The 115,343-nt window shown below is 68.4% G+C and carries 100 protein-coding genes and 4 tRNA genes; 54 read left to right on the top strand and 50 right to left on the bottom strand.

The window, feature by feature from the left end:
• Window positions 1-358 precede the first annotated feature (358 nt).
• Window positions 359-2,182: a BCCT family transporter gene (locus BM394_RS12700; protein WP_092978044.1), complete on the top strand. Its 1,824-nt coding sequence runs from the start codon at window positions 359-361 to the stop codon at window positions 2,180-2,182.
• 229 nt (window positions 2,183-2,411) lie between these two features.
• Here BM394_RS12700 and BM394_RS12695 read toward each other — a convergent pair whose 3' ends face one another.
• The gene (locus tag BM394_RS12695; RefSeq protein WP_217643481.1) at window positions 2,412-3,047 is read right to left on the bottom strand and encodes a DUF6474 family protein; all 636 of its coding nucleotides are present in this window, start codon (window positions 3,045-3,047) and stop codon (window positions 2,412-2,414) included.
• 275 nt (window positions 3,048-3,322) lie between these two features.
• On the opposite strand from BM394_RS12695, the gene BM394_RS12690 reads away from it, so the two are divergent.
• Window positions 3,323-4,996 carry a TM0106 family RecB-like putative nuclease gene (locus BM394_RS12690; protein WP_092978042.1) on the top strand — a complete coding sequence of 558 codons (1,674 nt, stop codon included), beginning with the start codon at window positions 3,323-3,325 and terminating at the stop codon, window positions 4,994-4,996.
• A 22-nt stretch (window positions 4,997-5,018) separates the two neighbouring features.
• On the opposite strand, the gene BM394_RS12685 is transcribed toward BM394_RS12690, so the two are convergent.
• The 3 genes from BM394_RS12685 to BM394_RS12675 all read right to left on the bottom strand — a co-directional run bounded on the left by BM394_RS12685 (window position 5,019) and on the right by BM394_RS12675 (window position 8,277).
• Window positions 5,019-6,053, bottom strand: coding sequence for an NAD(P)-dependent alcohol dehydrogenase (locus BM394_RS12685; RefSeq protein WP_092978313.1), 1,035 nt, complete (start codon window positions 6,051-6,053; stop codon window positions 5,019-5,021).
• A 183-nt stretch (window positions 6,054-6,236) separates the two neighbouring features.
• Complete coding sequence (locus BM394_RS12680) at window positions 6,237-6,995, bottom strand: SDR family NAD(P)-dependent oxidoreductase (RefSeq protein ID WP_092978040.1); 759 nt, start codon at window positions 6,993-6,995, stop codon at window positions 6,237-6,239.
• 319 nt (window positions 6,996-7,314) lie between these two features.
• A complete protein-coding gene (locus BM394_RS12675; protein WP_092978038.1) occupies window positions 7,315-8,277 on the bottom strand; it encodes an aldo/keto reductase in 963 nt (320 codons plus the stop codon).
• A gap of 222 nt (window positions 8,278-8,499) precedes the next feature.
• On the opposite strand from BM394_RS12675, the gene BM394_RS12670 reads away from it, so the two are divergent.
• From BM394_RS12670 to BM394_RS12650, 5 genes are all read left to right on the top strand, one after another.
• Window positions 8,500-10,302 (top strand): gamma-glutamyltransferase family protein, encoded by a 1,803-nt coding sequence (locus tag BM394_RS12670; RefSeq protein ID WP_217643479.1) that lies wholly within the window; start codon window positions 8,500-8,502, stop codon window positions 10,300-10,302.
• Window positions 10,303-10,630: 328 nt separating this feature from the next.
• Window positions 10,631-11,779 carry an RtcB family protein gene (locus tag BM394_RS12665; protein ID WP_092978311.1) on the top strand — a complete coding sequence of 383 codons (1,149 nt, stop codon included), beginning with the start codon at window positions 10,631-10,633 and terminating at the stop codon, window positions 11,777-11,779.
• Window positions 11,780-12,205: 426 nt separating this feature from the next.
• Window positions 12,206-12,598, top strand: coding sequence for a hypothetical protein (locus BM394_RS12660; RefSeq protein WP_139235208.1), 393 nt, complete (start codon window positions 12,206-12,208; stop codon window positions 12,596-12,598).
• 177 nt (window positions 12,599-12,775) lie between these two features.
• On the top strand, window positions 12,776-13,804 hold the full coding sequence (locus BM394_RS12655) for a WXG100 family type VII secretion target (protein WP_092978031.1): 1,029 nt from the start codon (window positions 12,776-12,778) through the stop codon (window positions 13,802-13,804).
• A gap of 171 nt (window positions 13,805-13,975) precedes the next feature.
• A complete protein-coding gene (locus tag BM394_RS12650) occupies window positions 13,976-17,197 on the top strand; it encodes a glycosyltransferase (RefSeq protein WP_092978029.1) in 3,222 nt (1,073 codons plus the stop codon).
• A 51-nt stretch (window positions 17,198-17,248) separates the two neighbouring features.
• On the opposite strand, the gene BM394_RS12645 is transcribed toward BM394_RS12650, so the two are convergent.
• Window positions 17,249-18,496: a hypothetical protein gene (locus BM394_RS12645; RefSeq protein ID WP_092978027.1), complete on the bottom strand. Its 1,248-nt coding sequence runs from the start codon at window positions 18,494-18,496 to the stop codon at window positions 17,249-17,251.
• A gap of 272 nt (window positions 18,497-18,768) precedes the next feature.
• Here BM394_RS12645 and BM394_RS12640 point away from each other — a divergent pair, with 272 nt between their 5' ends.
• Entirely contained in the window at window positions 18,769-20,049 is a 1,281-nt protein-coding gene (locus BM394_RS12640; protein WP_245780155.1) for an acyltransferase family protein, read from the top strand.
• Window positions 20,050-20,145: 96 nt separating this feature from the next.
• The gene (gene msrA / locus BM394_RS12635) at window positions 20,146-20,802 is read left to right on the top strand and encodes a peptide-methionine (S)-S-oxide reductase MsrA (RefSeq protein WP_092978023.1); all 657 of its coding nucleotides are present in this window, start codon (window positions 20,146-20,148) and stop codon (window positions 20,800-20,802) included.
• A 176-nt stretch (window positions 20,803-20,978) separates the two neighbouring features.
• Here msrA and BM394_RS12630 read toward each other — a convergent pair whose 3' ends face one another.
• Window positions 20,979-21,587 carry a lytic polysaccharide monooxygenase auxiliary activity family 9 protein gene (locus BM394_RS12630; RefSeq protein WP_092978021.1) on the bottom strand — a complete coding sequence of 203 codons (609 nt, stop codon included), beginning with the start codon at window positions 21,585-21,587 and terminating at the stop codon, window positions 20,979-20,981.
• 230 nt (window positions 21,588-21,817) lie between these two features.
• Here BM394_RS12630 and BM394_RS12625 point away from each other — a divergent pair, with 230 nt between their 5' ends.
• A complete protein-coding gene (locus BM394_RS12625) occupies window positions 21,818-22,027 on the top strand; it encodes a dodecin (RefSeq protein WP_092978019.1) in 210 nt (69 codons plus the stop codon).
• A 215-nt stretch (window positions 22,028-22,242) separates the two neighbouring features.
• On the opposite strand, the gene BM394_RS12620 is transcribed toward BM394_RS12625, so the two are convergent.
• Window positions 22,243-22,317, bottom strand: a tRNA-Gly gene (locus BM394_RS12620).
• A 196-nt stretch (window positions 22,318-22,513) separates the two neighbouring features.
• The gene (locus BM394_RS12615; RefSeq protein WP_092978017.1) at window positions 22,514-22,915 is read right to left on the bottom strand and encodes a PPOX class F420-dependent oxidoreductase; all 402 of its coding nucleotides are present in this window, start codon (window positions 22,913-22,915) and stop codon (window positions 22,514-22,516) included.
• A gap of 279 nt (window positions 22,916-23,194) precedes the next feature.
• Here BM394_RS12615 and BM394_RS12610 point away from each other — a divergent pair, with 279 nt between their 5' ends.
• From BM394_RS12610 to BM394_RS12555, 12 genes are all read left to right on the top strand, one after another.
• Window positions 23,195-23,632 carry a DUF983 domain-containing protein gene (locus BM394_RS12610; protein ID WP_092978015.1) on the top strand — a complete coding sequence of 146 codons (438 nt, stop codon included), beginning with the start codon at window positions 23,195-23,197 and terminating at the stop codon, window positions 23,630-23,632.
• Window positions 23,633-23,743: 111 nt separating this feature from the next.
• Entirely contained in the window at window positions 23,744-25,150 is a 1,407-nt protein-coding gene (locus BM394_RS12605) for a sensor histidine kinase (protein WP_092978013.1), read from the top strand.
• Between the two features lie 86 nt (window positions 25,151-25,236).
• Window positions 25,237-26,145, top strand: coding sequence for a S49 family peptidase (locus BM394_RS12600; RefSeq protein ID WP_092978011.1), 909 nt, complete (start codon window positions 25,237-25,239; stop codon window positions 26,143-26,145).
• A gap of 484 nt (window positions 26,146-26,629) precedes the next feature.
• A complete protein-coding gene (locus BM394_RS12595) occupies window positions 26,630-27,553 on the top strand; it encodes a LytR/AlgR family response regulator transcription factor (RefSeq protein ID WP_092978009.1) in 924 nt (307 codons plus the stop codon).
• 36 nt (window positions 27,554-27,589) lie between these two features.
• Window positions 27,590-27,982 (top strand): hypothetical protein, encoded by a 393-nt coding sequence (locus BM394_RS12590; protein WP_092978007.1) that lies wholly within the window; start codon window positions 27,590-27,592, stop codon window positions 27,980-27,982.
• Window positions 27,979-29,820 carry a sodium/solute symporter gene (locus tag BM394_RS12585; protein ID WP_092978005.1) on the top strand — a complete coding sequence of 614 codons (1,842 nt, stop codon included), beginning with the start codon at window positions 27,979-27,981 and terminating at the stop codon, window positions 29,818-29,820. Before BM394_RS12590 ends, BM394_RS12585 begins: the two co-directional genes overlap by 4 nt.
• A 282-nt stretch (window positions 29,821-30,102) precedes the next feature.
• A complete protein-coding gene (locus tag BM394_RS12580) occupies window positions 30,103-30,999 on the top strand; it encodes an alpha/beta hydrolase (protein ID WP_092978309.1) in 897 nt (298 codons plus the stop codon).
• Between the two features lie 154 nt (window positions 31,000-31,153).
• Window positions 31,154-32,038, top strand: coding sequence for a helix-turn-helix domain-containing protein (locus BM394_RS12575; RefSeq protein WP_092978003.1), 885 nt, complete (start codon window positions 31,154-31,156; stop codon window positions 32,036-32,038).
• Between the two features lie 92 nt (window positions 32,039-32,130).
• Window positions 32,131-32,826, top strand: a complete 696-nt coding sequence (locus BM394_RS12570; RefSeq protein WP_092978001.1) for an SDR family NAD(P)-dependent oxidoreductase — start codon at window positions 32,131-32,133, stop codon at window positions 32,824-32,826.
• A 59-nt stretch (window positions 32,827-32,885) separates the two neighbouring features.
• Complete coding sequence (locus tag BM394_RS12565) at window positions 32,886-33,227, top strand: rhodanese-like domain-containing protein (RefSeq protein WP_092978306.1); 342 nt, start codon at window positions 32,886-32,888, stop codon at window positions 33,225-33,227.
• A complete protein-coding gene (locus BM394_RS12560; RefSeq protein WP_245780153.1) occupies window positions 33,224-34,141 on the top strand; it encodes a DUF4328 domain-containing protein in 918 nt (305 codons plus the stop codon). Before BM394_RS12565 ends, BM394_RS12560 begins: the two co-directional genes overlap by 4 nt.
• A 143-nt stretch (window positions 34,142-34,284) precedes the next feature.
• Window positions 34,285-35,247, top strand: a complete 963-nt coding sequence (locus BM394_RS12555; protein ID WP_092977997.1) for a DUF5926 family protein — start codon at window positions 34,285-34,287, stop codon at window positions 35,245-35,247.
• 335 nt (window positions 35,248-35,582) lie between these two features.
• Here BM394_RS12555 and BM394_RS12550 read toward each other — a convergent pair whose 3' ends face one another.
• From BM394_RS12550 to BM394_RS12535, 4 genes are all read right to left on the bottom strand, one after another.
• On the bottom strand, window positions 35,583-36,143 hold the full coding sequence (locus BM394_RS12550) for a ferritin (protein ID WP_092977995.1): 561 nt from the start codon (window positions 36,141-36,143) through the stop codon (window positions 35,583-35,585).
• 196 nt (window positions 36,144-36,339) lie between these two features.
• Complete coding sequence (locus BM394_RS12545; protein ID WP_175530080.1) at window positions 36,340-37,809, bottom strand: FGGY-family carbohydrate kinase; 1,470 nt, start codon at window positions 37,807-37,809, stop codon at window positions 36,340-36,342.
• 11 nt (window positions 37,810-37,820) lie between these two features.
• Window positions 37,821-38,510, bottom strand: coding sequence for an HAD family hydrolase (locus BM394_RS12540; protein ID WP_092978300.1), 690 nt, complete (start codon window positions 38,508-38,510; stop codon window positions 37,821-37,823).
• 265 nt (window positions 38,511-38,775) lie between these two features.
• Window positions 38,776-40,146, bottom strand: a complete 1,371-nt coding sequence (locus BM394_RS12535) for an RbtT/DalT/CsbX family MFS transporter (RefSeq protein WP_092977993.1) — start codon at window positions 40,144-40,146, stop codon at window positions 38,776-38,778.
• Between the two features lie 330 nt (window positions 40,147-40,476).
• On the opposite strand from BM394_RS12535, the gene BM394_RS12530 reads away from it, so the two are divergent.
• The 5 genes from BM394_RS12530 to BM394_RS12510 all read left to right on the top strand — a co-directional run bounded on the left by BM394_RS12530 (window position 40,477) and on the right by BM394_RS12510 (window position 46,021).
• Window positions 40,477-41,199 carry an HAD family hydrolase gene (locus BM394_RS12530; RefSeq protein WP_092977991.1) on the top strand — a complete coding sequence of 241 codons (723 nt, stop codon included), beginning with the start codon at window positions 40,477-40,479 and terminating at the stop codon, window positions 41,197-41,199.
• Window positions 41,199-42,938 carry a dihydroxyacetone kinase family protein gene (locus BM394_RS12525; RefSeq protein ID WP_092977989.1) on the top strand — a complete coding sequence of 580 codons (1,740 nt, stop codon included), beginning with the start codon at window positions 41,199-41,201 and terminating at the stop codon, window positions 42,936-42,938. The genes BM394_RS12530 and BM394_RS12525 overlap by 1 nt, the downstream gene beginning before the upstream one ends.
• Before the next feature lie 5 nt (window positions 42,939-42,943).
• Complete coding sequence (locus BM394_RS12520; RefSeq protein ID WP_092978298.1) at window positions 42,944-43,399, top strand: ribose-5-phosphate isomerase; 456 nt, start codon at window positions 42,944-42,946, stop codon at window positions 43,397-43,399.
• A gap of 130 nt (window positions 43,400-43,529) precedes the next feature.
• Window positions 43,530-44,567 carry a 2-hydroxyacid dehydrogenase gene (locus tag BM394_RS12515; RefSeq protein ID WP_092977987.1) on the top strand — a complete coding sequence of 346 codons (1,038 nt, stop codon included), beginning with the start codon at window positions 43,530-43,532 and terminating at the stop codon, window positions 44,565-44,567.
• Window positions 44,564-46,021 carry an FGGY-family carbohydrate kinase gene (locus tag BM394_RS12510; protein ID WP_092977985.1) on the top strand — a complete coding sequence of 486 codons (1,458 nt, stop codon included), beginning with the start codon at window positions 44,564-44,566 and terminating at the stop codon, window positions 46,019-46,021. The genes BM394_RS12515 and BM394_RS12510 overlap by 4 nt, the downstream gene beginning before the upstream one ends.
• Before the next feature lie 322 nt (window positions 46,022-46,343).
• Here BM394_RS12510 and BM394_RS12505 read toward each other — a convergent pair whose 3' ends face one another.
• Window positions 46,344-46,778, bottom strand: coding sequence for a DoxX family protein (locus BM394_RS12505; protein ID WP_092977983.1), 435 nt, complete (start codon window positions 46,776-46,778; stop codon window positions 46,344-46,346).
• Between the two features lie 111 nt (window positions 46,779-46,889).
• Between BM394_RS12505 and BM394_RS12500 the strand changes: the two genes are divergently transcribed.
• A complete protein-coding gene (locus tag BM394_RS12500; RefSeq protein WP_092977981.1) occupies window positions 46,890-47,345 on the top strand; it encodes a MarR family winged helix-turn-helix transcriptional regulator in 456 nt (151 codons plus the stop codon).
• Between the two features lie 198 nt (window positions 47,346-47,543).
• Here BM394_RS12500 and BM394_RS12495 read toward each other — a convergent pair whose 3' ends face one another.
• From BM394_RS12495 to BM394_RS12480, 4 genes are all read right to left on the bottom strand, one after another.
• Window positions 47,544-48,086, bottom strand: coding sequence for a DUF3558 family protein (locus BM394_RS12495; RefSeq protein ID WP_092977979.1), 543 nt, complete (start codon window positions 48,084-48,086; stop codon window positions 47,544-47,546).
• Window positions 48,083-48,478, bottom strand: coding sequence for a hypothetical protein (locus tag BM394_RS12490; RefSeq protein WP_092977977.1), 396 nt, complete (start codon window positions 48,476-48,478; stop codon window positions 48,083-48,085). The genes BM394_RS12495 and BM394_RS12490 overlap by 4 nt, the downstream gene beginning before the upstream one ends.
• A 202-nt stretch (window positions 48,479-48,680) precedes the next feature.
• Complete coding sequence (locus BM394_RS12485; protein ID WP_092977975.1) at window positions 48,681-48,881, bottom strand: DUF397 domain-containing protein; 201 nt, start codon at window positions 48,879-48,881, stop codon at window positions 48,681-48,683.
• Window positions 48,881-49,738 carry a helix-turn-helix domain-containing protein gene (locus tag BM394_RS12480; protein WP_092977973.1) on the bottom strand — a complete coding sequence of 286 codons (858 nt, stop codon included), beginning with the start codon at window positions 49,736-49,738 and terminating at the stop codon, window positions 48,881-48,883. Before BM394_RS12480 ends, BM394_RS12485 begins: the two co-directional genes overlap by 1 nt.
• 138 nt (window positions 49,739-49,876) lie before the next feature.
• On the opposite strand from BM394_RS12480, the gene BM394_RS12475 reads away from it, so the two are divergent.
• Together BM394_RS12475 and BM394_RS12470 are read left to right on the top strand one after the other, a co-directional pair.
• Window positions 49,877-50,179 (top strand): HC3 family zinc finger protein, encoded by a 303-nt coding sequence (locus BM394_RS12475; protein WP_245780152.1) that lies wholly within the window; start codon window positions 49,877-49,879, stop codon window positions 50,177-50,179.
• Complete coding sequence (locus BM394_RS12470) at window positions 50,176-50,853, top strand: hypothetical protein (protein ID WP_092977971.1); 678 nt, start codon at window positions 50,176-50,178, stop codon at window positions 50,851-50,853. Before BM394_RS12475 ends, BM394_RS12470 begins: the two co-directional genes overlap by 4 nt.
• A 341-nt stretch (window positions 50,854-51,194) precedes the next feature.
• Here the strand turns inward: BM394_RS12470 and BM394_RS12465 are convergent, their stop codons facing one another.
• Window positions 51,195-51,770 (bottom strand): hypothetical protein, encoded by a 576-nt coding sequence (locus BM394_RS12465; protein WP_092977969.1) that lies wholly within the window; start codon window positions 51,768-51,770, stop codon window positions 51,195-51,197.
• A gap of 399 nt (window positions 51,771-52,169) precedes the next feature.
• Here BM394_RS12465 and BM394_RS12460 point away from each other — a divergent pair, with 399 nt between their 5' ends.
• Both BM394_RS12460 and BM394_RS12455 read left to right on the top strand, forming a co-directional pair.
• The gene (locus BM394_RS12460; protein ID WP_245780151.1) at window positions 52,170-52,739 is read left to right on the top strand and encodes an RICIN domain-containing protein; all 570 of its coding nucleotides are present in this window, start codon (window positions 52,170-52,172) and stop codon (window positions 52,737-52,739) included.
• A 327-nt stretch (window positions 52,740-53,066) separates the two neighbouring features.
• Window positions 53,067-53,858 (top strand): SDR family NAD(P)-dependent oxidoreductase, encoded by a 792-nt coding sequence (locus BM394_RS12455; protein ID WP_092978287.1) that lies wholly within the window; start codon window positions 53,067-53,069, stop codon window positions 53,856-53,858.
• A 58-nt stretch (window positions 53,859-53,916) separates the two neighbouring features.
• Here the strand turns inward: BM394_RS12455 and cydD are convergent, their stop codons facing one another.
• The 6 genes from cydD to BM394_RS12425 all read right to left on the bottom strand — a co-directional run bounded on the left by cydD (window position 53,917) and on the right by BM394_RS12425 (window position 63,688).
• On the bottom strand, window positions 53,917-57,396 hold the full coding sequence (gene cydD / locus BM394_RS12450; RefSeq protein ID WP_217643477.1) for a thiol reductant ABC exporter subunit CydD: 3,480 nt from the start codon (window positions 57,394-57,396) through the stop codon (window positions 53,917-53,919).
• A gap of 338 nt (window positions 57,397-57,734) precedes the next feature.
• On the bottom strand, window positions 57,735-58,742 hold the full coding sequence (cydB, locus tag BM394_RS12445) for a cytochrome d ubiquinol oxidase subunit II (protein WP_092977967.1): 1,008 nt from the start codon (window positions 58,740-58,742) through the stop codon (window positions 57,735-57,737).
• Between the two features lie 108 nt (window positions 58,743-58,850).
• On the bottom strand, window positions 58,851-60,368 hold the full coding sequence (locus tag BM394_RS12440; RefSeq protein WP_092978282.1) for a cytochrome ubiquinol oxidase subunit I: 1,518 nt from the start codon (window positions 60,366-60,368) through the stop codon (window positions 58,851-58,853).
• Between the two features lie 548 nt (window positions 60,369-60,916).
• Window positions 60,917-61,618, bottom strand: a complete 702-nt coding sequence (locus tag BM394_RS12435; protein WP_092977965.1) for an IclR family transcriptional regulator — start codon at window positions 61,616-61,618, stop codon at window positions 60,917-60,919.
• Window positions 61,619-61,622: 4 nt separating this feature from the next.
• Window positions 61,623-62,828 (bottom strand): fumarylacetoacetase, encoded by a 1,206-nt coding sequence (gene fahA / locus BM394_RS12430; RefSeq protein ID WP_092977963.1) that lies wholly within the window; start codon window positions 62,826-62,828, stop codon window positions 61,623-61,625.
• Window positions 62,825-63,688, bottom strand: coding sequence for a hypothetical protein (locus BM394_RS12425; RefSeq protein WP_245755324.1), 864 nt, complete (start codon window positions 63,686-63,688; stop codon window positions 62,825-62,827). The genes fahA and BM394_RS12425 overlap by 4 nt, the downstream gene beginning before the upstream one ends.
• 172 nt (window positions 63,689-63,860) lie before the next feature.
• Here BM394_RS12425 and BM394_RS12420 point away from each other — a divergent pair, with 172 nt between their 5' ends.
• The 5 genes from BM394_RS12420 (at window position 63,861) to BM394_RS12400 (ending at window position 69,787) form a co-directional block, all read left to right on the top strand.
• On the top strand, window positions 63,861-65,048 hold the full coding sequence (locus tag BM394_RS12420) for a homogentisate 1,2-dioxygenase (RefSeq protein ID WP_092977961.1): 1,188 nt from the start codon (window positions 63,861-63,863) through the stop codon (window positions 65,046-65,048).
• Between the two features lie 430 nt (window positions 65,049-65,478).
• The gene (locus BM394_RS12415; protein ID WP_092977959.1) at window positions 65,479-66,249 is read left to right on the top strand and encodes a DUF2470 domain-containing protein; all 771 of its coding nucleotides are present in this window, start codon (window positions 65,479-65,481) and stop codon (window positions 66,247-66,249) included.
• Between the two features lie 108 nt (window positions 66,250-66,357).
• Window positions 66,358-67,185, top strand: a complete 828-nt coding sequence (locus tag BM394_RS12410; RefSeq protein ID WP_092977957.1) for a CPBP family intramembrane glutamic endopeptidase — start codon at window positions 66,358-66,360, stop codon at window positions 67,183-67,185.
• A gap of 128 nt (window positions 67,186-67,313) precedes the next feature.
• Window positions 67,314-68,498, top strand: a complete 1,185-nt coding sequence (locus BM394_RS12405) for an arginine deiminase (RefSeq protein ID WP_092977955.1) — start codon at window positions 67,314-67,316, stop codon at window positions 68,496-68,498.
• A gap of 134 nt (window positions 68,499-68,632) precedes the next feature.
• Window positions 68,633-69,787 carry a GAF domain-containing sensor histidine kinase gene (locus BM394_RS12400; protein ID WP_092978278.1) on the top strand — a complete coding sequence of 385 codons (1,155 nt, stop codon included), beginning with the start codon at window positions 68,633-68,635 and terminating at the stop codon, window positions 69,785-69,787.
• 121 nt (window positions 69,788-69,908) lie between these two features.
• Here the strand turns inward: BM394_RS12400 and BM394_RS12395 are convergent, their stop codons facing one another.
• From BM394_RS12395 to BM394_RS12385, 3 genes are all read right to left on the bottom strand, one after another.
• Window positions 69,909-70,544: a response regulator gene (locus BM394_RS12395; protein WP_092978274.1), complete on the bottom strand. Its 636-nt coding sequence runs from the start codon at window positions 70,542-70,544 to the stop codon at window positions 69,909-69,911.
• 102 nt (window positions 70,545-70,646) lie between these two features.
• Window positions 70,647-71,174 carry a DoxX family membrane protein gene (locus tag BM394_RS12390; protein WP_092977953.1) on the bottom strand — a complete coding sequence of 176 codons (528 nt, stop codon included), beginning with the start codon at window positions 71,172-71,174 and terminating at the stop codon, window positions 70,647-70,649.
• Window positions 71,175-71,304: 130 nt separating this feature from the next.
• Window positions 71,305-71,904, bottom strand: coding sequence for a macro domain-containing protein (locus BM394_RS12385; protein ID WP_092978271.1), 600 nt, complete (start codon window positions 71,902-71,904; stop codon window positions 71,305-71,307).
• A gap of 148 nt (window positions 71,905-72,052) precedes the next feature.
• On the opposite strand from BM394_RS12385, the gene pheA reads away from it, so the two are divergent.
• Window positions 72,053-72,976, top strand: a complete 924-nt coding sequence (gene pheA / locus BM394_RS12380; RefSeq protein WP_092977951.1) for a prephenate dehydratase — start codon at window positions 72,053-72,055, stop codon at window positions 72,974-72,976.
• 14 nt (window positions 72,977-72,990) lie between these two features.
• On the opposite strand, the gene BM394_RS12375 is transcribed toward pheA, so the two are convergent.
• Both BM394_RS12375 and BM394_RS12370 read right to left on the bottom strand, forming a co-directional pair.
• Window positions 72,991-73,341 carry a metallopeptidase family protein gene (locus BM394_RS12375; protein WP_092978268.1) on the bottom strand — a complete coding sequence of 117 codons (351 nt, stop codon included), beginning with the start codon at window positions 73,339-73,341 and terminating at the stop codon, window positions 72,991-72,993.
• Window positions 73,342-73,346: 5 nt separating this feature from the next.
• The gene (locus BM394_RS12370; RefSeq protein WP_092977949.1) at window positions 73,347-74,378 is read right to left on the bottom strand and encodes a septum formation family protein; all 1,032 of its coding nucleotides are present in this window, start codon (window positions 74,376-74,378) and stop codon (window positions 73,347-73,349) included.
• Window positions 74,379-74,523: 145 nt separating this feature from the next.
• Between BM394_RS12370 and serS the strand changes: the two genes are divergently transcribed.
• Window positions 74,524-75,783 (top strand): serine--tRNA ligase, encoded by a 1,260-nt coding sequence (gene serS, locus BM394_RS12365; protein WP_092977947.1) that lies wholly within the window; start codon window positions 74,524-74,526, stop codon window positions 75,781-75,783.
• Window positions 75,784-75,873: 90 nt separating this feature from the next.
• On the opposite strand, the gene BM394_RS12360 is transcribed toward serS, so the two are convergent.
• Window positions 75,874-76,518, bottom strand: a complete 645-nt coding sequence (locus tag BM394_RS12360; protein WP_092978266.1) for an endonuclease — start codon at window positions 76,516-76,518, stop codon at window positions 75,874-75,876.
• Between the two features lie 120 nt (window positions 76,519-76,638).
• Window positions 76,639-77,532, bottom strand: coding sequence for an LLM class flavin-dependent oxidoreductase (locus BM394_RS12355; RefSeq protein WP_092977945.1), 894 nt, complete (start codon window positions 77,530-77,532; stop codon window positions 76,639-76,641).
• Between the two features lie 123 nt (window positions 77,533-77,655).
• On the opposite strand from BM394_RS12355, the gene BM394_RS12350 reads away from it, so the two are divergent.
• On the top strand, window positions 77,656-78,468 hold the full coding sequence (locus tag BM394_RS12350) for an HAD family hydrolase (RefSeq protein ID WP_092977943.1): 813 nt from the start codon (window positions 77,656-77,658) through the stop codon (window positions 78,466-78,468).
• A 369-nt stretch (window positions 78,469-78,837) separates the two neighbouring features.
• On the opposite strand, the gene BM394_RS12345 is transcribed toward BM394_RS12350, so the two are convergent.
• Window positions 78,838-79,923, bottom strand: coding sequence for a peptidoglycan recognition protein family protein (locus BM394_RS12345; protein WP_092977941.1), 1,086 nt, complete (start codon window positions 79,921-79,923; stop codon window positions 78,838-78,840).
• A gap of 207 nt (window positions 79,924-80,130) precedes the next feature.
• Between BM394_RS12345 and glf the strand changes: the two genes are divergently transcribed.
• From glf to BM394_RS12325, 4 genes are all read left to right on the top strand, one after another.
• Window positions 80,131-81,318, top strand: a complete 1,188-nt coding sequence (glf, locus tag BM394_RS12340) for a UDP-galactopyranose mutase (RefSeq protein ID WP_092925371.1) — start codon at window positions 80,131-80,133, stop codon at window positions 81,316-81,318.
• Window positions 81,319-81,451: 133 nt separating this feature from the next.
• A complete protein-coding gene (locus tag BM394_RS12335) occupies window positions 81,452-83,371 on the top strand; it encodes a glycosyltransferase (protein WP_342752694.1) in 1,920 nt (639 codons plus the stop codon).
• A 118-nt stretch (window positions 83,372-83,489) separates the two neighbouring features.
• Window positions 83,490-84,080, top strand: coding sequence for a phosphatase PAP2 family protein (locus tag BM394_RS12330; protein WP_245780147.1), 591 nt, complete (start codon window positions 83,490-83,492; stop codon window positions 84,078-84,080).
• Window positions 84,073-85,329 carry a decaprenyl-phosphate phosphoribosyltransferase gene (locus tag BM394_RS12325; RefSeq protein ID WP_245780146.1) on the top strand — a complete coding sequence of 419 codons (1,257 nt, stop codon included), beginning with the start codon at window positions 84,073-84,075 and terminating at the stop codon, window positions 85,327-85,329. Before BM394_RS12330 ends, BM394_RS12325 begins: the two co-directional genes overlap by 8 nt.
• Before the next feature lie 522 nt (window positions 85,330-85,851).
• Here the strand turns inward: BM394_RS12325 and BM394_RS12320 are convergent.
• Window positions 85,852-86,328 carry a YbaK/EbsC family protein gene (locus BM394_RS12320; protein ID WP_092978260.1) on the bottom strand — a complete coding sequence of 159 codons (477 nt, stop codon included), beginning with the start codon at window positions 86,326-86,328 and terminating at the stop codon, window positions 85,852-85,854.
• Between the two features lie 115 nt (window positions 86,329-86,443).
• Between BM394_RS12320 and BM394_RS12315 the strand changes: the two genes are divergently transcribed.
• Window positions 86,444-86,983 carry a nitroreductase family protein gene (locus BM394_RS12315; RefSeq protein ID WP_217643475.1) on the top strand — a complete coding sequence of 180 codons (540 nt, stop codon included), beginning with the start codon at window positions 86,444-86,446 and terminating at the stop codon, window positions 86,981-86,983.
• Between the two features lie 133 nt (window positions 86,984-87,116).
• On the opposite strand, the gene BM394_RS12310 is transcribed toward BM394_RS12315, so the two are convergent.
• The 5 genes from BM394_RS12310 to dprE1 all read right to left on the bottom strand — a co-directional run bounded on the left by BM394_RS12310 (window position 87,117) and on the right by dprE1 (window position 93,200).
• Window positions 87,117-87,698, bottom strand: coding sequence for a DUF2017 family protein (locus BM394_RS12310; protein WP_092977939.1), 582 nt, complete (start codon window positions 87,696-87,698; stop codon window positions 87,117-87,119).
• Between the two features lie 179 nt (window positions 87,699-87,877).
• Complete coding sequence (locus BM394_RS12305) at window positions 87,878-88,720, bottom strand: LGFP repeat-containing protein (RefSeq protein ID WP_245780145.1); 843 nt, start codon at window positions 88,718-88,720, stop codon at window positions 87,878-87,880.
• Window positions 88,721-88,952: 232 nt separating this feature from the next.
• Window positions 88,953-90,782: an LGFP repeat-containing protein gene (locus BM394_RS12300; protein WP_092977937.1), complete on the bottom strand. Its 1,830-nt coding sequence runs from the start codon at window positions 90,780-90,782 to the stop codon at window positions 88,953-88,955.
• 328 nt (window positions 90,783-91,110) lie between these two features.
• Window positions 91,111-91,866 (bottom strand): decaprenylphospho-beta-D-erythro-pentofuranosid-2-ulose 2-reductase, encoded by a 756-nt coding sequence (gene dprE2 / locus BM394_RS12295; RefSeq protein WP_092977934.1) that lies wholly within the window; start codon window positions 91,864-91,866, stop codon window positions 91,111-91,113.
• Window positions 91,863-93,200 carry a decaprenylphosphoryl-beta-D-ribose oxidase gene (gene dprE1, locus BM394_RS12290; protein ID WP_175530094.1) on the bottom strand — a complete coding sequence of 446 codons (1,338 nt, stop codon included), beginning with the start codon at window positions 93,198-93,200 and terminating at the stop codon, window positions 91,863-91,865. Before dprE1 ends, dprE2 begins: the two co-directional genes overlap by 4 nt.
• A 211-nt stretch (window positions 93,201-93,411) precedes the next feature.
• Between dprE1 and BM394_RS12285 the strand changes: the two genes are divergently transcribed.
• Window positions 93,412-93,861: a GtrA family protein gene (locus BM394_RS12285; RefSeq protein ID WP_092977930.1), complete on the top strand. Its 450-nt coding sequence runs from the start codon at window positions 93,412-93,414 to the stop codon at window positions 93,859-93,861.
• 459 nt (window positions 93,862-94,320) lie between these two features.
• Here BM394_RS12285 and BM394_RS12280 read toward each other — a convergent pair whose 3' ends face one another.
• From BM394_RS12280 to BM394_RS12255, 6 genes are all read right to left on the bottom strand, one after another.
• A complete protein-coding gene (locus BM394_RS12280; RefSeq protein ID WP_245780144.1) occupies window positions 94,321-97,680 on the bottom strand; it encodes an arabinosyltransferase domain-containing protein in 3,360 nt (1,119 codons plus the stop codon).
• A 219-nt stretch (window positions 97,681-97,899) separates the two neighbouring features.
• A complete protein-coding gene (gene glfT1 / locus BM394_RS12275) occupies window positions 97,900-98,829 on the bottom strand; it encodes a galactofuranosyltransferase GlfT1 (protein WP_092977926.1) in 930 nt (309 codons plus the stop codon).
• Window positions 98,829-99,590, bottom strand: a complete 762-nt coding sequence (gene wzt, locus BM394_RS12270) for a galactan export ABC transporter ATP-binding subunit Wzt/RfbE (RefSeq protein ID WP_456242818.1) — start codon at window positions 99,588-99,590, stop codon at window positions 98,829-98,831. The genes glfT1 and wzt overlap by 1 nt, the downstream gene beginning before the upstream one ends.
• 83 nt (window positions 99,591-99,673) lie before the next feature.
• Entirely contained in the window at window positions 99,674-100,537 is an 864-nt protein-coding gene (wzm, locus tag BM394_RS12265; protein ID WP_217643474.1) for a galactan export ABC transporter permease subunit Wzm/RfbD, read from the bottom strand.
• 177 nt (window positions 100,538-100,714) lie between these two features.
• On the bottom strand, window positions 100,715-101,296 hold the full coding sequence (locus BM394_RS12260; protein WP_175530078.1) for a bacterial proteasome activator family protein: 582 nt from the start codon (window positions 101,294-101,296) through the stop codon (window positions 100,715-100,717).
• A 158-nt stretch (window positions 101,297-101,454) separates the two neighbouring features.
• The gene (locus tag BM394_RS12255) at window positions 101,455-102,444 is read right to left on the bottom strand and encodes an NAD(P)H-quinone oxidoreductase (protein WP_092977920.1); all 990 of its coding nucleotides are present in this window, start codon (window positions 102,442-102,444) and stop codon (window positions 101,455-101,457) included.
• A 278-nt stretch (window positions 102,445-102,722) separates the two neighbouring features.
• On the opposite strand from BM394_RS12255, the gene BM394_RS12250 reads away from it, so the two are divergent.
• The gene (locus tag BM394_RS12250; protein ID WP_175530077.1) at window positions 102,723-104,246 is read left to right on the top strand and encodes a M28 family metallopeptidase; all 1,524 of its coding nucleotides are present in this window, start codon (window positions 102,723-102,725) and stop codon (window positions 104,244-104,246) included.
• Window positions 104,247-104,606: 360 nt separating this feature from the next.
• Here the strand turns inward: BM394_RS12250 and BM394_RS12245 are convergent, their stop codons facing one another.
• Together BM394_RS12245 and BM394_RS12240 are read right to left on the bottom strand one after the other, a co-directional pair.
• Window positions 104,607-105,392: an ABC transporter permease gene (locus BM394_RS12245; RefSeq protein ID WP_092977918.1), complete on the bottom strand. Its 786-nt coding sequence runs from the start codon at window positions 105,390-105,392 to the stop codon at window positions 104,607-104,609.
• Window positions 105,389-106,375, bottom strand: a complete 987-nt coding sequence (locus BM394_RS12240; protein WP_092977916.1) for an ABC transporter ATP-binding protein — start codon at window positions 106,373-106,375, stop codon at window positions 105,389-105,391. Before BM394_RS12240 ends, BM394_RS12245 begins: the two co-directional genes overlap by 4 nt.
• Before the next feature lie 232 nt (window positions 106,376-106,607).
• Between BM394_RS12240 and BM394_RS12235 the strand changes: the two genes are divergently transcribed.
• The 3 genes from BM394_RS12235 to BM394_RS23020 all read left to right on the top strand — a co-directional run bounded on the left by BM394_RS12235 (window position 106,608) and on the right by BM394_RS23020 (window position 108,735).
• Window positions 106,608-106,692 (top strand) — tRNA-Ser (locus BM394_RS12235).
• A gap of 670 nt (window positions 106,693-107,362) precedes the next feature.
• Window positions 107,363-108,199: a L,D-transpeptidase gene (locus BM394_RS12225; RefSeq protein WP_092977912.1), complete on the top strand. Its 837-nt coding sequence runs from the start codon at window positions 107,363-107,365 to the stop codon at window positions 108,197-108,199.
• 74 nt (window positions 108,200-108,273) lie between these two features.
• Window positions 108,274-108,735 carry a hypothetical protein gene (locus BM394_RS23020; protein WP_245780143.1) on the top strand — a complete coding sequence of 154 codons (462 nt, stop codon included), beginning with the start codon at window positions 108,274-108,276 and terminating at the stop codon, window positions 108,733-108,735.
• A gap of 123 nt (window positions 108,736-108,858) precedes the next feature.
• On the opposite strand, the gene hisC is transcribed toward BM394_RS23020, so the two are convergent.
• Window positions 108,859-109,911 carry a histidinol-phosphate transaminase gene (hisC, locus tag BM394_RS12210; RefSeq protein WP_092977910.1) on the bottom strand — a complete coding sequence of 351 codons (1,053 nt, stop codon included), beginning with the start codon at window positions 109,909-109,911 and terminating at the stop codon, window positions 108,859-108,861.
• A gap of 221 nt (window positions 109,912-110,132) precedes the next feature.
• On the opposite strand from hisC, the gene BM394_RS12205 reads away from it, so the two are divergent.
• From BM394_RS12205 to BM394_RS12190, 4 genes are all read left to right on the top strand, one after another.
• On the top strand, window positions 110,133-110,837 hold the full coding sequence (locus tag BM394_RS12205; protein WP_092977908.1) for a dienelactone hydrolase family protein: 705 nt from the start codon (window positions 110,133-110,135) through the stop codon (window positions 110,835-110,837).
• Window positions 110,838-110,960: 123 nt separating this feature from the next.
• Complete coding sequence (locus BM394_RS12200) at window positions 110,961-112,934, top strand: acetoacetate--CoA ligase (protein WP_092977906.1); 1,974 nt, start codon at window positions 110,961-110,963, stop codon at window positions 112,932-112,934.
• Window positions 112,935-113,056: 122 nt separating this feature from the next.
• A tRNA-Ser gene (locus BM394_RS12195) sits at window positions 113,057-113,146 on the top strand.
• A 39-nt stretch (window positions 113,147-113,185) separates the two neighbouring features.
• A tRNA-Arg gene (locus BM394_RS12190) sits at window positions 113,186-113,258 on the top strand.
• A gap of 137 nt (window positions 113,259-113,395) precedes the next feature.
• On the opposite strand, the gene BM394_RS12185 is transcribed toward BM394_RS12190, so the two are convergent.
• Genes BM394_RS12185 through BM394_RS12175 form a run of 3 tightly spaced genes read right to left on the bottom strand, consistent with a single transcriptional unit; the run spans window position 113,396 to window position 114,844 of the window.
• The gene (locus BM394_RS12185) at window positions 113,396-113,851 is read right to left on the bottom strand and encodes an Imm1 family immunity protein (RefSeq protein ID WP_092977904.1); all 456 of its coding nucleotides are present in this window, start codon (window positions 113,849-113,851) and stop codon (window positions 113,396-113,398) included.
• Window positions 113,848-114,585 (bottom strand): DddA-like double-stranded DNA deaminase toxin, encoded by a 738-nt coding sequence (locus BM394_RS12180; protein WP_092977902.1) that lies wholly within the window; start codon window positions 114,583-114,585, stop codon window positions 113,848-113,850. Before BM394_RS12180 ends, BM394_RS12185 begins: the two co-directional genes overlap by 4 nt.
• Before the next feature lie 10 nt (window positions 114,586-114,595).
• Entirely contained in the window at window positions 114,596-114,844 is a 249-nt protein-coding gene (locus tag BM394_RS12175; RefSeq protein ID WP_092978246.1) for a hypothetical protein, read from the bottom strand.
• Between the last annotated feature and the right edge of the window lie 499 nt (window positions 114,845-115,343).

Genomic DNA, 115,343 nt, shown 5'->3' with positions numbered 1-115,343 from the left:
ACAACCTTATTTTCGTATCGTGGAAAATTTGGTCCGGATTTGTCGAACTTCGGTTCCACTGACAGGTCGCGCTCTATTCTGTTGTCACTCGTGGGCGAAGCGTAACCCCTGATTCTTCGCGCTGCCACTCGGACACGCCGGGCGTGTCGGCCTCTGAAACGGGAGATCCCACTCGCTCGGTCCGCTTCGGAGTGTCGAGTGTGTTCGCGGTCACATTTTCGTCGTGGGCCGATCCGACTCGTCCGCTGCCGCGTCGCAGCGAAACGTTGCGACCACCCGAAGTGATCGTCGTGATCGGAGCGCCGCCCGTGCCGGTGCGGGCTCCCTCACTCACCACAACCACCGTAGGGGGAACGCCGTGTCCACGAACACGCCACTCCAACAGCAGGGGCTCGGCTCGGGGGAACCGGGCTCCGGCGACAGCTCCCGAACCGCCGAACACGACACCGAGCCACCGGACTCGGGCGGGAAAACCGGTACCGACCGTATCGTGTTCGGCGCCGTGGCACTGATCATGTTCGCGCTGGTCGCCTGGGGCGGATTCGCCACGGAATCGCTAGGCGACTGGTCCAGCGGCGCCTTGAACTGGCTGATCGGCAATTTCGGCTGGAGCCTGGTACTGGCCTCCACCGGTTTCGTCGTGTTCGCGCTGTACCTGGCCGTGAGCAGGTTCGGGCGGATCCCGCTCGGTGCCGACGACGAGGGCCCCGAGTTCCGAACCGTTTCCTGGATCGCGATGATGTTCAGCGCGGGCATGGGGATCGGGCTGATGTTCTACGGCGTCAGCGAGCCGCTGTCGCACTTCGTCTCACCCCCGCCCGGAGCCGTGGCAACCGTGCCGGGACCGGACGGTGCGGCCGTGGTCGCACCCGGCGCCACCGACGAGGCGGTTCGAACCGCCATGGCCACCTCGCTGTTCCACTGGACGCTGCACCCCTGGGCCATCTACGCGGTCGCCGGACTCGCCATCGCCTACAGCGCGTTCCGAAAAGGACGGAAACAGCTCATCAGCGCCGTGTTCGCCCCACTGCTCGGTGAGCGCGCGGCCGCGGGGCCGCTCGGCAAACTCATCGACGTGCTCGCCCTGTTCGCGACCCTGTTCGGCTCCGCCGCCTCGCTCGGCATCGGAACCCTGCAGATCCGCACCGGTCTCAGTGAGGCGGGCTGGATCGACGGCGCGAGCACCACGGTGCTGGTGCTGATCATCGTGGTACTGACCGTCTGCTTCATCGCTTCGGCGGTGTCCGGCGTAGCCAGGGGTATCCAGTACCTGTCCAACATCAACATGGTGCTCGCCGCGCTGCTGGCGGTGTTCGTGTTCCTGGTGGGACCGACGGTGTTCATGCTGAACCTGATCCCCACCTCGCTGGGCACCTACCTGGGGGACTTCGGTCTGATGGCCTCGCGTTCCGGTGCCACCGGCGGCAGCGAGACGCAGCGATGGCTGTCCACCTGGACCGTCTTCTACTGGGCCTGGTGGATCTCCTGGACGCCGTTCGTGGGGATGTTCATCGCACGCATCAGCCGGGGGAGGACCATCCGGCAGTTCGTGGGTGGCGTGCTGCTCGTTCCCAGCGTTGTCAGCGTGATCTGGTTCGCGATATTCGGCGGCGCCGCCATCGGAGCGGCCAGGGACGGTGCGTCCGTCTCGGAAGGCGGTGCGGAGGCCCAGACGTTCAACGTGCTGGAGCAGCTCCCGCTGTCGAGTATCACCTCGGTGCTGGTGATGATCCTGGTGGCCATCTTCTTCGTCTCCGGCGCGGACGCGGGATCGGTGGTGATGGGCACCCTGTCGCAGCGCGGTTCCATCGAGCCCGCGCGCTGGGTCGTGATCTTCTGGGGTGCGGCCACCGGTGCGGTCGCGGCCGTGATGCTGGTCATCGGGCACGGCGGTGACACCGCGCTGAGCGGCATCCAGAACCTGACCTTCATCGGTGCGCTGCCGTTCACCGCCGTGATGGTGGTGATGTGCGTCGCACTGGTGAAGGACCTGCGTGCGGATCCGCTCACCCTCCGCGCCGACAAGGGGACCGAGGTGCTGGAACGTGCCGTGCTCAAAGGGCACGAGCAGCACGACGGGAACTTCGAGCTGGAGATCTCGGAGGACGACGGCGAACCGCTGGACGGCGATTCGTCCGAATCCCCGGGAACAGCCGCTGACACCGCCGACCGGGACCGGTAGAGCTGTAAGACCGGTTGGGTTCGGGCTGTGTCAGTTCGGGCAGCGCCGCTTCGACGCAGGCCGCGCTCCGACCACCCTCGCGGTCGGCGCCGCCGCGGGTTCTCCGGTGCGGCTCTCGCGAGGACGGCCCCGACGTTGTGTAGGTCGCTACCCGAGGTCGGGGCACCCGCAGCGAGAGCCGTGCCAGAGGTTCCGCCACAGGTGAGGCCAAGCGAACCGAGAGACCTACTTACCCTTCCACCCGGAAGCGGCGCAGCAGATCGTCCTCGATCCTGCCCAACTCGCCCCGCACGGCCCGGTACGCCGAGCGGCGCCTGCCCGCGGGCATCCGCTCCGCCGCGCGTACCGCGCTCGCCAGTTCGGACAGGCGTCGCTGCGCCGAGTCCACGAAGCGTGTCACCTCGGTCCCGCTCCGGTCCTGTTGCTCGCGTTCGCGTAGGTCCCGCAGCGCCGTGCTGTCCCCCGCGATCCGGGCGTGCAACGCGGCACCGCGCCCCGAGAAGCGGTCCACCTCCGTCACGGACACCCCGAGCCTGCGGGCTCTCGCCCGTTCGTAGGTGTCCCTGGCCGCCGAGGCCGCCTGTGCGGCGTAGGGCGCCAACGCCGGGCCGATCACCCTGACCACCCCGACCGCCTTCCTGGCGTTACCGGGTGTGATCCGCCCCGCCTCGCCCTTGCTCGCTGCCTTGTAGCGCTGTTTGGCGAGTTTGACCTCCTGCTTGGCGGTCTTGGGGTCCTTCCCCTCGAAGCAGCCCGACTCCGGCACCGGGGAACGTCGCGACCGGGTGGGTTGTCGCTGCTCGGGGGGCTCGGAGCGCCGACGCGCTGCCGGGGCCTCGTGCCGCGTTCGCTGTGCACGTGTCATACCGACGAACACCTCCGGACCGGTCCGGCGTAACGGATACTGCGCCGATCAGTCTAGGCAGTACCGCCGTTCGCTGCTACAGCACGGCGAGAGGTCGATTACATAACGTGCTGAGCGCTGTTTTCGGATGTGAGACCGCCCCGCCGTGACGTTCGCCGCGTGAACCTCCCGTGTCTTCCGCTTCCCAGGGAGTTTTGGCATTCGGAAGAGTGATTGTCATATCTCTCACCGGGGTGATGGACGCGCTCGTCGGAGTTAGGACATACCCTGCAAGCGTGGGATCCGAGGTGCTACTGGACGGCGACGTGGTGACACGCTGTCGTCGCCGCGTACATCTCGACCACGATCCGACCATGATCGACTCGCCGACCGCCCCGCTCGATCCGGGCGCGGAACAGCGGATCGCCGACGCTGCCGAGTACCGGCGCGAGCTCGCCGAGCGGCTCGGCAGGGAGCTGGCACCGGACTGGACCGAGATCCCCGGGGACGAGAGCGTCGCCGACCGGGAGCGAGCCACGCTCGCCGCGATGCGCTCCGGGGTCGGATACATCTCGGGAGCACAGCTGCCCTCGGACAACGAGGGCGGCAGACAGGGCTCGGTGGATCTGCTGGTGCGCAGCAGGGGCGGCTACGTGCCCGTGCTCGTGGTCCGCCACAAGGTGACCGACCCGGGAAAGGGGGCGCGGACCTCCCCGCTGACCGATCCCAGGCCCGAGTCGGCGGCCAGGGATCCGAGGCGCAAGCCTCGTTCGCAGGCCAGGGACCAGCTCCGATTGGCCCACCTCGTGCGGCTGTTGCAGGCGTGCGGGATGCAACCCACCGGCAGGAAGTTCGGAGGGGCGATCGGTTCCGACACCGACACCGTGCTGTGGCACGATCTCGAATCCCGTGGCTGGTCGGGCGGGCGCAGCGTGCTCGCCGAGTACGACGAGCGGTTCGCCGACCGGATCGCGGTCGCCGAAGCCGCCGTGGCCGGGAGCGAGGCACTGGCCCAGCCCACCCGCGTCGTGGAGTGCAAGGGCTGCCCCTGGTGGCCGGTCTGCGGGCAGCAGCTGCGCGCCGCCAGGGACGTGAGCCTGGTGGTGCGCGGCGACGACGCGGTGCGGCTCCGCGCGGTCGGGGTCACGACCGTGGACGAGTTGGCGGAGTTGCCGGTGGGGACCACGAGGGAACCGCCGTTGCCGCCCAACCGGATGAGCGACGCGGTGCTGCTGGCCAGAGCATGGTTGCGCGACGTTCCGCTGGTTCGGCGGGTCTCGGAGGTGAAGGTCTCCCGGGGTGACGTCGAGATCGACGTGGACATGGAGAGCTACGCCGACTCCGGCGCCTACCTCTGGGGCAGTCTGCTCTCCTACCCGAGGGACGAGGCCAACGGGACCCGCACCACGGCCGAACTGTTCGACGTCGAGCCCGGTTACCGCGGGTTCGTCACCTGGGACCCGCTGCCCTCCGACGACGAGGCCAGGTCGTTCGCCGAGTTCTGGTCCTGGTTCTCCGCGCTGCGCCGCGCCGCCCACGAGCACGGCCTGACCTTCCGCGCCTACTGCTACAACGAGCTCGCCGAGAACCGCTGGATGCTGAGTTCGGCGCAGCGGTTCGCGGGCAAACCCGGCATCCCGACCGTCGAGGAGGTCCGGGAGTTCGTCGGCTCGTCCGAGTGGGTGGACGTGTTCGCCGTGGTTCGCGACCAGTTCCTCTGCCCGAACGGCAAGGGCCTGAAGGTCATCGCGCCCAGCGCCGGATTCGCCTGGCGTGACTCCGAAGCGGGTGGGGAGAACTCGATGCGCTGGTACCGCGACGCCGTCGGTTTCGACGGCGGTGTGCCCGAACGGCAACAGCGCGACCGGCTGCTGGAGTACAACGAGGACGACGTCAGGGCGACCCTGGCCATCCGGCGTTGGATCTCGTCGGGGCAGGTGCGCGAAATCCCGTACACCGGAGACATGTGATCCGGGCAGCGGCAACGGCCGATCAGGGCACGATCACGGCCCTGCCGGGAATCTCGCCCCGGTGGAAGCGCTCGTAGACCTCGGGTGTCTCGTCCAGCCCGAACGAGTCCACGTGCACCCGAACCGCACCGGCGCGGGCCAGTTCCAGTACCTCGATCAGCTCCGAGCGGCTGCCCCAGTACGGTGCGGAGACCGAGACCTCGAACGGTGTCGTTCCGAAGCCGACCGGTACCGCGCCGCCCCCGATGCCGACCACGGTGAGGTCGCTCTCGGCGCGGGTGCACTTCGCCGCGATGGTGGTGGTCGCCGAGTTACCGACGCAGTCGAGCACCACCTCGGCGCCGAAGCCGTTCGTGAGTTCGCGGATTCTGTCCGGTGCGGACTCGTCGGAGATCACGGTGCGGTGCGCGCCGATCCGGTGGGCCAGTTCCAGCTTCTGCTCGCTGACGTCCACCGCGATCACCTCGGCCGGTGAGAGCGCACGCAGCAGCTGCACCGCCACGTGGCCGAGGCCGCCGGTGCCGATCACCACGGCCCGGGAACCGCCCACGAGCTTCGGCAACGACTTCTTGATCGCGTGGTAGGGAGTCAGTCCCGCGTCGGTGAGCGGGGCCGCCTCCACCGGATCCAGATCACCCAGCGGCACCAGGTGGCGTTCCCGGTTCACCAGCATGTACTCCGCCATCGCCCCCGGAGCGCCCAGGCCGGGCGGCCGGATACCCAGCTGGTCCGCGTAGTCGCAGTAGTTCTCCTTGCCCTGGGAGCACATGTGGCAGCGGCCGCAGCCCTGCGGGCCGTAGACCGCCATCCGGTCGCCCACGGAGCAGCTGTAGGTGCCGGGGCCGAGCGCGCTGACGGTTCCGACCCCCTCGTGCCCCAGCGTCATGGGAAGCGAGTAGGGGAAACTCTCCTCGGGCCAGCTCATCACGGCTATGTCGGAGTGGCACACCCCGGCCGCGTCCACTTCGAGCAGAATCTGGCCGGGGCCGGGTTCGGGAACGTCCACCTCGACGACCTCCGGCTGGTCCCCGACCCGACGGTACTGAACGGCTTTCATCGTGCGCGACATTGCCCACCCTTTCGCATCCGCTGCCGGTCGCATCATGCGGTATCGGCGGAGTCACCGCAGCGTCGAGGCGACGTGCGGGTGACGGCCCGCTCCGACAGCTCCCGGAACACCCCGACGCCGAACCACGGTGCCCTCCGTCAACGGTGCCCGACGCCGGGTGAGGAACGGGCCTTACCTGGGTCCCATCCGCAGTCCGCCGTCCATCCGGATGACCTCGCCGTTGAGATAGTCGTGCTCGACGATGTCCAGGGCCAACCTGGCGTAGTCCTCGGGCGTTCCCAACCGCTTCGGGAACGGCACGCCCTCGGCCAGGGTGTTCCGGACCTCCTCGCCGACCGTGGCCAGCATCGGAGTGTCCACGATGCCCGGTGCGATCGTCATCACGCGGATCCCGGTCGAGGAGAGATCGCGTGCCGCGGGCAGCGTCAGGCTGGCCACGCCGCCCTTGGAGGCCGCGTAGGCGGCCTGCCCGATCTGTCCGTCGTAGGCCGCGATCGAAGCGGTGTTGACGACGACGCCGCGCTGCCCGTTCTCGTCCGGCTCGGTCTCGCCGATCGCGGCCGCGGCCAGTCGGAGCATGTTGAACGTGCCGACCAGGTTGACCTCGACCACCTTGCGGAACAGGTCGAAGTCGTGCGGCCCCTTCCGCCCCGCGACCCGCGCGGAGGGGCCGATGCCCGCGCAGTTGACGACGGTGCGCAACGGCACGCCCGAGCCCGCGGCGGACTCCACCGCCGCCTGCACCTGGTCCGCGTCGGTCACGTCGGCGGCGGTGTGGGTCACGCCGTCCACCTCGGCCGCGTTCGCCACGGCATCCGGCAGGTCGACCGCGAGGACGCGGGCCCCGTTGGCCGCGAGTTCGCGTGCGGTGGCGGCGCCCAGGCCGGACGCCCCGCCGGTGACGATGGCGGCAGTGTCGTTCAGTAACATCTCATCTCTCCTGAGTCGGAACTTGTTGGTCGGCCTCGTAGGGGGCTCGGGTGGCGGAACCTCTCGCACGGCTCTCGCTGCGGGAGGCCCGACATCGGGTAGTCACTACACAACGTCGGGCCTTCCTCGCGAGAGCCGCACGGGAGAACCCGCGGCGGTGCGAGCGGCGTGGATGGGGTTCGGCGCTGCCGCGCCGACCGGGAAGGCCCCGGGCCTGTCGAGCCACTCTTCGCTTCGGTTATCGCTCAACGGAACTTTCGTGGAGCGGGTTCTCGTTTCTTCGAGAGCGCCGTGGGGACTGTCGAGAATCTCCCGGTGTTCACCGGTAGGCGGGTGGGCAGATCGTGTCGATCTCGTCGAGGTCGGCCTGGCTGGGCCGCCACTGTCCCGCCGAGGCGTTCGACTCGACCTGCTCCGGCGAGGTGGCGCCGCCGATCACCGACCCGACGGTGGGCTGCGCCGCCAGCCACCCGATCGCGGTGGCGATCATGGAGATCTCGCGCTTCTCCGCGAACTCCCGCAGCCGCTCGATCCGTTCCCAGGGGGCGTCGGCCAGCAGCCGCTCGCGACCGGACAGCCTGCTGCCCTCCGGCGGCTCCTGGCCCTGCTGGTACTTGCCGGTGAGCAGCCCGTTCGCCAGCGGGAAGTACGGGATGAGTCCCACGCCGAACTTCGAGCAGGCCGGGATCACCTCGCGCTCGGCCTCGCGTTCCAGCAGCGAGTAGTGGATCTGGGCCGAAACCGGGCCCGTTGTCCCCCGGTGGGTGGAGGTCCACGACGCGTCGGCGGTCTGCCACCCCGCGAGGTTGCAGTGACCCACGTAGCGGATCTTGCCCTCCCGCACCAGGTCGTCCAGTACGGACAGCGTCTCGTCCAGCGGGGTCAGCGGATCGGCGCGGTGCAGCTGGTACAGGTCGATCCATTCGGTGTCCAACCGTCGCAGCGACGCCTCCACCGCGCGGCGCACGTAGCGGCGGGACCCCCGCGCCTCGAAGTCGGGGCCGTTGCTGCCCTGCATGTCCATCCCGAACTTCGTCGCGATGACGGCCCGATCACGATGTCCCCGCAGCGCTTGGCCGAGCAGCTCCTCGCTGCGTCCTCGCGGTGAGCCGTACACATCGGCCACGTCGAAGAATGTGATGCCCGAATCCAACGCGCGGTTGACCACGGCCTGCGCACCGCGCGGGGACTCGGTGGTCGTGCCCGGTCTGCCCAGGTTGTTGCACCCCAGGCCGACGGCGCTGACCACGAGACCGGAATCGCCCAGACGTCGCTGTTCCACGAGATCCGACTCTAGTCCCGGCGCGATGCCGCGTCACGGGTTTCCCCGCCGTGACCCCCGGTCGCGGCAGCACGCACCCCGGTTTCCCGTTCGAGGGTGCCCCGGCGGGAGGGGGCGGCGATAGGTTCCACGACAGGACCGCTTCCACGACAGGAGCGCCCGGATAACCGAGGAAGGCCCGGCGAACCGGGCCGACAGGCCCTCCCGGATCGGAGTGATCGCATGGCTTGCCCCACCCGTCCCGAACTCGCCGGTACACACGGCATGGTCGCCTCGACGCACTGGCTCGCCTCCGCCGCGGGCATGGCGGTGCTGGAGGACGACGGCAACGCCTTCGACGCCGCCGTGGCCGCCGGATTCGTGCTGCAGGTGGTCGAACCGCACCTCAACGGTCCCGGTGGCGAACTTCCCGCGCTGTTCGCCACTCCCGGCGGTCCCGTTCGCGCGCTCTGCGGCCAGGGGCCGGTACCCGCCGGTGCCACTGTCGAACACTTCCGGGACGAACTGGGGCTCGAACTGATCCCGGGCTCCGGGCTGCTTCCGGCCACCGTGCCCGGAGCCTGGGACGCCTGGTTGCTGCTGCTGCGCGACTACGGCACCAAGTCGCTCGACGAGGTGCTGCGGTTCGCGATCGGATACGCGCGCGACGGGTTTCCCGTGGTCCCGAGGTTGTCCGAGACCATCGCCACGGTGCGCGAGATGTTCCGCGTGCGCTGGCCGTCCTCCGCCCGGCTGTGGTTGCGCGACGGCGCCGCGCCCGGCGCGGGAACGATGTTGCGCAATCCGGTGCTGGCCCGGACGTGGCAACGGCTGCTGCGGGAGGGGGAAGCGGCGGGAGGCGACCGCCGCGACCGCATCGACGCGGCTCGCCGGGCCTGGTCGCGGGGCTTCGTGGCCGAAGCGGTGGACCGGTTCGTGCGTGGTCCGGTCGCCGACAGCTCGGGACGCTCGTACGCGGGCGTGCTCACCGGGCAGGACATGGCCGACTACAGCGCGACCTACGAGGAGCCCGTGACGCTGCGGACCTCCGGTGACGGGCGGTTGGCCAAGTTCGGTGCGTGGTGCCAGGGGCCCGTGCTGTTGCAGCAGCTGCGGCTGCTGGAGGAGCTGCCGGTGGAGTACCGGGACGGGATCGCCACCGCGGAAACCGTGCACCACGCAGTGGAGGCGGCCAAGCTCGCCTTCGCCGACAGGGAGGCCCACTACGGCGACTCGGCCGATCCCGGTGTGCTGCCGGAGCTGCTCGGCGCGGACTACACCGCCGCGCGTCGCGAACTGATCGGCGAGAACGCGGCCGAGACGCTGCGGCCGGGAAGCCCCGCCGGTCACACCCCACGGTTGCCCGAGTACGTCTCCGGGGAACGCGGGGCCGGACTGCCGCCCGATCCCAGCGGCGTGGGACTGGGGGAACCGACGGTCTCGCCGAACGGGGACAGTAAGGGGGACACCGTGCACCTAGACGTGGTCGACCGCTGGGGGAACATGGTCTCGGCCACCCCCTCCGGGGGCTGGTTGCAGTCCTCGCCGGTGATCGAGGAGCTGGGGTTCTGCCTGGGCACCCGTGCCCAGATGTGCTGGCTGCGCGAGGGACTGCCGAACTCGCTGGTCCCCGGCCGCAGGCCGCGCAGCACGCTCAGCCCCTCGCTGTTCACCAGGGGGGACGAGCCCGTGCTGGCCTTCGGCACGCCGGGCGGTGACCAGCAGGACCAGTGGCAGTTGTGCTTCTGGCTGGCCCATGTACACGGTGGGTTGGATCTGCAGGCGGCCATCGACGCGCCCGCCTGGCACACCACCGCGTTTCCCGCCTCGTTCTACCCGCGCGGCTGGCAACCGCGCCGGGTGCTCGCCGAGTCCCGGCTCGGCACGGCGACCTTCGAGCGGTTGCGGCGGCGTGGCCACGAGGTGACCGACGCGGGCCCCTGGGCGCTGGGCAGGCTCGCCGCGGTCGGCAGGGACCCCGAGACCGGGATGCTGCGGGGCGCCGCCAACGCCCGCGGCGCCCAGGGCTACGCCGTGGGGCGTTAGCGACACCTCCGATCGCTCCGGTTCGCGGCGATTTCGCGAGAAATCGACGCCGCGACGGTGATGATCGCCGCTCCGCCGCGAAGAACTCCGCGAGCTAGGGGCCTTTTCGGCGTTCCAGCGGGGCAAGAAATCATTGGACGCCGTTTCCCGGCCGGGCTTACGGTTCTCGCGTCCCGTTTTCGAGGTTTCCGGTGCCAGTGGGCTGCTTCGCGACGGCGCGGTGATTTCCCGCGAGATCGCCACCGGAGATCGTCCAGTGTCCGTACAAGGGTGAAGTGTCGTGACGGATTTCCCCGTACTGCTGTCCGGTACCCGCGCTCCCACGTTCATGTGGGCCACCGAGCACGAGGTCGAGCCCGCGGTGCTGGACCAGCTGCGCAACATCGCGGCCCTGCCGTGGGTGCACGGGGTGCGCGTCATGCCGGATGTGCACCTGGGCAAGGGCGCCACGGTCGGTTCGGTCATCGCCATGCGGGATGCCGTCTCCCCCGCCGCCGTGGGTGTGGACATCGGCTGTGGCATGGAAGGTGTCAAGACCTCGCTGCACGCCGACGACCTGCCCGCCGATCTCGGCGGTATCCGCACGAGCATCGAGCGTGCCGTTCCGGTGGGATTCCGCGCGCACGACGAGGCCGTCGATCCCGCGCGGCTGGGCCTGGACACCTCGGAGTGGCAGGATCTCTGGAGGCGCTTCGGAGAGCTGCACGGCGGAGTGAGTTCGTTGGAGAGCAAGGCGGGCAAGCAGCTCGGCACGCTCGGCGGCGGCAACCACTTCATCGAGGTCTGCCTGGACGAGCACGACGCGGTGTGGCTCATGCTGCACAGCGGTTCCCGGCACATCGGCAACCGACTCGCCGAACAGCACATCGCCGAGGCCCGCGAACTGCCGCACAACCAGGACCTGCCCGACCGCGACCTCGCGGTGTTCGTCGCCGGCACGCCGCAGATGGCGGCCTACCGTAACGACCTGTTCTGGGCGCAGGAGTACGCGCGCGTCAACCGGCGGATCATGCTCGCCCTGACGATGCGGGCCCTGCGCGGCTGCTTCACCGGACGGCGGATCGAGTTCGACGAGCCGATCTCCTGCCACCACAACTACGTGGCGGAGGAGACCATCGACGGTCAGCCCATGCTGGTCACCCGCAAGGGCGCGATCCGGGCGGGGAAGGGCGACATGGGACTCATCCCCGGCTCGATGGGCACCGGTTCCTACGTGGTCCGCGGCCTGGGGTCGGACGACTCGTTCCAGTCGGCGGCGCACGGCGCCGGTCGCAGGATGAGCAGGAAGAAGGCCAAGAAGACGTTCGGTTCGCGGGACCTGCGGGAGCAGACATCGGGAATCGAGTGCCGCAAGGACGACGGGGTCCTCGACGAGATCCCGGGCGCCTACAAGGACATCGACTCCGTCATCGACGCGCAGACAGCGTTGGTGGAAGTGGTGGCCAAGTTGCGGCAGGTCGTCTGCGTGAAGGGGTAGAGGAGGTTCCCGGCGGCCCGGTCCGCTCGGGCGGTCGCTTGGCGGAACCTCTCGCTCCGGGAGGCCCGACATCGGGTAGTCACTACACAACGTCGGGCCTTCCTCACGAGAGCACCACGAGAGAACCCGCGGCGGTGCCGACTGCGGCAGTAGTCGGAGCTCGGCCTTCGGGATTGGTCGGAGTTCGGCCCGCGTGAGTAGTCGGAGCTCAGCCTGCGGGGTGGTTGGGGTTCGCCCTGCGTCGATGGCGCGGCGATTTCGCGAGAAATTGACGGAGCCCGGGACACACCCGCGAGATAGCCGCGCCGATTCGGTTCTTCGGGCACACGGTTCCGCTCGGGTCTGCGAGACTGCGGACGCGGGTGATCCGGTGTTCCGCCGCGAGCCCGCGTGCTGTCCCGGTGCCGAACGGAGAGGCTGCGGCTGGTGAACTCTTCGAGTTCGATGAGCGAGGACGTGCGGGTCGTCGACCCGGTGCGAACCGGGGGAGACCCCGCGACGGACCCCGGAGCCGGTTACTCGGTGGACCGTGACCGCATCCCGGAAGCCGTCGTCGAGTTGCGCCGTGCGCTGCACGCCCTGGAACGGGCAGCCGAGGAAGCGCGGGGCAACGCGACGCTGATCGCCCCCGGCCACGATCCCTACAGTCGGCGTGCGGCACACGAGATGGGCCCGGGGCTGGTGACGGACTACCTGGCGGGCAACGAGCGGGATCAGCGCGAACTGCGCGCGATGATCAACGATCTCGAGGACGCGATGCGGCACTACGACGCGCGGGAGGACGAGGCGAATCGCGCGTTGCGCGGCGTCTCGGAGTGATCCCGACCCGGAAGCGCCGCTTTCCGGACGCCCGTCCTGCCGGGAGTCGGAACGCACCTGTTCTCACGAAACCGACCGGACGGCGATCGTCCTTCTGGCAGACTGCGCGGTGACGGTGATCGTGAGTCGTCGGATGTGGCGGGCAGCACGCTGTCCGAGGCCGAAAGGCGGTGAGGTGTGGATCGGGAAGCTGACGGCACGTCGGTCGAGGGTGGAGCGCGGACGGATCGTTCCGGGGCGAACGTCGCGGACGTGCCGGACTCGGAGCTCCGTCCCGAGGGAGTGGATCCCGGCAGGATCCACGAATGGTTCCACCACGCGCCCGGTACCGACAGCGTGGACCGTGCGGCCGAGAGCTGGAGCAGGATCGCGGCCGAACACGGCGAGGCGGCCGAACGCATCGATGCCGCGATCGACAGGATCGGGGCGGCCTGGAGCGGTACCGCCGCCGAGGCGGTGCGGGACAGAGGCATGCGATCCCGTGTCGCGGCCGACGACTCGGCGGAGTTCGCGGAGCGGGCGGGTGAAGCACTGCGCGCGCAGAGCTTCGGTTTCAACGAGGCCAAGAAACAGGTGGTCGAGGTGAACGGGCACTCGTCCACGACGGGTGTCGTCGAGGCCCGGAACGATCCCGGTGCTGTCGTCGACGAGTCAGCGGCTACGGGCGATGACCGGCTCACGAACCAGACCGCCCTGCGGAACTACGGTGTGCGGACCTCCGAGAACACCCACGGCGTGACTCGGTTCGCCGAATCCTCGTGTGGTTCAACGGCCGCGTGGGGAACGGGGACCGCCCGGGATACCGAACCCGCGTGGGGCGCGAGCCCCGCGGCGTCCGATCCGGCCGAACCGGACGCCCCCGGCCCGGCTGAGAGCGACGCCCCCAACGGTTTCGGCGGAGATGTCTCCGGCGCCCACCTAGCCGCCGGTGCGGCGGGACTGGCCGCCACCGGCGGTGCGGTACTCGGTGGCGGTGTGCTCGGTGAGCGGGTTACGGGGCGCGGGGGCATCAGCGCACGCGGTTTTCCCGGTTTCCCGGGATCCACCGCGCGCGACCGCGACGACGGCACCGAGCAGTCGTCGCGGGACCGAGTGATCGAGGACGAGGATCCCGACGAACTGTTCGGCGCGGCGTCGGGAGCCGTTCCCGCGGTGCTCGGCTTGCTTCCCGCCGAGTCCGAGGAGCGGGAACCGGCGGCCGAGTGACGGCACGGCGGAACGAGTCGACGGGTCCTGATTCGATGACCGACCCGACCCGTTCCGGACCGCTCACCGGACGGAGGCAGAATTGGCCACACGGTTGCCGGTGGACGCGCTCGAACCGGTCGGGTGAGCGGCGGACTCGGGCCGATGTCTCGTGCGTCGAAGGGGGACCGAATGGGCGACAACGGTGATTCGGTGACGGAGCGTCCGCAGCGGTTGATCGAGTGGACCGGGGAGCGGTGCGTTCCGTGGGCCGACGACGCGCAGGTGATCTACGAGCACTACCACCGCTACGCGGTGGCGGCCCGCCTCGCGCGTGGCAAGCGCGTCCTCGATCTGGCCAGTGGTGAGGGCTTCGGCGCCGCCATGCTCGCGGCCCAGGCGACCGAGGTCGTGGGAGTCGACATCGACGGCGAGGCCGTGCGCCACGCGGCGAGCAACTACACCGCCTCGAACCTGACGTTCCACACCGGTTCGATCACCGATCCCGCGACGCTGGCCGAGGCGGGAACCTTCGACGTCGTGGTGTGCTTCGAGGCGATCGAGCACGTGGCCGAGCACGACGCCGTGCTCCGGCTCGTTCGAGCGAGGCTCGCCTCCGGCGGACTGCTGCTGATCAGCACCCCCGACACCGCCGTCTACCACCACGAGCACGGCAACGACAATCCGTTCCACGTCAGGGAGCTCGCCGCGCCGCAGTTCGAGGCACTGCTGCGTGACTCCTTCCGGCACGTGGCGATGCTCAAGCAGAACGTCGCCGTGGGATCGCTGCTCACCCCGGCTGATCCCGGGGATCCCGACATCGCCGCCGACGGGGTGCGGCTGCAGACACTGCGTCAACTCGACTCCGGTGACTGGCAAGTTCGGCAGGGCGTGGGGCACACCTATCTGTTCGGGCTGGCCTCCGATCGTCAGCTGCCGCAGCTTCCCGCCGCCGCGGTGCTGCTGGACGCGGATCTCAAGCTCGCCCGTCGTGATTCCGGTGATGTCGATTCCGAGCTCGTCCGGCAGCGCGATGCGGTCGTGGCCGATGTCGCCCGACTCAACGAGTTGTGTCGTGCCAACCAGGCGGAGCTCGAGAAGCTCGAGCGGACCGTCGGTGAACTGGAGTCGGCACACGACACCGCCGAGGCCCGTGCCGCCGATGCCGAACGGGAGCGCGACGAGCTGCGCACCGAGCTGCACGACGCCAGGCTGCGCAGGCAGCGCGAGTCGACTCGTAGCGAGTGGCTGCGCGACACCATCACCCAGCTGGAGTCGGAGCTCGACAGTGCTCGTCGTCGGATCTCCGAGCTCACCGAGCAGAATTCCGCGCTGGTGCAACGCGCGGTGACCAAGTACCGGAGGGTGGTCGAGCGTGTCGCGCCGCGCGGCACCGGCAGGCGGAACGCCTACGAACTCGCGATGGGGCGTGATCCCGTCGTCCGGGAGGGCGGATCCGAGCGGGATCCGGTGGCCGTGCCGCACAGCGAACAGCCCGAGGTCAGCGTCATCGTTCCCGTGCACGGCGAGTGGGACTACACCAGGCGGTGTCTGCGCAGCCTGGCCGGGCACCGGACGAGCGTCCCCTTCGAAGTCATAGTGGTCGACGACACTTCCCCGGACGACAGTGCCGAACTGCTGCGGCGTTGCCCGGGCGTGCGGCTGGTGCGCACCGAACACAACCTCGGTTTCGTCGGTGCCTGCAACCTCGGTGCCGAACACGCCCGTGGTCGTCAGCTGTTCTTCCTGAACAACGACGCCGAGGTCACCGAGTCCTGGTTGGACGAGCTGGTCGCCACCGTCGACTCCGACGAACGGATCGGTCTGGTCGGCGCCAAACTGGTCTACCCGGACGGGCGGATGCAGGAGTGCGGCAGCGCCGTGTGGTCCGACGGGACGGGATGGAATCTCGGCAGGCTCGGGGACCCCGACGCCCCCGAATACGCCGCGCTGCGCGACGTCGACTACTGCTCCGGTGCGGCACTGCTGGTGCGTCGTGAACTCTTCGAATCGCTGGGAGGGTTCGACACCAGGTACTCGCCCGCCTACTACGAGGACACCGACCTGGCGTTCGGCGTCCGTGCCGCCGGTTTCCGCACCGTGGTGCAGCCGCGGGCCGTCGTGGTGCACCACGAGGGGGTCTCCAACGGTACCGAGACCGGATCCGGGGTCAAACGTCATCAGGAACTCAACCGCGGGGTCTTCGTCGAGAAGTGGGAGGAGACCCTCCGCGAGCAGCACCTTCCGGAGTCCGGAACCCGTAACCTCTGGCTGGCGCGCGAGCGCGGTACGCGGGGGCACTTCGGACCGCTGGTGCTGGTCAAGGACCATCAGGTGCCGCGGCCGGACTACGACTCCGGGTCGTTGCGCATGTGGCGGATTCTGGAGCAGCTCACCACCCTGGGCGCACGGGTGGTGTTCTTTCCCGACAATCAGGCCGAGCTGCGGCCTTACACCGACGAGCTGCGGCGCATGGGGGTCACCGTGCTCGCCCGGCCGGAACACCAGCACGCCTTCCTGACCGAGGTGGGCTCCGAGATCACGCTGGCGTTGCTGTCCCGACCCCAGGTCGCCTGGAGCCTGGTGGAGCGGTTGCGGGTCGAGGCCCCCAGTGCCGTGATCGCCTACGACACCGTGGACCTGCACTTCGTCCGGCTGCAGCGGCAGGCGGAGTTGGCCGCGTCCGATGCGCGTGACCAGGATGCGGCGGCGCTGCGTCGCAGGTCCTTCGCCTCCCGGCAGTCCGAGATCGGCCTGGTGCGCAGCTGTGATGTAACGCTGGTCGTGTCGGGGGACGAGCAGCGGACGCTGTCGGAGTTGGTCGACGACGCCGACGTGCGAGTCCTGTCCAACGTGCACGAAGTGCGACGCGGTGTCGACGGTCCCTCCGGACGCACCGACGTGCTGTTCGTCGGCGGTTTCGACCATCCGCCGAACACCGACGCGGTGGAATGGGCGGTCCACGAGATCATGCCACTGGTCTGGCGGGACTGCCCGCGGACCAGACTGCACATCGTCGGCAGCAACCCTCCTCCGGAAGTCACCGCCCTGCGGGGTTCCGGAGTGGAGGTGCACGGCTGGGTCGACGACCTCGCCGAGATCTACGACCGCACCAGGGTGACGTTGGCCCCGTTGCGGTTCGGCGCCGGTGTGAAGGGCAAGGTCGGCGAGAGCCTGGCCTCCGGGGTGCCGGTGGTCGGCACCAACTTGGCGCTGGAGGGCATCGGGCTCACCCCCGAGCGCGACGTTCCGGTCGCCGACGACGCGGCCGGGCTGGCCTCCCGGCTGGTGCGGGTGCTCACCGACGACGCGGAGTGGCGCCGGCTGTCCGAAGTGGGCGGCAACGCGGTGGACCGGCAGTTCGGGCCGGGTGTGTCCAGGGAGACGCTGCGGGAGCTGTTGGGCCTTCGTTGATCCGACCCCGGTGGGGCGGATCAACGGGGGCGCCGTTTCCCGTGCCCGGAGTCACTCGCGGATCGTCGGGGGAGTCTTCGCGAGCTGGTCGGTCAGCAGCTTCTCGAACAGCTCGCGGGCATCGCTGTTCGAGGCGTTGACCTTCTGCACATCCAGGATCACGGTCCAGCTGTGACTGGTGTAGGCCGTCCGCAGTGTGTCGCCCGCGGAGTAGACCTCGACGCCCTGGTAGGACAGCTCGTCGATGATCTTCAGCCCTTCCTGTTGGGTGAGGTACCGCTGGGTCAGTCCGTCGGCGGCGCCCTCATCGGGCATCTTGACGGCGATCATCGTCGTACGCACCGGAACGCCCTCGGCGTCGGTTCCGGCGTAGCGACCGTCGACCATGCCGTTGTTGAGCGCGAACTCGCGCACCGGGGGGATCAGGGCACCCGAGTGCTGTCCGGACAGCGCCTTCCTGCCCAACGGCCCGTTGAAGGGGTGGGGCTTGCCCTCGGGAAGCGGGATCAGTACTTCCCCGGTGTTGTCCGGTGCCGCTTTGGCGGCTGGTGGTTCCGGCAGCGGCGGACTCGTCGAGGTGGGTGAGCTGCTCGGTTCGGGTGGGGAAGTCGCCTGTGGCGGGGCCTCTGAGGAGAGGAAGTAGAACACCACAGCGACGGCGACGCTGATCGCGAGCAGCCCACCGATGTACAACCCCACCGTCTTGCCCTTTTTGGCGGGACCGCCCAACGTCTCGAAGACCTCGGGCCCCTGCCGCAACCAGCTCTGGTCGCCGTGCTCGGGAGCGAAGTCCGAGTTGCCCCAGGGGGTGCCGCTTCCTCCGCCGCCCGCGCCCCAGGAGTACTGGCCCCACTGGAACTGCTCGTCGGGGCGTGCCTGCTGGTACTGTCCCTGACTGGGCCAACCGTGCGGTGGGCTGGGCGGTTGCTGCTGGTGGTCCTGCTGCCCGCCCGGGGGCTGTGCTCCGGTGTTTCGTACCACCTGGGTGCTTTCGGACTGCCCGTCGGCGTCCCCGCCGTACTGTTGCCAGCTGAAGGCGGGTGGGAACGGGTTCTGCTGCGCTCCCGGTTGCCCACCGTATCCGCCCGAGCTCTGCCCGGGGTCGACGGAGTGTCGCGGCCAGGAGTGCCGCTCGCCCGGATCGGGCTGCTGTGCGGGGAACCCACCGGACGGACTGTCCGATTGCTCCGCTTGGGCACGGCCCAACACGGCGTCGCGCCGTTGTCGGTACTCATCGGCGGAGATGCGTCCCGCCGTGAGTTCCGCGTCCAGTTGTTGCAGCTCGTCTTGCCAGGTCACCGCTGAGCCCTTTCCGGATCAAACGGCCGCGCCCCAATCGCGACCGGTTCCATCCTCGCACCTCCACGGGTGTCTTGTGGTCACTACCCGAAAACGATCCTTGTGAGAAGACCGTTCGCGGGGTCCGCGATACTGGAAATCGTCGTTCGTGGTTCTTGCCGAGCCGCCGCCCGGCGGCAGATCACCCGAGCCCGGACGGCGTCGTCGTCGTAATCGCTAAGCTACTCCGCGCAACCGCAGTCGTATGGTGAGGTCACGGGATGGGTGAAAGCGTGCCGCGCGCAGAACGCACGCCTCCCGAACGGTTCGCCCAACCGGACCACGGGTTCGCGTGGCTGCGGATGATCGGTGCACTCGTCGTGGTCTACGGTCACAGCTATCCGCTGGTCAGCGGCAACGACATGTTCCCACCCGAGTGGCCGGTGCAACCCGACCACGGGCTGCTCATGGGATTCTTCGCCATGAGCGGTTTCCAGATAACCGGTAGCTGGGTCAACGATCCGCACCCCGCTCGATTCGCCGCCAAGCGAGTGCTCCGGCTCTGGCCGCCCATGCTGACCGTCTCGCTGTTCGTGGTGCTCGTACTCGGTCCACTGGTCACCGTGCTGCCGTCGGCCGACTACTTCGCCGCGCGGGAGACCTGGGGATACGTCGTCGGAAACACGGGGATGCTGACACTGCGGCACCAGTTGCCGGGGGTGTTCGTGAACAACCCGTGGGAAGGCCAGGTGAATGGTTCACTGTGGACACTTCCCATGGAACTGATCGCCTACGCGGGACTGTGGCTGCTGTTGCTGGTGGGGGCGGCAAGACACCGCAACCGTTGGTTGACGGTGCTGGTTCTGATGGTGCTCGTCGTGGTGGATCGCAGAATGGCGCACGCTCCGGGGCCGGACTCCGCTGGATCGTTGCTGAGCGTGCCCGTCGAGCCGTTGCTGTCCTTCCTGGTCGCCTTCGCCATCGGGGTCGTGCTGCGGCTCTACCCGGTTCCGCGTTCACCGCTGGCCGCCGCGGCCGGACTGCTCGCCCTGGTGACCATGCCGATGAGCGAGGCCACCGCGTTCTGGATGACCATCGCGGTCAGCTACGCGGTGATCGTCTTCGGATACCACTGGCCCGCCCGCGCACGCGTCCCCGGAGTGTGGGTCAACGGCAGCTACGGTGTCTACGTCTGGGCCTTTCCGATCCAGCAGACCCTCGTGCTGCTCGGGATCGGTAACCAGTGGGTGCTGCTCGCGCTGGCCGCCCCGATCGCCTATGTGGTCGGCACGGTGTCGTGGAAGTTCGTCGAGGAACCCACCATGCGGCTGCGGCACTACATCGCGCCGCGTCGTGTACCGAGCGCTGCTCCGGCCGACACGGATGCTCCGCCGGTGGGACCCGCGAACGTTCCGGGGGACGGCCCGCCGACCGAGCCGATCGGCACCCTGCCGACAGTTCCGGTGGAAGCCCCCGAGGAACGCACCACGCCCGTCCTGCCCCGCGTACCTTCTTCCCGCGGTTCCCGTGCGGGCCGCCGGATTCCCGAGCCTCCCGCTCGACCACCGGAATGAGCGCTACGCGCGACTCCCGCCACGGGGCGAGCGGCGCCGCCCGCGACTCGGGCCGCACAACCGTTCGTCGGACGGGTAACGCTGTAACCTCGGGGTATGGCACTGTTCGGCAACAAGACCCGCATGATCGAGCCCGCCGAGGCACTCCCGGGGCGTTCGACTCCGTTGAACGTCCCCGAGCGGCACGCCGTGTACCCGGATCGCACCATCGTCGGCCCCTTCCCGGAGGGGACCGAACGCGCGGTGCTCGGCATGGGGTGTTTCTGGGGTGCGGAACGGACCTTCTGGCGAACCGAGGGCGTCTGGACCACCGCCGTGGGCTACGCCGGTGGCTACACCCCGAATCCGACCTACGAGGAGGTGTGCAGCGGTATGACCGGGCACACCGAGGCCGTGCTCGTGGTGTTCGACCCGAAAGTGATCGACTACGCCGGTGTGCTCAAGGTGTTCTGGGAGAACCACGACCCCACCCAGGGGCTGCGACAGGGCAACGACGTCGGTTCGCAGTACCGATCGGCCGTCCTGACCGTCGACGAGCGCCAGCGCGAGGTGGCCGAGGCCAGCAGGGAACAGTTCCAGCGAGCGCTGACGAACGCCGGGCACGGCGACATCACCACCGAGATCGCACCGCTCGGTGAGTTCTACTACGCGGAGGGCTACCACCAGCAGTACCTTTCGGAGAGCAAGAACCCGAACGGTTACTGCGGGATCGGTGGGACCGGGGTCGCCTGCCCCACGGGGCTGGCGGTCTGAACCCCTGGCCGGCGGAGACCCGACCCCACAGGGGGCGGGGCATCCGGCCGGACGCGTGAGCCGTCCCGGCGCCGCAACGGTGGCGCCGGGACGGATTCTCGGCGATCACGGTCGGGTTCCCGTCACGTCGTGCTGCCGGAACCCGGTCGTGCGCGGTGTGCGCCGCCGCGTCGACGTCAGCTGAAGTTGACGTCCGAGCAGGTGTAGAAGGCGTTCGCGGTGTCCGCGACCTCCCAAACACCGAAGATCAGGTGCTTGCCGCTCTTGTCACTGGGCAGCTGACCGGTGTGGGTGACGGTGAAGTCGGGCTGCTCACCGTTGTAGTCCACCGTGAAGAAGGGCTGCAGTTCCAGGTCGCTGCGGGTCAGCCGCTGACTCGGGTCGTAGCTGTCCTTCGTGATGAAGTAGCGGAACGACTCGGTGGAGTGCGCCGCGGTGAGCTCCCAGCGGAACTGCAGGCTCTGCCCCGCGTTCACGTCGGTGGCGGGCCAGTTGCCGTTGCGCGGCTCGTCGAGCTCGGAGAACCGGCCGTTGCCGCCGCTGCAGAGCTGGCCGTCGGAAGGACCGCCCGAGGGGAAGTTACCCGGCCCTTCCACGCTCTGCGGCTCCCACTGGATGGCCCCGCAGTTGCTGACCGTGCCGTCGGCGCAGTGCGCCTGCCTGCTCATCGGGTTCTGCGTGTAGCCGTGGCCCGCGGCGGCACCCGAGGTGACCATGGGAAGCGCCAGCGGTACGACCGCGAAGGCCGCGATGCCGAGCGCCCGCTTGATCCGTTTGGTGAGCATGGGTACTCCCTTCGTTGCTCGTTGTAACCGGAAAAGCTACGGACGAGCTCGGGGGCGTCGTCAGCTCCGTTTCGCGTAATTCGGAGCGGATGATCACCATCACTTTGGTCCAGACCTCATAACAGGTTCTGGTCTAGACCTGTAGGCCGAATGGCGTAGTGCAGCACTCTGTCAGGTGGGGAAAACGCTCGTCTCTTGCGCCGCCGGGGGACTGCCCCGAGCATGCGGGGATGAGCGACAACGTTTACCGGGTCACGGAGATCGTCGGTACCTCCGACCAGGGGTTGGCCGATGCCATTCGCAAGGGGGTCCATCGTGCGTCCCGCACGCTGCGGGAGGTGGACTGGTTCGAGGTGTCCGAGATCAGGGGGCACGTCGCCGAAGGTGAGGTGGCGCACTTCCAGGTGGGGCTCAAGGTCGGTTTCCGGCTGGAGGAGTGAGGAGTTCGTCGCCCGGTTCGCGTGGGTGGTCGCTTGGCGAAACCTCTCGCACCGCTCTCGCCGCGGGCGCGGCGATTTCGCGAGAGATCGACGCCGCCGAACGGGGAGTTCCGCGAGCCTCGAAGCGCACCGGTGCTCTTGATGCCGCGCGGAGTTACCGAAGGCGACCGTTTGACGACGAAAAACCCGCCGGGACTTGCCCGGCGGGTTCGTTATGGAGCGGATGACGGGATTCGAACCCGCGACCCTCACCTTGGCAAGGTGATGCGCTACCGCTGCGCTACATCCGCACGATCCGTATTCGGCTCTCGCTGCGACCTCTCGGCCGCTGTGATGAATACTCTAACCCATGCCGGGCGGAGTCGGAAAAGGGGGGTCCGGCATGGGTGCCACTCGCTCTCGCGGGCGCCGGGAGCATGCGGGCGCCGGGAGCGTTGATGATCCGCGAGCTCCCCGCGGTGCCCGCCACGGAGCGGAGACGCTCGATCAGGACGGGCCCGCACGCGTCGGTTCGATGCGCAGCACCACCCGTTGTTCGGCCCGCATGGCCGCCCGGTACTGCTCCCAGTCCTCGTGTTCGCCCGAGATGTCGCGGTAGTACTCCTCGAGCAGTGGCATCGCCTCGGGCAGCCGCACGACCTCGGCCGTGCCGTCGAGCTGGATCCACCTGCCGAAGAACTCGTCGGGCAGTACGCACAACCAGACCCGCCGGTCTCTGCCGATGTTGGCGACCTTGGCGGTGTTCGCCTTGGTGCTGACGGTGATCCGACCACCGGAATCCACAGTGGCCAGCACCGGACTCAACTGTGGTTCACCGTCCGAGCGTCGGGTGGCCAGTACGGCGTGGTGCTGTTCGCGCACGATCTCGCGTGCCCGGTCCAGATCCATCGAATCTCCCGGTCGTCGTTGTTCGAGAGCTGATCCCGCGGGACCTCAACTCACGTGCCGCTGCCCCGCCCGCATCGCCGATTCCGCCACGGGTTTCGAGGGGGTTCGGTATCACTCCCGGCGGATAATCCCACCTCGATTCCTCCGGAAGGGTAAAACCGCGGTCGTGTTCGACGCAGCCGCGGAACTCACGCGGTACGGTGGCATCACGGTTGCCGATCAAGCCGGTACGGGCCGTCACTGGCCCGGATCGTGCCCGACCAGTGCGTGGAGGCGGTAATGAACCGCGCGGTACGTGGTTCCGACGGTCGGAGATGGACCCTCAAGACCAACATCGAGTGGAGTGATCCGCTCCAGGTCGACGAGTGGGAGCTCGATGTCAGTGGCGGTCGTTCCCCCGGCGTCGTGATGGGGACGATCGTGTTCGTGATGATCGCGGGGTTCCTCGTCTGGACACCGACCGCCGTGATCGTCCCGATCTGGGTGATTCTGGCGCTGCTCGTGCTGATCCTGTTCTTCCCGGTCCGCTGGTTGGTGCGCAGGCCGTGGACGGTCATCGCGGACACACCCGGCGATACCGACGAGCACCCACCGGAGCGATGGGTCGGCGTCGTACGCGGTGCCCTGACGGCGCGGCAGGAAAGCGCCCGGGTGGCGCGCAACATCGAGCTGTACGCCGAGCCGGACATGAACGGAGCACTGCAACCGGTGGAGTGATCGGCCGCCATATGGGGTAGCACGTCCAACGCCGAACCGCTCACCGACGGAACGGGCTCACTGGTCGTGATTTCCTTGATTCCGCGCGTTATGACCGTGAGTATGTGAAGTGTGCTCGAGGTGTTGACTGAGCGGACAGTGCTCACCGTGATCGCCGCGCTGGCCGTGCTCGGCATGTTCGTGATGTTGTGCCGTTCACGTCGAGTCAGCACGTCCAAGGAGGACGCGACACTGGCGGCGCTGCACAGCGTGACCAGCGCCGCTCCTCATCTGCGCCGGGGACTCGACCAGGAGTCGGCCGACGAGACCGCCCCCCATCTGCGTGCCCTGCTGTCCTGCCTCGCCGTGGGAATCGTCGATCCGGAGGGGACGCTGCTCGCCTGGGACGGTGGTGCCAACCACCACTACCGCGACATCACCGAGAGCATCGAGCGGGCCCTGCGTACCGGCAAGAGCGAGTACGTGGACCACTCCGACATCGTCTGCGACGAACGTCCCTGTCTGATGCGACACGTCGTGATCGTGCCGCTCGAAGTGGACGGACTCAGCCGAGGCGCGCTGGTGCTGATCACAGCCGGGGAGCGGAGCCGGTTGATCCGTGCCGCGACCGAGGTGGCCGAGCACGTCACCTCGCAGCTGCGGTTGTCGGAGCTGCAGGTGTCCCGGCAGAAGCTGGCGGAGGCCGAGGTCAGGGCGTTGCGGGCGCAGATCTCGCCGCACTTCGTCTACAACTCGCTGAACACGATCTCCGCGCTGATCCGCACCGATCCGGACCACGCCAGGGAGCTGATCCAGGAGTTCGCCGATTTCACCAGGTACTCCTTCCGGTCGAACGAGATGTACACGACCCTGGCCGACGAGGTGCGCAACATCGACCGCTACCTGACGCTGGAATCGGCCAGGTTCGGCCCGGAGCGGTTGAACGTGCAGCTCAAGATCGCACCCGAGGTGCTTCCCGTGGTGCTGCCGTTCCTGGCGCTGCAGCCGCTGGTGGAGAACGCGGTGCGACACGGCCTGGCGAAAAAGCCGGGTGGTGGAACGCTCTCGGTGGCCGCCGAGGACAACGGCAGCGAGGCACTGATCAGCGTCGACGACAACGGTGTCGGCATGGATCCCCGGGAGCTGGAACTTGAGTTGGAGAGCAGCCACACCGAGGGGTCACACGTCGGGCTGGGCAACGTCAACGACCGGATGCGCGCGACGTTCGGCAACGACTACGGGCTGGTCGTGGAAACCGAGCGCGACGCGGGGATGAAGGTCATAATGCGGGTGCCGAAGTTCGCGCCCGGAGTCCGGCCCGTCGCGCGTGAGCCGTTCGAGGAGATGGACTGCCCCGAGGTTCCGCCCGACCCGGCGCCCGAGCCGCGGCAGGAGGACGAGCGGAACGATTCCGACGACACGGTTCCGGGCGAGACCGGAACAGGGGAATCCGGATTCGGGAAGTCCGGGACCGAGGAGACCGAAGTGGAGGAGCCCGTCCGGGAAGCGATCTCCTCCGATTCCTCGTCGGCAGGTTGAGGCACCGACCCGTGCCGTCACCCGGTTCGCGCTCCGCGGCGCGGTCGAGTCGTCAACGGTGCGTCCACCGGCAGTAACGTGGGGGCATGAACGACAAGTCCTCCCAGAAATTCACCGCCACGCTTTCGGACAGGATTTCGGAGAAACTGCCCGGAAAACTGGCCGAACGCGCCGAGCGGGGGCCGGTGGTGCCCGTGGTCAAACTGCACGGGCCGATCACGCCGACGCCGTCACCGGTGAGCCGCCCCTCGATATCGCTGCAGACCGTGGAGTCCGCGCTCACCCGTGCGTTCTCCTTCGACCGGTTGTCCGGCGTGGCGCTCGTCATCAACTCACCGGGCGGTGCCGCCACGCAGTCCGCCCTGGTGGCCGAACGCATCCGGAGCCTGGCCGACAAGAAGGAGGTGCCGGTGCTGACCTTCTGCGAGGACGTGGCCGCTTCCGGAGGGTACTGGCTCGCCTGTGCCGGGGACGAGGTCTACGCCCACGCGAGTTCGATGGTGGGCTCCATCGGCGTGGTCAGCGCCGGGTTCGGGATGGAGGAGCTCATCAGGCGGGTCGGGGTCGAACGCAGGGTGCACAGCGCGGGTCAGCACAAGACCCGTCTCGACCCGTTCCGTCCCGAGAACGCCGAGGACGTGCAGTGGCTGCAGGGCATGCAGCAGGAGCTGCACACCCAGTTCGCGGACTGGGTGCGGCAGCGTCGCGGGAACTCGTTGGACGAGTCCACCGAGGACCTGTTCTCCGGTGAGGTCTGGACCGGAAGGCGAGCCAGGGAACTGGGTCTGGTGGACGGACTCGGCAACCTGCGCGACGTGGTGTCCCGTCGGTTCCCCGAGTCGCACCTGGTGTCCGTGGAACCGCGCAAACCGCTGCTGGCCCGGTTGGGAATGACCGGTCCCGCCGGTGGAACCCAGGGGCTGGCGGCCGGAATGGCGCAGGCGCTGTTCGAGACCGCCGAGAACAGGGCCATGTGGTCCCGCTTCGGGTTGTGAAGTGGATTCCCGGCTCGGTGGTCATGGGTGGTTCTGTGGCGGAACCTCGCGCGCGGCGGTGCCGACTGCGAGGGCGGTCGGAGCGCGGCCTGCGTGCGTGGTCGGAGTTCGGCCTGCGTCGAAGCTGCGCGGCGATTTCGTGGGAAATCGACGGCCACGGGGCCGCACCACCCCAGTGCGGCGTCGATTTCACGAGAAATCGCCACTGCCCGAACGAGGAGCCGAGTCACGCGCCGGATCGCGGCGACCCGTACGGCCCTTTCCCTCTGAAGAGGGAAAATCCGCGAAGTGTTGCAACGATCGTGCGAATGCGGCTGTACCCACCCGGCGAAACGTGAATGCGGGGGCTTAGGTTGAATGCGGTGAGTGTGCCCACTCACCCGCGGTCGGTTCGTTCCGGACGGTTCCGCGGGCGGTCTCCAAGAGCTTCACTGGAGTCGGCCGTGGACAGTGCCCGGTGTGCTCGGGAGGATTGGGCGTTGCCGTGAGTACCCCATATCGCATCAACGGTTCCCGTGGCCGTATCGAACGCGCCGGTTCCGGTACCGGCGGTTCGAACGGCGGTGGGCTCGTCGTGCTCGTCGTCGACGACGAGGAGCCGGGAATCACGACGACACGTGACATGCTCAACAGCAATCCGCGGGTCGACAAGGTGCTGACCGCCTTCGACGCAGCCGAGGCGCTGCGGCTGCTGCGGCAGGACAACCCGGACCTCGCCGGTCGCCCCTCCGACGCGCCGCTGGTCGACGCCGTTTTCATCGACGTCGCGATGCCGGGACTGACCGGAATGGACCTCGCCAGGGTGCTCTTCTCGTTCGAGAACGCCCCCGCCCTGGTGTTCATAACCGCCCACGGCGAGAACGCGCTGGAGGCGTTCGACCTGGGAGCCATCGATTACGTCATGAAACCGGCCAGCCCGGAACGGATGGAACGGGCGCTGCGCAAGGTGCAGCGAATCAGCACACCGCTGGAAGGGAGCTCAGGTGACCGCACCGCGCTGAACGCCGGTTCGACCGGTGCGGCGCTCGAACCGGGCGGACAGGACGACCACTCCGTCATACCGGTGGAGCTCGGCGGCACCACCCGTCTGGTGCAGCGTTCCCAGGTGCGTTGGGTGGAGGCTCAGGGAGACTACGCGCGGCTGCACACCGACGAGGGCTCCCACCTGGTGCGGATTCCGCTCGCACAGCTGGAGGAGAAGTGGGCGGATGCCGGGTTCGTCCGCATCCACCGGTCCTATCTGGTCTCGTTGAACCTCATAAACGAGCTGCGCATGTCATCCTCCGGATATTCGGTGTTGATCGCCGGAGGTCAGTACCGCGAGACTCGTGAACTGCCGGTCAGTCGCAGGCACACCAGGGAACTCAAGGACCGGCTGGTGCGCTCACCCCGGCAACCCCGGGAATGACCCAGCGGGCCATCACTTCGAAGAGGGTCGACGAACGTGACTTCCAGCAGGACATCCGCTTCGCAGCAGCGTCCCCCACGTCGTAAGCGGGTCGTGCTCGCGGACCGGCGCGGCGAACGCCGGGTCCCCCGCGCGATCATCGATCTGGAGGACCAGAGCAGCATGGGGGAGGCGATGGTGCGTGGGCTGGTGCGGGCCCAGCTGCGTACCTCGCTGCTGTTGGCGGGTGTCAGCGTGCTGGTGCTCGGTGGGCTTCCGCTGCTGCTGCGCTGGGTTCCCGGCCTTTCGGAGATCCGGTTGTGGAGCATTCCGCTGCCGTGGCTCGTCCTCGGGGTGCTGCCCTTCCCGTTCATCCTGCTGATCGGCTACATAGCCACCCGTGAGGCGGAGCGGCACGAACGCGAGTTCGCCGAGTTGGTGCAGCGGTGAATCCGTGGGCTCTCGGCGGTGTCGTGCTGATCGCCGTCGGTACGTTCGGACTGGCGGTGTGGGGGTCGCGCGGTGCCCGTACCACCTCGGACTTCCTGCTGGCCAGACGCATGGTCGGTGTGGAGCGCAACGCCGCCGCGATCGCGGGCGAGTACCTCTCCGCCGCGTCGTTCCTGGGCATCGCCGGGCTGCTGCTCAAGGACGGCATCGAGGCGCTCTGGTACCCCATCGGCTACACGGCGGGCTATCTGGCGCTGATCCTGTTCGTCGCAGCGCCGCTGCGCCGTTCGGGTGCCTACACCCTGCCGGACTTCGCGCAGGTCAGGTTGGACTCCGGACGGGTGCGCACCCTCGCCACCGTGCTGGTGGTGCTCATCGGCTGGCTGTACCTGGTGCCGCAGCTGCAGGCGGCGGGCGTGACCCTGTCCACGGTCACCGGTATCTCCTACGCGGGCGGCATCGTGCTGGTGGCGATCGTGGTGCTCGTCGGAGTGCTCAGCGGCGGGATGCACGTGGTGACCCTGGTGCAGGCGTTCCAGTACGGGGTCAAGCTCTTCGCGATAGCGGTGCCCGTTTTCGTGCTGTTCTTCGCGTTCCTCGGGGACGACGCGCAGCACCGACGTGGGCTGGACGAACCCACTCCGCCGGTGTTCGAGCGGGCCACCACCGTCCACATCGAAACGGACGTGCGGTTGCGCGTCACCCGATCGGTGTGGGTGAAGGTGCTGTCCGGCCCCGGTCCGGAACGGCTCAGCGGGCCCGTTCGGCAGGACGAGCCGACCGGCGGAACGGTGTACCTCACGCCGGGGATGCACTCGGTGAGCGCGGACTCCGAGTTGCGTTTCCCCGAGGGAAGCGCTGTTCCGGTGGTCGCCGACGCGGAGCCGAACAACCGCTCCTGGCTGTCGCCGCAGGACGGTGATTCCTACGAGCTCTTCGAGACCTATTCGCTGATCCTGTCGACTTTCCTGGGAACGATGGGGCTGCCCCACGTGCTGGTGCGGTTCTACACCAATCCCACGGGGCACAGCGCCCGGCGCACCACGCTGGTGGTGCTGGGTCTGCTGGGGCTGTTCTACCTGTTCCCGACCGTGCTGGGCGTGCTTTCCCGGTTCTACGTGCCGCAACTGCTGGTGACCGGGGAAACCGACGCCGCGGTGCTGTTGCTGCCGACGGCGATGCTGCAGGGATGGCCGGGGGAGCTGGTGGGGGCCATCACCGCGGCGGGCGCCTTCGCGGCTTTCCTGTCCACGTCCTCCGGGCTGGTGATGAGCGTGTCCGGGGTGCTGTTCACCGACCTGCTGCCCGGCAAACTCGCCAATTTCCGGTTGGTCGCGCTGGGATCGTGCATCCTGCCCGCCGCGCTGGCGGTGATAGCGATCGGCCGCGACATCTCGCAGAGCGTGGGGCTGGCTTTCGCCATGGCCGCCTCCACGTTCTTCCCCCTGTTGGTGCTCGGTATCTGGTGGCGCGGGCTCACCGCGGTCGGCGCGATGAGCGGTTTGGTCGTGGGCGGCGGTCTCGTGCTGCTCGCGGTGCTCACCGGTGCGTTCCTGGGGGACGGCTACGGTTGGTGGTCGGCGGTGCTGCTGCAACCGGCGGCGTTCACCGTTCCGCTCGCCTTCGCGGTGACGGTGCTGGTGAGCAAGTTGACCCCGCGAGGGGTTCCCGAGAACACCGGTCGCGTGATGCTGCGCATGCACACCCCGGACCGGCTCGGGTTCACACGGGACCGTTCGGCCGACCACCACGCCGCTGAGCACGACGAGCCCGCGACCGTCCCGAACCGTTCCAACGGTCGTCACCGCCTCAGACGCGGCAGGCGTCGTCGCCGTTGAGCGCGATCGTTCCGCCGCGGCCGGAGAACGGTCCGTCCCGCACGTTCCGGGTGGGGACTCGTCCCGTCTCGGCGTCCCGGCCGTCATCGGTGCCACGCGTGGCCGATGCTCTGCCGTGCGGCGCACGGGTGAGGGGGACAAACTCTTCCCCGGATGAAGTCGTCCCTGCCTGCTCCCGTGAAGACGGCGCACATTGGGTCGTGGGCGGATGCGAATCCGCCGTGCCGGAAAGCCACACCCGGCGTGGACGACGGACTTCCTCACGATTCACCGGAGACGAACATGATTACCGACGTGCGTTTCGAGAGCAGCGGACTGATGCTCGCGGGGCAGCTCTTCACCCCGGACCCCTCGTCGGGGCCCTCGCCCGCGATCGTGGTCGGGCACCAGACGACCGCGGTCAAGGAGCAGTCGGCGGCGTTGTACGCCCGGCACCTGACCGAGCGGGGCTACGTCGCGCTCACCTTCGACGCGGCGTACCAGGGCGAGAGCGAGGGCGAGCCGCACGGACTTGAGGACCCGTTCCAGCGGGCCGAGGACTTCCGGGCGGCGGTGTCGTACCTGAGCACCCTCGCCGACGTCGACGCCGAGCGCATCGGTGTGCTGGGGATCTGCGGTTCCGGGGGTTACGCGCCGTACGCGGCGCAGACCGATCACCGGATGAAGGCCGTGGCCACCGTCAGCGGTGCGGACGTGCCGAGCTTCTTCCGGGACGGTGATCCCGAGGGCTGGCGCGCGATGGTCGAGCAGGCGGGACGGCTGCGCGGTGAGGAAGCCGCCGGCAAACCGGCGACGCTGGTGAGCGCGGTGCCGGACGAGGTGGACGACTCGACTCCGGCGCTGGTGCGGGAGTTCCACGAGTACTACAAGACACCACGCGGTCGGCACCCCCGTTCCACCAACGAGTGGGTGGCGCGCAGCGCCGACGTGCTGGACCAGTACGACTCCTACGCCGAGGCGGGCAAGATCGCCCCACGGCCACTGTTGATGATCGCGGGCAGCGAGGCGGCGACCCTGCCGCACAGCAGGCGGGCGGTCGCCAACGCGGGGGAGACCGCCGAGCTCCACACCATCGAGGGCGCCGGACACGTCGACCTCTACGACAGGGACGAGCCCGTCGGCGAGGCCGTGGCCAAGCTGACCGAGTTCTTCGGACGGCACCTCGCGAGAGCTCGTTGAATCACCCGTCTCGGCGATATCTCCCGCCTGTTCTCTCTCCGGGAGGTCCGACATCGAACAGCTCATTCCGATGCCGGACCTTCCGCGTGAGGGCGCGACGTGGGAGAACCATTACCAGCACGGACCGCGAGCGTGCCGGAGAGGGAGGTTCACCATGAGCGGCAGGAACGCCCGGCGCGGCGAACTGGGGGAGTTCCTCAAGGCGCGGCGCGCCGAGCTGGGTCCGCACCAGGTGGGCCTGCCCGACACGGGCGCGGTCCGGCGGGTACCGGGGCTGCGCCGCGAGGAGGTCGCCCAACTCGCGGCGATCAGCACCGACTACTACACCCGACTGGAGCAGGGACGTATCCCCGCCTCCGCCTCCGTGCTCGGTTCGCTGGCCAGTGTGCTGCGACTGGACGACGACCAGCGTGACTACCTGAGCGAGTTGGCGGGCAAGGAGGCCGCGCGACCGCGCCGCCGAACGCGGCAGCGGGTGCGTCCCTCGCTGCGGCGGGTGCTCGACGACCTGCGGTTCACCCCGGCCTTCGTGCTGGGCAGGAGCATGGACATCCTGGCCTGGAACCCCCTCGCGGCGGCTTTGGTGACCGACTTCGGGCAGCTGCCCGCCAATCACCGCAACTACGTCCGCCTGCTGTTCACCGACCCCGCGATGCGTCGGCTCTACGCGGACTGGGAGACCGTCGCGCACACGAGCGTCGCGCTGCTGCGCAGGGAAGCGGCCCGGTATCCGGACGACGCGCGGTTGGTGGAGCTGGTCGGTGAGCTGTCCGTGCGCGACACCGAGTTCCGGCGGTGGTGGGCCGCCCACCACGTCGCGAGTCAGCGGATCGGCACCAAGACGCTGCACCACCCGGTCGTCGGGGACCTCGACCTCGACTGGGACACGTTGACCTGTGCGACCGACCCCGACCAGCAGCTGGTCACCTGGACCGCCGAACCCGAGTCCCCCACCCACGAACGGTTGCGCATCCTCGCCTCCTGGGCCGCCGAGCACCGGCAACCGGCCGAGGAGCGAGGAGGCCGGCCGCGGCACTGAGGCGTTCCCTGCCTCGGGGCATTCTCTGCCTCGGGGCGTTCCCTGGAACGCGGGGCTGGCCGGGCTCCCACTGGCGCGGGCAGTCTGGCGCCATGACGACGACACTGATCACCGGAGCGAACAAGGGGCTGGGGTTCGAGACAGCCCGTCGGCTGGTGGAGGCCGGGCACACCGTCTACCTCGGCAGCAGGGATCCGGAGCGCGGTCGGCTGGCCGCCGATCGGCTGGGTGCCAGGTCACTCCTCCTCGACGTCACCGATGACGAGTCCGTCGCGGCGGCGGCGAAGACCGTCGAGGCAGGCGGTGGGCTGGACGTGCTGGTCAACAACGCCGGGACCGAGGGGCGCACCCCGGAGGGAGGCGTGGTCCCCGCCGCCGAGATGACGCGCGGGCTGTTCGAGACCAACGTGTTCGGCATCGTGCGGGTGACCAACGCGTTCCTGCCGTCGCTGCGTCGTTCCACCGCTCCCGTGGTGGTCAACCTCAGCAGCGGACTGGCCTCCCTGGAGCGGATGACCACCCCCGGCACACCGGCCTACGCGTATCCGGGCATCGCCTATCCTGCCTCGAAGGCCGCCGTCAACATGATCACCGTGCAGTACGCGAAGCGGTTGCCCGAGATGCGGATCAACGCGGTCGACCCCGGTTACACCGCGACCGATCTGAACCACAACACGGGGATCCGGACCGTCGAACAGGGTGCCGAGATCGTCGTTCGCATGGCGCGGATCGGTACCGACGGGCCGACCGGTGGCTACTTCGACGAGGCGGGTCCGCTGCCCTGGTGAGGCCCGGCCCGTTATCGACGAGGCCGGCGGGCTGGCAGTATCGGGGTGTGACTACACCGATGCACGGCCGCGTCCCCGAGGTGGCCCCCGAGGAACTGCCGACACAGCTGCCCGAGGGGGCGCTGCTGGATGTGCGGGAGAACGACGAGTGGTCCGCCGGGCACGCCCCGGACGCGGTGCACATTCCGATGAACGAGATCCCGCAGCGGCTCGACGAGATTCCCGAGGCCGATCAGCTCTACGTGATCTGCCGCTCGGGCGGGCGCTCCTCCAAGGTCACCGCCTACCTGAACGCCAGCGGCTGGGACGCGGTCAACGTCCAACGGGGGATGAACGGCTGGTCCGCTCTCGGCCGCCCGCTGGTGTCCGAGGAGCCGGATACGGAACCATACGTGCTGTGAGGAACTACCCACCGGCATCCGGCCCACCGATGGAGTGGACGGCCGATCCACCGGGCGGTCCCCGGCAGCCACGCCGACCGCACCGCAGGCGGCCCTACACCGGACCGCCTTCCTACCCGGCACCGCCGCGTTGGGGTTTCCCGCCGCTGGCGTGGCGCTGGCCGCTGGCACTTCCCACGAACGGACGAGCCGATCCGGCCGAACGGATCGTCTCGTTGTCCGTCACCACGGTCGCCACGCTCTGGATCACGGCAGTGCTGGGCAGCGCCGCGGCGACTGCCGAGTTCTGGCGCTACCTGCTGCTCGTGCGGAGCAAGAACGGTGCGCTGGACGGGACTGTCCTGGCGGTCTCGGACGCGCTCGTGGCCACCGCCGGAATCATGACCTGGTTGTTCGGGGTGCTCGGGGGGATCTTCGGGGTGCTGTGGGCACTGCGGGCCCGGGCCTACGCGCATCAGCGCGCCGAGCTGCGCCCGGCGCGCCGGGACTGGCAGGTGGTGGCCGGATTCCTCGTTCCCGGACTCAACCTGTTCGTGCCGGGATCGGCACTCGCCGAGCTGGAGCACGCCACGCTGCGCGGAATCGGCGAGGCGGACGGACGTGGGCGTCCCGCACCGTCGCGGATCGTCAAGCTGTGGTGGGGCGGTTGGTGCCTGAGTCTGCTGCTGGGCTGGACCGCGCTGCTCTGGGGGCTGCGGGACAGTGCACAGGCGCTGGCCGACGGGGTGCTGCTGCACGCCGTCTCCGACCTGGCGCTGGTCGGGGTGGCGGTGCTGTCGATACTGGTGGTCAGACGGTTCAACCGGCTGTTGGTGCCGCCGGACCCTACGACCTCCCGGCCCATGCGGGTGCGGCGGGTGACCGGTGCCCCGGAACCTCCCCGCGCTTCCAGGCCGCCGCACGCGGTGCGCTGAGTGACCCGGCGGCCCTGCTGCCGCGTCCTCCGGGCCCGCGCGGCGGTGCCGGGACGTGTCGGTGCGGTGGCGCGGGAATCGGGGTGTGCCACAGTGCGTACCCGAGCACGACAAGCCCAGACGAGCACTACCGGGAGACAGACTTGAGCGAACGCACCGAAGCACAACAGCGCCCCGACTCCGAGATACCGGTGGTCGGTCGCAGGCAGCCGTGTCCGTGCGGCTCCGGCAAGCGCTACAAGGCGTGCCACGGCGCCTCCGGCGGACAGAGCAAGATCAAGGTGACCAGGCCGTTCGAGGGGATCGTGGCCGAGTGCGAACTGGTCGCGCTGCGCGAGTTCGTGCCCTCGGCGACGGCGGTGCTGCCCCGTACCTCCGGCGAGCGCGAGATCGAACTGGCCACGGTGCTGCCGATGGCCGCGGCCGCCCTGGTGCGTACCGACGGCAAGGCGTTCGTCGGACTGCAGGTGCAGACCAAATCCGGTGACATCAGCAGGGACCTGGCCCGCGCCGTGGAGTGGGCGGAGACCGCCGAAGCCGGCAACTCGCTGTCCGCGATCGGGCCGGAGGACGCGCCGGAGGGCACGGTTCCCAACCGGCTGCAGGACCTGATGGACACCGAGGCGCAGCTGGACGTGCGGATACACGAGGACTTCTCGTGGTGGATGCCGGAAGGCGTGGAGGCCTCGGGCGAGGTCGCCATGTCGCTGGAACGGGCCAACGCCGCGATCATGCCCACCCGCAGGTTGGAGACCGAGGGCGTGCACGCCGCCTACTGGGTGGACGCGACCGACCGTGCCCATCTGCGTTGGGTGCGCCCCGAGCCCGAGGAGAAGCTGATCTCGGCGATGGCCCGGTTGTCGGCGCGCGGTGAGCTGGCGCTGGACGAGGACAGCCGCTACGCGGGCTCGTTCCGGGCGCACGGCCTGTTGGTGCCGGTTTGGGATCTGGACCGCGAGAAGCACCACCGCGAGTGGGAGGAGCCCGCGGCCGCGCTGGGGCAGCGGTTGGACGAGGCGCTGGCCTCGCTGGACGAGCAGGGCTTGGACGCGGCCGAGCGGCGGGCCCGGGACGGCCTTCGCGGGCGGCAGATCACCATTCGTTGATCAGGGTAGGTGGCTCGGCCCGCGTAGCTGGTTTCTTGGCGGAACCTCGCGCACGGCTCTCGCTGCGGGGAGGCCCGACATCGAGTAGGCACCTACGCCACGTCGGGCCTTCCTCGCGAGAGCCGCACGCGAGAACCCGCGGCGGTGCCGACCGCGAGGGTGGTCGGAGTGCGGCCTGCGGCGAAGCAGCGCGGCGATTTCGTGGGAAATTGACGTAGTCGAGGCCGGGCCGCCTCGCAGCGTAGGTCGCTACTCAAGAGCGGCCCAACGCCGCAAGGCGCCGCCTCACGTGCCGGCTACCCGGCCATCCCAGCCACGAGCCACGCAGCGGGATCTCAGACGGCGCCGCCGGCGGCCTCCGGCGCGGAGGGGTCCTCCCCGTCGTCACCCACCTGCTCCCGGGCGAGGAAGTTCTCGATCTCGAAGAGGTTGCCGTTCGCGCGGTCGACCACCGTCAGCAGGGTGGACATCTGCGCGACCTCCTCGACCTGCTCCTTGAGGAACCACTGCATGAACTGCTCGCCGATGTAGTCGTCCTCGGCGCGCGCGGTCCTGGCCAGCATCTCGATCTCGCGGGTGACCTCGCGTTCCTGTTCCAGCGCCAGGGCCACGAGTTCCCGCGCCTCGTTGAACTCGTTGCGCACCTCGTCGACAGCCGGAATGTGCACGGAAATGTCGTTGTCCATCAGGAACCGCACGATCATCATACCGTGATTGCGCTCTTCCAGCGCCTGCTTGTAGAAGTGCGCGGCGAGGCGGGGAAGATCGGATTTGTCGAACCACACGGCGAGTGCGATGTACTGCTGTGAGGCATTGAACTCGCTGCGCACCTGCTTTTGCAGCAGCTCGTGGAACTTGGATTCACGTTCTTCCGGTTTGGCTGCCTTCAAAGTCATACCACGAATGTACGCCTTTTGAATCGCGGCGTTTTTGTCAGGGTTTCCTCAAAAAAGTTTGGCTTTCCTCAAATAAGTGAGCCTCATCGAATTGAGGTTAACCTCAGCGAAGTGACCCATATCGCCCGAAGCTGTGCCGCCCCCGAGTCTCGCACGGAAAATTCATTCACCCGGGCGACCCCCTGGTCGGGAGCCGTCACGAGATCCACCCCCTGCCGAGCAGCTCGGCGTGGAACGCCTCGTAACTCTCGGCGAGCCGCGTCATCTCGCCGGGCACCGGTTCCACCGACTCAGCGTCCGGTGTCATGGCCGCGGCGGCGGACCCCAGATCGGGGTGGACCGTCCCGCAGGCCGCGAGCAGTGCCGCTCCCAGCGGCGTACCGGCCCGGGGGACCCGCAGCACCGGTTCACCGAGCACCGAGGCGCGGATCCGGCACCAGGTGAGGCTGCGGGCACCTCCTCCGGCGGTGCGGACCGGTCCGGTCACGGGTGCGCCGAGCGAGTCGAGCCGCCGCAGTGCTAGTTTCTCGCAGAACGCCACGCCCTCCAGCCGTGCGCGGTGCAGCTCCACGCGGTCGGCGGGCTCGCCCGACAGGAAACCGCGTGCCCGCCCGTCGGAGAACGGGAAACGTTCCCCCTGCCTGCGCAGCGGGTAGCACAGCACCCCGGCGGGGCCACGTGTCGCGGCAGCGCGGTCCAGCTCGGCCAACTCGTCGGTCACGTCGGCCAGGGCCTCACCGCCGGTGTTCGACGCTCCTCCCGGCAGCCAGCCTCCCTCGGGGTGCCGGTGGCTGTAGACCACACCGGTCGGGTCGTGCACCAGTTCCGCCGAGACAGCCTTGAGCACCAGGGTGGTCCCGATGACCGTGACCACCCGTCCGGTGTCCACCGCCCCCGCGGCGAGCTGCCCGGCACAGCCGTCCGTCATCCCGGAGCGCACCTCGCAGCCGACCGGCAGCCCGGTCTCGGCCGCGGCCTCGCGGGAGAGCGTCCCCAGCGGTCGTGCGGGTGCCACCACCTCGGGCAGCCGCGCGGAGTCCACACCCACCGAGTCCAGCGCCCCGTGCACCCACTGTCGGCGCAGCGGGTCGTAGCCGCTCTTGAGCGCGTGGCTGCTGTCGGTGGGCACCGGATGCCCCACCAGCCGTTCGGCTACCAGGTCCGGGGTGTGCAGCAGCCTGGCTCCGGGGTCCTCGGTGCGTTCCGCCAGCAGCGCCAGGTGCGCCAGGCCCGAGGTGGCCGAGGGAGTGATCCCGATGTCGTCCCATCGCTCCGCTCCGGCACGCCGGGCCAGCGCGGCGTGTTCGGCGCCGCGGCGGTCGTCGTACATGATCGCCGGTGCCACCGGCTCCGCCGCGCTGTTCACGGCCGTGACGGTGCCCGAGGTGGCGCAGACGGCCAGCGCCGTGATCGCGCTGCTCCGGTCGCCGAGTTCGGCGGTGCAGCGGGCCAGCGTGTCGCGCACGGCTGGCCACCAGCTCCGCGCGTCCTGTTCGGAGGAACCGTCGGCACCGTGCACCGGCCGTGGCAGGGCGGTGGCCGCTGTCGCCGCGAGCTCGCCACCGGCGTCGCGTACCTCGACGCGCACCTCGGCCGTGGCGATGTCCACCCCCGCGACCAGCGGTTCGGTGGCTCCGGTGTGTCGTACTGCCGCTTCGGTGCTCAAGGTCGGGTCCTTCACAGCCGTTCCAGTGCTGCCGGTAGCTCGTCGAGTGAGCGGATCACGGCATCCGGTTCGGCCAGCTGTTCCGAGGTCGGGTGGGGAGGGGCCTCACCGCGCGTGATCCACACGCTGCGCAGCCCGACCCGTTTCGCACCGCGCACGTCGGTGTCCAGCCGGTTGCCGACGTGCACGGTTTCGGCGGCGGAGACACCGGCGCGGTCCAAGGCGTACCGGAAGATCGCCGGGTCGGGCTTCTCCGCGCCCACCGTCTCCGAGATCGCCCACACGTCGATGTGCTCGGCGATCCCGTCGCGGCGCAGTGCCCGCACCACCAGCTCTCGTTGGTTGGCCACCACGGCCAGGCGGTACGTCCCGGCGAGCGCGCGCACGGTGGGCAGTACTTCCGGGTAGAGCGCGCTCGGGGGGTATTCCCAGTAGCTCTCGGCCAGATCGGACAGTCGTTTCCGGTAGCCCGGAGTGAGGAAGTGCTCCGCGATCGCGGTGCGCAGCGATCCCGCCTGGCGCTGTCGCTGTTCGTCGTAGACCCGCTGGAACGTCTCGTGGTCGATCTCGGCTCCGGCGAGTTCGCGGGTGGCCCGCAGCAGCGCGTCGCGGTAGACCGCGTCGTCGTAGATCGGCCCGCCGACGTCGAGCAGTACCAGTTCGGTGGGGGTGGGCCGGTGGTTGTTCGCTTCGCTGGTCATCGGCTCTCGTCGCGTGTTCGGGACCGTGTGGTCGGGCGGTGTGTCGGTCACCAGGATCGCGCATCGGCTCTCGACCCCGGTGTGCCGAGCCGAACGGCGCGTGTGGCGGAGTCGCTCCGCCACACGCGCCGTCTCCAGGGGGACGGGGCGTTCGGAGGTGCTTGCCCGTGACCGTTCCGAACGCCCCTGACGCCACGCGGCGTCGACTGCTCACCCGGTTCGGTGCGAGCACCTCCCCGAGCGGGGTGGAGCGGGGTTTGCCCGGTCAGCCGGTCGTGACCCCTGCCGGGGCGGTCGCGGTGGCCGCCCGCGCCTTCTTGGCCTCACCCGGGTCGCTGCCGTCCTTGACGAAGGTGGACAGCACCGCGACGATCACGTACATCAGCGCGAACGCGATGGCCACGCCGCCGCCGCCGAAGATCGGGTGGATGGCGTAGACCGTCACCGGCCCGAGGAAGGCCGCACCGCCGGCGCCGAAGTTGAGCACCGCCAGTGCCGAGCCCTTGTCCTTGGTGGTGACCATGGACGGCATCAGGGCCGAGAGCGGGACGAATCCCGCCAGCAGCACACCGTAGACGGCGCCCAGCGTGGCGGCGACGCCGAAGCTCTCGCTGGAGATCGAGGCGAAGTACCACAGCGGGGTGGCGATCGCGCAGCCCACGCAGCCGAACCAGGTCACGGTGCGGCGCCAGCCGAAGTAGTCACCCAGCACACCGAACGCCAGGTTGGCAGCGATGTTGGCGCCGTAGACGATGCTGGTCATGGCCGCGATCTCGGGGGCGGTGAGGAAGCCGCCGCCGGGGGTCTCCGGTCCGAAGACGAAGGGGAACATCGCGAAGAAGCCGAACTCCGGCGCGGTGTTGACGATACGGGTGATACCGCCCGCCAGAGTCCGCTTGTCGCGCCAGATGATGTCGACGCCCTCGATCAGTCGTTTCGGGCTGCGCGGGTTCCGCACGGTCTCGTCGGCGATGGGCTTGGTGCCGTGCGGTTCGCGGACCGAGCAGCCGATCACACCGCCGACGGCGACCAGCACCAGCGAGAGCACCAGCGTGTTGTGCAGGCTCATGCCCAGCGGGCCGATCGCGAAGGCGGCCACCGCCGCGCCCAGGGTGGGCAGACCACCGGTGAACACGAACCAGAACCAGCCCGCGACCGAGCCGCGCATGTGCACCGGGCTGGCCACCTGCGCCCACACCAGGAAGGCGTAGGCGAACAGCGGGTAGGCGAAGCCGCGGATGCCGTAGATGGTCACGATCAGCAGGTAGCTCTGCGAGGGGATGGCCACGTACAGGAAGAGGAGTTCGAAGACGACCCACCAGCCCGCGCCGAGCCACATCACGTAGCGGGGTCCCCAGATCGAGGACAGCGTGCCGGAGAACCAGGAGGCGATCATCACGGCGAGGCCGTAGATGGTCACCGTGGCGAAGGTGGCCTGGGAGCCCGCCAGCCCGCCGCCTTCGGGCTGCGTCAGGTACTGGGTCAGGTAGGTGATCTCCACGCCGTCGCCGATCATGAAGATCAGCACACCGACGAAGCCCCAGAGCAGCGGCTTGGGGATACCGATTCTGTCGAGCCAACTACGGCTCTCCGACGCGGCGGTCGAACCGTCCGCCGCTGCTGGTTGCTGTACCAATGTTTTCGCCTCCGAAGCGACTGGTGTTGCCGGACCCCGCGGCCTCGGTCGAGGGGCCCTGTTGACGCGGCGGATGGGCGATCGAGCTGTGATGCGCGGCACCGCCGGTGTTAACCGAGTATCATGCACCTCGTTACTTTCACGCGCAAGATGTTATTTCCGGGTTTCCGGTTGGGGACACAACGTGTCCGACCGTGAATCGGTCCAGGGGTGATCGTTCGGCTCCACTGCGCTGTTCGGGCGAAGTGCTCCCCGAATCGTGTTAACTCGGGGCTGGACAATTAAAGTATCTAGAGTTAATTTAACGTCAAGTTTGTGAAAGGACGGCGCATGACGGTCAGTGAGGTAACCGAGCCCCGGTCGACGGGACCGCTGCGGGCGGTCGTGTTCGACATGGACGGCGTACTGGTGGAGAGCGAACACCTCTGGGAACGGATGTGGAGCCGCTACGCCGCCCGGCACGGGCACGAGTGGAGCGCCGAGGACACCTCGACGGTCCAGGGCATGAGCTCGCCCGAATGGTCGGCCTATCTGGGCAGAGTCTGCGGGACCCCGGAACCCGCCTCGGAGACCGAACGCGCGGTCGTCGACGACATGATCGCCGCGCTGGACGACGGCGAGATCGAACTGCTCGACGGTGCCCGTGAGATGGTCACCGAGGTCAGCTCGGTGGTGCCGATCGCGCTCGCCTCCTCGGCGGCCAGGCCGCTGATCGACGCCGTGCTCAAGCGGCACGGCCTGGCCGAGCACTTCACGGCCACCGTCTCCAGCGCCGAGGTGCCCAGGGGAAAGCCCAGTCCCGACGTCTACACCGAGGCCGCCCGGCGACTCGGATTCACCGGCGCGGACTGCGCCGGCGTCGAGGACTCCAGCAACGGGATCCGCGCCGCCCACGCGGCCGGGATGAGCGTGGTCGCCATCCCCAACGCCGGCTATCCCCCCAAACCGGACGCCATCGCCTCGGCGAGCGTCGTCGCCGACTCGCTGGACCACGTGCGGAAAACCCTGCTGTCCATGCTGTCCGACCCCGTGACCGAGAGCGAGGGCGCCTGATGACCGGACTGACGGACTCCGCCACGTTCAAGGACTCCTGGCTGGACGGTTTCGTCGCCGCCTACGGCCGCACCGTGGCACGCGTGCCCGGTGCTTACGGCGTGGTGGGCAGGCACGCTCCCCGCCGGGGCAAGGTTTCGGTGATCATCGGTGGTGGTTGCGGGCACTACCCGGCATTCGCCGGACTCGTCGGCCCCGGCCTCGCCGACGCCGCGGTCATCGGCGACGTGTTCACCAGCCCCAGCGCCGAGCAGGTCTACCGGACCGCGTTGGCCGCCGACGGCGGAGCGGGCGTGCTGTTCAGCTACGGCAACTACTCCGGCGACGTGATGCACTTCGGGCTCGCCGCGCGGCGACTGGCGGCCGAGGGCATCGACAGCCGCACCGTGCTGGTCACCGACGACATCGCCAGCGGTTCCGCCGACGCCCCCGAGGTTCGGCGCGGCGTGGCCGGTGACTTCTTCGTGTTCAAGGTCGCCGGTGCCGCGGCCGAACGCGGCGAGAGCCTGGACAGCGTGGCCGCGTTGGCGCGCAAGGCCAACGACCGCACCCGCACCTACGGCGCGGCCTTCGGCGGCTGCACACTGCCCGGCAAGTCGGAGCCGCTGTTCACCGTCGACCCCGGCCGGATGGAACTGGGGCTGGGGATCCACGGCGAGTCCGGAGCGCGCGGCGTCGACGCCATGAGCGCCGAGGAACTGGCCGCCGAACTGGTCGACAACCTGCTGACCGAGTTGCCCGCCGGGACCGAGCGGGTGGCCGTGCTGCTCAACGGCCTCGGACGCACCAAGTACGAGGAGATGTTCGCCTGCTACCCGGCCATCGAGCGCAGGCTGCGGGCCGCCGGACTGCGCCCGTACCGCCCCGAGGTGGGGGAGTTCGTCACCTCGCTGGACATGGCCGGACTCTCGTTGTCGCTGCTCGCGTTGGACGACGAGCTCGCCGAGCTCTACGACGCGGAGTGCGACACCCCCGGTTACCGGCCGCTGCGGCCGCTGACCGACCACGAGCCCACTCCCGAGGAACGCGGCGCGGCCCCCGCCGAGGACGCCACCAGCCGGGGCGGGCTCGTGCACGAACTGCTCGACCGGGCGCTGGGCGACGTGGCCGACGCCGAGGACGAACTGGGGCGGCTCGACGCGGTGGCCGGTGACGGTGACCACGGCCAGGGCATCGTGCGCGGCCTGCGGGCCGCCGTTCGGGCAGCCGACCGGGCGGGCAGCGACGCGGCCGATCCCCGTTCGATCGGTGACGCGCTGCTGGCGGCCGGGACCGCGCTGGCCGACGCGGCGGGCGGCGCTTCCGGGGCGCTCTACGGAACCCTGCTCAGCCAGACCGGCGCCGGACTGCGCGAGCACGCGGCCGTGGACACCGCCGTGCTCTCCGAAGCGGTGCGCGAGGCGTCCCGGGCGGTCGCCGAACTCGGTGGCTCCGCCAAGGGCGACAAGACGCTGCTGGACGCGCTGGAGCCGTTCGCCGACGAACTCGCCGAGCGCTCCCTGGCAGGCACCGAGCTGCCCACCGCGCTGACCGCCGCCGCCGAGGTCGCCACCAAGGCGGCGCTGGACACCGCGCGGTTGACCTCCGCACGTGGCCGTGCCTCGCGACTGGGCGGGCACGACCAGGGCACCGCCGATCCCGGTGCCACCTCACTGGCCCTGCTGCTCACGGCCGTGGCCGCCGGAGTCTCCGACGGCGCGTGCGAGCGAAACCGTCGAAAGGGGAACCCGGAATCATGAGCCCGATCACCGTGGCCGTGGCGGCCGACAACGCCGGTGTGGCACTGAAGAAACTGATCGCCGAACAGCTGGAGGGTGACACCAGGGTCACCGAGGTGCTGGACTACGGCGTGCACGACGACTCCGACGACCGCGCCTACCCCCGGCTGGGACTGGCGGCGGCGGAAGCCGTGGCACGCGGCGACGCCGATCGTGCGGTGCTGATCTGCGGCACCGGCATCGGCATGTGCATCTCGGCGAACAAGGTCGACGGGGTGCGCGCTACCGTCGCGCACGACTCCTATTCGGCGGAGCGCTCCATCAAGTCGAACGACTGCCAGGTGCTGACCATGGGGTCCAGGGTCATCGGACCCGAACTGGCCAAACGACTGGTCGACGAGTGGTTGAGCTATTCCTTCGACCCGTCCTCGGCGAGCGCGGCCAAGGTCGCCTACATAACCGACTACGAACACCAGAGCTGATAGCCGCGGCTCGCGGCGGTCGCCGCGGCCGGAGCGGTCGGGGGCACCGCGCCCGCGAAGGCCGGTCGCCCCGGAAACCGCCGCGGTGAGCCATCGGACAGCGGTGAGACCGCTGAAGGAGGAATGAACAGTGCGCGTGCTGGCAGCGGGCGACAACTTCGTCGGACCCGACCTGCTCGAGAACGCCGTGCGTTCCCGGGTGAACGACGTCGAGGTCGGCAAGCTCAAACTGCCCTGGCCGGTCGAGCCGTTCGGCCCCGTCGGCGGGGTCGAGGAGGCCAGCGGAACCGAACAGCAGGTGATCGAGGCCGTCGAGGGCGCCGAGGTGTGCGTGACCCAGATGGCGCCGTTCACCGAGCGCGTGTTCGCGGCGGCACCCTCGTTGAAACTGGTCGCGGTCTCGCGCGGTGGTCCGGTCAACGTGGACCTCGCGGCGGCGACCAGGGCGGGGGTTTCGGTCACCTACGCACCCGGACGCAACGCCGCCGCTGCCGCCGAGTACGCGGTGGGCATGATCCTGGCCGCGATGCGCCGCGTCCCCGACGCCGACGCCGAACTCAAGCGGGGCAACTGGCGGGGCGACTTCTACGCCTACCCCGAGGCTGGCATCGAGCTGGAGGGCAGCACGGTCGGCCTGGTCGGCTACGGCGCGATCGGCAGCAGGGTGGCCAAGGTGCTGCGCGCCTTCGGCGCGGAAGTGCTGGTCGCCGATCCCTACGCCGATCAGGACGGGCTGCGCGCCGACGGTGTGGAACCCGTCGCGCTGGAGGAGATGCTGCCCCGCTGCTCGGTGGTCAGCCTGCACGCCAGGCTCACCCCAGAGACCAAGCACCTGCTCGACGCCGACCGCCTGGCGCTGCTGCCCGAGGGCGCGGTGCTGGTCAACACCGCCCGCGGTGGCCTGCTCGACTACCAGCCGCTTCCCGGGCTGCTGCGCAGCGGCAAGCTGGGTGCGCTGGCGCTGGACGTCTACGACGAGGAACCTCCGCCGCCGGAGTGGCCGCTGCACGGCGCTCCCAACCTCATCACCACCCCGCACCTCGCGGGCGCTACCAGGCAGACCGCGCACCGCGCCGCGGAGATCGTGGCCGCCGAGGTCGATCGGTTCGCGCGGGGCGAGCGGGCCGCGCACCTGGCCAATCCCGATGTTCTGGGGAGCGAGACATGATCACCGCGGTCGACATCGGAACTTCGCTGACCAAGGCGGCGGCCTTCGACGACGCGGGCCGCGTGCTCGCCGAGGCGAGCAGGCAGTCGCACCTGGAGCACTACCCCGATGGCAGGGTGGAGCAGGACCTCGACGACGTGGTGTCCACAGTGGCCGCCGTGGTGCGCGACGTGGGTGAGCGGACCGGGCAGCAGCCGCGCGCGGTGGCGCTGACCGGGCAGGGCGACGGGTTGTGGTTGCGGGACTCCGCCGGAAGGCCGGTCCGGCAGCCCATCTCGTGGATGGACGGTCGCGCCGCTGCCGTGGTCAAGCGGTGGCAGCGCGACGGGGTCAGCAGGCAGGTCTACGAGCGCACCGGCAACGGGCTGTTCCCCGGTGCGCAGGGACCCCTGCTGGCCCACCTGCGCGACAACGAGCCGGAGTCGCTGCGTAACGCCGCGGTGGCCGGGTACTGCGTCGACTCGGTGCTGCACGTGCTGACCGGCGAGATCAGCGTGGACGCCTCGGACGCCTCCGTGCCGTTCCTGGACGCCGACACCAGGGAGTACGACGAGCGGGCGCTGGAGGCCTGCGGGCTGACCGAGTTCCGGCACCTGCTGCCCAAGCCGGCCCGGCCGAGGCAGCTCTTCGAGCTCGACGCCAACGGCGCGGAACTGCTGGGGCTGCCCCAGGGGTTACCGGTCACGGCGGGCCCGTTCGACCTGCCCGCCTGTGCGGTGGGTGGCGGGCTGCACGAGTTCGGCGACGGGCTGCTGATCGTGGGAACCACGCTGGCCTGCCAGGTACTCACCGAGTCGGGCGACCGCCGTTGGCAGGAAGAGCCGTCCGGGATGTGGTTGTGCACGCCCGAGGAGAACCAGCTGCTGCACGGCATGCCGGCGATGGTGGGAACCGCCAGCCTCGACTGGGTGCTGGACCTGCTCGGCATGGAGATCGGTGATCTCGGCGGGGCGCTGGAGGCCAGCCCACCGGGGGCCAACGACGTCTCCGCGCTGCCGTTCCTGGCGCCGGGCGGGGAGCGCTCACCGTTCGTGGATCCGCGCGCCAGCGGGCAGATCAGCGGGGTGCGGTTGGGCACCAGCCGCAGCGACGTGGTGCGGGCGGTCTGCGAGAGCGTGGCCTACGCGGCGCGGCACTGCTTCGAGGCGGCCGGGTTGAACGGCAAGCTGGTGGCCTGCGGCGGCGGCACGCGCTCGCATCCCTGGGCTCAGGTATTCGCCGACGTGCTGGGACAGCCGCTGCACCTCACGGACGACCCCGGCATGGGTGCCAGGGGAGCGGCGGTGACGGCCGCCCGCGCGCTCGGCGACGAGGTCGACTCCGGCGAGTGGACGCTGCCGCTGCGCGAGGTCCGGCCCAACCCGGAGGTGCGGGACCGCTACGAGGACGGCTACCGCCGCTACCGCGAGACCCTGGACAGCATGCGCGAGCTCTGGCGCGACTGGATGGGCTGAGACTCACGGGCCGAGATCGTTCCCCACGGGGTCGCTTCCCGTGGGGTCGCTTCCCGTGGGGCGCGGCGATTTCGCGAGAAATTGACGCCGTCGTGGGGCGGTTGGCGCCTCCTTTCGCCGTCCCGCGAGGGTGGGACCGTGACCGGACACTGTCGGATCCCTCGTCCGAGGAGGTCACGGTCCCACCCGGTATTCGCCGTTTCCCGGGCTGTCCTGTACCCGGGACCTCCGCTTCGGATGCCCCTTCGCGTCCTGGGCCCGGGCAGCTCGTGCCGGTGCGACGCGGTGCCGAGTACCGCGTCGTGGCCCGTGCGAACGTTGTTCAGGCGTTCGTCGTACTCGGAGTGGCTTCCGATTCGCGCGGTTTGCGCAGCAGCCGGTCGACCGAGTAGTTGCCGCCGCTGAAGCCGAGGGTGAGTGCGGCGGCGGCCAGCACGAGCACGTACTCGTAACCGGAGAAGCCCTGGCTGAGGTGGACGAAGAACAACGCCCCGAGCATGACCGCCGCCAACAGCACGCCTGCGAGCGGCAGTGCTACTCCCAGGATCAGTGCGATGCCGCCCAGCGTTTCCACCAGCGCGGCGAACCACGCGGACAGGCCGGGGGCGGGTATTCCCATGCCCGCGAACGATTCGGCGGTGCCGCTGATTCCCCACTGGGTGAGTTTCTGCAGGCCGTGCACGATGAACACGATTCCGAGCACGACTCGCCCGAGAAGCAGGGCGAGATCGCGGACTGCGGTTGGTAACTGCGGCACGGTCTTCCTCCTGTGGTTCGGCGTCGGGTTGTCCCGACTCGGGTAGTTCAAATTGAAACCAGCGCCAAATTACCGGGTTGTTCAAATTCGAACAACCGCTATGATGGGTGCATGACGCAACCAAGGTGGCTGGACTCCGAGGAAAAGGCCGCGTGGAACGCCTTTCTGGCGGCGAGCCACCGGGTGGAGCGGCGTGTGGAACATCACCTGCGTGAGCAGGAGGGACTGTCGCATCCGCAGTACGAGATCCTGGTGCGGCTGGCCGACGAGCCGGAGTGGCAGCTGCGGATGACCGAGCTGGCCGAGTCGCTGCTGACCTCCAAGAGCGGGGCTTCGTACCAGATCGGCAAGCTCGAGAAGGCCGGACTGGTGTATCGCAGCTCGTGCCCCGGCGACGATCGCGGGGTGTTCGCGGTGCTGACCGAGGAGGGCATGGCGAAGCTGAACCGGGTGGCGCCCGGCCACGTGGAGTTGGTCCGCTCTTCGCTGATCGACCTGCTCAGCCGCGAACAACTGGCCGCGCTGACCGACGCGCTCGACACCGTGGCGCACGGGTTGGAGGACTGAGTGGCGCGGCTCCGAGTACCCGTTTGCCGACTTCGAGTGGCCGTGCCGACACGAGTCGAGCGGCTGAGCGCGGTGCTCCGAGAGCTACATCGTCGCCGTGAAACTTTGGGCGTCTCTCGGTGCGCTGTCTTGCACTGGGGCTTCGCAAATTTCGTGGGAAATCGACGCCCCAGCTGCGGCGTAAACGGCGCCTGTTGGTCAGCTCTGCTTCGAGAGGTTCTCCCACACCATAGGCGCGGCCCGCTTCGCCAGTTCGCAGGACGAGGGGATGTCGTCGACCCTTGCGCCGATGTTCACGGAGGAGCTTTCGCTGAACGGTATGGTCACGGAGCAGTTGTCGCCGGTGTTTCCGCGGACGATCTTACCTTTTTCCCCGCTTACTGAGTACGAACCCTCCTCGCCGTCCGAGAAATTCAGCTCCTCGATTCCTTTGTCCGGATGAAAAGCGAGTATGAGTGATCCGTTCGAGGTCTGCCAACTACATGTTGGAGCGCCTACGATCTCATCCTTCTCGCCCTGTTTCTCGATTTTGAGATTTTCCTTGTTGGCTGGAGTGATTTGCTCGCATGGATTGATCTGTGCGAGTGCCGGTTCGGTACTCGTTGTGGTGTCCTTGGTAGATCCCGCGTCTTCACCGGTGCTGTTGCCACTACAAGCGGAAAGCAGTAGGAAGCTGCCTGTGGCGAGTGTTACCAGCAGGGTGGCGCGGGTTGTTGTGGAGTGTCGGGGCATGGTGGTCATGCCTGCTTTCCGAGGTTGGTGGCGTTGCCTTCGTCGGTTTCCTGGTAAAGCCGGGTGCCTTCGCGGAGAGCTTGGACGACCTTCGGGGCGTTGTCCTGGATGCGTAGGATCATTTCCTCGAACGAGTCCTCATCCCCGGTTGCGACCTGCTGGTTGAAATCCGCGATGGCTACACCAGCGGGACTGTTGCCCAGCAGAGTGCGTTGCTTGATGATTCCCATTTCGTCCAGCACTTTCCCTGTCCAGTCCTCGATCTCCTGGAAGATCTGGATGAGTTCGTCGCCCGCGTCGGGGGTGATGACGAACTCGCCGTTGTTGGCGGCGGTGATGATGCCGCGCATCGCGTCGTTGGTGTCGGACAGGCTGTTGGTGACCTGTTGCGGGTCGTTCATCGGTGTGGGATCACCAGTGTTGTGCGCTGCTTCGGTGTCGCTCTGTGGTGCGACGTTCGGCGACGTTACTGATCACGCGCTACCGGGGTCAACGATGCTGCGTGGGTGCCCGAGTGCGACCTGAGACGCTGTCCCGCGCCGGGGCTCTGGGAGTTTCGCGGGAAATCGACGCCCCGGCCACGGTGTAGCGGTGTTGGTTGGGTCAGTCCTGCTCGTAGCCGCCGGTTTTGAGACGGTCCAGGAATCCGGTCCAGGCCGCTGGGCTGACGGTGAGGGTGCCGCCCTGCCGGTTCTTGGTATCGCGGACGGCGATGGTGGTCTCGGCGAAGCCGACTTCGACGCATTGGCCGATGTCGTTGGAGTAGCTGGAGATGCGCCAGTGGGGTGCAGTGGTGTCTCGCATCAGGTGTGCTCCTTGCGTTTGTCGTTGAGCAGTCTCTTCGATTGTTCCGGAGAAGCGGCGATGGTGCGAAGGTGATTCATCATCTGGGTGTACTGGTCGATCTCGGGTTGTTCCTCGAACCAGAGCCCCTTGAGGCGGGTTTCGATGTAGACGACTCCGGGATCGTGCGGCATGGGGAAGTGCAGGATGGTGAACGGACCAGTCAGGGCCGGGTGTCCACCTACGGCGACGGGACAGACTTGCAGAGTGACGTTGGCGAGCTCTGCCGTTTCCAGCAGTTTGTCCAGCTGTTCGCACATGACGGCGGGTGCCGCCACTGGACGGTCGAGGGCCTGTTCGTCGAGGACCGTCCAGAGGTGGGTGGGGTTGTCTGAGCGTGTCAGGGTCGACTGTCGTCGTACGCGGAGATTCACCTGCCGGTCGAGGTCGTGTTCGGTTTGCTGTCCCGCTCGAATGATGGCCTCGGCGTACTCCGGGGTTTGCAGCAAGCCGGGGACCAGCAGCGGGTCGTAGCTCTCGATCCGTGAGGCCCCTTCCTCCAGGCCGAGGTAGAGGTCGAACTGGAGCGGTTCCCTACTGTGGTCGATACCGGTCCACCACGACTTGGTGTTGGCCTGTTCCAGTAGCCCGCCGAAGTGCCGCACCTGCTCCTCAGTGCAGTCGTAGTAGCGCAGCAGCTTCTCCAGAAACTCCAGCCTGGGCAGGTTGCGCTGACTTTCCACATGAGTGATGCGGCTCTGGGCGCATCGCATGTAGCTGGCTACCTGTGCCTGGGTGTATCCGCGTGCTTCACGTAGCCGTTTGAGCTCGAACGCGATGTAGCGCCGTAGCACGGCGGGCGAGTCGGTAGCGGTCATCAGCCTTCCCGGATCGGTCGGAGTCGGACCTGATCATACGACTATCACCCGCACGAGCGATTCACACGTAGCCATCTGTTTGTAATATTCACAAGCAACAGGTTGTAATTGTGATTATCTGCAACGTAAGGAGTGTTCGTGGTGCTTGAGGTTCCGTTGTTGGGGTGGGGTTGGTCGGGTCCGGTGGTGTGGTGGAACCCGGTGGGCGGGTTTCGGCACGCGTTCTCCCGGGAGGTCCGGCCGCGTCCGGAGCAGCGGCGCGACACGTTGTGCGGGCAGCACGTGGTGCTGACGGATCCGTCCGAGGTGGATTGGCTGGTGCCGACCTGTGACATCTGCATGAGTGCGGCCATCGAGCACGGCCGCCAGCAGGAGCGCCAGGAACAGGAGACCAGCCGCGAGCTCCGCGAACGCTTCGGCGATCACGGGGGTGCGCTGTGACGGCGGCGAGCACGCTGGGTCCGGCTGTGCCGCACCAACCACTCGGGTTGCTGTGGCTGTTGGGAACGGTGCTGGCGCTGGCGGTGGGCAACGCCCTGGCCCCACTACGCGGCGGGCACGGCGAGCACGCCGACGCCGGTCCGGGCACGCTGACGGTCGCCGGTCTGCTCGCGCGGCACCAGAAACCGAACTCGGCCGAACACCGCGACGACAGTGCAACCACCGGGAACAGCACGCCGGGGGCGAGCTGCGGCCCGATCCCGCAGGGCTCGCTGCTGGAGCGAGCCACGATCGTGCTGCACGGCCCCGACCGCTCACCCGACTCCGGCTGGTGGGACGCCCTCGGCCACCGGCCCGACCCCAACCCCACACCGGCCGAACGACTCGCCCTGCTCAACCACCCCGACTACCGACCCCCGAACGCGGCCAGACAACGACCACGCCACCCCACCAGCCTCGCGGAGGAAGACCTCGCCAGGCTGCTCAGCCTGCCCGAAGTACCCGAGCGGATCCCCGAATCCGGCTGCATCGGCAAACACCACCTCGAAGTGAGCCGTTCCCGCTCCGCAGCGGTAAATCCTAAATGGACGGAAATCGGAGACGGTGGAGAAGATCGCGAGGTGAGGCACATCGGCGAACCGTCACCGTACCGAGAACGGCTCATGGCTGCCTGAACGGTCGGCGAGCGCACTGTCGCTCCGCCACCGACAGCAGCACACGTATCCGCCTGATGTCTCCCGCCAACGTTCTTGCCAACGACCGGCTCGGTCGCTGTGTGCGATACTGCCGCTCGCGTTTCTTTGAGCGCGATCGCTGAAGGCTGGGAGCCGCTACTGCCGCTCCCAGTCTTTCTTCGCTACGAAGCCACGAGGACACACCCCGGAGATCACCCTGCTCAGCGCCGACGAGCAGATCGTGCTGCCCAAGGGGTGGAAGTCGATGAGTGCGGCGGTGGAAGTCGCATCCTGATCCGGCGGAAGCAGTGCTCGCGGGGCGCGTGTGAGTGGGTTCCGCCTCACTCCACGAGCGGACGCAGTGCCCCCGAATAGAGTGCCTGCTGCCCGAACAGGTGGTAAGTGACGGCGACCGAAGTCCACACCGCCCACGGTCCCCCGAGCAGCAGCGGGGAGGTGCGGTCGAATTCCAGTGTCAACGTCTGGTTGTGCAACTCCGGCCAGCATCCGGTGACCGTGCTGTAGTCGAACGGCAGAAGTCGACCGTCCGCGCGACAACGAACTCCACGATCGGTGACGATGGCGGTCGTGTTCTGGAACCAACGCCACTGCGCTGCTGCCATTCGTTCCGCCTGCTTGCGCAGTCTGGCGTTCTTGGCGGAGTTGGCCAGTGAAGCCCCGAGCACGAAAGCCGGGCTCCCCACGGCCGCGAAGCCACCGTAACGGACGTCGACGTCCGCGGCGCACCATCGTGCGTACAGGATCGGAGCAGCGCCCCAACAACGTTCTCCGGGGAGCACCAGCCCCGGCAGGGACACCGGCGGTGGTTCAGTGCCCGAGTGCAGGGTTCGCCACAACGATCGAGCGGCTTCCCAGCCCTGTCTGTTGAGCTTCTCGAACTCGTGCCGTTGTCCCATGCTCCAGCGTTTCCCCAGCTGATCGAAGGTAGCCGCAACGACTACGTTGAGCGGTCACTTCAACACAAAGCGATCATGCCATGTTCCGTGGCCGGAACGCTCCGGTGTCTTCGACTGTCATCGGGCACTGCTCCGCGACGAAGCCGCTCGGACGATGCTCGTTGCTTCTGCCGCGACAGAGCGGTCGGGCTGTCTTCGTGTCGGAGATGAGGCCGGTACGCGACCGCGTGCGTGACTCTACCTTTTCCTTTCTGTTTCGGGAGAGATGAAAGTGGGTCCGAAACCGGGGTGTTGAGGCATTTCCCGCGATTCACACGAAAGATATGTTGATCTTGCTCCGCGAGTGCTCGACAGTTTTCGGGGAATCTCGATAAGAATACGAGGAAGGACCGGATCCCGGTGAAGTTGAACAAGCGGATCGCCCTGGTGCTCGCCACGACGCTCTCCACGCTCGGGGTGATGGGGGCAGGGGCCGGTGCCGCTGAACAACACGAACAGCGGCCACAGGCGCGCGAGGCGCAGACCTCGATCGTGCTGGACGAGCCCTACCACCTCTACAACCGCAGCGCCCACCTGTTCATGATCACCAAGGGGTGGAACACCTCGGAGAACGGCATCCTGGACCTGTGGTACCAGCACCGGACCGACGCGAACCGGCTCCAGGAGCAGTGGAAGTTCCTGCCCACCGGTTTCAGCGGTGTGTTCCGCATCAAGAACGTCGGCTCGGGTCTCTGCCTGCAACCCAACAACCAGGACGCGCTGCGCCACGTGCGGCAGCGGGATTGCGACCGCGGTGACCGCGAGCAGTGGTGGAACGTGGACAAGGACGAGGGGCTGCGCATCTCGCCGTACAACAACGCTCACCGGGTGATGAACCCCTACCAGGTGGCCTACCCCTCGCGCGACATCGTGCTGAACAAGGACGTGGACAGCCTGTCCCAGCGGTGGAGTGCCATTCCCATCGACTGATTCGCACCTGACGAGCGGAACGGTCGGCTCGTTCCTTCCGACGGATCGGAAAGGATCGAGCCGACCGTTTCGTTTCTCCCGGATCGGCTGTTCCTCGTTTCGGGAAAGGATCGGAATCGAACCGCCGCCGATCGGGCACTCAGCGTGTGCGTAACAGTCCGCCCGGCGTATTCGCCCCGGGCACGGGTGTTTTCGCCGCTTCGCGCCTCACTAGTATCCGCCGGGAAATTCCGGCGGAGAGCGCCGTACCGGGAATCGACTCCGCGCTCGATCGAAAACCGTCCTTCGGTGTTCCGCCGGCCGTTCGAACAGGCGAGGGGCGACAGCATGAACCGTTTCGAGGGACGCAGGGCACTGGTGACCGGCGCGGCATCCGGGATAGGGCGGGCGACCGCGCTGCGGCTGTTGGCCGAGGGGGCGCGGCTGGTGGCAGCCGACATCTCCGAGGACGGCCTGGCCGAGACGCGGCGACTGGCCGAGCAGGCGGGCACCACCGAACGGCTGACCACCGTGCGGCTGGACACCGCCGACGAGGAGTCGGTGACCTCCGTGGTGAGCGAGGCCGTGACGAGCCTGGGCGGGCTCGACGCGCTGGTGAACGCGGCGGGCATGTTACGAGCCGCGCACACCCACGAGACCTCGCTGGAGCTGTGGAACCGGATCATCACGGTCAACCTGACCGGAACCTTCCTGGTGACCAGGCAGGCGCTGCCCGCGCTGCTGGCGAGCGAGCACGGCGTGGTGGTCAACTTCAGCTCCACCTCGGCCTCGTTCGCCCACCCGTACATGGCCGCCTACGCCGCCAGCAAGGGCGGCATCCAGTCCTTCACGCACACGCTGTCCACCGAGTACGCCTCCCAGGGCCTGCGGGCGGTCTGCGTCGCCCCCGGCAGCATCAAGAGCGGTATCACCGACGAGACCCCGAACCACCTGCCCGCCGACGCCGACATGTCGCTGTTCGCCAAGCTCTCCCCGGCGCTGCGCACCGACCAGCGAGCGGGCGGTGCGACGATGGCGGGCCCGGAGACGGTGGCCGGAGTGGTGGCGATGCTGGCCTCCGACGACGGTGCCTTCACCACCGGCACCGAGATCCGGATCGACGGCGGCACCCACGCCTGACAGGACTCCGCCGACCCGGTTTCCACGATTCGTGCCGGAAACCGGGTCGGCAGCGTTCCTACGCGGGGTGCGCCGAACGGTGCACCGCCGCCGCGTAACCGTGGCGGATGCGAACCACCAGATCCGCCCGGTGCACCTCGCGGTCGTGGTGCGTCACCCGCACCACGGTGCGGCCGTGCGACTCGCGTTCCAGGGTGTCCAGCAGTTCCAGCGCGGTCGGCTCGTCCAGGTGGGCGGTAGGCTCGTCCAGCAGCAGCACCTCCGCGTCGGGAACCAGTAGCACCCTGGCCAGCGCCAGCCGCCGCGCCTCGCCGCCGGAGAGCTCGGTCCCGCCGGTGCCGACCACGGTGTCCAGCGAGTCCTCCCAGCCACGCAGCCCGGCCGAGCGCAGCGTCGCCGCCAACCGGCGGTCGTCGGCGGTGGGATCGGCCAGCCGGAGGTTCTCGCGGATCGTGGTGGAGACCAGCTGCGGGTCCTGCGGGCACCACGCGACCCTGCCGCCCACCGCGCACGTCCCGCTCGTCACCGGCAGCAGTCCGGCCAGCACCGCCAGCGTGGTGGACTTCCCACTGCCCGAGTCGCCCACCACGGCCACGTGCGATCCCGGTGGCACGCGCAGTGTCACGCCGGACAACGCGGGCACATCGGCACCGGGCCACCTCGCTCGGACGTCCTCGAGCAGCACCTCACCGGGAGCGATCGGCGGCTCCCGGGCCGGATCGGTTTCCGAAGCCCCGGACACCGTGACCGGGCGCTTCCCGTCCTCGGCGCTGCCGTCCCGTTCGGACAGCGCTCCATCGGACAGCGCCCCTTCCGCCAGGTCCGAATCGGACAGGAACGGGCTCAACCGCTGCTGCGCCCGTAGCAGCGGCAGCCACTGCTGCGCGGCGGTGGGAAGTTCGGAGACCGCCTCGGTGGCCGCCATCGGCACCAACGCGAGTAGCGGCGCGAGCACCGGGGCGAGCTCCCCGGCCGCGACCGCGCGGGCCGCCAGCGCGGTGCAGCCGATCACGGCGGCCCCCATCACGAGCGTGACGACGGCCCCGGCAGCACCCTCACCCGAGGCCGCCCTGCGCGCCTCGCGCGCCAGCTTCGCGTCCGCGCGTGCCAGTTCCGCACGCCGCTCACCGGCGGCGCCGAACGACAGCAGCTCGGCGGCGGATTCGAGCAGTCCCAGCACCCGGATGGACACCTCCCGGCGTCCCGCGGCCACCACGGCCGCCGCGTGACGCTGCACCGCCAGCGCCACCAGTGGAGCCAGCACTCCCGCCAGCAGCAGCGCGACCGCGAGCAGCAGCCCGGCCTCGGGCAGCACCAGGGCCTGCACCACAACGGCCCCGCCGCCCACTCCGACAGCGGTCAACGGCGGCCCCAGCACGCGGGGCACCAGGTCCCGCACGTTGTCGGTGTCGTCCACCAGCCGCGCCGCCCCGTCGCCGCGAACCAGCGCGGCCGTGCGCGCGGGTCCCCAGCGGACCAGCCCGTCCCACAGCCGTTCCCGCAGCCTGCCCGCCAGCCGGAACGCGGCGTCGTGGGTGGCCAGCCGCTCCACGTAGCGCAGCACGGCGCGGGACAGCGCGAAGGTCCGGACCCCCACGGCGGCGACGCTGAGCGTCAGCACCGGTGGCTGCTGCGCGGCACGCGCGATCAGCCACGCCGAGGTGGCGGTCAGCGCTATGCCGGAAAGCAGCGAGAGCACACCGAGCGCGGCGCCGCCGACTCCGCGCGCCGTGACCAGCTCCCGGACGCGGGTGGGGCCGGAGGCGTCGGGGGAGTGTTCGGTGCCGCGCTCGTGGTCGTCGGGTGGCGACTCGCGGAGCTCGGCCGGACCGGGTCGGTGGCTGGCCAGCACCACTACGGCGCCCGACTCGGCCGCGTCCCGGAGGGCCGCGACGACGTGCGCGGCGGTGGCGGCGTCCAGATGGGCGGTCGGCTCGTCGGCCAGCAGCACGCGGGCCCGGCCGCGCAGCCGCAGCAGGCCACGCGCCACCGCCACGCGTTGCCGCTCGCCGGTGGACAACGAGTCGATCGGGCGTCCGGCCAGGTGCTCGGCCGCCGCCGCGCGCAGCACCTCGTCGATGTGGTCGGCGGTGCCATCGGGCTGGTCGCTGACGGCGAGCAGCAGCTCGTCGGTGACCGTTCCACCGGAGAACGCGGGGCGCTGCGGGATCCAGGCGACCGTGGCGCGCCAGCTCGCGGAGTCCGGCCTGTCGATCTCGGTCTCGCCGTAGCGCAGCGTCCCGGACTCGGGGGTGGTGAACCCGAGCAGCACCGCGAACGTGGTGGACTTGCCGCTGCCGCTGGGGCCGATCCCGCCGAAGCCCTCCAGTCGGGTCACCCGCCCCGGCGGAGCCGTGAAATCCAGCCCGTCGGGCGCGTGGCCCTCCCGACGGGCCACCCGGAGACCGGTCACCCGCAGTGGGGCGGCGCTCGGAACCCCGGCGGCGTTCGCGATCCCGGCGGCGCTCGGAATCCCGGAAGGCGCGGGTGAGGAGGTGCCCTGCCCGGCATCCGGAGGCTCGAACCGAACCTCCTCGACGCGGCGAACCGCCTCCAGGCCGTCCTCGCTGGCGTGGTGGGCCGCTCCCGCGTTGCGCAGCGGTAGGTAGCACTCCGGCGCCAGCACCAGCACCAGCAGCCCGGTCGTCAGGTCGAGGTCCCCGGAGACCAGCCGCATCCCGATGCTCACGGCCACCAGCGCGACCGACAGCGAGGCGCACAACTCCAGGACCAGCGCGGACAGGAACGCGATCCGCAGGGTGGAGACGCTGTCGCGCCGATACCGCTCGCTGACGCGGCGCACCGCCTCGCGCTGCGCCTCGGCGCGGCCGAAGGCGGTGAGCACCGGCAGGGCGCGGACCAGTTCGGACAGCTGTCCGGACATGCGCCGCAGCGACTCGGCGGCCCGGCTGGTGCGGCTCTCGGTGTAGCGGCCGACCAGCCAGGCGAACAGCGGGATGAGCGGGACCGTGACCAGGACGATCGCCGCCGAGGTCCAGTCGGCCAGCAGAATCCGGAAACCGACGATCGCGGGCACCACGGCGGCGGTCACCAGCGCGGGGAGGTAGCGCGTGAAGTAGGCGTCGAGCGCGTCCAGCCCCTTGGTGGCGAGCGTGGTCAGCTCCGCCGCTCCGTGACGGCCGATCCACTCGGGACCGCGCCGCAGCGCGGAGTCCAGCAGCAGGGCACGCAGCTCCTCCTTGGCACCGGCCGCGGCGCGGGCGGAGACGCTCGCGGTGGCCCAGCCGAGCACGCCCCGGGCCAGCACCGCGCCGCACAGCACCGCCAACCGGTCGCCGATGGCGGCGGTGTCGAAGCCGTGCATGACCACTCGCGCCAGCGCGTCGGCCAGCGCCCACGCCTGCGTGATCAGTGCGAACGCGCTCAGCACGGCCAGCGCGCCGCTGAGGTGGAGGGCGCGTCGGGTGGACGGCGACAGCCGGGGCAGCACCCCCAACGGCCCCCTGGCGAGCACGGCGCTGCCGTCGCCGCTGTCGGCACCCGGGGAGCTGTTCGGCTCCCTCGAACGACCTGTCACGCTTCCCGCCTCCCTCACCCGGTCTCTTCCGATCTCACTGCTGCTTTCGTGCTTTCGTTGCTTCGTGCCGTCGTGACGCCAACCGAGCCGTGGCCCCGGGGGCGTCAATTTCTCGCGAAATCGCCGCGCCCGCGGCGTGGTGCCGAACTCCCACCACTCCCGCAGGCCGCGCTCCGACCACTCACGTCACTCGCACCGCAGCGGGTTCTCGCGTGCGGCTCTCGCGAGGACGGCCCCGACGTTGTGTAGTGACTACCCGAGGTCGGGGCACCCGCAGCGAGATCCGTGCGAGAGGTTCCGCCACTCGCACCGCTACGCAAACCGAGCGGCCACAACGGCTAAGCGGCGTGCACCGGAGGGATGTGCTTGGTCCCGATCCGCTTGCGGAACACCCAGTAGGTCCACCCCTGGTAGACCAGCACGGCCGGGGTCCCGAACGCGGCCACCCAGGTGACCACGGTCAGGGTGTAGGGGCTGGACGCGGTTTCGGCGATCGACAGCGACCACGCCGGATCGAGCGTGGAGGGCAGCACGTTGGGCCACAACGCGCCGAACAGGGTCACCACCACTCCGGCCAGCGCCACTCCCTGCAGCACGAACGCCTGGCCGTCGCGGCCCACCGCCTGCCGCGCGAGCGCGGCGAGCCCCGTCAGCAGCGCGATCAGCAGCGGAATCCAGGTCCAGGCCGCTCCCTCGCGCAACTGGGCGACCAGCAGCAACCCCACGACGGGCAGCAGCAGCGGCACCCCGAGCAGCAGCGCGAAGCGGTGGGCTCGTTCCCGCACCCCGCCCTCGGTCTTCAACGCCAGGAACGCGGCGCCGTGCAGCAGCGAGAAGGCCGCCACGGCCACGGCTCCGAGCACGTTGGGCAGCGTGAGGATGACCAGCGGACCACCGACCCGGTCACCGTTGGCGTCCAGCGGCAGCCCGAAGACGGTCGCCGACAGCACGAGTCCGACCATCAGCGGAGCGACCCACGAGGCGATCACGATCACCGTGTCCCAGGCACGACGCCACCGGTCGGTGTCGACCTTGCCCCGGTACTCGAACGCCACCCCTCTGCCGATGAGCACGAGCAGCAGCACGGTGAACGGCAGGTACGCGGTGCTCAGCAGCCCCGCGTACCAACCGGGGAACGAGGCGAACATGGCACCGCCCGCCACGATCAGCCAGACCTCGTTGCCGTCCCAGACCGGGCCGATCGTGTTGATCAGTACCCGACGTTCGGTCTCCTTGCGTCCCAGGACGGGAAGCAGCATGCCGACGCCGAAGTCGAAGCCCTCCAGGAAGAGGTAGCCCAGCCAGAGCAGGGCGATGATGCAGAACCAGACGGTCGGCAGGTCCATCAGGTCACTCCGGTGGTCGGTGCGGTCGGTCGTGCGCGGCTGATTCCGCGCGGAAACGGGGCACGGTATCGGTCGGGGGCTCGGGCGAACCCGTCCTCCGGGTGGGCGTCAGTAGGCGAAGGAGAGGACGTCGTCCGAGCCGGATCCGCCCGAACCGGAGTCGTCGTCGGAGGACTTGTGCGGCATCACGGACTCGAAGCCGCCCCGCGCGTAGCGCACCATCAGGAACACCTCCACCACCAGCAGCACGCCGTACACGGAGGTCAGCGCGATCAGCGAGGTCATCATCTCGCCCGGTGAGACGCCGGAGGAGACGGCCTGCGCCGTGTACATCCAGACACCGTCCACTCCCGAGGGGTTGGGATTCGGGGCCACCACGAACGGCTGGCGCCCCATCTCGGTGAAGATCCAACCGAACACGTTGGCGAGGAACGGGGTGGCGATGGACGCCAGTGCCAGCGGTCCCCACAGCCGCCCGCGCGGGAACCTGCCGCCCCTGGTGAACCAGAGCGCCCCCAGGGCGGCCAGCGCCGAGACCGCGCCGAAGCCGATCATGAACCGGAATCCCCAGTAGGTGACCGGCAGGTTCGGCTGGTACTCGATCCGCTCGCCCGCGAGCTCGCCCAACCTGGGGTCGTTCGGGTAGTGGGTGCCGTACTTCTCCGCGTACTCGCCCCGCAGCTGCTGCACGCCCTTGACCTCGGTGTCGAAGTCCCCGTGGGCCAAATAGGACAGCATGAACGGCACGGTGATGCTCTTGACGCTCTCGCAGTCGGGGCGACTGACGTCGCCGTAGGCGAAGACCGAGAAGCTGGCGGGCTGTTCGGTGTGGCACAACGCCTCCGCCGAGGCCATCTTGAGCGGTTGCTGCTCGAACATCAGCTTGCCCTGGATGTCGCCGGAGATCGCCAGCCCCACGAAGGAGAACAGCGCCACCCACGCGCCGACCCGCATCGACTTGTGCCAGACCCGGCGATCCTCGTCGTGCGGCATGCCCTGCCGGTCGCGCTTCCAGATCTTCCACGCGGCGATACCGAGCACGAACGTGCCCGCCACCGCGAAGCACCCGAATATCGTGTGCGGGAAGGCCGCGAGCAGGGTGTTGTTGGTCAGCACGGCCCAGATCGAGCTCAGCCGGGGCTCCCCGTCGACCATCTCGACACCGACCGGGTGCTGCATCCACGAGTTGGCCGCCAGGATGAAGTAGGCCGAAGCCACGGTGGCCAGCGAGAACGCCCAGGCGCAGGCCAGGTGTACCCGTTTGGACAGCCGGTCCCAACCGAAGATCCACAGCCCGAGGAAGACCGATTCGACGAAGAAGGCGACGATGCCTTCCATGGCCAGCGGCGCCCCGAAGACGTCGCCCACGAACCTGGAGTACTCGCTCCAGGCCATGCCGAACTGGAACTCCTGCACGATGCCGGTCACCACGCCCATGGCGAAGTTGACCATCATGAGCTTGCCCCAGAACTTGGTCATCTTCAGGTACCGCTCGTTACCGGTGCGGTACCAGGCGGTCTGCATTCCCGCGACGAGGATCGCGAGTCCGATCGTCAACGGGACCATCAGGAAGTGATAAACCGTCGTGATCCCGAACTGCCACCTGGCGATGTCGAGAAGATCCACGCGTACCAGCCTGCCCCCGAGCCGGCGGGAATTGCAGGACAAATCGTCCTCATTCCCTCGGACGAGGGTCCTGGCGGCGACCGGGACGTTGGTCCTGACAGGGGAGGACCTGTAGCCCGATCCGGGGTGAATCGCGCCGCGATCGGGTGAGCGGGAAGGGCTTCACCCACGAATGAACGGAATTCTCACTCCGAAGTCCGCTGTTGTAAACCGTCCGTCCGAAATTCCGCCGAAGAAGCTGCCCCGATTCGCGGCTCCGGGGACCACTTCAGTCCGCACCGGCACCGTCGATTTCTCGCGAAATCGCCGCGCCCGCGAGGCGGGCCGAGCCCCGATCACCCCCCCGGCAGGGCCGAGCTCCCATCTCCCCGCATGGCGAACTCCCACCACCCTCGCAGCGGGACCGACCGCGGGTTCTCCCGTGCGGCTCTCGCGAGGAAGGCCCGACGTTGTGTAGATCGCTACCCGATGTCGGGCCTCCCCGGAGCGAGAGCCGTGCGAGAGGTTCCGCCACGAAACCAGCTACGCAGACCGAGCCGGCAATTCGACTACCCGAGAGCGTCGGAGACGGCGGAACAGGTGCGTACGACGAGGGGCCCGACCTCGTCCGGCGAGAGCGGCTCCATGGCCACCACGCCCACGCTGGCGCGCAGGCCGGGCACACCACGCACGGGTGCGGCGACCCCGTACGCCCCCGGCTGGAGCTCACCCACGCTGGCCACCCACTTCGGCCCCTCCTCCGAGAGGTCCACGGCGCGACCCGCCGCGCCGCGCTGCACGGAATGTCTGGTGCCCACGCGGTAGGAGACGTGATAGCTCGTCCAGGACGGTTCGACCACGGCGATCGCCTGGGCCTCGTTGCCGTCGGCGACGGTGAGGTGAACCGTGGCTCCGACCCGTTCCGCCAGGGCGCGCAGCGCGGGCAGTGCCGCGAACCGCAGCTGCGGCACCACCTTGCCCGCCAACCACAGCACGCCGAGACCGAGCCGAACCTTGGAACCCTCGCGCCGCACCAGACCACGACTCTGCAACGGGCCCAGCAGCCGATACACCGCCGCCCTGCTGACGCCGACGATGGTGGCGAGATCGCTGATGGTGGGTGCCTCGCTGTCGGCGTCGGCCACCGCCTGCAGCAGGTTGAGGCCGCGCTCCAGCGTCAGCGAACTCTCCTTCGTCTGAGTGGCTCCGGCGGGCTCCCGCTCGGGATCCGGAGTGGGATCCCCGGCGGATCGGGCCGAGCTCGTGCTCATCGGGTCACCTCCGAACCGCGGGCAGCACCGTGCCGGTCACGTCCCCCAGCCCGACCGGACGGCCGTGCTCACCGGGCGCCGTGGCGCTGATCGTCACGCGGTCGCCGTCCTGCAGGAAGGTGCGCTGCTCGCCGTCCTCCAGCGTAACGGGATCGGAGCCGCCCCAGCTGAGTTCGAGCAGGCATCCCCGCTGATCGGGCTCCGGACCCGAGACCGTACCGGAGGCGAACAGATCGCCCGGTCGCACCGTGCTGCCGTTGACGGTCAGGTGCGCCAACTGCTGCGCTGGCGACCAGTACATCTCCGCGAAGGGCGGTCGGGACAGCAGGGTGTCGTTGCACCGCACCTCCAAGCGCAGATCCAGACCCCACGGCCGATCCTCGACGAGGTAGTCCAGCAGCTGGTGATCATAGCCGGTGGTGGGGACCCGGGCCTGTTCCAGTGCCGCGAGCGGGGTGATCCAGCCCGACATCGAGGTCGCGAACGACTTGGCCAGGAACGGCCCCAGCGGCTGGTACTCCCAGGACTGGATGTCGCGGGCGGACCAGTCGTTGACGAGCACCGCCCCGAGGACGTGCTCGGCGAAGTCCTCGGTCTCGATCGACGTGGCGGGTTCACCGCCGCAGACGAAGCCCACCTCCGCCTCGAAGTCGAGCCTGCGGGTGGGCCCGAACACCGGGGTGGGGTCACCGGAGACGCGGCGCTGCCCGTTGGGGCGGGCCACGTCCGTTCCGGAGACCACCACGGTGCCGGAGCGGCCGTGGTAGCCGACCGGCAGGTGCGTCCAGTTCGGCAGCAACGGTTCCGCTTCGCGGCGGAATATCTTGCCGACGTTCTCGGCGTGGTGCCGTGAGGAGTAGAAGTCGGCGAAGTCGGCCACGGTGAACGGCATCAGCTGGGTGTGCCAGTCGGTGCGGATCAACTCGGCGCCCTTGGGACGTGAGTCCGCCCCGACCAGCTCCAGCAGGCGTTCCCGCAGCTCGCGCCAGGCCGCCGGTCCCGCCGCGAGCAGCGGATCCAACGAGTCACCGGAGACGAGCTCACCCACCCGCGGGCCGAGCTCGTCGGCGACGCCCCGCAGCGGGACGGCGTGTTTGCCCACCCGCACGGCCACCGTCGGCCCCTTGGCGGTGCCCAGCACGCCGTAAGGCAGTGTCTGCGGCCCGAACGGGCGGTCCGGCGCGAACTCTGGGTCCTCGATCCAGGTCACAACAGTTCCAACTCGACGAGATCGGACACGGGATCGGTGGGCGAAGTCGCCCCGTACGAGGAGAACACGCTCCGGACCGCCTTCGCCGCCTCGTCGGAGAGCGAGCACGCCTCCTCGGTCAGTGCCCGCTCGTCGGTGCTGGCCAGGGCCGCGCGCACGTCCTGGCCGGACAGGGCGCGCCCCACGGCCACCAGCAGGTTCAGGAAACCGTGGTGCGGAAAGCCGGTCTCCGAGTCGGTACGGCGCACCGCGCGGGGCATTCCGGCGGTCACCTTGAACGGAACCTCCAGCGTGGTGGCCACGGCCAGGAACTCGGCCACGACGTCGACACCTGGGAAGGACTCGACGGTCTGACCTCCCGACCGCAGTTTCGGCCAGCAGCCGAACTCGGCGACCCGACGAACCCCGTCGAGCCACCCCTCACCACGACGTGGTTCGACGACGCGAACCACGTCCTCCGGGACGAACTCGGAAACGCGTTCCAGCCAGACGTCGTCGACCTCGGACGGTCCGGGCATCTCGACCATTCGGAGCGAGAGCAGTTCGTGGCGTCCCTCGATGATCGAGAGCGCCTTCGGCACCTCGCCGAGTCCGGTGTCGCAGACCAGCGACATGGGAACGGGTTCGGCCGGTTTGGCCTTGGCCAGTTCGGTGATCAGTTCCGGCAGGCGGGAGACCTGGCAGAGGATCGGCCCCAGCAACCCCGCGTACTCGCCGTCCCGCGCACGCAGGTGTTCCTCAACCGCCTGAGCGACGGACGCGTTGGCGGGCGGGAACAGCGAGGCATCGTCCACCAGACGTGCGAACAGGGGCGGAATACCGCGCGGACCGGGCGCGTGGAGTTCAACAGCGCTTGACACGAGTGTCACGCTAATGCCGTGCCGGGCAGTGAACAAAAGTGTCCGCAAAACGAACGCCTTGCGGGATTGTCCGATTCGCCGCCGATTCGGGGCGAAGAGGTGACCGTTGGGCGATCAGTCCTGTATTTTCGCAGCGCTCGGCTTTGCCGCGCTCGATCGACCGGAGGCCGGTATGCCGTACTACCGCCAAGTGGGTGAGATTCCGCGCAAGAGGCACACGCGGTTCCGTCAACCGGACGGCAGCCTCTACGCCGAGGAACTGATGGGAATCGAAGGGTTCTCCTCGGAGTCGGCCCTGCTGTATCACCGCGGACTGCCCACGGCGGTCGTCGCGGCCGAAGCGGTTACCGAACAGGGACGTGCCACCGAGCCCAACCTGCCGCTCCGGCCACGGCACTTCCGCACCGGCGAACTCGCGTTCCCGCGCGGCGAGGCCGGGAACGACGCGGTCACCGGGCGCAGGCTGCTTTTCGGCAACAGCGACGTGTCGATCTGCTTCGCGGTGCCCGACACCACGAGCCCGCTCTACCGCAACGCGACCGGTGACGAACTGTGCTACGTGCAGCGTGGCTCGGCACGGTTCGAGACGATCTACGGAGCTCTGGAGGTCGCCGAGGGCGACTACGTCCTGCTGCCCGCCTCCACCACGTACCGGGTGGTGCCGCTGGGCGAACAACCGCCCCGGCTGTACCTCGTGGAAGCGACCGGACACATCGGCCCGCCCAAGCGCTATCTCAGCGCCAAGGGGCAGTTCCTGGAGAGCTCCCCGTACTGCGAACGGGACCTGCGCGGTCCCACGGAGCCGCTGCTGCTGGAGGGCGAGCACGTGGACGTGCTGGTTCGGCACCACGACGGCCTCACCCGGATGACATACGAGCACCACCCGTTCGACGTGGTCGGCTGGGACGGCTGCCTGTATCCGTGGGTGTTCAACATCGCCGACTTCGAACCGATCACCGGACGCATCCACCAGCCGCCGCCGGTGCACCAGACCTTCGAGGGGCCGAACTTCGTGGTGTGCTCGTTCTGCCCCCGCAAGGTGGACTACCACCCGGACTCGATCCCGGTGCCGTACAACCACGCCAATGTGGACTCCGACGAGCTGATGTTCTACGTGGGTGGGAACTACGAGGCGCGGAAGGGCTCCGGAATCGGCATCGGCTCGCTGTCGCTGCACCCCTCCGGGTGCAGCCACGGGCCGCAACCTGGTGCGGCGGAGGCGTCGCTGGGCGCGGAGCGGTTCGACGAGACGGCCGTCATGATCGACACCTTCCGGCCGTTGCGGTTGGGTGAGGCCGCCACCGCATCCGAGGATCCTGCCTACTACCGCAGCTGGGTGACCAACAAGCCGAATGGCTGAGCAAGTCGGCTCGGGTTCCGCAGCTGGTTGCGTGGCGGAACCTCTCGTACGGCTCTCGCTGCGGGGAGGCCCGACATCGGGTAGCGACCTACACAACGTCGGGCCTTCCTCGCGAGAGCCGCACGGGAGAACCCGCGGCGGTGCCGACTGCGGGAGTGCTCGGAGTTCGCCCTGCGGGGTAGTGGGAGCGCGGCACTCCGACACAGCGGCGCGACGATTTCGCGAGAAATCGACGGAGCCGGGGCCACACCGCCCCCAGTGCACCGTCGATTTCTCGAGAAATCGACGGTGTCCCGGCCCCGGTCGACAGCGCGGTACACCGCCCGCGGTTCCGCCACGCGGCGATCCCTGATCGGGTCACTTCCACAACGGCGCCGACTGGGTTAGGGTTACCTAATAAGTCCTGCTGTGCCGCCTCTGGAGGTGAGCGATGCCCGAGACCGCTCGCACGCCCGCGAAGCCCGATGCCGCCGAGCGTGCCCGCACGATCGCCAAACGGGGCGGCAGAGCGGCGGTACAGCCCTCCGGAAACGACGCCGAACGGGTTCAACCGCTGCTGCACCACGTCCACCGGGACGGCACCGCCACGGTGCTGCTCTCGGACGGGCACCCCCTTGTCGCGGCTGTCTGGCAGGCTCCGCGCGGCGAGTTCGGTGCCGTGCTGGAGGTGGCCGACTCCGCCCCGGTACGGCTGCGTGAACCGGTGCGCGGGCTGATCTGGCTGACCGGATGGCTGCGTGTCCCGGACAGCGGTGAACGCCACGAACGGGTACTGCAGATCGCGGAGGAACGCCCCGACCCGCGACTGCTGGACGTCGGGCACGGCGTGACCGCACTGCGGCTGGAGGCCGTCTCGCTGGTACTCGCGGATTCCGAGGAGACCAGCTCGATCGGCTCCGCCGAGTTCGCCGCCTCGCGGCCGGATCCGTTCTGCCTCTACGAGGACGGCTGGCTGCGGCACCTGGAACTCTCCCACCGTGACGTGGTCGGGTTGCTCACCCGCTACTTGCCGGAGCGGTTGCGGGGCGGGCACGTGCGGCCGCTGGGGTTGGACCGCTACGGAGTGCGGCTCCGGGTGGAATCGGCGGACGGCGACCACGACGTCCGGCTCGGGTTCTCCCGTGTCGTGGAGGACTCCGAGCAGCTCGGCGCCGAACTGCGGCGGTTGATGGGATGCCCGTTCCTGGCGGAGCAGCGGTGACCGCGCGGAGTCGATCGAGCGGCGGCGGTCGCGCGGTGGTTTCGGCGTCCGCCGCTCGGAAGGGCACGGCGACGCGATCGGAGAACACCGGTCAGTAGGGTTTCCGGGGTGAGCACCAGTCACGGTCCCACCTCGCCGCGTTCCTGGTTACTGCCGAACCGACCCGATGAACCGGCCCGGATCACCGATCCGGGCAAGCGCAGGGCGATCGTCGTCGAGCTGATCATCGTCTTCGCGATCACGCTCGGCATGGCGGGGTTGCAGAGCCTGCTTTCCCTGCTGGACGCGCTGTTGCGTCCCGAGTCGCTGGACCAGCAGGCGGTGGCGATCAACGCCTCCCAGGCGCGGTTGGGACTGCTGGACCTGCTGGAGCAGCTGCTGGGTGTGCTGCGCCTGTTCTCCTGGGCCGCTCTCGGCGTCTACCTGCTGTGGCAGGGCGGTATCGCGCTGCGAAACGTGGGTTTCGACAACAGCAGGCCGGGTCGGGACCTCGCGGGAGGCGCCGGGCTGGCCGCCCTGATAGGCATCCCGGGCCTGGGGCTTTACCTGGTGGCGCACTCGTTGGGACTGAACCTGGCCGTGCAGCCGACGACCCTGGACGAGGCGTGGTGGCGGGCTCCGGTCCTGGTGCTGTCGGCGTTGGGCAACGCCGCGGCCGAGGAAGTGCTGGTGGTCTGCTACCTGCTCACACGACTGCGGCAGCTGGGTGCCACCGAGAACCGCGCACTGTGGATCTCGGCGGTGCTGCGCGGCTCGTACCACCTGTACCAGGGGTTCGGCGGGTTCGTGGGCAACGTGGTCATGGGGCTGGTCTACGGCCGGGTGTGGCAGCGCACCAACCGGATCCACGCGCTGATCATCGGGCACGCGTTGATCGACGTCGTCGCCTTCGTCGGCTATGCCCTGTTGCGCGACCAGGTGGGTTGGCTGCCCTGATCGCACACCCAGGCACAACGAACCGTCCCCATCATGCCGGAATCGGTTAACGATCCGTCGAATTTCGCGTCGGATGCGGCTATTCTCGCTCGATACGGCTAGGCTGCGGGACCGTGACAACCCCACACGTGACGAGCGAAGTCGGCCCGCTGCGCACCGTGCTGCTGCACCGCCCCGGCGGTGAGCTCAAGCGGCTCACCCCGCGCAACAACGACCAACTGCTGTTCGACGCGATTCCCTGGGTGGACCGTGCCGAGCAGGAGCACGACGCGTTCGCGGCGGTGCTGCGCGAGCAGGGCGTCGAGGTGCTGCTGCTCGACGAACTGCTGTCCGAGGCGCTGCGCGACCCGAGGGCCCGTACCGCGGCGCTGCACAGCGGCGTGGACGAACGCAGGTTGGGCGCCGAGGTGGCGGACACGCTGTGCTCCTACCTGTCCAGCATGGACGAGAAGACGCTCACCGGCGTTCTGGTGGCGGGAATGACCTTCGAGGAACTTCCCGCGGCCGAGGGGCAGTCGCTGGTTCGCAGGATGCACCAGCCGCACGACTTCGCCATCGACCCGCTGCCGAACCTGCTGTTCACCAGGGACTCCTCGGTGTGGATCGACGACAGGGTGGCGGTGACCTCGCTGGCGATGCCCGCGCGGATCCGCGAGTCCGCGCTGACCGACCTGGTCTACGCCTACCACCCCAGGTTCGCGCAGTCCGCCCGTGCCTACGGCGCGCACTCCGCCCCGGTCGAGGGCGGGGACGTGCTGCTGCTGGCGCCGGGCGTGGTGGCCGTGGGGGTCGGGGAGCGCACCACTCCCGCGGGTGCGGAGTCGCTGGCCCGATCGCTGTTCGCCGACGGCCTCGCGCACACCGTGCTCGCGGTGCCGATCACGCAGACCCGGGCCTCGATGCACCTGGACACGGTGTGCACGATGGTCGACCACGACGCGGTGCTGATGTATCCCGCGATCCGCGATCACCTCACCGCCTACGTGCTGCGGCCCGCCGGTGAGGGCATCAAGGTGTCCGGCCCCGAGCCGTTCCTCCGTGCGGCCGCCGAAGCGATGGAACTCGACCGGCTGCGGGTGGTCGACACCGGCCTCGATCCGGTCACCGCCGAGCGCGAGCAGTGGGAGGACGGCAACAACACGCTGGCGGTCTCCCCGGGAACGCTGGTGGCCTACGAACGCAACGTGGAGACCAACGCGCGGCTGGAGGACGCGGGTATCGAGGTGCTGCGCATCAGCGGTTCCGAACTCGGCTCCGGACGCGGCGGTCCCCGCTGCATGTCCTCGCCGATCGTGCGGGATCCGCTGTACTGATACCGCATCCGGCCCCGGTCCCTCCGCCGCGCGGCGATTTCGCGCGAAATCTACGCCCCGGTCGGGCTCCGGGTGTGAGGTTGCTCCTTCGATGAGCGCGTGAATCGCCGGATGGCTATAACGTCGTGGGTGTCATGGATTCGACGCTGGCCAGGCGAATGCTCGCCGCTTCCACCGAGATCACCAAGGCCGCCCTCGCGGAGGAGGATCCGGGGGCGGTGCTTCCGCTCGTGGTCCGGCGTGCCGCCGCGCTGGCCGAAGCCGATCTCGGGCTCGTGATGGTCCGCGACGAGCAGGACAACCTCACGGTGGAGGCGTCCTACGTCGGTCCGCACGCCCCCGAGCCGTTGACCGACCCGGTGGGGTCGGTGCTCTCACCGCACTCCGCCGCTTCCCAGGTGGCACACGGCGGTGTGCCGGTGGTGGTCGACGACCTCATCGACGACCCGATGACGGCTCCCTACGTCCCGTGGGCACTGCGGGTGTACGGCCCGTTCGCCGTGGCCCCGTTCGGCACGCACGAACGGAGGTTGGGCGCGCTGGCGGTGTACCGCAGGCGTGGGGCGGAGCCCTTCACCAGAGTGACCGTGGATCTGCTGACCTCGTTGGCCGCGCAGGCCGGGCTGGCGCTGGTGCTGGCGGAGGGATCCACCGCCCGGCAACGTGTCGCCGTCTACCAGGAACGCGAGCGGATAGCGCGCGACCTGCACGACGTTATCGTGCAGCGGCTCTACGCGGCGGGTGTCCAGCTCAACGTGCTCGACCGCAGGATCGCCGACGAGCTGGATCCCTCGGACGCGAAGCGACTGACCGAGATCACCGATCAGATCGATCAGACCATCGCCGAGGTGCGCGCGACCGTGCGCACGCTGACCTCCTCCGATCCCGAGCAGTCGAGGCAGGCGCCGGATCTGGCGGATTCACTGCGCGGCGAGGTCCGCATCGCGGGTGAGCTGCTCGGCAAGCCGCCCGAGCTGGAGCTGTCCGGCGACCTCGACGAGGTTCCGGTGGCGGTGGCCGACCACGCACGCGCGGCGTTGCGCGAGGCGCTTTCCAACGTGGTGCGCCATTCCGGGGCCCGGAACGTACTGGTCCGGGTGCGACGTACCTACGACGGGCTGCTGTTGCAGGTCACCGACGACGGTTGCGGTGTTCCGCGGGACGTGACCAGGCGGGGACTGCGCAACATGGCGGAGCGGGCCACAGCCGCCGGAGGCAGCTGCACCGTCGACTCCTCCCCGGAAAGCGGCAGCACCGTCACCTGGCAGGTGCCACTCGCCGCGAGCTGAGTCCGGCGACGGTCGCTACCCGGTGCCGAGCGATCCGGCGGCTGCCGATACCACCGATGGCGGATCGGTTCTTTGACGTCCGACCAGCCCATCGGTGGCCGGTCAGCCCATCGGTGGCCGGTCAGCCCTGTCTGCGGGCGTACCAGGCGGCCGCCTGGGTGCGGCGTGCCATCCCCAGCTTGGCCAGCACCGATGTCACGTAGTTCTTCACCGTCTTCTCGGCGAGGAACAGCCGTTTGGCGATCTCGCGGTTGCTCATGCCCTCGCCGATCAGTTCCAGCACCCGCTGTTCCTGTTCCGTCAGCGTGTCCAGCTCGTCCGGCGGTTTCTCGCTGTCCTCGCGCATCCGGTCCAGCACGCGACGCGTGGTCACCGGATCCAGCAGGGAGCGCCCCGCGGCGACCTCGCGGACCGCGTTGACGAGGTCCTGGCCCCGCACCTGCTTCAGCAGATAGCCGGAGGCACCCGCGTTGATCGCTCCCACCAGGGCCTGCTCGTCGTCGAACGCCGTCAGCACCAGGCAGCGTGGCGGTTCGGGTAACTCGCGCAGCCCACGGCACAGCAGCAGTCCGTCGCCGTCCGGCAGCCGCATGTCCACGACCGCCACGTCCGGCTGATCCGCGCGTGCCCGGACGAGTCCCTCGTCCACGTTGCCCGCCTCGCCGACGACGTTGACGTCCGGCTCGGTGTCCAGTAGATCGCGCAGCCCTCTGCGCACGACTTCGTGGTCGTCGACGAGCAGCACGCGTACCTGCACGACCTCCACGCTACTGGCGTGCTCCGCCGCGCGGTCGGGCAGGGTGTTCAGCTGGTCGTTCCGACGGGCCGGAATCGTCCCGCCCCGCGAACTCGGCGGTTCCTAGTGCCGGAGCTTCCCGCCCCGGCAGTTCCTCTTACCGCCCTTGCCGGGGACGCTCTGCTGCGTCTGCTCGACGGCTCGGTGCGCGCCCTGCCGGGCCCGGTAGCCCACCGAGGGCTTGCCCTTCGTGTCCACCGCCGTGGTCAGCAGCCCGCCGAGCAGGCCGAGGTTCTTCAGGAAGTGGATCTGCTGTGCGGCGCGCTGCTCCGGATCGTCGATCTCCCAGAAGGCGTGCGCCGCGAGTGTGGTCGGGACCAGACTGCCGCTGAGCAGCAACGCGGCCAGCCGCGGTGCCTTGCCGAGTCCCAGCAGCACACCCGCGCCGATCTTCACCGCGCCGTCGATCTTGACCAGGGTTCGGGGATCCGTGGGTACCTGCTGGGGCAGGCTGTCCTTGACCGGAGCGGTGGTTCGCTCCAGCAGCGGGGTGGCCGCCTTGGCGTGCCCCTCGGTGTCGCGGAAGACTCCGATACCGCCCCAGACGAAGATCGAAGCCAGCAGTGGACGCGCGAGCCTGCGGATGAGCATCGACGAAACCTCCCGAGGTACTACACCTAGCCAGCCTGCGACGTGGCCGACGTTACGCTTCCGCGCTCCGTTCCGCTCGGGGCGGAGTCACCGCTCGACGATGCCCGCGGGCAGGGCGGATTCCGCGCGGTCAGGCGGTGTCCACCCGTGCGAACACCTCGTCCCACGCGGCTGCCGTCTGCTTGGCGCAGAGTTCCGGCGCCGCGCCGCCCACCCCGGTTCCCAGCCCGGGCAGCGCTATGGAACGCACCACGTGGCGCACCGGGGTCCCGTTGTCCAGCACCGCTCCGGACCACAGCCGAAGCATCGCCCTGGCCGCCAGGTAGGGGTGCACGGTGTCACCCGGCAGTGTTTCGCCCGGTTCCCGCATGGTGGGGGCGCTGATCAGCCAGGCGGGTACTCGGCAGCCGGTGGGGACCAACAGCGCCTCGCCGACCGGAAGCTCGCCCCCGTGGTAGGCGAGTACGGCACTGCGCACCTGTTGTTCCACATCGGGAAAAGCGCTCGCGTAGGCGGCGTCTATCCCGCCCCGCATCCAGCCGTACGAGTTCGCCGGGCTGACCACGGCGTCGACGTGCGTGTCGAGTACCGAACCGTGGTGAACGCTGATGCCTTCCCGGCCGTAGGCGATGCTGTTCCACGCTGCGGCCAGCGGCTCGTCCAGTGCGCACAGGACCAGCCGCAGCTCCGGTTCCGCCCCGTATCTCGAGCGCTCCGAATCCGCGGTCACGTGCACAGCATCGCAGTCGGAACGGGGTTCGCGTAATTGGGTAGGTCACACTCCGGGGGCATGATCTTTACCACTAACGTGTGAACTGGGGTTTCTTCGGCAGTGCCCGGGTGACAGCTCCCGTAGCAGCTCGGCATAGGCTGGCCGCGTGCCCCGAATCGCGTATCTGGGTCCGCAAGGCACGTTCACCGAGCAGGCCGCGCGTGAGCTGACAGCGGACTTCGCCGCAGAGCTGATCGCCCACGACACCGTGCACTCGGCGTTGGAGGCGGTACGTGCCGGGGAGGTCGAAGCGGCCGGTGTGCCGATGGAGAACTCCGTCGAAGGGGCCGTTCCGTCGACCCTGGACGGGCTGGTGGCGGGTGACCCCGTGGTGGCCGTCGCCGAGCTGGTGCTGCCGATCCGGTTCGACGTGCTGGTGCGCCCGGGAACCGACCCCTCGGAGGTCACCTCGGTGGCGAGCCATCCGCACGCACTGGCGCAGGTACGCGGTTGGTTGTCCCGGGAGCTGCCCCGGGCGCAGGACGTACCCACCGCTTCCACCGCCACCGCCGCGGTGGAGGTGGAGAACGGCACGGCGGACGCGGCCGTGGTGGCTCCGGTCGCCCACCGGTACCACTCCCGACTCACCCGGTTGGCGAGCGATATCGCCGATGTGGACGACGCGGTCACCAGGTTCCTGCTGGTCCGTCGCCCGGGTCACCTGCCGGAGCCGACCGGGGCCGACCGGACCTCGATCGCCGTGGTCGCGCACGACGAGGTGGGAGCACTCGGTGAGGTGCTGTCCGAGCTCTCGCTGCGCGGCATCAACCTGAGCCGGATCGAGTCCCGGCCCACCAAGGACCGTCTCGGCGCCTACCGGTTCTTCCTCGACTTCGACGGCCACGTGGCCGACACCAGGATCGGCGACGCGTTGACCGGGTTGCACCGTCGCTGTTCCGAGGTGCGCTTCCTGGGATCGTTCCCCAAGGCCGACAGCAAGCCCGTCAGCGTGCGGGCGTCCGACTCCGAACAGGCCTTTCGTCGCTCCATGCGGTGGTTGAGCGAGGTGCGCAGGGGCAGAACCGCCTGACTCCCGGGACGCTGCTAGCCCCAGCCGAGCGCGTGCAGCTTCTCCTCGTCCAGCCCGAAGTGGTGCGCCAGTTCGTGCACCACGGTCACCGCGACCTCCTCCACGAGGTGCTGCTCGCTGGAGCACATCTCCAGCAGTGGTTCCCGGTAGATCGTGATCCTGTCCGGCAGCACTCCGCCGTAGCTGCTGTCGCGCTCCGTCAGCGCGACTCCCTCGTAGAGCCCGAGCAGCGACTCGTCTTCCGGGTTGCGGTCCTCCACCAGGATGACCACATTGCTCAGCTCCCGCAGCAGTTGTTGCGGAACCCGGTCCAACGCGTCGCCGACCAGCTCCTCGAAACGCTGTGACGACATTTCCACCGGCATCTCGTTCACCTCTGGCCGTCGGCGGGAACTCCCGGTTGTGGCGTCTTCTCGGGTGCGGGCTGGTCACTGATGGAGATCTCGCCGGTGACACTGCCCGTCACCGGTGCGAACCCGCCGTCGTCGAGGGTGGCCGCCACCTTGCAGTTGACCTTGCGCGATCCGACCTGCCAGCTCTCCTTCGAGACGTTGTCCCAGTAGAGCGACAATCCCTTGTCCTCGGCCACGTTCTTGCCGCCCGCGTAGTCGGCCAGCTGTTCCTGGCAGGTCGTGAGCAGGAACTCGTCCTGTTTTTCGGTGGCGGGATGGCCGTCCTCGAACTTCTGGCTCAGATCGGCGACACCGGTCATCTCCACCGAGTGCGGTTTCGAGCACTCGACGGGAGAGGACACCGCGGAACCGCTGATTCCCAGGCAGGTGCCCACGTCGTAGATGTCGGACTGGTCGAGGGAGTCGACCTTGCCGGTGAAGCGGTACAACTGGCCTACCGGTCCCGGTTGCTGCAGCGCGCAGTGCAGCGTGCGGTCGCCGTCGCTCCAGCTCCGCTTGCTCGGCAGGAAGGCGCTGACCTCGAAACGGCCGTTCGGGTCGAGGCCGTTCCGCAGGTACTGCCGTGCCACGTCGGCGCAACGTTTCGTCTTGATCTCGTTGAACACCTCGGTGCTGGGGAACTCGGCGTCGGGGCCGAACCGCGCCCACACCTCGGTGGTGCCGGTCATCTCGAACAGGTGCGGTTCGGAGCAGGGGACCTCGCTGATGTCGCTGGCATCGTCCTGGGTCCAGTTCAGGCAGGTCCCGGCCGGTGCCTCGAAGTCGGGGGGAGGAGCCGTCGTGGTGGGCTTCTGCGCCAATCCGGGGGGCGGGTTCTCGGCGGAGGGCCAGTTCAGCAGCGCCGCTACCGTGAACACCAGCAGGGCGCCGATAACGGCCATGATCATCACCAGTCGAGCGTTCGCGGCTCCCTGCCGGCTCCGGTCGCCACGGGAGGAATTCTTGTCGCCGGAGTTCTGCTCCGACGGTGATTCGGGGGGCTCGGCCATCACTCCTCCATACTGCCTGGCTCGATATCGGAACGCGCACAGCACGGTGTGTTTCGTTCCCGAGGGAGGCGCGGACCACGCCGGTGGGCACGCGGGACCACCCAGGCTGGGATACACCGGCCGCGACAAGCTAGGCTGACCTGCCGTGATCGACCTGAAGACGCTGCGCGAGGATCCCGACGCCGTGCGCGCTTCGCAGCGCGCCCGCGGGGAGGACTCCGCTCTGGTGGATGCACTGCTCGCCGCCGACGAGCGGCGCAGGTCAGCGGTGGCCGGCGCCGACGAGCTGCGTGCCGAGCAGAAGCGGATGGGCAAGGAAGTCGGCAAGTCGTCGGGCGAGCAACGCGACCGCCTGCTCGCCGAGGCGAAGGAGCTCGCCAACAGGGTCAAGGAGGCCGAGGCCGAGCAGACCGCCGCCGACGCCGAACTGGAACGGGCGCAGCGGGCCGTTTCCAACATCATCGAACCCGAGACCCCGCACGGGGGCGAGCAGGACTACGTCGTGCTCAAGCACGTCGGCACGCCGCCCGAGTTCGACTTCGGGATCGCCGATCACCTCGAACTGGGGACCTCGCTGGGCGCGTTGGACATGGAGCGCGGGGCCAAGGTCTCCGGCGCGCGGTTCTACTTCCTCACCGGTGTGGGGGCCCAACTCGAACTGGCGCTGCTCAACATGGCCGCGGCCAGCGCCACCGCGGCAGGTTTCACGCTGACCGTGCCGCCGGTGCTGGTTCGCCCCGAGGTCATGGAGGGAACCGGTTTCCTGGGGGCGCACTCCGACGAGGTCTACCGGCTGGAGCAGGACGACCTGTACCTGGTCGGCACCTCCGAGGTCCCGCTGGCCGGCTACCACCAGGGCGAGATCCTCGACTTCACGGCTGGCCCGCGTCGCTACGCCGGTTGGTCCACCTGCTTCCGCAGGGAAGCGGGTTCCTACGGGAAGGACACCCGCGGCATCATCCGGGTGCACCAGTTCAACAAGCTGGAGATGTTCTCCTACTGCCCGCCGGAGCAGGCCCGCGAGGAGCACGAGCGGCTGCTGGCGCTGGAGGAGGAGATGCTGGGCAAGCTCGAACTGTCCTACCGGGTGATCGACACCGCCGCCGGCGACCTCGGCGACAGCGCCGCCCGCAAGTTCGACTGCGAGGCGTGGATCCCCAGCCAGGGGGAGTACCGCGAACTCACCTCCACCTCCAACTGCACCACGTTCCAGGCACGGCGGTTGAACGTCCGCTACCGCGACGCGGACGGGGCGAACCGGATCGCGGCCACGCTCAACGGGACACTGGCCACCACCCGTTGGATCGTGGCGATCCTGGAGAACCACCAGCTGTCCGACGGCTCGGTTCGGGTTCCGGAGGGGTTGCGCCCCTTCATGGGCGGTATCGAGGTCCTGACCCCGTAGTCGCCACCCGGCGCCGAACCTCTCGCCGCCAGAGCGGGCGGGAGGTTCCGCCGGGGAAACCTCGGGCAGGCCGAACTCGGTCTCCTGCCCTCACCCGGTGGTGGCGGGTTGCGTGACCCGCTCCGCCGTTCCCTTCTCCAGCGTCACGCGTACGCAGGCCGCGGCAAGCCGGGCCAGGTCCTCCTCGTCGACGAGTTCGGCGAGTTCCTCGGCACCTCCCGGCAGGCCGACCCGCCGGGCGCCGGTCAGGGCCTTCTTGTCGAAGTAGGGGCGCAGCTCCGGCCACACCGCCTGTGCCTCGCGGCAGAAGATGTCGGCCCCCACCGGCCCCAGCTTCGGGATCCGTCGCAGCGATTTCCGCAGCGCGTCGGGGTCCCCGTCCGCCTCCGCACGCATGTCGCGCGGATCGCCCGAGTACTCGTCCCGCAGCAGTTCCGCTCCCTGGCCGAGGGCGGTGGCGGTGCTCTCGTCATAGCGGACGTAGTGTCCACGTCCCAGCGCGTCCACCCGTTGCTGCCAGGTGGCACGCAGCATCCGTTCGGGCGTGTCGAACTCGGCGAGCTCGCGATTGGCGGCCACCGCGATCTCGGCCTTGATCCGGGTGGACAGCAGCACCGACAGCACCAGCAACCGGTACAGCGGTTCCGGTCGGTTCCGCAGCGTGATGTCCGCCTGCGCGGCGTAGGTCGTGCCCGCCACGTCCAACAGGCGGCGGGCCGTGGTCCGTGTCGTCATGGGTCGGGTTCTTCCGACGGCGAGGTTGTCGCTTCCGAGCGTTTCGCGTTCCGTTCGGGGGATACCCGGCACGAGCCGTCGGTATTCCGCGTCGCGGGCAGCGGTTCGCACGGCAGCGGGTCAGTGCTCCTTCAGGCCGGGCAGCACCTCCGATGCGATCTCCTCCAGTACCGACTCCTGACCCGCGAACGGTGCCTCCGTCCGGGGCCAGTGCACGATCACGTCGGTGAATCCCAGTTCGCCCGCTCTGCCCAGCACGTCCCTGAAGCGCTCGACGCTGCTGAGCGAGTAGACCGAGCCGGCGTCGGCGTTCAGGTAGCGCGGCACCCTTCCCGGCACGCGCCCCCGCTCCCGCAGTACTTCCTCGAAACGTTCCGTGTTGTCCCGCAGCGACCGCCACCACGCCTCGTCACCGGTCACTTCGGTGCCCGACCCGCGGCCGTTCGTCACCCAACCGTTGCCGAACCGCGCGGCGAGGCGCATCGCGCGGGTTCCCTCCGCGGCCACCACGAACGGGACACGCGGTGTCTGGACGCAGCCGGGGGAGCGGCGCGCCTCCACCGCCGAGTAGTACTTGCCGTCGGAACTGACGTTGTCGTTGGTGAGGATCGAGTCCAGCAGCTCGGTGAACTCCCCGAAACGCTCGACCCGATCGGAGATGGACAAGGGCTCGGTCCCGAACACCCGCTCGTCGAAACCGCTGCTTCCCGAGCCGAGGCCGAGCAGGAAGCGGCCGTCGCTGACATCGTCCAGCGCGGTCACCTCGCGGGCGAAATGCACCGGATGTCGGAAATTGGGGGAACTCACCAGCGTGCCCAGCTTGATCCGGGAAGTCACGGTGGCCGCCGCCGTGAGGGTGGGAACCGCGTCGAACCACGGTTTGTCCACCAACGATCTCCAACCCACGTGATCGTAGGTCCAGGCGTGGTCGAAGCCGTACTCCTCGGCCATACGCCAGAGCGGCTCCGCGGCCCACCAACGGTGTTCGGGCAGAATCACTATCCCAACGCGCACACTCGTGACCGTATACGTTCATGCCGCTCCGCTACGAGAGGTAGGCACGGCGTAGGCGGCATGTGCCATGAAAGTGGTGCGCATCGCGTCCCGACAACCGGCTCGACACGGCAGAATGGTCTGGTGCGCAGACCATCCCTTGTCGCTTCCGACGTCGACGGAACCCTGCTGGACCCCGCGGAGCGGGTCAGCGAACGCACCGCGCGCACCGCGCGCGGCGTTCATGACTCCGGAACCCCGTTCGTGCTGGTCACCGGTCGTCCACCTCGCTGGGTCCCGCGGATCGTCGCCGGTCTCGGCGTGGCCGGGACGGTGGTGTGCTCCAACGGGGCGGTGCTCTACGACGCGGCGGCGGACCGGGTGCTGCACAGCACGGCGATCGACCCGACGACCCTGCGGGAGGTGACCGGCGAGCTGCGCGACGCCTTACCGGGTTGTTCCTTCGGGGTGGAGCGTTCCACCAGCGGCGCGCACGATCGGTTGGACCAGCAGTTCATCGCCGAGTCCGCGTTCCACCGCTGCTGGCCCAACCCGGATCTGCGCATCGCCGCGCGGGACGAGCTGGTCGGTGTGCCGGTGGTGAAGCTGCTGGTCATGCACGAGCGGATGACCAGTGCCGAGATGGCGCCCGTCGCGGAGGAGCTGATCGGAGGACGGCTGGGGGTCACCTACTCCACCGGCGCCGGGCTGCTGGAGCTGTCCGCGCCGGGCGTGAACAAGGCGGCGGGACTCGCGCGAGTGGCCGAGCAGCTGGCGGTTGATCCCCGCGACGTCATCGCGTTCGGCGACATGCCCAACGACATCCCCATGCTGGAGTGGGTGGGGCACGGCGTGGCGGTCGGCAACGCGCACCCCGATGTTCGCCAGGTCGCCGACGAGGTGACCACGAGCAACACCCACGACGGGGTGGCGACCGTGCTCGAACGCTGGTGGTGAACTCCTGTTGTCGGCGGCTCGGTTTGCGTGGCGGTGCGGGTGGCGGAACCTCTCGCACGGCTCTCGCTGCGGGTGCCCCGACATCGGGTAGCGACCTACACAACGTCGGGGCCGTCCTCGCGAGAGCCGCACGCGAGAACCCGCTGCGGCGCCGATCGCGTAAGTGGTCGGGGTTCGACTTGCGGGAGTGGTGGGGTTCGGCTCCGCGTCACAGCGGCGCGGCGATTTCGTGGGAAATCGACGGCCGTCCCAGGCCGGACCGCCGTACGCACCGGGTCCCTTGCCCAGTGGCGCGGCGATTTCGCGAGAAATTGACGCCAGCTGGGGTCGCACCGCCGCACCCGCGAAATTGCCGCCCCGCACCGCTTGTCAAGTGGCAGCGGGTACTGATTCCTGTCTGATGGTGTCCATCCGGGCTTGGACGTTGTCGCCGGGACAGGCGGTCTCGCCGACGTCGCGGTGGGTGAAAATCCTGGGCAACGTGACCGAGGTGCCCTCGGGGTACTTGTTTCCCCTGCCTCCCCCGGACACCAGCGTGGTCTGCCCCAACGGATCACGGCCGACGGTGCCGAGCTTCCAGCCCGCGATCCTTCCGGTCGAACGCAGCGCGCCCTCGGTCGGGTAGGCGGTCTCGAAGTTGCCGATCAGCGCCACCCCGAAGGTCTGACCGTTGAATCCCTGGGTGTGGCCACCCACGACGTGGCGTCGCAGTCCGTCGGTGCGTCCGGCGAAGATGGTGCCGCACTTGTCCACCAGCGCGTGGTAGCCGATGTCGCCCCACCCGAGCTCCACGGCGTGGTAGTGATACAGCCCCCGGACCACCTCGGCGGAGCGCGCGCAGGTGTAGTCGTTCGTCTCCACGGTGTGGTGCACGATCGCCGCCCGCGTGGTGGCCGAGTACTCCGGTGGCCAGCGCATCAGGCTCTCGTCGGCGCCCCACTCCGCGCGGGTCACCACCGGCGGCCGTGCGGTCCGCCGCTCGGTTTCCGAACGCACCGGCTCCGTTCCCGGCGTGATCGCGATCAGTTCCAGCTCCCCGGTCACGTGCTCGCCCGCCCGAACCGCGCGTATCCGGATGCGGGAGCTAGGCCCGGTCCACCAGGCACCGCTCGCGCCCGCCGCGCCGGACACATCGGTGCCGCCGTGTCCGGAGGAAGCCAGTGGCGACAGCTCGTGCCAGGAGCTCCAGCGCCCGTCCTGCCGGTACTGTGCCGCTGTCCGGTCCGGTGCTTTCCCGTCCCAGGTGACAGCGACCATGCTGAACCGCTTTCGGGTCCGCACCGTGCGTACGCCCGGTGAGTCCCGTGCTCCCGGTGCCTCGGACAGCGACCGGTGCACCGCCGTGGTTTCCCCGCGAGTCGGACTCGATCGTTCCGTGGTCGAACCGGCGGCGCCGGTGGTCAGCAGTGTGGTCGTGGCCAGTGCGATGGTTCCGACGATTAAGCCGCGGAGCATAAGTCGCCTCGCTCACATTGCCGGGAACCCCGGAGGGTGGTTTTCGATGTGAGTTGTTCACGCCTTCGCGGAGCAGTATGCGACCCGATAACTTCACGCGCCCGGCGAAGCCTCGTTATCCGAAACCACGATCGCGAAACCGACACGATCAGTCGCTGATGGCACGCGGTTTCGGCACCCGATCGGTCTAACGCTACCCTCGCGGCTGTGAGCTTCGGAGGTTATGACCTGATAATCGTAGGTTCCGGATTTTTCGGACTTACGATCGCTGAACGCGCCGCCACCCAGTTGGACAAGCGAGTACTGCTGCTGGAGCGAAGGCACCACATAGGTGGTAACGCCTACTCCGAGGCCGAGCCGGAAACCGGCATCGAGGTGCATCGTTACGGTGCGCATCTGTTCCACACCTCGAACAAGCGCGTGTGGGACTACGTCAACCGCTTCACCGACTTCACCGACTACCAACACCGGGTCTTCACCCGGTACCAGGGACAGATCTACTCCTTCCCGATGAACCTCGGGCTGATCTGCCAGTTCTTCGGACGTGCCTTCACCCCCGACGAGGCGAAGGCGCTGGTCGCGGAGCAGGCTGCCGAGATCGAGACCGCCGACGCCAAGAATCTGGAGGAGAAGGCGATCTCGCTGATCGGTCGTCCGCTCTACGAGGCGTTCGTGCGCGGTTACACCGCCAAGCAGTGGCAGACCGATCCCAAGGAACTGCCCGCTGCCAACATCACTCGACTGCCGGTGCGCTACAACTTCAACAATCGCTACTTCAGCGACACCTATGAAGGCCTGCCGGTGGACGGTTACACCGCCTGGCTGCGTCGGATGGCCGATCACCCCAACATCGAGGTGCGGCTGGAGACCGACTACTTCGACGTGCGCGACCAGTTGCCCGACGTTCCGGTCGTCTACACCGGTCCGTTGGACGGTTACTTCGACTACTCCGAGGGTGAGCTCGGCTGGCGAACCCTCGATTTCGAGACCGAGGTCGTGCGAACGGGTGACTTCCAGGGCACGCCGGTGTTGAACTACGCCGACGAGGAGATCCCTTACACGCGGATCCACGAATTCCGGCACTTCCATCCGGAGCGCGATTACTATCCCAATGACAAGACCGTGATCGTTCGGGAGTACTCGCGTTTCGCGGAGAGTGGTGACGAGCCCTACTACCCGATCAACACGGCCGAGGACCGGGCGAAGCTGGAAGCCTACCGTGATTTGGCCAAACGGGAGGCGAAGGAGCGCAAGGTGCTCTTCGGCGGCAGGTTGGGCACTTACAAGTACCTGGACATGCACATGGCCATCGGATCCGCGCTGAGCATGTTCGACAACAAGGTTTACCCCTACTTCACCGAGGGCCGCTCGCTGGACGGCTCGATGGAGGACTGACGTGACTGACCGGACTTCTCCGACCGAGCCTGACCTGGCCGAGTCGGATCAGTTGGAGCAGGACGCCGCGGAGCGGAACTCCTCGGAACAGGACACGACGGCTTCCGGGACGGAGAGTGACTCCGCGCACGCCGTGGGTGAGAGCAAGCTCGCCGACTCGGCCACGGTCCGTACCGGCGGCAAGCGGATCGGGGCGGAACAGGTGCTGCAGCGGGTGTTGCTCCCCCGCCCGGAGGACCCGATGGACGCCCGTCCGCTCTACCTCGACGAGCCGGAAGCCGCTTCGCAGCACGCCACCGTGTTGTCCCGCCGATCGCTGCGTGTTCCGGTACACACCAACATCTCGTTCGCCTCGTACTTCAACGCGTTCCCCGCCAGTTACTGGAAACGCTGGACGAAGCTGAACGAGGTCGTGCTGCGGCTCAAGGTTCGTGGCTCGGGCAGGCTGGACGTTTACCGCTCCAAGCCGAACGGCGACATCGTGCACCTGGAGGGGACGGCCGTATCCAGTCCGAAGTCCTGGCGTCGGCTGGAGTTCCCCATCTCGCTCAAGCCCTTCGAGGACGGCGGCTGGATCTGGTTCGACCTGTTCACCAACGAGGGTGACATCGAACTCGACGAGGCGGCCTGGACCACCGACCTCAAACTGCCGAAGCAGCGGGTGGTGGTGGGCACGACCACCATGCGCCCGGAGGACTGCGTGCAGACACTGCAGACGCTGGGCGAGGACTCGCAGGTCCTCGATCTCGTCGAACGTGTGGTGGTGGCCGATCAGGGGGCGCAGAAGATCCGCGAGACCGAGGGCTTCGACGAGGCCGCTCGTCGGATCGGCGACAAGCTCCACGTCATCGAACAGCCCAACCTCGGTGGTTCCGGTGGGTTCACCCGCGTGATGTACGAGGGGATCTACAACTCCGACGCCGAACAAGTGATGCTGTTCGACGACGACATCGCGATGGAACCCGACGGCGTCCTGCGCTCCAACGCCTTCGCGCGTGCGTCGGTGCAGCCTGTGGTCGTCGGTGGGCACATGCTCAATCTCCAGGCCAGGTCACGGCTGCACACGATGGGCGAGGTCGTCGATCTCGGTGCCGCGATGTGGCGTGCCGCGCCCGGAGCCGCCACCGACCACGACTTCGCCCAGTACCCGCTGCGCAAGAGCAAGAAACTGCACAAGCTCATCCACTCCACCTACAACGGGTGGTGGATGTGCCTGTTCCCGAGGGAGGTCATCGAGCGGACGGGTCTGCCACTGCCGCTCTTCCTCAAGTGGGACGACGCCGAGTACCACCTGCGCGCGGGCGAACGCGGCTATCCGACCGTCTCGCTGCCCGGGGCCGCCGTCTGGCACATGCCCTGGACCGACAAGAACGACGCGACGGACTGGACGGCCTATTTCCACACCCGCAACAGGCTCATCCTCGCCGCGCTGCACAGCCCGGACGACGTGCGCAAGAACCTGGTCAAGCAGAGCCTGAAGCTCACGCTGCGACACCTGTTCTCCATGGAGTACTCCACGGTCGCGGTGCAGCTCAAAGCCGTCGAGGACTTCATGGCCGGGCCCGAGGGGCTCTTCGACAGCCTGCGAACCGCCTTACCGGAGGTCCGCAAGCTGCGTGAGCACTACTCCGACGCACAGACCTACTCCTCCGCCCGGGAACTACCGACTCCCTCCGCCAATCCCGCCATGGCCGAAGCGCTGTTGGATCCGCCGGTACACCCGGTGCGGATAGCCAAGCGTGCCTCCCAGGCGTTGCTGCACAACCTCAAGGCCCCCGATCCGAACGCCAAGCAACGGCCGCAGCTGAACATCCCGTCCTCGAACGCGCTCTGGTTCCTGCTCGGTGCGCTGGACAGTGCCACCGTATCCACCGCGGACGGGAGCGGTACCGTGTTCCGGCGACGCGACCCGGACGAGTTCCGCAGGCTCGGCAGGCGGGCTCTGGCCGACTACCGCAAGCTCGTCAGTGAGTGGCCCCGGTTGCGTGACGCATACCGCCAGGCGCTGCCGGAACTGACCAGTCCTGAGTCCTGGAAGCGGATGTACGAGTGATTCGAAGTGAACCCGAGTGTCGGGCACTGCCGGGTGCGCGGATCCGGGACCGGAACACCGGTTCCGGACGGGCACCCGGCGTGGACGCACCTCGGCAGGAGAGGGAGCCGGAGACGAAGTGGACGGAGAGCTGACCACCGTGGCAACCGAGCCGATCGGGCCGGAGCAGGCCACGGAGGAGAAACCGCCCGCTGCGGTCACGGCCGAGACCACCGCGGTGCGTCGGGTTCAGAGCGTGCTGGCAGTACAGCCGGTAGTTACCCTCGCGAAGGGCATGTCCAAATTCGGTGACCACGCACTCGGCTGGCTTGCGGTCGGGGCGGTCGGGGCGATCACCGACCGCCGACGTCGTCGTGAGTGGGTGTTGGCGGCCGCCGGTGTCGCCGCTTCGCACGGCGCCTCGATCGCGGTGAAGCGCCTTGTGCGGCGCAGACGCCCCGGTGACCCGGGTATCCGGGTGCTGGTCGACACCCCCAGCCGGTTGAGTTTCCCCTCCTCGCACGCCACTTCGACGACCACGGCCGCGATTCTCTACGGCAGGTTGCTCGGACGCGGCGGGCTGGGACCGGTGGTGGTGCCGCCGATGATGGTCAGCCGCCTGGTGCTCGGTGTTCACTATCCGAGTGACGTGCTCGTCGGCTCGGGGCTCGGTGGTGCGGTCGCACTGGGCGTACGTCGATACGTCGAGCGGCGGAGGAACCGTGGCTGACAGGAACGAGGTCGATTCACGGTCCCAGGAGGAGAGCACTCCGGGAACCAACGACGGACAGCGGTCCGAACGGTCGGCGACGACCCCCGCTTCCGGTGGCGGCGTCGACACCGCCACCACCGAATGGGAAGCCGAGGCCGAACGTGACGCCGAGCCCTCGGCCGCCGAGGTGGACTCCGCGGACACCGAGGAGGCCGTGCGGGACGACTCCGAAGGACTGATCGGCTCGGAGGCGGGCGGTGAGGCCGGTGCGTTGGAGGACCGGTTCATCGGAGACACGGCGACCACGGACTCGGGCGGGGCAACGACCGCCACGGGATCGCACCAGGACAAGTCCTCGGACGCCTACCACGCGAGGGTGGCCGCCGCCGCGGGAACTCCGACCGGGTTGTTCAACGGCCTGCTCAAGGAACTGCGGCCGAAGCAGTGGGTCAAGAACATCCTGGTGCTGGCCGCACCGTTCAGCGCGGGCGAGCTGTGGGCGGTTCCGACCCTGCTCGACGCGGCCGTGGCCTTCGTGGTCTTCTCGATGGCCGCTTCGGGAATCTACTTCATCAACGACGCTCTCGACGTCGAGTCGGACCGGGCGCACCCGACCAAGCGAAACCGGCCGATCGCGGCGGGGTTGATTCCGCTGCCGGTGGCCTACGCGGTGTGCGGGTCGCTGCTCGTCGGCTCGCTGGTCATATCCGGCCTGATGAGCATGGGGCTGTTGGCGGTGATGGCCGTCTACGTCGCCGTGCAGCTCGGTTACTGCTTCGGACTCAAGCACCAGCCGGTGATCGACCTGTGCATAGTGGCCTCCGGCTTCCTGCTGCGTGCGGTGGCGGGCGGCGCCGCCGCCGGGCTGGAGATCACCCAGTGGTTCTACATCGTGGTCGCTTTCGGCTCGTTGTTCATGGTGGCGGGCAAGCGCTACGCGGAGGTCAAGCTCGCCAACGAGACCGGAGCCAAGATCCGCAAGTCGCTGCGGGCCTACTCCGCCTCGTACCTGCGGTTCGTCTGGGCCATCTCGGCCGCGATCATGATCATGTCCTACAGCCTGTGGGCCTACGACATCCGGCAGGAGGACAACTCGATCTGGGGAGTGGTGTCGATCATTCCCTTCGTGATCGGCATCCTGCGCTACGCGGTGGACGTGGACAAGGGCGTGGCCGGTGAGCCGGAGGAAGTGGCCCTCAAGGACAAGGTGCTGCTGGTACTGTTCGGCATCCTGGCCGGATGCCTCTTCCTCGCCTTCTACCTCTGACAGTCACCGTGAGAGTGGAGTGCGTGGTCGGGTAGCCGTCACGTGAGTCGGCGCCTTGCCGCGTTGGGCCGGCTCTTGAGTAGCGACCTACGCGGCGAGCGGCCCGGCCTCGCAATGCATCCGACTCACGCACCGGGGACACGCGCGCTGCTCACGTGGGAAGGCGAGTGGTGCGGCCTCGCGACTCGGCTGCCGTAGCTGGTTTCGTGGCGGAACCTCTCGCACGGCTCTCGCTGCGGGTCCGGCGACATCGGGTAGCGATCTACACAACGTCTCCGGCGTCCTCGCGAGAGCCGCACGCGAGAACCCGCGGCGGCGCCGATTGCGGGAGTGGTAGGGGTTGAGCACCGGGGTTCCCCGCGCTGCTCAGCCGCACGGTCGCGTCCCGACGGGCGGTACCGGGGGCGGCGATTTCGCGAGAAATTGACGGCCACCCCAGACCGGACCGCCGTACGCAGCGGGCCCTCGCCCAGCGACCCGGCGATTTCGTGGGAAATCGACGCGGGCCGGTGCGGGTACTGTTCACTCTTCCGAGGCGACCGGCAGGGATCGGCCGTCGGTTATCCGCAGCAGCTCGTCATGGGTGGTGGGAAACACCGTGCGGGGCGTACCGCCCGCGGCCCAGATCCGTTCGTAGTCCGCCAGCGCGCTGTCGATCACCGTCGGCAGCGCTTCGGGATGTCCCAGCGGAGCCACCCCGCCGATCGCCTGACCGGTGGCCCGACGAACCTGCTCCGGCTTGGCGCGGATGAGCGGTTGCCAACCCAGTCGCAGGGCCAGCGCTTCCGTGTCCACCCGGTGACGCCCACTGGTCAGCACCAGGACCGGCTCCTCGCCGGAGAGGAATACCAGGCTGCCCGCGATAGCGCCCGTCTCGCAGCCGAGTGCGGCCGCGGCATCGGCGGCGGTCCTGGTCGATCCCGGCATTTCCCGGATCTCGCCCGGCACACCAACTGCCCGGAGCCGACGAGCCACCTCTTTGCTGCGTTCGGGGAGCATGCTCTCCGAGGACGCGGTCGTCTCCGATTGCACGCGGCGAACCTCCGTACGGTTTTTCGGCGCATTGGGCCGACCTCTCGCGACAGTTCGCACCTTAGCGCACCATACTTCGATCGTGACCGAATCACCCGGGCGTGGTGCCCTTTTCCCGGAGTCGTTGGAGATGCTGCGCGGGTTGCGCGCCAGCCGCTGGTTCACCGATGCCGAGGTGACCGCGACGGATCTGCGCCGGATACTCGAGGTGGCCCGTTGGACGGGTTCCGCGCGTAATCGCCAACCGTGGCGGGTGCACACCGTCCGCGACGCGGACACCCGTGCCGAACTGGGACGCTGCGGCGACTACGCCCTGCACCTCGCACAGGCACCTGTGGTGATCCTGCTGGCGTTGGATCGCGGCGGGGCGGACGCCGAGTTCGACGGGGGCAGGTTCGCGCAGACCCTCATCGCGGCGGCGGGCGCGTTCGGACTCGGCTGCTGCCCGGCGACGTTCTTCCCCACGGCCAACGCCGAACGGGCCACCGCGATCGCCGGGTTCGAGGAGCCGTGGTCGGTGCGTACCGGGATCGCGTTGGGATGGCCCGCGCCGGCGCCTCCCGGCAGATCCGCGATTCCACGGGGCAGGTTGCCGTTGAACACCCTCTGGTCGGGGGAATGAGCCTGGTCGGGGGAGTGAGTGCCGCTCAACAACGGCCCGGCGCGGCAGGTGTCGCACCACGCACCGGCCACCGGTCCCCACCAGCGCGAACCGAGCCGCGAACCCTGCCAGTAGTACCTGCCAGTAGTACCTGTCAGTAGTAGGAGTACTCCGGCAGGGGTTGTCCGGAAACCTTGCGCAGCACGTCCGCGACATTCTGCATCCACCACACGGCGAACCGGGCGGGCGTGAGCGGATCGCTCCAGTCCGCGGTCTTGTCGAAGTGCTCGTCGATGGGGGCGCAACCGGGGCCGAGCACGCCGTGTTCCACGCCGTAGGCGATGCGCATGTTCACCAGTACCCAGAACCACGCCTCGACCTGCTCGGCGTTGTGCAGCACCAACCGTTCGCCCGTGGCGGGCAGGGTGCGCAACACGACGTCCGCGTCCTCGCGGAGCCGATTGATCAGATCGGCCTCCAGCCAACCGCGCAACGCGTCGTCGTCCACGGGATCGCACCAACTGTCGCGCAGCGCGCGGAGCATGGTCGAGTCCAGGGGTGTGACCGGCAACGGCAACGAGAGCCGCTCACACAGCCAGTCGTATTCGCGGTATTCGTCCAGCCTTCCCTGGACGAGTTCCCGATATCGTGGCAGTGAAGCGCGTAGCCACTTGAACATGGTCGAATCGAACTCAGCGACCAGCGTGTTATCCACAATGGAGCACTTCACGGCCATATCCGAGTCTCCCATCGCCCCGGCCCCGAATCCACAGTCGATTCTCGCAGCCGACTCGACGGGAGTCACAACCGCATCCACGATGCGATAGCGAGCGGCGTTTTCCGCCCGTTGCCCGGTCTCCCCCGGCGCTTCCGCACCGAAGGAGACCAGGTCGGCAACCCGGTGGAAAACTCGGATCAGTAACGGTACACCTTGGTCTTGCCGGTCTTGGAGTTCCAGACGATGTAGCCGTGCTGGAAATCGCTACGCCGCCCGTTTTTGACGCCGTACTCGTTGGACTTGGGAAAACCCAGCCACGATTTCTCGGCGCCGAGCTTCAGCCAATGGGCGCGGATCGCGCCCTGCACCGAGTGAGCACCGGTCTTCTCGCTCCAGTACACGGAGGCCCCGTGGCGGTCCGCGCCGCGGAAATGCGTGTAGATCCCCTTGCCATCGGGAGTGTCCGTGGTGGTGGAGGTCGGGTAGTTCAGAAAACCGCGTTCGTAGCCGTTCTTGGCCCAGAATTGCCTCGGCGGCCCCCAGATTCCCTGCGCGCCGGTCTTCGGGGTCCAGTAGATCGAGGCGATCCCGATCGCATCGGTTCCCGTGAAGTGGTTGTAGCGCCCCTTGCCGTCCGGAGTCTTCAGCTCGTCGGTGGTGGGGACGCCGTAGGTTTCGTGTGTGCCCACCTCGGTGTAGCGGTCCGCGATGGCACCGTGCACTTCGTGCGTGCCGGTGTCGTCGGTGTGGTACATCCAGCCGTTCTTGAACTGCTGGTAGGAGATCCCGTCCTTGTGGTACTCGGTGTCCACGGGATGACCGAGCAGTTTACGCAGCTTCGGATCGTTCCAGTACCGGTGTTCGATGGGTGTGAATTCGGCGGACGCCTTCTGGGGCTTTTCCTCCGCCTGGGACTGCTGTTCGGTCTGGGTCTGTTGTTCCGCGCGGGAAGTGTCCACGTCGCCGCTCGCGGTGCCGGACAGCCCCAGCGACAGTGTGGCCGCGAGCATGGTGGCCGCACCGGCCACCGCTCTACGCAAGATCGAACCGTTTCCGGAAAACACGGGATGCTCCTGTTCAGCTCGGCGAACTCCGAACGATGCCCAGCTTGGGAGCGGGTGGGCCGGAGCTGTGGCACGGACACGCTCGATCACACGGCCAATCCCGGTATTTCACCTGTTAGTGACAACGAGGGGCCTTCCGGAACGTGTCCCGGAAGGCCCCTAGGGGATGTCACACCGTCAAAGGTGGTTCATCCGTGCGAGGCCGTGATCAGTCCAACGGCCGAGCGACGATCTCGCCGGTGTTCGGGTTGTAGACGATCTCACCGCCCTGGAACCGCACCCTGCGGTTGCCATCGGAAGTGGGCTCCTCGTCGCTGACGGGGAAACCGAGGAAGGAACGCTCCCAGTCCAGCTGCTGCCACTTGTCGCGGATGCCGCCGTAGATCGCGTGCGCCTCGGAGGCACCCTTGACGTAGTAGATCGAGCTGTCGCCCGCGCCGCTGAAGTGGTTGTAGACGCCCTCACCGTTCGGCGTGGTGCGCTGGTCGGTGGTCGGGTAGCCCAGGAAGCTGCCAGGTCCACCGTACTCGGCGCTCAGGTACTTCTCGGCGATCTTGCCGCGTACCGTGTGCGCCTTGGTGGGTTGGGTCCAGGCGATCACAGCCGGGTGGTTTTCCTCGATGGTGCCGGTGAAGATGCTGAACCTGCCGCCCTCGTCACCGAAACCGGGAAGCTCGTCGCTGAGCGGGTAACCCATCGGGCCGCCGATGCCGCCGGTCGCGAGCCACTTGTCGTGGATGGCCCCGTAGACCGCGAACGCCTCCTGGCCGCCCTCGAACCAGTAGACGCCCGCGCCGCCGCCGTCACCACCGGCGAACTCGTTGTAGCGTCCCTGGTCGTCCGAGGTGTTCTGCTCGTCCGAAGTGGGGTAGCCGAGCACACCGGTGGCACCGTCGAGGGCCTGCCACTTGGCGTAGATGCCGCCGTAGACCGCGAACGCCTCGTCGGAGCCGGGAGCCAGGTAGACGGCGCCGCCACCGGAGCCGTCGAACTCGTTGTAGTCGCCCTCTCCGTCCGCGACGGCCGACTCGTCGGTGGTGGGGTATCCCAGCGGGCCCTTCTCGGCCCCCAGCGCACGCCACTTCCGCAGGATCGGGCCCCGAACCACGTGAGCACCGGTTTCGGCGGTCCAGTAGATCGCCGCGTTGTTGGCGAAGTCGTTGTACTGGCCCCGACCGTCCTCGGTGGCCGTCCGGTCGGTCACGGCGTAACCCAGTGGTCCGTTGCCGCCGCCCGTCGAGCGCCACTTCCGCAGCACCGGCCCGCCGAGCACGTGAGCCGTGCCGCCCTCCGGCGCGTAGATAGCGTTCGTGCCGTCGGAGCCGACGAACTCGCCGTAGGGGGTTCCGGCCTCGTCGGTCTCCCTGCCGGTGGCGGGCACACCCAGTGCCTCGTGTCCGCCCGCCTTCACGAAGGCGTCGAGCACGGCACCCGAGACGGAGTGCACGCCCTGGTCGGCCGACCAGTAGATCCGGGCGTTGTCGTACTCCTGGTAGCGAATCGAGTCGCTGACGACCTGCTCTTCACCGACCGGCTCGCCCAGCCGCTCCCGCTCGGCGGCATCGAGGTTCTGGTAGTATTCGTCGATCTTGCCGGACCCCGGGGCCTCGTCGGTCTGGTCACCGCTGTTCCCGGAATCCTCGCCTGAGCTGTCGTTCGATCCGTCACCGGAACCGCTGCCGGAGTCGCCGGTGTCGGAGTCGCCGGTGTCGGAGTCGCCGGTGGAGCCCTCCGAACCGGAATCGTCGGTGCCGGAGCCCTCGTCCGCTCCGGAAGTCCCGTCGGAAGCGGTGTCCCCGGAATCCGAAGCGTCCGTCGTTTCACCGGCCTCGTCCGCCGAGTCGTTCTGGCCGGAGCCTTCCGCGGGCTCGGTTGTCGGCTGGGCCGACTGAGTGGTCCGCTCGTTCGGTTCGGGCTGTTCGGCGGTCGCGGCCGCGGCCGGAGCGGCCGCGACCAGAGCAGCGGCAGTGCCCAGTGCGACGGCACGTCCCACAAGATTCTTGACCGTCACTATTTCCCCTTTCAGGTCTCGTTCCATGATCGAACGAAAGGAGCGTGACTGTCGCGTGCTGTTATCGATTCGCAGCCGAATTTACCCGTGCAACCGTCTTGGTTCGGGGTGTAACACGAGGCTTTCATTGCGCGATTCGTGCCGAACACCGAACTGTCCGGTGACCGTTTCCTCGGCGGCACGGGAGTGAGTTCCGCCTCGATTCGGCGAGCGATCGTTCGGGAACCGAGTTCGGAGATGAAAACGCCCGGTGCGCGTTCGACGGGAACACGCGCCGGGCGAAGTCGGCGTGCCGCGTGACGGTTGTGCCGTCCGGGCGGAGCATCCGGAAATCGTGACGTATCGACAAGCGGGTTCAGAACGGGAGTCTGCGGAACACCGCGCGTGGCAGATGACGCAGCACGCTCATCACGTAACGGAACTGCGCCGGTGCCCACACCAGCTCCTTGCCCTTGCGCACCGAGTTCACGACGATTTCCGCGACCTGCTCGGGAGTCTGCGCCAGCGGCGCCTCCTTGAGCCCCTCGGTCATCTTCGACTTGACGTGGCCGGGGCGCACCACCGTCACCTTGATTCCGGAGGGGCGCAGCGCCTCGGTCAGGCCGGTGTAGAACCCGTCCATGCCCGCCTTGGCGGAGCCGTAGGCGAAGTTGGATCGACGTACCCGTTCCCCCGCGACGGAGGAGAGCGCGACGATGTGGCCGTGCCCCTGCTTGCGCAGGTGGTCGGCGAGCAGTACTCCCACCGTCACCGGGGCCACGTAGTTGATCTCGGCCATCTCCTGCGCGGCCGTCACATCGGTCCAGAGTTTTTCCTGGTCACCCAGCATGCCGAATGCGACGATGCTGATGTCGATGTCTCCCTCGCCGAATGCCTTGTCCAGGGTTTCCGCGTGGGTCTCGGGCTTGCGGGCGTCGAACGGGACCGTGGTCACGGTGCTGCCCGTCTCGCGCAGCCGCTCCGCCGCCGCTTCCAGCCGGTCGGAGGGGCGCGCGGCCAGCACTATCCGAAGTGGACGCTCTCGCGCGTAGCGCTCGGCGGTGGCCAGCGCGATGTCCGAGGTGCCGCCGAGCAGCAGCAGGGACTGGGGATTGCCAACCGCATCGATCACAGGTTCAGCCTCCTGGCCAGGTCGGAACGGAAGATTCCTTCGGGGTCGACCGCGGCACGCGTCTTGCGCCACTCGTCGATACGCGGATACATGCGCTCGATCATCTCGGGAGTGGTGCGGGACTCCTTGGCGAGGTAAAGCCTGCCACCGGCCTCCAACACCATTTCGTCCAGATCCCGGCACAGCCGATCGAGCCCCGGTGTGACCGGGATGTCGACGGTTAGCGTCCAGCCCTTGTCCGGGAAGGACATCGGTGCCGCGTTTCCCGGGCCGAACGTCTTGAGGACGTTCAGGAACGAGACGTGTCCCGAAGCGCTGATCTTGTCGATCGAGCGGCGGAACATCTGTTCCTGGCCGAACGGGACCATGAACTGATACTGCAGAAAACCGTTGGAACCGTACACACGGTTCCACTCGCCGACCAGGTCGAGCGGGTGGAAGAACTGCGTGATGTTCTGCACCGAGCCGTACTTCGTAGGTGCTTTGCGGTACCAGACCTCGTTGAAGGCGGTGATGGTGTACTTGTTCACCAACCCGTTCGGAAATACCGGCGGTGCCGTCATCAATTGAGGGGCGTCGAATCCGAGCGGATTCTTCCGCAGTTTTTTCGGGAGTTCGTCGAGGGTGGCCGGATTGCCACGGGTGAGCAGTGCGCGTCCCATCCGGTCGCCCCGCGCCAACGAGTCGAACCAGGCGACCGAATACACGTAATCGTCGTCGGAACCGTCCGTGAAGTGTTCGAGCAGCTCGTCCAGATTCCGGGTTTGGATGTTGTCGACCACGAAGTAGGCCGTTTCCACCCGTTTGAGGCGAATGGTGGCTCGGAGGACGATCCCGGTCATCCCCATGCCGCCGACCGTGGCCCAGAACAGCTCGGCCGAATCGGACTCGGGAGTCAGGGTGCGCACCTCGCCGTCCGCCGTCAGCAGGTCCAACGAGATCACGTGGCTGCCGAACGACCCCTGCGAGTGGTGATTCTTGCCGTGGATGTCCGCCCCGACGGCCCCGCCGACGGTCACCTGCCGGGTGCCGGGGAGTACCGGTAGCCACAGCCCGTGGGGGAGCAGTCCGCGCATCAACGTGTCCAGGGACACGCCCGCGTCCACGTCGACGACCGCGTTGTCGACGTCGATCGTGTGGATCCGGTCGAGCGCGGTCATGTCGATGACGGTCCCACCGGCGTTCTGCGCCGGGTCGCCGTAGCTGCGGCCGAGACCCCTGGCGATCACCCCGCGTGGGCCGGCCTCGCGCACGGCACGGGCGATGGTCTCGACATCCGGTGTGCTGATCACCTCGGCCATGGTGGGGGCGGTACGTCCCCAGCCCGTCAGCATCCGTTGCTCGTTGTTAACCGATCCCACTGTGACGAGTCTAGCTGCGTACCGTGGCACGGCAGCGCCGGGTGAAACCCGGCCCCACCCCGCTTGACCGGTCGAGTGGCTACACTTGCCTGTGAGTCAGGGGCGGCGGGTGACGCGTGGGCGGATTGATTGCCGCTCGGCCCGGTTCCCGCTTAAGTGTCGTCGTGACAGCCGAGGTGAACGAGTGGCCGTGGCCGAAAGCACCGCCGAACCTGATACCAAGAAGCTGGGGATAGTCGAGCAGCTCATCCGTTTCGGACTCATCGGCGTCTTCTGCGCGCTGCTGGACTACGGCTCGTACATGACGCTGCTCGCGCTGGACCTGCCGAACTGGGCGGCCCGAACCCTGGCGTTCATGCTGGGGACCAGCGCCTCCTACGTGGCGAACCGAAGACTCACCTTCGCCGGTGCCAACACCGGCAACACCAAGGCGAAGGCCGGGGGATTCGTGCTGGTCTACGTGGTGACCTTCCTGGTCAACATCGGCACCAACCAGCTGTTGTTCCTGCTGCTGCCCGAGTTCGGCTTCCACTACGGGGCGCAGCTCAAGTGGACCGTGTGCTGGTTGGCGGGCCAGGGACTGGGTACCGCGATCAATTTCGTGCTGCTGCGCTGGGTCGTCTTCCGCGAGTGACCCGCGCGCACCGACCTTCGGGCGCCGTCGATTTCTCGCGAAATCGCCGCGCCGATGTAGCAGTGCCCACCGGGCGCGTCGATTTCGTGGGAAATCGACGCGCCGCCACGCCCGCAGGCCGCACTCCGACCACTTCCGCAACCCGCACCGCCGCGGGTTCTCCGGTGCGGCTCTCGCGAGGAAGGCCCGACGTTGTGTAGGTCGCTACCCGATGTCGGGCCTCGCCGCAGCGAGAGTCGTGCAGGAGGTTCCGCCAAGCGACCAGCTACGTCCCAGGCGACGGAATCCATCATTCGGAGCGACGCAGCGCGGGTGTCCCCGGTGCGTGAGTCGGATGCATCGCGAGGCCGGGCCGCTCGCCGCGTAGGTCGCTACTCAAGAGCCGGCCCAACACCGCAAGGTGCCGACTCACGTGCCGGCTACCCAACCACCCGAGCAGGCCGTCACGACTCTGGTGTCTCAGCTGCTTCCGCGCCGGTTGGCGGAACCGTCGACGTGCCCGATCTCGTCGCCGTCGAACTCCTCCTCCGCGGAGGTGTCGTTGCGGTCGTCCGAACTGGGGACGTCACCGGGCAGCTGCACCGGTCTGCTCATCGGCCCCGGGCTCCAGGTGCCCCAGTGGGTCTCCTCCTCGATGTTCATGGCCGTCTGGGCGGGTAAGGCCGCCGGGCGGTACCGGTCCACGGCGTAGAGAGTTCCCCAGTCCCGGTGGATGTTGCCGCGCAGGTAGGTCGGCATCTCGCGCATGCTGCTGGTGACGTTGAGCCAGCCGAACGGGCCCGCCGCGTCGGGGGAGGACCACGCCTGGCCGACCGAACGCAGGTTGCCACCGGCGCTGATCCGGAAGCGCGGTACCTCCGCGATCCCGTGGCTGATGTTCGGCAGGTTCAGACACGGATGCTGGAAGGCGGCCGTCCATTCCACGAACGCGGGTGCGTCGCCGATGAAGTCGGTCATGTTCGTCAGTCGGGGCGCCCTGGGGGCGCTGAAGGCGAGCCAACCGTCTTCGCCGAGGGACTGGTCGACCGCCACCACGCGGGCCTGCTCCGCTCCCTCGGCCCTGCCGTTCACACTGATCCGAGCGTCCCGCCACTCGGTTTCGGGAGCTGTCACCACGCGGCGGCGGTCCGTCACCTCGAAGCCGTTCTCGGTCCGCTTGCCGAACTCCACGTAGAGCTTGTTCGCATCGTTCACCTTGCCCGCCAGGGTGATCACCACCGGGACGTTGCCCTTGCGGGCACGTTCCGGCAGGTCGTACCACTGGGTGCGCAGTTCGCCGGTCACGACGCCCCGGGAGTCGTAGCTGCCCCAGACCGGCGCTTCATCGCTGCCCAGGTCGTAGGGCGGGCTCCAGTCCTTGCCCTGGGGTTCGTCGTTGTCGGGAGGCAGGCCGTGGCGTCGGAAACCGCGCATCTTGGCCTCCAGGTACTCCTTCGGCGACTCCTCGGACTCCAACCGGGCGGGGACCTCGGCTTCCGGTATCGGATCGTCGGGTTGCTTCTCGGAGACCCGCAGCATTCCCTTGATGGGTTCCTTCTCCACGTACACGTAGTCCGACAGCCCGCAGCTGCTGCCCATCAGCTGCTTGACCGAGTCCTTGCCGAGGCTGTAACTGTTCCACTGGCTCTGGATCGCCTTGCCGAAGGTGACCAGTTCCCCGATGACGAGCAGTGCGCAGACCACCGAGAGCGGAGCGGTGCCCAGCCGCAGCGCGCGGCTGCGCCCCTCCACGCCGGTGCGGCCGTTGCGGTCGAGCTTCGGTGGGTTGACCACGTGCGGCCGATGCTCGTCGATCCGCAGGTGCTCGATGACCGCGACGATCAGCGCGATCCCCGCGATGACCAGCAGCACCGTGCTGGCGCTGTAGCCGAGGACGGAGGGCTGCTTGCTGTGCCAGGGGATCCCCCAGCCCGAGACGTACCACCAGGCGTTGGGGCCGGTGGCCGCCAGCGCGCAGATCGCCATCAGCCCCGCGAAGAACGCGGCGCGGTTGCGTCGTGAACGCAGCACCGTGCCGCTGGTCGCCAGCGCGGTCAGTGCCGCGAGGGCGCCGCCGACTGAGGCGAAGATGCCGAAGTGGTGCGTCCACTTGGTGGGCGTGAGCACCAGCACGAAGAACGTCAGCGCCGTCATCCCCAGCAGCCTGCGACTCGGGCCGAGTGCCGCGCCCCGGATACGGCCGCGTCGCAGCAGCACCACGGCGCACGTGACCAGGCACAGGATCACCAGCAGCACCGGGAACCGCCGGGTCATCGATCCGTCGGGGATCTGGCTGAACAGCAGCGAGTAGCGGCTCACCTCCTGGTACCAGCTCAGACTCGGGCCGAGTTCACCGCGCAGCTGGGTCGACTCGATCACCGATTGCCAGGTCTGGTCCCAGTAGACGATGTTGAGTATCGCGAAGCCGCACGCCGAGATCGGGGCGAGTGTCGGCAGCCAGCCGAACTCCCGGATCCGTTGGCTGACGATCCGGAACAGCGGTTTGAACGCGACCACGAAGGGCAGCACGGCCATCAGACCGTGCGGATTGGCACCCAGCGCCAGCGCTGCCCCGAACAGGCCGACAGCCGCGGGCAGCAGGCGCTTCGTGGCCACCGCTCGTTCCACACCGGCCAGTGCGAGCAGCGAGAACAGCACGACCACCGGCTCGGGGCGGAGGCCGTTGTTGTAGGGCATCCAGAACGCCAGGAAAACGGCGGCGGCGGCCCAGCCCGCCGCGTGACTGCGGCGAACCTGCTGCCCGAGCCTGGGAAGCAGTTCGCGACTGATCAGCAGCCAGCTCGCGATGCCCATCAGCAGGGCGGGCAGCCGCATCCAAGGAGTGGAGGCTGAGATCCGAACCCACTGCGAGTAGAGCTCGTAGAACCAGCCGAACGGGGATTCCGGAGCGCCGAACCAGCGGTAGTAGTTGCTGATGTAGCCCGCGCCGTCCCGGGAGCGTGCTATCGAGAGGATGTAGCCGTCATCGGAGGTCATGGCCCCGATCAGCCACCAGACGATCAGTGCCGCGAGTACCGACGCGTCCCGCCACGTGGGTTTCCACCACCCCGTCGGGACCAGTTTGGGAGCGCGTCGTCCGGCGCGGCGGTCGAGCCTGCGGATCACGACCAAGCAGCCGATGAAGCACAGCATCGCCAACCCGATGACGACGAACTTGAACACCGTGGCGCTGGTGGACCACCGGGTGTCGACCTGTGCCCGGAACGACACCTCGTCGATCGGGTCCTGCCGCTCCTCGAGATCGGAGTAGATGCCGGTCAGCTGCGGGCGCCGGTCCTCGCCCGTAACGTTCGCCAGCGGCTTGTCGCCCACGCTGGCGACCGTCCGCGAGCCGTCGGAGCGCACCGAGATCGTGCAGCTGCCGTCCGGGATGGTGGCGCTGCCGAGTCGGCTCCCGCGCGAGAGCAGCGTCAGCTTGCCGTCCTCGACGCGTAACACCATGCCGGTGAGGTCGCCGTACTCGGAGGAGGGGGGATTGGTGCTCAGCACGTTGGCCGAGTCCGAGGTTCTGGAGTCCAGGCTGCGGGCGGTCGCGCACGGCGCGGTGAACTCCAGGTCCACCGGTGAGTAGCTGACCAGCGGGGCGGACACCGGGTCGGTCCCCTCGGCCGTGGGCCAGCTGAGGTTGGTGATCTCGTGCTTGACGGGCAGGAACGGCACCGACAGCGAGAGGATCGTCCCCACTATTCCGAGTACCGCCGCGATCACCCGAAGACGTCTGCGGGAATCGGCGTTGTTCGCGGCATCGCGGCCTCCGGTGTCACCGGAGCCGTTTCCCCGATTGGGCCGCTCGTCCTCTTTCCGCCCGACGCTAAGCACGAGTGGAGAATAGTAGGTGTTCAGGCGGCGCTGTTTCGCGGTATCACCGGCATGTGCCGCCTGACACGCCGCGCCGATTGTCCCCGAGCTGCTTTTCGCCGTTTTGTCCAATGTCCGGCGGCGCGGTGCCGGACCGGCGGTACGCCGATTCCCGGTCCGGCCGCGTGGCGGTCGGACCGGTCCGGCGTGCCGGGCGGGTCCGCTGTGGACCGCCCGGCTTTACCTGCGGAAGAAACGCTCGCGTCTGCCCAGGCGCAGCAGCCGGAGCCATTCCAGGAAATCCTTCGGGCTCCGGCGCTGCCACACGAAGTAGAGCCCGAAACGAGCCACTTCGAGCATCCCGATTCCGCGCATGCCCGGCTGGGCGAGCAGGTAACCGCGGTTTCGGTAGGTGTAGTAGCGCTTGGTGGAATCCTCCGGATCCTGCGCGTGAAACTTCCCACCCAGCATCGGTTTGAATTCTCCCGAGCCGTTGGGATGCAGGAATCGAGTACGCAGTGTGGTCCCGAACGGCAGTCCGGACCGCACGATCCGGCGGTGTATTTCCACCTCGTCGCCGCGGAAGAACAACCGGTAATCGGGAACTCCGACCACGTCCAGCGTTCCGGCCCGGAACAGTGCGCCGTTGAACAGCGAGGCGATGCCGGGCAGGAAGTCGTGCTCGGAACCGGTGCCGCGCAGTTCCTCGGGGCGGCGTTTCCACGTCAGGCCACGCCGCAGCGGGAAGGCGAGGGTGTCCGGGCTGTCGATGTCGACCACGACCGGTGAGACGGCGGCGAGACCGCGCGTTTCCGCCTCTTCCAGCAGGGTGCGCAGCGCGTGCTCGTCGGCGGGGCGGCCGTCGTCGTCACCGAGCCAGATCCACTCCGCGCCCAGCGAGAGCGCGTGCATCATGCCCAGCGCGAACCCGCCCGCGCCGCCCAGGTTCCGCCGGGAGGGCAGATAGGTCGTGGGGATGGGGCACTCGGCGACCACCTCGGCGACGGGTTGGTCGGGGCCGTTGTCGACCACCACCAGGTGGTCCGGCGGCCGTGTCTGGCTGCCGATCACCTTCAGCGACTCGGCGAGCAGCTCCGGGCGGTGCCGGGTGACGATCACGGTCACCACCGAGTCCGCCGGCAGCGGTGCGGATTGTTCGGATGCCGTCATCAGCCCTCGCCGCTTCCGATGGTCGCGGTCGAACCCGCCTGGTCCTCCTGCATCCGGGCCTTCGCCCGCGGGCTGAGGTTCTCGAAGGGGTCCTTGCCCTTGTAGTGCGTGAGCACCTCGCGCAGTGGGCCGTGCTCCTTGATCTGGCCCTTCTCCATCCAGATCGCCGTGCTGCACAGCTCGGCGAGGAACTCGTCGGAGTGCGAGGCGAACACCAGCATCCCGGAACGCTTGACCAGCTCGTTGAGCCTGCCCTTGGCCTTCTCCAGGAAGTCGGCGTCGACCGCGCCGATGCCCTCGTCGAGCACCAGGATCTCGGGGTCGATGGAGGTGACCACGCCCAGCGCGAGCCGGACCCGCATACCGGTGGAGTAGGTGCGCAGCGGCATCGACAGGTAGTTCCCGAGTTCGGTGAACTCGGCGATGTCGTCGATCCGCTGCTCCATCTGCTTGCGGCTCATGCCCAGGAACAGACCCCGGATGATGATGTTCTCGTGCCCGGAGATCTCCGGGTCCATCCCCACGCCGAGGTCGAAGACCGGGGCGACCTTGCCCTCCACGCGCGAGCTGCCCCGCGTCGGTTCGTAGATGCCGGACAGCAGTCGCAGCAGGGTGGACTTGCCCGCGCCGTTGTGGCCGACCAGGGCGACCCGGTCGCCGTGCCGCAGCGAGAGGTCGATGTCGCGCAGCGCCTCGATGATCGGGACCTTGGTGTCGGTGCCGATCTTGCCCCCGGTCTTGCCGAGCATGGCCTTCTTCATCGAGCGCGACTTCGCGTCGAAGATCGGGAAGTCAACCGCTGCGTTCCACACGTCGATACTGACCACGGTTCGTCGACCTCCTTCTAGACCCAGTAGGAAACGCGGGCCCGGTAGTTGCGCATCATCAGCAGTGCCAGGCCCCAGCCGCCCACTGTGATGGCCAGCACGATCAGCCAGTGGTACATGTCCTGGTTGCTGCCCAGCAGCGGCGAACGAACGATGTCGACGTAATGGTAGATGGGATTTATCTGGGCCAGCCAGGCGCGCGGGCCCGCGTTCTCCTCCAGCGCCGACATGGGCCAGACGATCGGCGACATGAAGAACAGCAGCTGCATGAAGCTGCTGACCACCGGCGGGATGTCGCGGAACCGGGTGCTGACGATCCCGAACAGCAATACGACCCAGCCCGCGTTGACCAGTAGCAGCAGCAGCGCGGGGAACACGCTGAAGACGGTCCACGACAGCTCGGGCTGGAAAATCGCCAGAATCGCGAAATATATGACCAGGTTGTGCAAGAAGAGCAGGAACTCGCGCCACACCGTCCGGAAGACGTAGATGCTGATCGGCGCGGGTAGCTGCTTGATCATCCCCTCGTTCTGGATGAACACGTCCGTACCCGAGGTCAGGCATCCGGAGATGAAGTACCAGATGATGAAGCCCACCGTCATGTACGGCACGTACTCGCCGGCTTCCATGCCGAAGATGGTCGAGTACAGCAGCCCCAGTCCGGTGGCCGTGACGCCCATGCTGATGGTGATCCACAGCGGGCCCAGGACGGAGCGGCGATAACGCTGCTTGACGTCCTGCCACCCCAGATGGGCCCAGAGCTGTCGCTGCTGTGCCGCCCTGCTGATGTCGTCGAACACCCTGCGCCAGCTGCGGGAGCGCGCCGTGATGGGCGCTGCCGCGGGCGCTTCGGTTTGGTCTGTCGTGCTGGTCGCCTGCACGCTGTGCAGCGTACCGACCGGGGCACGCGCTGTTGCGGTGGGAGTCGCCCCGGGGAGCATTGTCCCCTTGGTTAGGTTGGTCCGTTTCGGGATCGCTCGAACGGGGGATCTGATCCTCGCTCGATCGATGCAGCGCACGACTCCGTCAGACGGGTGGCACGGCCCGCTGGGCGGGGTTCAGAGGTACTGCCCGTGTGACGACCCGCTCCGGTGATCGTGTTCCCCGCCGCCGTCGGTCTCTCCCACGGGCAGCGCGCCCTGCCGCATCTTCTCCAGTTGATCGCGGGCGGCGAGCTGTTGGGCGTAGAGCGCGGTCTGCAGTCCGTGGAACAGCCCTTCGAGCCAGCCCACCAGCTGGGCCTGTGCGATCCGCAGCTCCGCCTCCGAAGGGGTTTCCTCCCTGGTGAAAGGCAGCGACAGGCGTTCCAGCTCCTGGATCAGCTCCGGTGCGAGTCCCTGCTCCAGTTCCTTGACGGAGGACCGGTGGATCTCCTTCAGCCGGAACCGGCTGGCCTCGTCCAGCGGAGCGGAGCGCACCTCCTCCAACAGCTGTTTGATCATCGTCCCGATTCGCATGACCTTGGTCGGCTGCTCCACGAGCTCGCCGAGATTTTGATCACCGTTCTCGGTCGTGGACTCGGCGTCCTCTTCGGTGCCGTTGTCGCCGAGTGGCTGGTTCGGAGTGACCGAGGCCCCCACCGGAGTGTTCTCGTCGCCGACCACGAACATTCGTCCCGGTTCGATGTCCCTGCCGTTCATCCTTCAATGGTGCCGCGTGTGCCACACGGAACGCGAACCGGTGTGCCGGTTGTGTGACTCCAGGGCGGCGGAACTCGCCCGTGATGCCGGGTGGTGACGCCGGGAGAACTCGGGGCCCGCCTGCCCGGCACCCGAGTTCCGGTCACTCCGCCCGGTGGTCACTCCGCTCGGTCGGTCGTGAGCAGGATCTTGCCGTGCACCCCGCCGGCCGCCATGAGTTCGTGCGCGCGTGCCGCCTCCCGCATCGGGAGCCGGTGCCACACGACCGGGCGGACCTCGCCCCGCTCGATCATCGGCCACACCCACTGCCGTACGTCGTGTACGATCCCGGCCTTGCCGTGGGGGCCCTCCAGCGGCCTGCCACGCAGCCCCAACGTCGACATGCGCAGCCGCTTGACCAGCATCTTTCCCAGGTCGAGTTCGGCCTTGCGGCCACCCTGCATCCCGATCACGGCCAGGTGCCCGTCGGTGGCGAGCGCGCTGAGGTTGCGGTCCAGGTACGAGCCGCCCATGTTGTCCAGGATCACGTTCGCTCCGCCGAGCCGCTTGACCTCGGCGACGAAGTCCCCCTCGCGGTAGTTCACCGCCGGACTGGCCCCGAGCTCCTCGCACAGCCGCAGCCCGTCCTCGCTGCCCGCGGTGGCGACCACCTGCGCGCCCAGCGCGCGGCCGAGCTGTATCGCGCAGGTACCGATGCCACCCGAGCCGCCGTGCACCAGCAGTAGCTGTTCCGGTTCCAACCCGGCCTCGTGCACGATGTTGGACCACACCGTGCAGGTGACTTCCGGCAGTCCGGCCGCGTCCACCTGGTCGACCCCCGGAGGTATCGGCAGCAGTTGGGTGGCGGGCACCACCACCCGTTCGGCGTAGCCCCCGCCCGACAGCAGGGCACACACCCGGTCACCGGGCCGCCAGCCGGTGACCCCGGGGCCGGACTCGACCACGGTGCCCGAGCACTCCAACCCGAGCAGCTCACTGGCGCCCTCGGGCGGCGGGTAGGAGCCCTGGCGCTGTGCCAGATCGGCCCGGTTGACCCCGGCGGCGGTCACGTCGACGGCCACCTCTCCGGGGCCGGGCTCGGGCGCGGGGACCTCGCGCCACTCCAGGACATCGGGTTCGCCCGCTTCGCGGATGGTGATCGCGTGCATGCTCCCGACCGTAGCGCCGCCACGCCTCCCGGACGCGATGAGTGCCTTTCGGTCTCGGTGTGTCGGTTTGTTCCGGTGGTGGGAAGGTGGAATTCTCGAAAGCGGCAGTGAGGGTTGTTCGGGAAAAACGGGAAATGTCTTCGTGCGTGCCGCTGGGCCGCGTGAACGGAGAAATTTCGGTATCTCGACCATCCGTTCCACCGCCATGGCGTCTTGACTTTACCGGGGAGTTTTATGAACTCTTGGCCGGCACGTATTCACCCGATACGGGGAGCAAGATGACAGTGCACAACGTCCGATCAGGACGCTTCGTCGCCGCGCTGCTCGCCACCGGCGCGACCGCCGCTTTCACGGCGGTTCCCGCTGCGGCGACTCCGGCGGCGGAGCCCGGATTCAATGTCAACGACGTGAATCGGCACCTCGTGGCATTCCAGCGGATCGCCGATCGCAACGACGGCACACGTGCTTCCGGAACGCCCGGATATCAGGCCAGCGTGGATTATGTCGCGGGCAAACTCCGGAGCGCGGGCTACGAAGTGTCCACTCCCGACTTCGAATACACCAAGTACCGCCTCGATTCGGTCTCCCTGAGCGCCGCGGGCTCGCCGGTCGAGGAAGTCGGTGCGATGGAGTACTCGCCCGCCACGCCCGACGGCGGAGTCCAGGCACCGCTGTCGGTCACGCCGGTGGACGACTCCACCGGTTGCCAGGCGGCCGATTACCAGGGCACGGACGTTGCCGGCACCATCACGCTCGTCAAGCGCGGTGCCTGCACCTTCGCCAAGAAGCAGCGGCTCGCCGCCGAGCAGGGCGCCGACGCCGCGATCATCTACAACAACGTCGAGGGAGAGCTCAACGGCACCCTGGGCGGTGCCGACGCGGGCGTGATCCCCACAGCCTCGGTCGGCAAGGCCCTCGGTGCCGACCTGGTCGCCAAGGCCGGCGAGAGCGCCACGTTGAACCTCGACGCCACCTTCGACGAGATCACCAGCGAGAACGTGGTCGCCGAGACCCGCACCGGTCGCAAGGACAACGTCGTGATGGCAGGCGCCCACCTCGACAGCGCGGACGCGGGGCCGGGCATCAACGACAACGGCACCGGTAGCGCCGGACTGCTGGAAACGGCCCTGGAGATGGGCGGCAGCCCCGACGTCAACAACGCGGTGCGGTTCGCCTGGTGGGGCGCCGAGGAGTCCGGCCTGATCGGTTCCACGAAGTACGTCAACGGGCTGAGCTTCGAGCAGCAGCTCGACATCGCGATGTACCTGAACTTCGACATGATCGGATCGCCGAACGCCGGTTACTTCACCTACGACGGTGACGATTCGGACGGCGTGGGCGCCGGTCCCGGGCCGTACGGCTCGGCGCAGATCGAGCAGGACTTCACCGAGGCTATGCAGCGCCAGGGCATCGAGGTCGAGGGAACCGACTTCAACGGCCGGTCGGACTACGGGCAGTTCATCGCCGTGGGCATCCCGGCGGGCGGACTGTTCACCGGCGCCGGGGGCGTCAAGACCGAGGCCCAGGCGGCCAAGTGGGGCGGCGAAGCCGGCGTCGCCTACGACCCGAACTACCACAAGGCCGATGACGACCTCGGCAACGTCGACCGCACCGCCCTGATCCGCAACACCAGGGCACTGGCCGGAGTGGTCCAGCACTACGGGCAGACGACCGAGGACGTCAACGGGATGCGGAGCAGGGCCGAACGTGCCCGGCTGCGCAGCATGGCGATGGCGCAGCCCATGAGCCTCGCGTCGAACGCCGACTCGCACGGTCACACCTGTCAGCTCCCGCTGAAGTGACCCGGCTGCCTTCCGCTGAAGTGACCCGGTTGCCGTAGGGATCGGTTCACAACGCGGTCGCTCGACCGGCGAATCGACGGCCGGGGCGTCCTCGCGGCGCCCCGGCCGTTTCCGTGCGGCGGCGATTTCCCAAAAATTGCCGGGCAGATGGTACCGGCGAGTGCCGAACTCCGAGCGCTCTCCAGGCCGAACTCCGACCACCCTCGCAGTCGGCACCGCAGCGGGTTCTCCGGTGCGGCTCTCGCGAGGAAGGCCCGACGTTGTGTAGTAACTACCCGATGTCGGGCCTCCCCGCAGCGAGAGCCGTGCCAGAGGTTCCGCTACCGGCACTGCCAAGCGAACCGAGCCGCCGAGCCTCCGCTAGTCCAGGGCGCGGCGCAGGAAGAACTTGATCCCCAGCGCACCGAAGATCACACAAGCTCCCAGCAGGGCCAGCAGGCACACCCAGGGCGCCATGTGCGGCACGTCCGGCAGCAGCGCGCCACGCATCCCCTCGCTCACGTAGGTCAACGGGTTGAACGCGCAGACGACCTGGAACCAGCGGAGCTGGTCGAGCTGCGCCCAGGGGAACTGGCTCGCGCCGGTGAAGATCAGCGGGGCCAGGATCACGGCGAACATGATGTTGATCCGCCGGGGTGGTACCGCCGCCCCCACGGTGAGCCCCACCGCGCCGCCCACCAGCGAGCCGAGCACCATGCACAGCACCGCGAACGGCAGGCCGGACAGGTCCCACGCGACGTTTCCCAGCATCAGCAGCCCGATCGGGAACATCAGAAGTGCCGCGAACAGCCCGCGAAGCGCGCCGAAGAGCATCTTCTCCACGGCCACCCAGGTGATCGGCAGCGGGGCGAGCAGCCTGTCCTCGATCTCGCGGGAGAACGAGAAGTCCAGCACCAGTGGGAACGAGGTGTTCTGCAGTGCCACCAGGAACGCGTTGAGCGCGATCATCCCCGGCAGCAGGATCTGGGCGTAGCCGGGTTGGGTGTAGCCGAGTTGGCCCAGCACCTTGCCGAAGATGAACAACAGCGCCACCGGCTGCACCAGCACCTGCGCGAGGAAACTGGGCATCTCGCGTCCGGTGACGAACACGTCCCTGCCGAGCACGGCCCAGAACGCGCGTATCGAACTCTGCGCGGTGCCGGTCATCGCAGGTCCCTGCCGGTCAGTTCGATGAAGACGTCCTCCAGGCTCGCCGAGCCGAGTGAGAGGTCACTGACCGTGATGTCGTTGTCGTGCAGCTTCGCGGCGATCGGACCGAGCAGCGAACCGGGCTCACCGTCGACGTAGAGGCGCAGCTCGGTTTCCGGGGAGACCCCTTCGAGGGCGGTCGAACCGCCCGGGGCCTCGACCCGCCGCACCCCGGGAATGTCGGACAGCAGGCCGGTGACCTTGTCCCTGTCGAAACCGTTCGGACGGAGCCGCGCGTCGATGGTTCCGCTGCCCGGCAGCGACCTGATCAGCGCGGTGGGGGTGTCCACGGTGAGCATCCTGCCGTGATCGACCACACCCACCCGGTCGGAGAGCTTTTCGGCCTCTTCCATGTCGTGCGTGGTCAGCACGACGGTCACTCCCTCGGAACGCAGATCGTTGACGCGGTCGTGCACGAACAGCCTCGCCTGTGGATCCAGTCCGGTGGACGGTTCGTCCAGGAACAGCACCTCGGGCCGGTGGATCAGCGCCCTGGCGATCATCAGCCGCTGTGCCTGACCGCCGGAGAGGTCGTCGATGCGTGCCTTGGACTTGTCGGCCAGCCCCATCCGTTCCATGAGTCGGGTGGCCAGCGCGTGCCGCTCGGAGCGACCGATTCCGTGGTACGAGGCGTGGAACAGCAGGTTCTGCCTGGCGTTGAGCGACCTGTCGAGATTGACCCGTTGCGGCACCACGGCGACCTTGCTCCTGGCGGCCACGGGATCACGGGCCACGTCGACCCCACCGATCGTGGCGCTCCCACCGTTGAGCACGATCCGGGTGGTCAGAATCCCCACCGTCGTGGTTTTGCCCGCACCGTTCGGTCCCAGCAGTCCGAAGATCTCACCGTGCCGGACCCGGAAGCTCAGCCCGTCCACCGCGTTGCGGGTGCTCTTGGGGTAGTGCTTGACCAGATCCGCCACTTCGACAGCAGCAGTCACCCGTCCCCCTGGCAGGAACTCGTCGTCTCGGTTGTTCCCTCTGTGGTGCTCCCACGCCACTCGTGCGGGCCACGCGGCACCGGAAACCCGTGCGGCAGCTGGGTTACTGCCGTGATTGTACGCCGCCGATCCGTGATCGAGGTCAACTTTCGCCTGTGGAGGCCCCTGTGAGCGGCCTCTTGTCGGCGGCCCCCTGTTGGCGTGGTGAGTGTCGAGGGCTACCCTACTGCGCGGAAGCGTGGCAGAGCGGCCTAATGCACTCGCCTTGAAAGCGAGCGGTCCGAGAGGGCCCGGGGGTTCGAATCCCCCCGCTTCCGCCGGTGTGAGCAGGGGCGACGAAGCCCGGTGGACGGACGTTCCGCCGGGCTTCGTTCGGCTCCGTCTCAGTTGCCCTCATCGAAGGGGTAGTCGGAGGCCTCGTGCGGTTCCCACGGATGGTGTCCGATCTTGTCGGCAACGGTTCCCAGCACGCGTCCGGTCACGTGCTGATAGCGCTGTGTGAGAGCTGCGTTGGACCACCCCGTGACCCCATCGCTGTGCGATCCGGGACGCCCAGTTCGATAGCACGGTCGCGGCGGTGTGGTGAGCTTCGTCGAACGGACATCGCTCCGGCCGTGCGTACCGCCACCCACATTGTGATCAACTTTCGACAACCGTGTGGGAAACGCTTTCAATCAATAGTTGACTTCGCTCTTTCGAGTGAAAATTCAATCGAGCCGAAGTGAAAAATTATTCGCTTAACGACTTCCGAGGTCGACTCGATCGATCGTTTCACCAGGTGATCGGCTTTTTGTCGGGAATTTCCCGTAATGCGTGACCAGCTGCCTGGCGATTGCTATACAGCGGTGATCGGTTAGCGTTCGCTCGGAATCCGACCGTGCAGTCGAGTCGGTTCCGCCGCTGATCGTACTCGCGGGGTCGGTGAGACGGCCCCCGAGGGGATCGGTGCGCACAGCGAAGGCAGCCACGGCCGCAAGGACGTTCGCAATGGAGTTCTCGGGAGTCGAGTTCCGTTACGCGGGCGGCGGGACACCCCGGTCCCGTCGCGCCGTCGTGGCGCTCGGTGTCCTGCTGGCCGTGTTGGTCACCGGCTGTTCGGCGGCCACGTCCGAGTCGCGTCAGGCCGACGAGACCCCGTCGTCGACCCGGCGTGCGAAGGTGGATCTCTCCACGCTTCCGGACGCGACCACTTTCGGAACCACGTCCGACGCCCCTTCCGATCCGGCACCGCGCTCCGGTACCGACGGTGTGGTGCTGCGTGTGAAGCGGGACATCGCGGTACACGATTCCGTGGGTGGTGAAGCGGTCGCGCGACTACCCGCTACCCAGTTCGAATCGCCGACCTGGGTTCCGATAGTCGCCGAACGCGATGGCTGGGCACGAGTTCTGTTGCCTTCGCGCCCGAACGGTTCGACCGGTTGGGTTCGGTTGGGAACCGAGAAAGTGCACAAAGCGCACTCCCCGTACGTCGTGGATGTCGACGTGGGGAACCGCCGGCTGGTGGTGCTCGAAAATGGTCGGGAACTCGGTTCCTGGAGCGTCGGGGTCGGTTCCGTGGATACGCCGACACCGAGGGGGCGCACTTTCATTCTCGCCTCCATCCGGGAGACGGTCAGCGATTTCAGCCCGATCATTCTGCCGCTCGGGACCCACTCCGAGACCTACACCACGTACGGCGGTGGTCCCGGAACCGTCGCGTTGCACGGCTGGCCGGAGTCCGAGGTCTTCGGTACGGCGAGTAGCGACGGGTGTGTCCGAGTGCCCGGTGATGCGCTGCGGTTACTGCGGTCGCTGCCGTTGGGGACGCTTGTCCGGCTGCGCTGAGTGGGCGGACGGTGAGGCGTTTTCGCCGGCTCACCGTGCGAAATCCGCAGGTATTCGACGAAGGAAGTGTGACAGTGGCCAAGAAGACATACTTCGCGGGAAGCGTGGCCGCGACGGCGGGTCTGCTGATCGCGGGCACTCCGGCTCTGGCGGACAGTGTCGACAACGACGGCATCAACGTCGGCAACGACAACAACGCCAGTGTGCTGCCGGTCCAGCTCTGCGGTAACAACGTCGCCGTGCTGGGGGTCGTAGCCAACGTCCTTTCGAGCCAGTCCTCCGAGTGCGTCAACGCGCCGGTGGTCGATCACCCCAAGACCGGCGACGAGGGGCCCGAGGAGCCGGAGGAGCCCAAGGAACCCGAGGAGCCCGAGGAGCCCGAGGAGCCGGAGGAGCCCAAGGAACCCGAGAAGCCGGAGGAGCCCAAGGAACCCGAGAAGCCCGACAACCCGGAGAAGCCGGGCGAGCCGAAGGAGGAGATGCCCGCCGCTCCCACTCCGGTGAGCCACGAGGGGCACGCCGCCGTCACCGGCTGACGGTCACCGAACGGGACCCCGTACTCGTTCCCGAAGGGCTGTCGCCTCCGCAGTGGAGCGACCGGTCCGAGGGGAGCGGTACGGGGTCCGTTTCGTCGGGAGGACGCCCCAGGCCGTCCGAGGTCATCCCCGGAACGAGGCCGCGGCCTTGAGCAGCGCGTCGTTCTCCTCGGGAGCACCGATGGTGATGCGCACGCCGTCTCCGGCGAAGGCACGCACCACCACCCGGTTCTCCGCGCAGTGCGCGTCGAAGGCCGCGCTGCGTTCCCCGAGCGGCAGCCACACGAAGTTCGCCTGGCTGGCGGGAACCTCGTAGCCGAGTTCGAGCAGCGCTTCGCGTACGCGGGTTCGCTCGGTGGCTATCTCGGCGCAGCGCCGCTCCAGTTCCGTGCTCGCGCTCAGCGAGGCCACCGCCGCTCGCTGGGCGACCGCGCTCACGCTGAACGGGATGTAGACCTTGCGCAACGCCGTGATGATCTCGGGGGCGCCCACCGCGTAGCCCACGCGCAGCCCCGCCAGGCCGTACGCCTTGGAGAAGGTCCGCAGCGACACCACGTTGTCCCGCTGTCGAGTGAGTTCCACGCCGTCCGGCGCTTCGGGATCGGTCACGAACTCCCGGTACGCCTCGTCCAGCACCACCACTACTTCCGGGGGAACGCGCCGCAGGAAGTCCTCCAGGTCCTCCCGGCGCAGCGAGGTCCCCGTCGGGTTGTTGGGAGTGCAGACGAAGACCACCCGGGTAGCGGGGGTGATCGCGGCCAGCAGCCCTGCCAGGTCCAGCTCGTGTTCCGGGGTGAGCGGAACGCGAACCTCCTCGGCGCCCGCGACGCGGGCGAGGATCGGGTAGGCCTCGAACGAACGCCACGGGAAGACGACCTCGTCGCCGGGCTCGCAGGTGGCCTGCACGATCTGCTGGCACAGCGCCACCGAACCACAGCCCACCGCGATGCGGTCGGTGGTGACCGCCAGCCGGTCGGCCAACGTTTCCACGAGTTCGGTCGCGGCCATGTCGGGGTAGCGGTGCACGTCGTGCGCCGCTCGTGTGATGGCCTCCACCACACTCGGCAGTGGTCCGGCGGAGACCTCGTTGCTCGCCAACTTGACCGAACCCGGCACCGTCCTGCCCGCGACGTAGGCGGGCAGTTTCTCGAGGTCGGAACGGATGCGCACGCTCATTGACCACTCCTAGCTCTGCTCGTGGCGGCTCGTACGGGCCGCGGTGCGACAGTATCCCGCCGCGTGCTCGCGGCAGGACCTTCGGTCGATTCGTCCCTTCGTCTCTACTCCGGAAAGAGCAATGATGGGATGAGTCCTCCGAAGTAATGTCGACATTCGCACGGTTCTTTTCCGTCACAGCACGTTGACGGGAGTTCACCCTCGCGTGGTTATCTGCGCGTATGATCCAAACCAGGACCGAGACGATCGCGCTCACCAATGACACCCGACTCAGACTGACGGTCGCCGAACCGGACAACGTGGTTCGAGGTGGCGTCGTGGTCCTGCACGAGGCACGAGGAGTGACGGACTACACGAGAGTCCTGGTCGCGGCGCTCGCCGAGGAGGGCTGGCTCACGGTGGCGCCGCACCTGTACCACCGGGACGGCACCGACGAACTCCCCACCGAGGAAACCCCGCACCGGGTGGCGGAGCAGGTGAGCAGGCTCTCCGGCGAGTCCGTGCTCGCCGACACCGACGCCGCCTTCGTCTGGCTGGCCGATCGGGGCGTTTCCAGCGACCGACAGGGCATCATCGGATTCGACATCGGTGGGAGCGCCGCTCTCATGGTGGCCGCCAGCAGGCGGCTGGGAGCGGCTGTCACCGTGGGTGGTGACGGCATCGTCACACCGCTTTCGGAGGGCTTCTCGCCGCTGGTCGACATCGCGGGGGAGCTGAGCTGCCCCTGGCTCGGACTGTACGGCGAGCAGGACAGCCGAACGCCCGCCGGAGAGATCGACAAGCTGCGTGCCGCCGCGACCGCCGCCGAGACCGCCACCGACGTGGTGCGCTACCCGAACGCCGATCACCGCTTCGACACCGATCCGGAGGCCGCCGAGGAGGCCTGGCAACGTGCCCGCAACTGGCTCGATCTGCACCTGCGCTGATCGGAGCTCCGCTCTCCCGGGCCACTCGTCCGGCGCGGGCGGCGAATTCGCGGGAAATTTCCGGTCGAACCGCGCGGGTGTCACCTGTGGCCCCGGAAGGCGGTGGTGGGTTAGGAAGCTGTTATGACTTCAAGCACCACACCCGAGCTGCTCTGGCAACCCTCACCCGAGTGGGTTCGGCAGACCCGCATCGGCAGGTTCCGCGACTGGCTGCGGCAGCACCGGGAGCTGGACCTGCCCGACTACCGCGCGCTCTGGCGCTGGTCGGTCGAGGACCTGACCGGGTTCTGGTCGGCCGTGGCCGAGTTCTTCGGGGTCTCCTTCCACGAACCCCCGGAGCGGGTGCTGAGTGCCGAGACCATGCCGGGAGCCGAGTGGTTTCCCGGCGCACGGTTGAACTACGCGGAACACGCGTTGTGCGTGGGACCGGGCAAGGACGACGCGCGCACCGCCGTGATCTTCGAACGAGAGGACGGCCACGGCGAGACGATCACTTTCGGTGAGCTGCGCTCGCGAGTGGCCGCGGCCAGGGCGGGACTGGTCGAGCTGGGAGTCCGCAGCGGTGACCGGGTGGCGGCGCTGGTGCCGAACAGCCCCGAGACCCTGGTGGCGTTCCTCGCGACCGCCAGCCTGGGCGCTGTCTGGTCCTCCTGCTCCCCGGACTTCGGGCTGCGCGCGGTGGCGGACCGCTTCGTGCAGATCGAGCCCAAGGTGCTGCTGACCGTCAACGGATACCGCTACGGCGGCAGGGAGTTCGACATCACCGGGACCGTCGAGGAGCTCCGGCGGCAACTGCCCGGCCTCGGTGCCACGGTCTCGATCGACTACGTGACGGGTGCGGGGTCGCTGTCGGACACCGTCGGTTGGCGGGACATGGTGGAACGACACGCCGATGCGGAGCTCTCCTTCGAGTCGGTGCCGTTCGATCACCCGCTGTGGGTGCTCTACTCCTCCGGGACCACCGGGCTGCCCAAGGGCATCGTGCACGGGCACGGCGGGATCGTCCTGGAGCACCTCAAGGCGATCGGGCTGCACTGCGACCTGGGGCCGGGGGACAGGTTCTGCTGGTTCACCACCACCGGGTGGATGATGTGGAACTTCCTGGTCGGTGGGCTGCTGACCGGCTCGGCCGTCGTGCTGTTCGACGGCAGTCCCGTGCATCCCGGTACGGACACGCTGTGGGAGCTGTCCGCACGACACGGCGTGAGCTACTTCGGGACCTCCGCCCCGTTCATCCAGACCTGCCGCAAGCGGGGGCTGCGTCCGGCCACGGACCACGACCTCTCCCGGCTGCGGACCGTCGGTTCCACCGGGGCGCCGTTGACCGCCGACGGGTTCGGCTGGATCGCCGAGGAGGTCGGGCACGACGTGCAGATCGCCAGCGTCTCCGGTGGCACCGATCTGTGTACCGCCTTCGTCGGGGCCTCACCCGACGTGCCGGTGTGGTTGGGCGAGATCTCCTGCCCCATGCTGGGCGCCTCGGTGGCCGCCTACGACGAGCACGGGGACGAGACGCACGACGAGGTCGGCGAACTGGTGCTGACCGAGCCGATGCCGAGCATGCCGGTGTACTTCTGGAACGACCCGGACGGCAGCAGGCTGTTGGAGGCCTACTTCGATACCTATCCCGGCATCTGGCGGCACGGGGACTGGGTGCGGATCACCGAGCGGGGTTCACTGGTCATCTACGGGCGCAGCGACTCCACCCTCAACCGCGGTGGCATCCGGATGGGCACGGCGGAGTTCTACCGTGTGGTCGAGGGCTTCGACGAGGTTTCCGACTCGCTGGTCATCGACACTTCCGGCGCGGGGGAAACCGACGGGGAACTGCTGTGCTTCCTGGTGCTGGCGGAGGGCGCCGAACTGGCGACGCTGGAACCGGCACTGCGGGAGCGGTTGCGCAACGAGCTCTCGCCCCGGCACGTGCCGAACCGCTTCGTCGTGATCGGTGAGGTACCGCACACCCTCAACGGCAAGAAGCTCGAAGTGCCCGTCAAGAAGATCCTCGCGGGGGCCGCACCGGAGAGCGCGGTCAGCATGGACGCCTTGCGGAACCCCGGGTCACTACGACCTTTCATCGAGATGACCAGCGATTGAGCTGGTCGTTTGCCGTGCGGCGGCGGGGGGTCGGTACCGACGACGGTCAATGACGACCCCCCGTTGTAATTCGGCGTGCGGGAGTGTGTATGGTTTACATCAGTAGCCGAGAGGAACTACCCGGAGGCTTCGCCTAGTCTGGTCTATGGCGCCGCACTGCTAATGCGGTAAGGGGCAACCCCCCTTCCCGGGTTCGAATCCCGGAGCCTCCGCCGGGGCACCCACCCAGGTGGGAGTCCACAACTGAACACGCGCCCGTAGCTCAACGGATAGAGCATCTGACTACGGATCAGAAGGTTTGGGGTTCGAATCCCTACGGGCGCACATTATCGCAGGTCAGGGGCGGTTTCGGAATACTCCGGAGCCGCCCCGCTGCTGTGCGGTACACATTTTGTGCGCGTGGGGAACACGATCCTCAACCCTGAGACAGCGTCACCGTTGTAGTCCTTACGAAGGTTACTTCAGTACCATTGGCCGGGTTGCCATTCGACGCGGGTGGGGCGTTGTCCGGTGCGGCAGTATTCGGTGATGGCTTCGCGAACTCGCTCAAGGGGTAGTGAGGCCGAGGCGGGAAACCACAGGTCGCCTTCGGGGTCGAACAGCAGCGGGGGGGTGTCCTCGGTGGTGTGGGGGTTGTAGGAGTCCAGCAGTTCGTGGTGATAGTAGTGGTAGCTCAGCGCTGCGACGCTACTTTTTGGGTCGGCAGCGACCCGTAGAGAGTGGTCGGGGAACGCTTCTCCGTCGAGTGAGCGCCAGGAGCGGCACGGGCGGTCCCAGACGTAGAACAGACTGACGTGATGGGCTGGTGTGTCGAGCACGCGTGTGATGAGCTGCTCGGTTTCCGCTGGTTCGTGGGCGTAGTGCCACCCGTTGTCGGTCACTGCGGTAACGACGGTGGGCGCGCTGATCGTGATCACGGTCTGGCTTCTCCGTGGATGGTGACGGGGTGCTGTTTTCCGGGTTCCCAGACGACCAGTGTGGACCCGCGAGGCAGGATGGCGCGCACCGCTTGGTAGCAGTTTCCGCGCTGCCCGGAGCACATGTCCTTGTTCAGCACGATGACGCCGTGTGTCTGCCCGCGTTCTTTCATCCGTTGGGCGTATTTCGTTTCGACGTGGGTGTACACGGCGGGGGCGCCGCGATCGTCCGTGCTGAACCAAGTGGAATCGTGCAGGTTCAGCCGGGCGCGCTCGGATACCTCTTCGCGTCCGCTGGTTTCGGTGAGTTCGGTGCCGTCCTGGTCGTAGGTGAGTCCGGTGGTCTGCCCGCCGGTGTGCTCGGGCAGTCGCTCGCGGACCTGGTCGATCCACGAGCGATCCCGGGAGGAGTCGGTGGGGACACGGGGACGGGTGGACGGGTGCGGCAGGCTCGGCGGGGGTCGCTCGCTGTTCACGCCGAGGGTGGCGAGGTAGCTCACCAGGTGCCCTCGGGTGTTGTCGGACAGCGCGAGTACGTCGTCGATGAGCTCGCGAGCCTGGTCGAGCAGCGCCACGGCCTCGGCCAGTTCGGGGGAGGTGCTGCCCTGGCCGATCTCGGTCAGGGTGGGTAGGGCGTATTCCTCGATCCAGGCCCTTGCCGGGTGCAGCTGCTCCGGCGGCAGCCGCCCGAGCATGGCGGCGAGGGTGTTGCCCACCTCCTCCACATGGGACATGGCGGGCTCCTCACAGCACGGCGGAGAACGAACGGACGTGCTCGGCTGCCTCCATCGCCGCCTGCACGGCTTCTCCCGCTTTCTCGTGGGCAGTCCCGAGAAGTTGGAGCGCTTGCCGCACGTCGTGGTTGGTGCTGGTCCCGGCCACCTGGTTCAGCTGCCCATGTAGCTCGTCGAGCGTGGTCTGTATGGCCTGTAACTCGCCTGCGGGCGCGGTGTCGATGATCTGCTGAAGCTGTCCACGGATCTCGCCGAGCATCACGAGCTCTCCTATCAGCAGGGGACGACAGCCAGGGCGGGTGAGGCGACTAGCCCCAGTTCTGGATACCGCCCGACCGGACGGGGAAGGGGATAGACCGGCCGGACGGCCCAGCACCGGAGATCGGGGTCTCCACGGTGCCGAGCCGTGGCTCACAGGGCGCGGAGACCGGCGAGAATGCGAGCAAGAGTGGTCTGGTCGCGGAACCACCCGCGGGGTGTCGCTCCGTCGTTGCTCACCGAGCAGGTACCTCCGTCATGGCGGTAACCGCCAGGGGTCCGCACCGAGTGCGGCCCCGGTACCGCGAGATCGCCGGACAACACGGGCACGTGTCCCGGTAGTCGGCAGGGGCGGAACCCGTGTCGGCCGAGGTAGGGCCGGTTCTTCCGGGCGGTCACGAGTCGGGGTCCACGATCGTGGGCGGCCCGTCCTCGTCCGTCTCCGCCTCGGTGGGAGCGTCGCGGTACTCGCGCAGCGCGGCCGAGAGTTCGTCCAGCGC

The organism is Actinopolyspora lacussalsi subsp. righensis (assembly GCF_900116555.1).
Lineage (GTDB): Bacteria > Actinomycetota > Actinomycetes > Mycobacteriales > Pseudonocardiaceae > Actinopolyspora > Actinopolyspora lacussalsi.
Note: the sequence above shows the minus strand (reverse complement) of the source record. Positions and strands in the feature narration are given on the sequence as shown.

Excerpts from the sequence above, each read along its gene's own strand:
- BM394_RS12695 (WP_217643481.1), bottom strand. The coding sequence starts at position 3,047 with ATGACACGTGCACAGCGAACGCGGCACGAGGCCCCGGCAGCGCGTCGG.
- BM394_RS12685 (WP_092978313.1), bottom strand. The coding sequence starts at position 6,053 with ATGAAAGCCGTTCAGTACCGTCGGGTCGGGGACCAGCCGGAGGTCGTC.
- BM394_RS12680 (WP_092978040.1), bottom strand. The coding sequence starts at position 6,995 with ATGTTACTGAACGACACTGCCGCCATCGTCACCGGCGGGGCGTCCGGC.
- BM394_RS12670 (WP_217643479.1), top strand. The coding sequence starts at position 8,500 with ATGGCTTGCCCCACCCGTCCCGAACTCGCCGGTACACACGGCATGGTC.
- BM394_RS12665 (WP_092978311.1), top strand. The coding sequence starts at position 10,631 with ATGTGGGCCACCGAGCACGAGGTCGAGCCCGCGGTGCTGGACCAGCTG.
- BM394_RS12650 (WP_092978029.1), top strand. The coding sequence starts at position 13,976 with ATGGGCGACAACGGTGATTCGGTGACGGAGCGTCCGCAGCGGTTGATC.
- msrA (WP_092978023.1), top strand. The coding sequence starts at position 20,146 with ATGGCACTGTTCGGCAACAAGACCCGCATGATCGAGCCCGCCGAGGCA.
- BM394_RS12630 (WP_092978021.1), bottom strand. The coding sequence starts at position 21,587 with ATGCTCACCAAACGGATCAAGCGGGCGCTCGGCATCGCGGCCTTCGCG.
- BM394_RS12625 (WP_092978019.1), top strand. The coding sequence starts at position 21,818 with ATGAGCGACAACGTTTACCGGGTCACGGAGATCGTCGGTACCTCCGAC.
- BM394_RS12615 (WP_092978017.1), bottom strand. The coding sequence starts at position 22,915 with ATGGATCTGGACCGGGCACGCGAGATCGTGCGCGAACAGCACCACGCC.
- BM394_RS12610 (WP_092978015.1), top strand. The coding sequence starts at position 23,195 with ATGAACCGCGCGGTACGTGGTTCCGACGGTCGGAGATGGACCCTCAAG.
- BM394_RS12600 (WP_092978011.1), top strand. The coding sequence starts at position 25,237 with ATGAACGACAAGTCCTCCCAGAAATTCACCGCCACGCTTTCGGACAGG.
- BM394_RS12580 (WP_092978309.1), top strand. The coding sequence starts at position 30,103 with ATGATTACCGACGTGCGTTTCGAGAGCAGCGGACTGATGCTCGCGGGG.
- BM394_RS12575 (WP_092978003.1), top strand. The coding sequence starts at position 31,154 with ATGAGCGGCAGGAACGCCCGGCGCGGCGAACTGGGGGAGTTCCTCAAG.
- BM394_RS12570 (WP_092978001.1), top strand. The coding sequence starts at position 32,131 with ATGACGACGACACTGATCACCGGAGCGAACAAGGGGCTGGGGTTCGAG.
- BM394_RS12565 (WP_092978306.1), top strand. The coding sequence starts at position 32,886 with ATGCACGGCCGCGTCCCCGAGGTGGCCCCCGAGGAACTGCCGACACAG.
- BM394_RS12550 (WP_092977995.1), bottom strand. The coding sequence starts at position 36,143 with ATGACTTTGAAGGCAGCCAAACCGGAAGAACGTGAATCCAAGTTCCAC.
- BM394_RS12540 (WP_092978300.1), bottom strand. The coding sequence starts at position 38,510 with ATGACCAGCGAAGCGAACAACCACCGGCCCACCCCCACCGAACTGGTA.
- BM394_RS12530 (WP_092977991.1), top strand. The coding sequence starts at position 40,477 with ATGACGGTCAGTGAGGTAACCGAGCCCCGGTCGACGGGACCGCTGCGG.
- BM394_RS12525 (WP_092977989.1), top strand. The coding sequence starts at position 41,199 with ATGACCGGACTGACGGACTCCGCCACGTTCAAGGACTCCTGGCTGGAC.
- BM394_RS12510 (WP_092977985.1), top strand. The coding sequence starts at position 44,564 with ATGATCACCGCGGTCGACATCGGAACTTCGCTGACCAAGGCGGCGGCC.
- BM394_RS12500 (WP_092977981.1), top strand. The coding sequence starts at position 46,890 with ATGACGCAACCAAGGTGGCTGGACTCCGAGGAAAAGGCCGCGTGGAAC.
- BM394_RS12495 (WP_092977979.1), bottom strand. The coding sequence starts at position 48,086 with ATGACCACCATGCCCCGACACTCCACAACAACCCGCGCCACCCTGCTG.
- BM394_RS12490 (WP_092977977.1), bottom strand. The coding sequence starts at position 48,478 with ATGAACGACCCGCAACAGGTCACCAACAGCCTGTCCGACACCAACGAC.
- BM394_RS12485 (WP_092977975.1), bottom strand. The coding sequence starts at position 48,881 with ATGCGAGACACCACTGCACCCCACTGGCGCATCTCCAGCTACTCCAAC.
- BM394_RS12480 (WP_092977973.1), bottom strand. The coding sequence starts at position 49,738 with ATGACCGCTACCGACTCGCCCGCCGTGCTACGGCGCTACATCGCGTTC.
- BM394_RS12465 (WP_092977969.1), bottom strand. The coding sequence starts at position 51,770 with ATGGGACAACGGCACGAGTTCGAGAAGCTCAACAGACAGGGCTGGGAA.
- BM394_RS12455 (WP_092978287.1), top strand. The coding sequence starts at position 53,067 with ATGAACCGTTTCGAGGGACGCAGGGCACTGGTGACCGGCGCGGCATCC.
- cydB (WP_092977967.1), bottom strand. The coding sequence starts at position 58,742 with ATGGACCTGCCGACCGTCTGGTTCTGCATCATCGCCCTGCTCTGGCTG.
- BM394_RS12435 (WP_092977965.1), bottom strand. The coding sequence starts at position 61,618 with ATGAGCACGAGCTCGGCCCGATCCGCCGGGGATCCCACTCCGGATCCC.
- BM394_RS12420 (WP_092977961.1), top strand. The coding sequence starts at position 63,861 with ATGCCGTACTACCGCCAAGTGGGTGAGATTCCGCGCAAGAGGCACACG.
- BM394_RS12415 (WP_092977959.1), top strand. The coding sequence starts at position 65,479 with ATGCCCGAGACCGCTCGCACGCCCGCGAAGCCCGATGCCGCCGAGCGT.
- BM394_RS12400 (WP_092978278.1), top strand. The coding sequence starts at position 68,633 with ATGGATTCGACGCTGGCCAGGCGAATGCTCGCCGCTTCCACCGAGATC.
- BM394_RS12390 (WP_092977953.1), bottom strand. The coding sequence starts at position 71,174 with ATGCTCATCCGCAGGCTCGCGCGTCCACTGCTGGCTTCGATCTTCGTC.
- BM394_RS12375 (WP_092978268.1), bottom strand. The coding sequence starts at position 73,341 with ATGCCGGTGGAAATGTCGTCACAGCGTTTCGAGGAGCTGGTCGGCGAC.
- BM394_RS12370 (WP_092977949.1), bottom strand. The coding sequence starts at position 74,378 with ATGGCCGAGCCCCCCGAATCACCGTCGGAGCAGAACTCCGGCGACAAG.
- BM394_RS12360 (WP_092978266.1), bottom strand. The coding sequence starts at position 76,518 with ATGACGACACGGACCACGGCCCGCCGCCTGTTGGACGTGGCGGGCACG.
- BM394_RS12345 (WP_092977941.1), bottom strand. The coding sequence starts at position 79,923 with ATGCTCCGCGGCTTAATCGTCGGAACCATCGCACTGGCCACGACCACA.
- BM394_RS12320 (WP_092978260.1), bottom strand. The coding sequence starts at position 86,328 with ATGCTCCCCGAACGCAGCAAAGAGGTGGCTCGTCGGCTCCGGGCAGTT.
- BM394_RS12310 (WP_092977939.1), bottom strand. The coding sequence starts at position 87,698 with ATGGCCGTGAAGTGCTCCATTGTGGATAACACGCTGGTCGCTGAGTTC.
- BM394_RS12300 (WP_092977937.1), bottom strand. The coding sequence starts at position 90,782 with ATGGAACGAGACCTGAAAGGGGAAATAGTGACGGTCAAGAATCTTGTG.
- dprE1 (WP_175530094.1), bottom strand. The coding sequence starts at position 93,200 with ATGCTGACGGGCTGGGGACGTACCGCCCCCACCATGGCCGAGGTGATC.
- glfT1 (WP_092977926.1), bottom strand. The coding sequence starts at position 98,829 with ATGACGGCATCCGAACAATCCGCACCGCTGCCGGCGGACTCGGTGGTG.
- wzt (WP_456242818.1), bottom strand. The coding sequence starts at position 99,590 with ATGAAGAAGGCCATGCTCGGCAAGACCGGGGGCAAGATCGGCACCGAC.
- BM394_RS12260 (WP_175530078.1), bottom strand. The coding sequence starts at position 101,296 with ATGAACGGCAGGGACATCGAACCGGGACGAATGTTCGTGGTCGGCGAC.
- BM394_RS12255 (WP_092977920.1), bottom strand. The coding sequence starts at position 102,444 with ATGCACGCGATCACCATCCGCGAAGCGGGCGAACCCGATGTCCTGGAG.
- BM394_RS12250 (WP_175530077.1), top strand. The coding sequence starts at position 102,723 with ATGACAGTGCACAACGTCCGATCAGGACGCTTCGTCGCCGCGCTGCTC.
- BM394_RS12245 (WP_092977918.1), bottom strand. The coding sequence starts at position 105,392 with ATGACCGGCACCGCGCAGAGTTCGATACGCGCGTTCTGGGCCGTGCTC.
- BM394_RS12225 (WP_092977912.1), top strand. The coding sequence starts at position 107,363 with ATGGAGTTCTCGGGAGTCGAGTTCCGTTACGCGGGCGGCGGGACACCC.
- hisC (WP_092977910.1), bottom strand. The coding sequence starts at position 109,911 with ATGAGCGTGCGCATCCGTTCCGACCTCGAGAAACTGCCCGCCTACGTC.
- BM394_RS12205 (WP_092977908.1), top strand. The coding sequence starts at position 110,133 with ATGATCCAAACCAGGACCGAGACGATCGCGCTCACCAATGACACCCGA.
- BM394_RS12200 (WP_092977906.1), top strand. The coding sequence starts at position 110,961 with ATGACTTCAAGCACCACACCCGAGCTGCTCTGGCAACCCTCACCCGAG.
- BM394_RS12180 (WP_092977902.1), bottom strand. The coding sequence starts at position 114,585 with ATGTCCCATGTGGAGGAGGTGGGCAACACCCTCGCCGCCATGCTCGGG.
- BM394_RS12175 (WP_092978246.1), bottom strand. The coding sequence starts at position 114,844 with ATGCTCGGCGAGATCCGTGGACAGCTTCAGCAGATCATCGACACCGCG.